88 protein-coding genes, 4 tRNA genes and 1 pseudogene (2 of these 93 running past the window's edge) are annotated in these 101,088 nt (G+C 67.7%); 55 read left to right on the top strand and 38 right to left on the bottom strand.

Features of this window, described 5'->3' with window-relative positions; genetic code table 11:
- A protein-coding gene (locus MARKY_RS06300) for an NAD-dependent malic enzyme (RefSeq protein WP_013704045.1) crosses the window boundary here: on the bottom strand, positions 1-559 show its beginning. 1,202 nt of this gene lie to the left of the window's left edge; only the first 559 of its 1,761 coding nucleotides appear in the window; its start codon is at positions 557-559; the stop codon falls past the left edge of the window.
- Between the two features lie 65 nt (positions 560-624).
- On the opposite strand from MARKY_RS06300, the gene mdh reads away from it, so the two are divergent.
- The gene (mdh, locus tag MARKY_RS06305) at positions 625-1,578 is read left to right on the top strand and encodes a malate dehydrogenase (protein ID WP_013704046.1); all 954 of its coding nucleotides are present in this window, start codon (positions 625-627) and stop codon (positions 1,576-1,578) included.
- Between the two features lie 92 nt (positions 1,579-1,670).
- Here mdh and MARKY_RS06310 read toward each other — a convergent pair whose 3' ends face one another.
- The gene (locus MARKY_RS06310; protein WP_013704047.1) at positions 1,671-3,056 is read right to left on the bottom strand and encodes a PucR family transcriptional regulator; all 1,386 of its coding nucleotides are present in this window, start codon (positions 3,054-3,056) and stop codon (positions 1,671-1,673) included.
- Positions 3,057-3,241: 185 nt separating this feature from the next.
- Between MARKY_RS06310 and hpaI the strand changes: the two genes are divergently transcribed.
- The 22 genes from hpaI to MARKY_RS06420 all read left to right on the top strand — a co-directional run bounded on the left by hpaI (position 3,242) and on the right by MARKY_RS06420 (position 24,553).
- Positions 3,242-4,144, top strand: a complete 903-nt coding sequence (hpaI, locus tag MARKY_RS06315; RefSeq protein ID WP_013704048.1) for a 2,4-dihydroxyhept-2-ene-1,7-dioic acid aldolase — start codon at positions 3,242-3,244, stop codon at positions 4,142-4,144.
- Positions 4,141-4,887 (top strand): fumarylacetoacetate hydrolase family protein, encoded by a 747-nt coding sequence (locus MARKY_RS06320; protein WP_013704049.1) that lies wholly within the window; start codon positions 4,141-4,143, stop codon positions 4,885-4,887. Before hpaI ends, MARKY_RS06320 begins: the two co-directional genes overlap by 4 nt.
- Entirely contained in the window at positions 4,884-6,404 is a 1,521-nt protein-coding gene (hpaE, locus tag MARKY_RS06325) for a 5-carboxymethyl-2-hydroxymuconate semialdehyde dehydrogenase (RefSeq protein WP_013704050.1), read from the top strand. The genes MARKY_RS06320 and hpaE overlap by 4 nt, the downstream gene beginning before the upstream one ends.
- Before the next feature lie 2 nt (positions 6,405-6,406).
- A complete protein-coding gene (gene hpaB / locus MARKY_RS06330; RefSeq protein ID WP_013704051.1) occupies positions 6,407-7,864 on the top strand; it encodes a 4-hydroxyphenylacetate 3-monooxygenase, oxygenase component in 1,458 nt (485 codons plus the stop codon).
- On the top strand, positions 7,861-8,322 hold the full coding sequence (hpaC, locus tag MARKY_RS06335; RefSeq protein ID WP_013704052.1) for a 4-hydroxyphenylacetate 3-monooxygenase reductase subunit: 462 nt from the start codon (positions 7,861-7,863) through the stop codon (positions 8,320-8,322). The genes hpaB and hpaC overlap by 4 nt, the downstream gene beginning before the upstream one ends.
- The gene (gene hpaD, locus MARKY_RS06340; RefSeq protein ID WP_013704053.1) at positions 8,319-9,284 is read left to right on the top strand and encodes a 3,4-dihydroxyphenylacetate 2,3-dioxygenase; all 966 of its coding nucleotides are present in this window, start codon (positions 8,319-8,321) and stop codon (positions 9,282-9,284) included. Before hpaC ends, hpaD begins: the two co-directional genes overlap by 4 nt.
- A gap of 78 nt (positions 9,285-9,362) precedes the next feature.
- Positions 9,363-10,886, top strand: a complete 1,524-nt coding sequence (locus MARKY_RS06345; RefSeq protein ID WP_013704054.1) for a 3-hydroxyacyl-CoA dehydrogenase — start codon at positions 9,363-9,365, stop codon at positions 10,884-10,886.
- 5 nt (positions 10,887-10,891) lie between these two features.
- The gene (locus MARKY_RS06350; RefSeq protein WP_013704055.1) at positions 10,892-12,076 is read left to right on the top strand and encodes an ABC transporter substrate-binding protein; all 1,185 of its coding nucleotides are present in this window, start codon (positions 10,892-10,894) and stop codon (positions 12,074-12,076) included.
- 43 nt (positions 12,077-12,119) lie between these two features.
- On the top strand, positions 12,120-13,124 hold the full coding sequence (locus MARKY_RS06355) for a branched-chain amino acid ABC transporter permease (protein WP_013704056.1): 1,005 nt from the start codon (positions 12,120-12,122) through the stop codon (positions 13,122-13,124).
- Positions 13,121-14,905 carry a branched-chain amino acid ABC transporter ATP-binding protein/permease gene (locus tag MARKY_RS06360; protein WP_013704057.1) on the top strand — a complete coding sequence of 595 codons (1,785 nt, stop codon included), beginning with the start codon at positions 13,121-13,123 and terminating at the stop codon, positions 14,903-14,905. The genes MARKY_RS06355 and MARKY_RS06360 overlap by 4 nt, the downstream gene beginning before the upstream one ends.
- The gene (locus MARKY_RS06365; RefSeq protein WP_013704058.1) at positions 14,902-15,630 is read left to right on the top strand and encodes an ABC transporter ATP-binding protein; all 729 of its coding nucleotides are present in this window, start codon (positions 14,902-14,904) and stop codon (positions 15,628-15,630) included. Before MARKY_RS06360 ends, MARKY_RS06365 begins: the two co-directional genes overlap by 4 nt.
- Complete coding sequence (paaI, locus tag MARKY_RS06370; RefSeq protein WP_013704059.1) at positions 15,627-15,995, top strand: hydroxyphenylacetyl-CoA thioesterase PaaI; 369 nt, start codon at positions 15,627-15,629, stop codon at positions 15,993-15,995. Before MARKY_RS06365 ends, paaI begins: the two co-directional genes overlap by 4 nt.
- Positions 15,992-17,197, top strand: a complete 1,206-nt coding sequence (locus MARKY_RS06375) for a thiolase family protein (RefSeq protein WP_013704060.1) — start codon at positions 15,992-15,994, stop codon at positions 17,195-17,197. Before paaI ends, MARKY_RS06375 begins: the two co-directional genes overlap by 4 nt.
- Before the next feature lie 11 nt (positions 17,198-17,208).
- A complete protein-coding gene (gene paaK / locus MARKY_RS06380) occupies positions 17,209-18,546 on the top strand; it encodes a phenylacetate--CoA ligase PaaK (RefSeq protein ID WP_013704061.1) in 1,338 nt (445 codons plus the stop codon).
- A 9-nt stretch (positions 18,547-18,555) separates the two neighbouring features.
- Positions 18,556-18,990 carry a thioesterase family protein gene (locus MARKY_RS06385; protein ID WP_013704062.1) on the top strand — a complete coding sequence of 145 codons (435 nt, stop codon included), beginning with the start codon at positions 18,556-18,558 and terminating at the stop codon, positions 18,988-18,990.
- On the top strand, positions 18,983-19,288 hold the full coding sequence (locus MARKY_RS06390; RefSeq protein ID WP_013704063.1) for an EthD family reductase: 306 nt from the start codon (positions 18,983-18,985) through the stop codon (positions 19,286-19,288). Before MARKY_RS06385 ends, MARKY_RS06390 begins: the two co-directional genes overlap by 8 nt.
- 2 nt (positions 19,289-19,290) lie before the next feature.
- The gene (locus MARKY_RS11415; protein WP_013704064.1) at positions 19,291-19,728 is read left to right on the top strand and encodes an NUDIX hydrolase; all 438 of its coding nucleotides are present in this window, start codon (positions 19,291-19,293) and stop codon (positions 19,726-19,728) included.
- A gap of 12 nt (positions 19,729-19,740) precedes the next feature.
- Positions 19,741-20,514 carry an enoyl-CoA hydratase-related protein gene (locus MARKY_RS06400; protein ID WP_013704065.1) on the top strand — a complete coding sequence of 258 codons (774 nt, stop codon included), beginning with the start codon at positions 19,741-19,743 and terminating at the stop codon, positions 20,512-20,514.
- A 2-nt stretch (positions 20,515-20,516) separates the two neighbouring features.
- Positions 20,517-21,965 carry an aldehyde dehydrogenase family protein gene (locus tag MARKY_RS06405; RefSeq protein WP_013704066.1) on the top strand — a complete coding sequence of 483 codons (1,449 nt, stop codon included), beginning with the start codon at positions 20,517-20,519 and terminating at the stop codon, positions 21,963-21,965.
- Positions 21,966-21,976: 11 nt separating this feature from the next.
- Entirely contained in the window at positions 21,977-22,741 is a 765-nt protein-coding gene (locus MARKY_RS06410; RefSeq protein ID WP_013704067.1) for an enoyl-CoA hydratase, read from the top strand.
- A 122-nt stretch (positions 22,742-22,863) separates the two neighbouring features.
- Positions 22,864-23,325, top strand: coding sequence for a hypothetical protein (locus MARKY_RS06415; RefSeq protein WP_013704068.1), 462 nt, complete (start codon positions 22,864-22,866; stop codon positions 23,323-23,325).
- A 202-nt stretch (positions 23,326-23,527) separates the two neighbouring features.
- Positions 23,528-24,553 carry a S1C family serine protease gene (locus MARKY_RS06420; RefSeq protein ID WP_013704069.1) on the top strand — a complete coding sequence of 342 codons (1,026 nt, stop codon included), beginning with the start codon at positions 23,528-23,530 and terminating at the stop codon, positions 24,551-24,553.
- Positions 24,554-24,558: 5 nt separating this feature from the next.
- Here the strand turns inward: MARKY_RS06420 and gltB are convergent, their stop codons facing one another.
- Positions 24,559-29,142: a glutamate synthase large subunit gene (gene gltB / locus MARKY_RS06425; protein ID WP_013704070.1), complete on the bottom strand. Its 4,584-nt coding sequence runs from the start codon at positions 29,140-29,142 to the stop codon at positions 24,559-24,561.
- Positions 29,143-29,490: 348 nt separating this feature from the next.
- Here gltB and MARKY_RS06430 point away from each other — a divergent pair, with 348 nt between their 5' ends.
- From MARKY_RS06430 to MARKY_RS06440, 3 genes are all read left to right on the top strand, one after another.
- Positions 29,491-29,763 (top strand): stage V sporulation protein S, encoded by a 273-nt coding sequence (locus MARKY_RS06430; protein WP_013704071.1) that lies wholly within the window; start codon positions 29,491-29,493, stop codon positions 29,761-29,763.
- Between the two features lie 83 nt (positions 29,764-29,846).
- Positions 29,847-30,533 carry a zinc metallopeptidase gene (locus MARKY_RS06435; protein WP_013704072.1) on the top strand — a complete coding sequence of 229 codons (687 nt, stop codon included), beginning with the start codon at positions 29,847-29,849 and terminating at the stop codon, positions 30,531-30,533.
- Positions 30,523-31,776, top strand: a complete 1,254-nt coding sequence (locus tag MARKY_RS06440; RefSeq protein ID WP_013704073.1) for an RsmB/NOP family class I SAM-dependent RNA methyltransferase — start codon at positions 30,523-30,525, stop codon at positions 31,774-31,776. The genes MARKY_RS06435 and MARKY_RS06440 overlap by 11 nt, the downstream gene beginning before the upstream one ends.
- On the opposite strand, the gene MARKY_RS06445 is transcribed toward MARKY_RS06440, so the two are convergent.
- A complete protein-coding gene (locus MARKY_RS06445) occupies positions 31,773-34,640 on the bottom strand; it encodes a sensor domain-containing protein (protein ID WP_013704074.1) in 2,868 nt (955 codons plus the stop codon). The two genes, MARKY_RS06440 and MARKY_RS06445, sit on opposite strands and share 4 nt — an antisense overlap.
- Before the next feature lie 221 nt (positions 34,641-34,861).
- On the opposite strand from MARKY_RS06445, the gene MARKY_RS06450 reads away from it, so the two are divergent.
- The 3 genes from MARKY_RS06450 (at position 34,862) to MARKY_RS06460 (ending at position 38,137) form a co-directional block, all read left to right on the top strand.
- Positions 34,862-35,527 carry a c-type cytochrome gene (locus MARKY_RS06450; RefSeq protein ID WP_052297162.1) on the top strand — a complete coding sequence of 222 codons (666 nt, stop codon included), beginning with the start codon at positions 34,862-34,864 and terminating at the stop codon, positions 35,525-35,527.
- Positions 35,528-35,690: 163 nt separating this feature from the next.
- Positions 35,691-36,557: an ABC transporter substrate-binding protein gene (locus MARKY_RS11660; RefSeq protein ID WP_281004380.1), complete on the top strand. Its 867-nt coding sequence runs from the start codon at positions 35,691-35,693 to the stop codon at positions 36,555-36,557.
- A 734-nt stretch (positions 36,558-37,291) separates the two neighbouring features.
- Positions 37,292-38,137, top strand: coding sequence for a transposase (locus tag MARKY_RS06460; RefSeq protein WP_013704078.1), 846 nt, complete (start codon positions 37,292-37,294; stop codon positions 38,135-38,137).
- Here the strand turns inward: MARKY_RS06460 and MARKY_RS06465 are convergent.
- Entirely contained in the window at positions 38,112-38,612 is a 501-nt protein-coding gene (locus MARKY_RS06465; RefSeq protein WP_013704079.1) for a tyrosine-type recombinase/integrase, read from the bottom strand. The two genes, MARKY_RS06460 and MARKY_RS06465, sit on opposite strands and share 26 nt — an antisense overlap.
- Positions 38,613-39,851: 1,239 nt before the next feature.
- Here MARKY_RS06465 and MARKY_RS06475 point away from each other — a divergent pair.
- The 6 genes and pseudogenes from MARKY_RS06475 to MARKY_RS11670 all read left to right on the top strand — a co-directional run bounded on the left by MARKY_RS06475 (position 39,852) and on the right by MARKY_RS11670 (position 42,736).
- A pseudogene (locus tag MARKY_RS06475) lies at positions 39,852-40,954 on the top strand (transposase).
- A 98-nt stretch (positions 40,955-41,052) separates the two neighbouring features.
- Positions 41,053-41,190 (top strand): hypothetical protein, encoded by a 138-nt coding sequence (locus tag MARKY_RS11895; protein ID WP_013704082.1) that lies wholly within the window; start codon positions 41,053-41,055, stop codon positions 41,188-41,190.
- Positions 41,191-41,193: 3 nt separating this feature from the next.
- Positions 41,194-41,631, top strand: coding sequence for a type II toxin-antitoxin system death-on-curing family toxin (locus MARKY_RS06480; protein WP_013704083.1), 438 nt, complete (start codon positions 41,194-41,196; stop codon positions 41,629-41,631).
- Between the two features lie 204 nt (positions 41,632-41,835).
- On the top strand, positions 41,836-42,024 hold the full coding sequence (locus MARKY_RS06485; protein WP_245526764.1) for a hypothetical protein: 189 nt from the start codon (positions 41,836-41,838) through the stop codon (positions 42,022-42,024).
- Positions 42,025-42,060: 36 nt separating this feature from the next.
- The gene (locus MARKY_RS06490; RefSeq protein WP_013704085.1) at positions 42,061-42,321 is read left to right on the top strand and encodes a ribbon-helix-helix protein, CopG family; all 261 of its coding nucleotides are present in this window, start codon (positions 42,061-42,063) and stop codon (positions 42,319-42,321) included.
- Between the two features lie 94 nt (positions 42,322-42,415).
- Positions 42,416-42,736 (top strand): putative toxin-antitoxin system toxin component, PIN family, encoded by a 321-nt coding sequence (locus MARKY_RS11670; RefSeq protein ID WP_245526765.1) that lies wholly within the window; start codon positions 42,416-42,418, stop codon positions 42,734-42,736.
- Between the two features lie 338 nt (positions 42,737-43,074).
- On the opposite strand, the gene MARKY_RS06505 is transcribed toward MARKY_RS11670, so the two are convergent.
- From MARKY_RS06505 to MARKY_RS06570, 14 genes are all read right to left on the bottom strand, one after another.
- Positions 43,075-43,150, bottom strand: a tRNA-Arg gene (locus MARKY_RS06505).
- A gap of 37 nt (positions 43,151-43,187) precedes the next feature.
- A tRNA-Gly gene (locus MARKY_RS06510) sits at positions 43,188-43,263 on the bottom strand.
- Between the two features lie 5 nt (positions 43,264-43,268).
- Positions 43,269-43,345, bottom strand: a tRNA-Pro gene (locus MARKY_RS06515).
- 62 nt (positions 43,346-43,407) lie between these two features.
- Complete coding sequence (locus tag MARKY_RS06520) at positions 43,408-44,238, bottom strand: ABC transporter ATP-binding protein (RefSeq protein WP_013704086.1); 831 nt, start codon at positions 44,236-44,238, stop codon at positions 43,408-43,410.
- A 58-nt stretch (positions 44,239-44,296) separates the two neighbouring features.
- Positions 44,297-45,460, bottom strand: coding sequence for an ABC transporter substrate-binding protein (locus tag MARKY_RS06525; RefSeq protein WP_013704087.1), 1,164 nt, complete (start codon positions 45,458-45,460; stop codon positions 44,297-44,299).
- Between the two features lie 41 nt (positions 45,461-45,501).
- On the bottom strand, positions 45,502-46,566 hold the full coding sequence (locus tag MARKY_RS06530; RefSeq protein WP_013704088.1) for a branched-chain amino acid ABC transporter permease: 1,065 nt from the start codon (positions 46,564-46,566) through the stop codon (positions 45,502-45,504).
- Between the two features lie 9 nt (positions 46,567-46,575).
- Positions 46,576-47,469: a branched-chain amino acid ABC transporter permease gene (locus tag MARKY_RS06535; RefSeq protein WP_013704089.1), complete on the bottom strand. Its 894-nt coding sequence runs from the start codon at positions 47,467-47,469 to the stop codon at positions 46,576-46,578.
- On the bottom strand, positions 47,466-49,418 hold the full coding sequence (locus MARKY_RS06540; protein ID WP_013704090.1) for a long-chain fatty acid--CoA ligase: 1,953 nt from the start codon (positions 49,416-49,418) through the stop codon (positions 47,466-47,468). The genes MARKY_RS06535 and MARKY_RS06540 overlap by 4 nt, the downstream gene beginning before the upstream one ends.
- Positions 49,415-50,179, bottom strand: a complete 765-nt coding sequence (locus MARKY_RS06545; protein WP_041657891.1) for an ABC transporter ATP-binding protein — start codon at positions 50,177-50,179, stop codon at positions 49,415-49,417. Before MARKY_RS06545 ends, MARKY_RS06540 begins: the two co-directional genes overlap by 4 nt.
- Positions 50,180-50,373: 194 nt before the next feature.
- Positions 50,374-51,159 (bottom strand): indole-3-glycerol phosphate synthase TrpC, encoded by a 786-nt coding sequence (trpC, locus tag MARKY_RS06550; protein ID WP_013704092.1) that lies wholly within the window; start codon positions 51,157-51,159, stop codon positions 50,374-50,376.
- A gap of 4 nt (positions 51,160-51,163) precedes the next feature.
- The gene (locus MARKY_RS06555) at positions 51,164-51,901 is read right to left on the bottom strand and encodes a hypothetical protein (protein WP_013704093.1); all 738 of its coding nucleotides are present in this window, start codon (positions 51,899-51,901) and stop codon (positions 51,164-51,166) included.
- Positions 51,898-52,365 (bottom strand): aminoacyl-tRNA deacylase, encoded by a 468-nt coding sequence (locus MARKY_RS06560; protein ID WP_013704094.1) that lies wholly within the window; start codon positions 52,363-52,365, stop codon positions 51,898-51,900. Before MARKY_RS06560 ends, MARKY_RS06555 begins: the two co-directional genes overlap by 4 nt.
- 2 nt (positions 52,366-52,367) lie before the next feature.
- The gene (locus tag MARKY_RS06565; protein ID WP_013704095.1) at positions 52,368-52,820 is read right to left on the bottom strand and encodes a hypothetical protein; all 453 of its coding nucleotides are present in this window, start codon (positions 52,818-52,820) and stop codon (positions 52,368-52,370) included.
- Positions 52,821-52,826: 6 nt separating this feature from the next.
- A complete protein-coding gene (locus MARKY_RS06570) occupies positions 52,827-54,977 on the bottom strand; it encodes an ATP-dependent helicase (protein ID WP_013704096.1) in 2,151 nt (716 codons plus the stop codon).
- Between the two features lie 52 nt (positions 54,978-55,029).
- On the opposite strand from MARKY_RS06570, the gene MARKY_RS06575 reads away from it, so the two are divergent.
- Positions 55,030-56,427 (top strand): phosphoglucomutase/phosphomannomutase family protein, encoded by a 1,398-nt coding sequence (locus MARKY_RS06575; protein ID WP_013704097.1) that lies wholly within the window; start codon positions 55,030-55,032, stop codon positions 56,425-56,427.
- A 249-nt stretch (positions 56,428-56,676) separates the two neighbouring features.
- On the opposite strand, the gene MARKY_RS11900 is transcribed toward MARKY_RS06575, so the two are convergent.
- Positions 56,677-56,823: an ASCH domain-containing protein gene (locus MARKY_RS11900; RefSeq protein WP_013704098.1), complete on the bottom strand. Its 147-nt coding sequence runs from the start codon at positions 56,821-56,823 to the stop codon at positions 56,677-56,679.
- Positions 56,824-56,925: 102 nt separating this feature from the next.
- The gene (locus MARKY_RS06580; protein ID WP_013704099.1) at positions 56,926-57,942 is read right to left on the bottom strand and encodes a lipocalin-like domain-containing protein; all 1,017 of its coding nucleotides are present in this window, start codon (positions 57,940-57,942) and stop codon (positions 56,926-56,928) included.
- Between the two features lie 52 nt (positions 57,943-57,994).
- Between MARKY_RS06580 and MARKY_RS06585 the strand changes: the two genes are divergently transcribed.
- The 4 genes from MARKY_RS06585 (at position 57,995) to aspS (ending at position 61,893) form a co-directional block, all read left to right on the top strand.
- Positions 57,995-58,765, top strand: coding sequence for a TatD family hydrolase (locus MARKY_RS06585; RefSeq protein ID WP_013704100.1), 771 nt, complete (start codon positions 57,995-57,997; stop codon positions 58,763-58,765).
- Positions 58,762-59,976, top strand: coding sequence for a tRNA uracil 4-sulfurtransferase ThiI (gene thiI / locus MARKY_RS06590; protein ID WP_013704101.1), 1,215 nt, complete (start codon positions 58,762-58,764; stop codon positions 59,974-59,976). Before MARKY_RS06585 ends, thiI begins: the two co-directional genes overlap by 4 nt.
- Positions 59,977-60,169: 193 nt before the next feature.
- A complete protein-coding gene (locus tag MARKY_RS06595) occupies positions 60,170-60,457 on the top strand; it encodes a hypothetical protein (protein WP_013704102.1) in 288 nt (95 codons plus the stop codon).
- A gap of 155 nt (positions 60,458-60,612) precedes the next feature.
- The gene (gene aspS / locus MARKY_RS06600) at positions 60,613-61,893 is read left to right on the top strand and encodes an aspartate--tRNA(Asn) ligase (protein WP_013704103.1); all 1,281 of its coding nucleotides are present in this window, start codon (positions 60,613-60,615) and stop codon (positions 61,891-61,893) included.
- Here aspS and murJ read toward each other — a convergent pair.
- From murJ to trmFO, 9 genes are all read right to left on the bottom strand, one after another.
- Positions 61,882-63,351 carry a murein biosynthesis integral membrane protein MurJ gene (murJ, locus tag MARKY_RS06605; protein ID WP_013704104.1) on the bottom strand — a complete coding sequence of 490 codons (1,470 nt, stop codon included), beginning with the start codon at positions 63,349-63,351 and terminating at the stop codon, positions 61,882-61,884. The genes aspS and murJ overlap by 12 nt on opposite strands.
- The gene (locus tag MARKY_RS06610) at positions 63,348-66,065 is read right to left on the bottom strand and encodes an AAA family ATPase (RefSeq protein WP_013704105.1); all 2,718 of its coding nucleotides are present in this window, start codon (positions 66,063-66,065) and stop codon (positions 63,348-63,350) included. The genes murJ and MARKY_RS06610 overlap by 4 nt, the downstream gene beginning before the upstream one ends.
- 10 nt (positions 66,066-66,075) lie before the next feature.
- Positions 66,076-67,230: a metallophosphoesterase family protein gene (locus MARKY_RS06615; protein ID WP_013704106.1), complete on the bottom strand. Its 1,155-nt coding sequence runs from the start codon at positions 67,228-67,230 to the stop codon at positions 66,076-66,078.
- Positions 67,231-67,237: 7 nt separating this feature from the next.
- A complete protein-coding gene (locus MARKY_RS06620) occupies positions 67,238-69,010 on the bottom strand; it encodes an ATP-binding protein (protein WP_013704107.1) in 1,773 nt (590 codons plus the stop codon).
- A gap of 10 nt (positions 69,011-69,020) precedes the next feature.
- A complete protein-coding gene (locus tag MARKY_RS06625; RefSeq protein ID WP_013704108.1) occupies positions 69,021-69,959 on the bottom strand; it encodes a DNA double-strand break repair nuclease NurA in 939 nt (312 codons plus the stop codon).
- Between the two features lie 63 nt (positions 69,960-70,022).
- Complete coding sequence (locus tag MARKY_RS06630) at positions 70,023-71,111, bottom strand: tetratricopeptide repeat protein (protein ID WP_013704109.1); 1,089 nt, start codon at positions 71,109-71,111, stop codon at positions 70,023-70,025.
- Between the two features lie 10 nt (positions 71,112-71,121).
- Positions 71,122-72,375: an ATP-dependent protease ATPase subunit HslU gene (locus tag MARKY_RS06635; protein ID WP_013704110.1), complete on the bottom strand. Its 1,254-nt coding sequence runs from the start codon at positions 72,373-72,375 to the stop codon at positions 71,122-71,124.
- Between the two features lies 1 nt (position 72,376).
- Positions 72,377-72,913, bottom strand: coding sequence for an ATP-dependent protease subunit HslV (hslV, locus tag MARKY_RS06640; RefSeq protein WP_013704111.1), 537 nt, complete (start codon positions 72,911-72,913; stop codon positions 72,377-72,379).
- A 53-nt stretch (positions 72,914-72,966) separates the two neighbouring features.
- Positions 72,967-74,295 carry a methylenetetrahydrofolate--tRNA-(uracil(54)-C(5))-methyltransferase (FADH(2)-oxidizing) TrmFO gene (gene trmFO, locus MARKY_RS06645; protein WP_013704112.1) on the bottom strand — a complete coding sequence of 443 codons (1,329 nt, stop codon included), beginning with the start codon at positions 74,293-74,295 and terminating at the stop codon, positions 72,967-72,969.
- Between the two features lie 117 nt (positions 74,296-74,412).
- Here trmFO and MARKY_RS06650 point away from each other — a divergent pair, with 117 nt between their 5' ends.
- Positions 74,413-74,880: an SRPBCC family protein gene (locus MARKY_RS06650; RefSeq protein ID WP_013704113.1), complete on the top strand. Its 468-nt coding sequence runs from the start codon at positions 74,413-74,415 to the stop codon at positions 74,878-74,880.
- A 27-nt stretch (positions 74,881-74,907) separates the two neighbouring features.
- Here MARKY_RS06650 and gap read toward each other — a convergent pair whose 3' ends face one another.
- Complete coding sequence (gene gap / locus MARKY_RS06655) at positions 74,908-75,924, bottom strand: type I glyceraldehyde-3-phosphate dehydrogenase (protein ID WP_218916192.1); 1,017 nt, start codon at positions 75,922-75,924, stop codon at positions 74,908-74,910.
- Between the two features lie 141 nt (positions 75,925-76,065).
- Between gap and MARKY_RS06660 the strand changes: the two genes are divergently transcribed.
- From MARKY_RS06660 to mqnP, 10 genes are all read left to right on the top strand, one after another.
- A complete protein-coding gene (locus MARKY_RS06660; protein ID WP_013704115.1) occupies positions 76,066-76,926 on the top strand; it encodes a sulfurtransferase in 861 nt (286 codons plus the stop codon).
- Positions 76,927-77,081: 155 nt separating this feature from the next.
- A complete protein-coding gene (locus MARKY_RS06665; RefSeq protein WP_013704116.1) occupies positions 77,082-78,215 on the top strand; it encodes an ABC transporter ATP-binding protein in 1,134 nt (377 codons plus the stop codon).
- 71 nt (positions 78,216-78,286) lie between these two features.
- On the top strand, positions 78,287-79,333 hold the full coding sequence (locus tag MARKY_RS06670; protein WP_013704117.1) for a sensor histidine kinase: 1,047 nt from the start codon (positions 78,287-78,289) through the stop codon (positions 79,331-79,333).
- Between the two features lie 9 nt (positions 79,334-79,342).
- On the top strand, positions 79,343-79,921 hold the full coding sequence (locus MARKY_RS06675) for a response regulator transcription factor (RefSeq protein ID WP_013704118.1): 579 nt from the start codon (positions 79,343-79,345) through the stop codon (positions 79,919-79,921).
- Positions 79,922-79,988: 67 nt separating this feature from the next.
- Positions 79,989-80,318 (top strand): cyclic-di-AMP receptor, encoded by a 330-nt coding sequence (locus tag MARKY_RS06680; RefSeq protein ID WP_013704119.1) that lies wholly within the window; start codon positions 79,989-79,991, stop codon positions 80,316-80,318.
- A gap of 13 nt (positions 80,319-80,331) precedes the next feature.
- Positions 80,332-81,237, top strand: coding sequence for a DsbA family protein (locus tag MARKY_RS06685; protein ID WP_013704120.1), 906 nt, complete (start codon positions 80,332-80,334; stop codon positions 81,235-81,237).
- 5 nt (positions 81,238-81,242) lie between these two features.
- Positions 81,243-82,010, top strand: a complete 768-nt coding sequence (locus tag MARKY_RS06690; protein ID WP_013704121.1) for a tRNA (adenine-N1)-methyltransferase — start codon at positions 81,243-81,245, stop codon at positions 82,008-82,010.
- Positions 82,011-82,013: 3 nt separating this feature from the next.
- Positions 82,014-83,564 (top strand): Rqc2 family fibronectin-binding protein, encoded by a 1,551-nt coding sequence (locus MARKY_RS06695; protein WP_013704122.1) that lies wholly within the window; start codon positions 82,014-82,016, stop codon positions 83,562-83,564.
- Between the two features lie 18 nt (positions 83,565-83,582).
- The gene (gene panD, locus MARKY_RS06700; protein ID WP_013704123.1) at positions 83,583-83,933 is read left to right on the top strand and encodes an aspartate 1-decarboxylase; all 351 of its coding nucleotides are present in this window, start codon (positions 83,583-83,585) and stop codon (positions 83,931-83,933) included.
- Complete coding sequence (gene mqnP / locus MARKY_RS06705) at positions 83,933-84,781, top strand: menaquinone biosynthesis prenyltransferase MqnP (RefSeq protein ID WP_013704124.1); 849 nt, start codon at positions 83,933-83,935, stop codon at positions 84,779-84,781. Before panD ends, mqnP begins: the two co-directional genes overlap by 1 nt.
- A 25-nt stretch (positions 84,782-84,806) precedes the next feature.
- On the opposite strand, the gene hslO is transcribed toward mqnP, so the two are convergent.
- The 6 genes from hslO to pdo form a co-directional block, all read right to left on the bottom strand.
- Positions 84,807-85,841, bottom strand: a complete 1,035-nt coding sequence (gene hslO / locus MARKY_RS06710; RefSeq protein WP_013704125.1) for an Hsp33 family molecular chaperone HslO — start codon at positions 85,839-85,841, stop codon at positions 84,807-84,809.
- 10 nt (positions 85,842-85,851) lie between these two features.
- The gene (gene coaD / locus MARKY_RS06715) at positions 85,852-86,343 is read right to left on the bottom strand and encodes a pantetheine-phosphate adenylyltransferase (RefSeq protein ID WP_013704126.1); all 492 of its coding nucleotides are present in this window, start codon (positions 86,341-86,343) and stop codon (positions 85,852-85,854) included.
- Entirely contained in the window at positions 86,321-86,875 is a 555-nt protein-coding gene (locus MARKY_RS06720; protein WP_013704127.1) for an RsmD family RNA methyltransferase, read from the bottom strand. The genes coaD and MARKY_RS06720 overlap by 23 nt, the downstream gene beginning before the upstream one ends.
- The gene (locus tag MARKY_RS06725) at positions 86,826-88,466 is read right to left on the bottom strand and encodes a Na/Pi cotransporter family protein (protein WP_245526766.1); all 1,641 of its coding nucleotides are present in this window, start codon (positions 88,464-88,466) and stop codon (positions 86,826-86,828) included. The genes MARKY_RS06720 and MARKY_RS06725 overlap by 50 nt, the downstream gene beginning before the upstream one ends.
- 148 nt (positions 88,467-88,614) lie before the next feature.
- Positions 88,615-88,691 (bottom strand) — tRNA-Pro (locus MARKY_RS06730).
- 57 nt (positions 88,692-88,748) lie between these two features.
- A complete protein-coding gene (gene pdo, locus MARKY_RS06735; protein WP_013704129.1) occupies positions 88,749-89,438 on the bottom strand; it encodes a protein disulfide oxidoreductase in 690 nt (229 codons plus the stop codon).
- Between the two features lie 146 nt (positions 89,439-89,584).
- On the opposite strand from pdo, the gene MARKY_RS06740 reads away from it, so the two are divergent.
- From MARKY_RS06740 to MARKY_RS06755, 4 genes are read left to right on the top strand one after another with little or no spacing between them, the layout of a single operon-like run.
- Positions 89,585-90,550, top strand: coding sequence for a nitrilase-related carbon-nitrogen hydrolase (locus tag MARKY_RS06740; RefSeq protein ID WP_013704130.1), 966 nt, complete (start codon positions 89,585-89,587; stop codon positions 90,548-90,550).
- Positions 90,551-90,554: 4 nt separating this feature from the next.
- The gene (hemL, locus tag MARKY_RS06745) at positions 90,555-91,835 is read left to right on the top strand and encodes a glutamate-1-semialdehyde 2,1-aminomutase (protein WP_013704131.1); all 1,281 of its coding nucleotides are present in this window, start codon (positions 90,555-90,557) and stop codon (positions 91,833-91,835) included.
- 6 nt (positions 91,836-91,841) lie between these two features.
- Positions 91,842-93,155, top strand: coding sequence for a tRNA uridine-5-carboxymethylaminomethyl(34) synthesis GTPase MnmE (gene mnmE / locus MARKY_RS06750; RefSeq protein ID WP_013704132.1), 1,314 nt, complete (start codon positions 91,842-91,844; stop codon positions 93,153-93,155).
- 44 nt (positions 93,156-93,199) lie between these two features.
- Entirely contained in the window at positions 93,200-94,750 is a 1,551-nt protein-coding gene (locus MARKY_RS06755; RefSeq protein WP_013704133.1) for a cation:proton antiporter family protein, read from the top strand.
- On the opposite strand, the gene MARKY_RS06760 is transcribed toward MARKY_RS06755, so the two are convergent.
- On the bottom strand, positions 94,751-101,088 hold the 3' portion of the coding sequence (locus MARKY_RS06760; protein ID WP_148230411.1) for a translocation/assembly module TamB domain-containing protein. Its footprint extends 1,627 nt past the window's final position; only the last 6,338 of its 7,965 coding nucleotides appear in the window; the start codon falls outside the window, past its right edge — the gene reads right to left on this strand; it ends in the stop codon at positions 94,751-94,753.

Consider the following 101,088-nt stretch of genomic DNA (forward strand, 5'->3'; position numbering starts at 1 on the left):
TCGAGAGCTTCCCGATCGCGATGGCCATCCCGCCGAACCCCTGGTCCCCGATCCCCAGGATCGCGGAGGAGTCGGTCGCCACCACCAGCCGCACGTCGTCGAACGGCACGTTGGCCAGCACCGCCTCGACCGAATCGATGTTCTCCGTGGAGACCGCGAGCCCCCGGGGCAGCCGGTAGATGTGGCTGAACGCCCGGACCGCCTCCCCCACCGTCGGAGTGTAGATGATGGGCAGCATCTCCTCGAGGTGCTCCTCCAACAAGGCGTAAAAGAGCACCTCGTTGCGGTCCTGCAAGCTCCGCAGGTAGATGTGCTTCTCCAGGTTCGACACCTGCATGCGGTAGCGCCGATAGACGCGCTCCTTCTGCTCCTCGAGGGTAGCGATGTGAGGGGGCAGGAGGCCCTCGAGGTCGAGAAGCTCGCGTTCCTCCTTGGTGAAGGCGGTCCCCTTGTTGAGGAGGGGGAGGCGCTGGAGGAGCACGCCGGAGATGTAGACCTCGAGGTAGCGGTTGCCTTGGGCGTCTCGCTTGACATCGTAGTAGCGGCTGATGCGGGGCATGGTTTTATCCTACGCCCGTTCCTTTTGGGCCGGGTATGGGTAAGATGGGGTGGGAGGTTTGAGTTATGGCGTTGAGTGGTCGTCCAAAGGTAAGCATTATCGGTGCGGGTAACGTAGGGGCTACGCTCGCGATGCGCATCGCCGAGGCGGGACTCGCCGACGTGGTGATGGTGGACATCGTGGAGGGGATGCCCCAGGGGAAGGCCCTGGACCTATCCGAAGCCCGGCCCGTGGTGCTGAACGACGTGACGATCGTCGGTACGAACAACTACGCGGAGATCGCGGGGTCGGATATCGTGGTGACGACCTCCGGCGTGCCGCGCAAGCCGGGGATGAGCCGCGATGACCTGATCGAGACGAACGGCAAGATCGCGCGTCAGGTGGCGGAGAACATCAAGAAGTACGCGCCTGAGGCGATCATCATTCAGGTGGCCAACCCCCTCGACGCCATCACCTACGTGATCGCCGAGGTCACCCAGGCCCCGAAGCACAAGATCATGGGCATGGCCGGGGTGCTGGACTCGGCGCGGTACCGGTACTTCATCGCGGAAGAGCTCGGGGTCTCGGTGGAAGACGTGCAGGGGTTCGTGCTGGGCGGGCACGGCGACACCATGGTGCCGCTGCCCCGCTTCACCACCGTCGGCGGGGTGCCGCTGCCGGAGGTGCTGCCCAAGGAGCGCATCGACGCGATCGTGGAGCGTACGCGCAACGGCGGCGCGGAGATCGTGAACCTCCTCAAGACCGGTTCGGCTTACTACGCGCCCTCGGCGTCCACCTTTGAGATGGTGGAGGCGATCCTGCTGGACCGCAAGCGCATCCTGCCGGTCGCGGCGTACCTGAACGGGGAGTACGGGATCCGGGGGCTCTTCGTCGGCGTGCTCGCGGTGCTCGGCAAGAACGGCGTAGAGAAGATCTGGGAGGTGCCGCTCAACGAGGCCGAGCTCGCCGAGCTGCAGCGGAGCGCGGCGCACGTCCAGGAGCTCGTGGACAAGGTGAACGAGCTGAAGATCTTGGGTTAAGCGGTTCCGCACGCCGGGACGTCCCGGCGTGCGTTTTAATCCCGTTTTAGTGATTTTCTTCACGATAAACTATGCTCGTGAAGATTTTCTCCTTACCCCTCCTCCAGCAACCCCCGCGCCCGCAACGCCAAATACACCTGCGCCAGCACCTCCGGCGCCCGCAACGACCCTCCCAATACCGCCTCGATCCGACCCAGCCGGTAGCGCAAGGTGTTCGGGTGCACGTGCAACTCCGCTGCCGCCCGAGTTAAATCCCCCTCGTGGGCCAGGTAGACCTCGAGGGTCCGCAACAGCTTCCCCTCCAACGGCAAGAACCGCTCGGCCAAGGCCCGCAGGTCCTCCGGTGACTGCTGCAGCAACACCCAGGCCACCGGATCCAGCCGCGTGAAATCCGCGTACTGCCCGGGCCGCGCGGTCTTCAACGCGATCAACGCCTCGCGGTACGCCTGGGGCACCTCCGCCAGATCAAACCGCGGCGCGGAGTACCCCACGCGCACCGCCTCCCCCAGCGCGCTGATCAAGGCCTGCACCTCGCGCTCGGTCGCGTGGGTCTGCCACAGGATCACCGCCCGCCCGCCGCGGCCCGTCACGAGGTAGGCCACCCCAAGCCGCTCCAAATACGCCACGGCCTCGCGCCGCAAGTGCAAGAGCGCCTCGCGCCGGCGGGCCTCCGCAAGCCGGTGCCGCCCGGGAATCGGGGGCGGCTCCACCAAAGCGAGCACGTACGGCACCAGGGGATCGAACCCAAACGCGAGCGCCCGCTCCGGATCCGCCTCCCCCACCAAAAGGTCGTCCAAAAGCGTTCCTCTCAGCCCCTCCTCCTCCGCGCGCGCCACACGCTCCTCCAAAGCCCGCACCTTCAACAGCCTCGCGGCGAGCTCCAGCACGCTCCGAGCGCGTTCAAGCTCCGCGCGGTGCCCGTAAGCCACGAGCAACCCCTCCCCGGCGGGCAGGGCGAGGTAGTCCGGCCCGCCGCCGGGAATCCGGGGGTGGGCGCGCGGCACCTCCCCCGCCCAGGCCAGCACCTGCCCCCAGGAACTCACCAGGGCGATCGGCAACCCCAACCAACGGTACAGCGTCTCAATCACCGCGCGTTCCCGCTCCATCCGCGCGAGCAGGACCTCGAGCATCCCAGCCAACGCCAGGGCGGAAGGCCCCTCGGCCTCCGCCACGCGCTCCCGCGCCTCCGCAAGCACGGTCTCGGGGCTGAGCCAAGGAGGCAGGAGCGCAAGGCCCAACCCATGGCTCCGGCAAGCCGCCAGCACCGCCTCCGAAGCCTCCTGCCCGCACCACAACCCCGCCGCGCCTACACGGGCGAGGTGCGCCACCAGCCCGTCCGGCACGCGCCGGGCCAGCCAGACCGTGCCTCGGGGAAGCTCCGGCCGGGCCTCGACCCCGGCGTCCACCCAGGCGACGGGGGTGGGGGTGTCCAACAGCAGCTCCAAACCCAGGGCCTGTGCAAGGGTACCGAAGTGCATGTTGATTCCTCCAAATCACAGTAGCAATCTGGTTTATATAAACAAAAATACCGCATGGAAACATTTACATGCGCACTGTTTTGTTTAATTGAACATTTTTAGACGCCTCATTTGTCGAATTAACGCATTTCCCCGCCGCCACCCCACCCCCTAGACTGCGGGCGAAAGCCCAAGGAGGTGTACCCGTGGACCTGAAGGGATCCATCGTACCGTTGGTTACCCCGTTCAAAAACGGCGCCATTGACGAGGCCGCCCTCGAACGCCTCGTCGAACGCCAGATCGAGGCCGGTTCCCACGGCATCAGCGTCGGCGGCACCACCGGCGAGCCCGGAACCCTGACCCTCGAGGAACGCAAGTACCTGATCGAACTCGCGGTGCGTTTCGCCAAGGGACGGGTCCCCGTCCTCGCCGGCACCGGATCACTCCGCCTCGACGAAACCCTCGAGCTCACCGCGTTCGCCCACAAGGTCGGGGCCGCAGGCGCCCTCTTGATCACGCCCTACTACATCAAGCCGAACCAGGACGGCCTGTACCGCTTCTTCGGCGCCGTAGCCGCGCGCGTTCCGGAACTGCCCATCGTGCTCTACAACATCCCTGGCCGCACGGGCGTCCAAATCGAGGTCGCCACGGTGTCCCGGCTGCGCAAGGACTTCAAGAACATCGTGGGCCTCAAGCACTCCAGCCGCGACGTGGAGTACGTCTCCACCCTGCTCCGCACCGTTGGCCGTGACTTCAAGGTGTTCTGCGGCCTCGAGGCCCTCACCCTCCCCATGATGGCCGTGGGCGGCGTGGGCACCATCGCCGCTACCGGGAACTGGCTGCCCCGCGAGGTGGCCCAGCTCTGCCAGCACGCCCTCGAGGGCCGGTACCAAAAGGCCCAGGAGCTCCACTACTTCCTCCTCGAGGCCAACGAGGCCGTCTTCTGGGACACGAACCCCATCCCTCTCAAGACCGTCCTCGGCTGGATGGGCCTGATCGAGCCGGAGTGGCGCGAACCCCTCGGCCCCACCACGCCCGAGATCCAGGCGCGCCTCCGGAAGATGGCCGAGGGCTACGGCCTCATCCCCGCCCCGAAGGAGCAGGCATGAAGACGGCCCGGTTCATCGCCAAAGGACGCCTCCACGAAGGGCAGCTCAAGGACGGTTGGCTCTACGACGAGGCCGGAGAGGCCCACCACCCCGACGCGGTGCAGTTCCTGCTGCCCGTAGAGCCCCAAAAGGTGATCGGCCTCGCCCTGAACTACGCCGACCACGCCGCCGAGCTCGAGCTCGAGCGCCCCCCGGAACCGGCCCTGTTCTGGAAGCCGAACACCGCGCTGCTGCCCCACCGGGGCACGGTCATCTACCCCAAAGGGGCTCGGTACATGCACTACGAGGTGGAGCTCGCGGTGGTGATCGGCCGCAACGCCCGGAAGGTCAAGGCCAAGGACGCGATGGACTACGTGGGGGGGTACACCATCGCGAACGATATCGTGGTGCGCGACTACGTGAAGAACTACTTCCGCCCCCCCATCCGCGGCAAGGGGTGGGACACCTTCGGCCCGCTCGGCCCGTACCTGGTCTCCGCGGACGAGGTGCCGGACCCGCACAACCTGAACATGCGGGCCTACGTGAACGGCGAGCTGCGCCAGGAAGGCAACACCCGCGACATGATCTTCAAGATCCCCGAGATCATCGAGTACATCAGCCGCTTCATGACCCTTGAGCAGGGGGACGTGATCCTCACCGGCACCCCCAAGGGGATCAGTCACGTCCATCCCGGGGACGTGATGCGCCTCGAGATCGACGGGCTCGAGGCGCTCGAGAACCCCATCGAGGAGGAACGGGAATGAGGCGAGCCTTTGATCCGGCCTTCATCGAGTCGGTGCGCGAGCGCATCGCGAAGACCACGGTGCCGCACTTCATCGGGAACGCCTTCGTACCCGGCGCGCGCGGCGAGACCTTCGAGACCCTGGACCCGGCCACGAACCGGGTGCTGGGGCGCGTCTACCGCGGGCACGCGGAGGACGTCGCCAAGGCCGTGCAGGCCGCCCGCGCGGCGTTCGAGGGCCCGTGGGGGCGCACCAAGGCCAAGGAGCGCAAGCGCTACCTCCTCAAGATCGCCGAGCTTTTAGAGAAGCACGCGGACGAGCTCGCGGTGATCGAGTGCCTCGACGCCGGTCAGGTGCTCAAGATCGTGCGCAAACAGGTCGCGCGCGCGGCGGAGAACTTCAGCTTCTACGCGGAGTACGCCGAGCGCGCCATGGACGGGCACACCTACCCTGTGGACCAGGACTGGGTCAACTACACCGTCCGCGTGCCCGTGGGCGTCACCGGGATCATCACCCCCTGGAACGCCCCCCTGATGCTCTCCACCTGGCGGATCGCGCCCGCACTCGCCGCCGGGAACACCGTGGTCCTCAAACCCGCGGAATGGTCCCCCCTCACGGCCTGGAAGCTCGCGGAGATCATCCAGGAGGCCGACCTGCCCCCCGGCGTGTTCAACGTGGTCCAGGGGTTCGGGGAGGAGGCCGGCGCGCCCCTCGTCGCGCACCCCGACGTGCCCCTCATCTGCCTCACCGGCGAGACCACGACCGGCCAGATCGTGATGCGCAACGGGGCCGACCACCTCAAGCGCCTCTCCCTCGAGCTCGGCGGCAAAAGCCCCGCGATCATCTTCGAGGACGCGGACCTCGAGCGCGCCCTGGACGCCACCGTCTTCCAGATCTACTCCTTCAACGGCGAGCGCTGCACGGCCAACTCCCGCGCCCTCATCCAAGAGTCCATCTTCGAAGCCTTCGTCGCACGACTCGCGGAACGCGCCCAAAACATCCGGGTGGGCCACCCCCTCGACCCCGAGACCGAGGTCGGCCCCCTGATCCACCCCGAGCACCTCGAGCGCGTCCTGGGCTACATCCAGATCGGCCAGGAAGAGGGGGCGCGGCTCGTGGCGGGCGGCCAGCGCCTCGGCACGGAGGGGAACTACGTCGCCCCCACCCTGTTCGTGGGGGAAAACCACATGCGGATCGCGCAGGAGGAGATCTTCGGGCCCGTACTCGTCGCCATCCCCTTCAAAGACGAAGCCGACGCCCTAAAGAAAGCCAACGACACAAAGTACGGCCTGGCCGCCTACGTCTGGACCCGGGACGTGACCCGCGCGCACCGCGTGGCCCTCCGGCTCGAGGCCGGCATGACCTGGATCAACAGCCACAACGTGCGGCACCTGCCCACGCCCTTCGGCGGCATGAAGTTCTCCGGCACGCACCGCGAGGGCGGGCAGTACGCCCTCGAGTTCTACACCGAGATCAAGAACATCGCCGTGCCGCTCGGCGAGCACCCCATCCCCAAGTTCGGCAAAAAGGAGGCGTAACCATGGCACGCACCGGACAAGAGTACATCGAGGCCCTCAAGGAAAACCCCCCGAACCTCTGGATCAAAGGCGAGAAGGTCGAGGACCCCACGACCCACCCGGCCTTTAAGGGTGTGGTGCAGTCCATGGCCCGGCTGTACGACATGCAGCACGACCCCCAGTACAAGGAGGTCCTCACCTACACCTCCCCCACCTCCGGCAAGCCGGTGGGGATGAGTTTCCTCGAGCCCAAGACCCGGGAGGACCTCGCGAAGCGCTCCGCGGCGTACAAGACCTGGGCCGACCAGACGCTCGGGATGATGGGGCGCACCCCGGACTACCTGAACGCGGCCCTCACCGCGTACGGCATGGCCGCGGACTTCTTCGCGCAGGGTGACCCCCGGTTCGGGGAGAACGTGCGCAACTACTACGAGTACGTGCGCGAGAATGACCTGTGCACCACCCACGCCCTAACCAACCCCCAGGTAAACCGGGGCGCTTCGCCCGCGAACCAGCCGGACCCGTACATCCCTGTGGGCGTGGTGAAGCAGACCGCGGAAGGCATCATCGTGCGCGGCGCGCGCATGCTGGCCACGCTCCCCGTGGCCGACGAGCTCCTCGTCTTTCCCTCCACCGTCTTGAAGATGGAGCCGGGCAACGAGAAGTACGCCCTGGCCTTCGCCATCCCCACCAACACCCCGGGACTGCACTTCATCTGCCGCGAGCCGCTCGCGGGAACCTCGGGCTACGACCACCCCGTCTCCAGCCGCTTCGAGGAGATGGACGCGATGTGCGTCTTCGACGACGTGCTGGTCCCGTGGGAGCGGGTTTTCGTGCTGAACAACCTCGAGATCGTGAACCAGGCCTACGCCGCGACCGGCGCGCTGATGCACATGGCGCACCAGGTGGTGGTGCACAAGGTCGCCAAGACCGAAGCCTTCTTGGGGCTCGTGAGCCTCATCGCGGAAGGAATCGGCGCGGACGCGTTTAGCCACGTGCAGGAGAAGATCGCTGAGGTGATCGTTTACCTCGAGACGATGAAGGCCTTCTGGGCTGCGGCCGAGGCCAAGGCGGAGGTGAACGCCTACGGCGTGATGTGCCCCGACCGCAAGACGCTCGACGGGGCGCGCAACCTCTACCCCAGGTTGTACCAGCGCATCCACGAGATCGTGCAGCAGATCGGCGCGAGCGGGCTGATCATGTTCGCCTCGGAGAAGGATTTTGAGAGCCCCCTCGGTCCGTTCGTGGAGAAGTTCATGCAGGGCCGGAACCTGCCCGCCCGGGAGAAGACCCAGCTCTTCCGGCTCGCTTGGGACATGACCCTCTCCTCCTTCGGGGCGCGCCAGGCCCTGTACGAGCGGTACTTCTTCGGGGATCCGGTCCGGATGCATCAGGCGCTCTTTAAGGTGTACGACACCGAGCCCTTCAAGGCACGCATCCGGGCGTTTCTCGGCTGGAAACACGAGGAGGTCGGCGCGTGAAGGACCGGTTCCGCGAAGCGCTTTCGCGGTGGGCGAGCGGGGTGACCGTGCTCACCTCCCGCGACGCGCACGAGGTGCGCGGCATGACCGCCAGCGCGTTCAGCTCGGTCAGCCTCGAGCCGCCCCTCGTGCTGGTCTGCGTGGATGAGCGCGCGAACATCCTGCCCGTCATCGAGCGCTCGAAGCGGTTCGTGGTGAACCTGCTCGCCGCGCAGCAGGCCCACGTGTCCGACCACTTCGCGGGGAAAAGCGACCCGGCATTGCTCGAGCGCCCCCCCTTCCCCGAGGCGGGGGACCCGGTTCTCGAGGGGGCTCTGGCGAGCCTGGTGTGCACGGTGTGGGCGCTGTACCCGGGGGGCGACCACCGCATCGTGGTGGGCGAGGTCAAGGAGATCGTGTTGGGTGACGAACGCCCGCCGCTCGTGTACTGGAAGCGGGCGTACCGGAGGGTGACATGAAACCGAACGTGGTACGTGTAGGGCACGCGGTACTGTACGTGAAGGACCTGGAGGCGTCGCGGCGGTTCTACGTGGACCTCCTGGGGTTCAACGTGGTCCACGAGACCGAGAACGCGCTGTACCTTAGGGGGTACGAGGAACGGGAGTGGTCCTTGAAGCTCGAGGTCCACCCGGAGCCTGGGCTGAAGCACCTGGCGTACAAGGTGGCGGGCGAGGCCGAGCTGGATCGCGTGATCGACCTGGCCAAGGCCCACGGCCTGCCCTGGCGCGAGGAGGAGGAGCGCGGCCGCCCGCGCATGGTGCGGATCCAGGACCCCTTCGGCTTCCCGGTCGCGTTCTACTACCGGGCCGAGAAGCACGAGCGCCTGTTGCAGGCCTACCACCGCTACCGCGGCCCGGGCATTCAGCGGCTCGACCACTTCAACGTCCTGACCCCTGACGTCCAGGGGACCTACCAGTTCTACGCGGAGGCCTTCGACTTCCGCCTTACCGAGTACACCGAGGACGACGAGGGGCGGATGTGGGCCGCGTGGCTGCACCGCAAGGGGAACGTGCACGACCTGGCCCTCACGAACGGCACGGGCCCTCGGCTGCACCACATCGCCTTCTGGCTGCCGGACCTGCACGCGATCATCCGCGCGGCCGACATCCTCGCCGCGGCCATGCAGACGGACCGGATCGAGCGCGGCCCTGGCCGTCACGGGATCTCCAACGCGATGTTCGTGTATCTGCGCGATCCGGACGGGCACCGGGTGGAGCTGTACACCTCGGACTACCTGACCGTGGACCCCGACCTGGAGCCCATTCGTTGGTCGCTCAACGACCCGCGCCGCCAAACGCTCTGGGGCCACCAGACGCCCAAGAGCTGGTTCCTCGAGGGGAGCCGGGTTGAGGGGTTCGAGGGCGGGTTCGTGGCGCTCAAGGACTCGCCGTTGAAGGGGCTGCCGCAGCACGTGACTTGACGGGACAAATGTCCGTGCATAGACTTGCATTGAGCTGGGATACCACAAGCCTAACGGCTGTTTGTTAGGAGGGTCGCCTTGAACGAACGCGTAGCCGTCATTGGTGCAGGAACCATGGGGCGCGGCATCGCCCAGGTCGCTGCACAATCCGGATTCCCCGTAACGCTCTACGACGCCTTCCCCGAAGCCCTCCCCCGGGCCCTCGAGCACCTCCAGGCCATCCTGCAAAAACTCGAGGCCAAAGGCCGCCTGAACGAACCCGCCGGCGCGATCCTCGAGCGCATCCAGACCACCGCCGCGCTCGAGGACCTCAAGGACGCCCGCTGGGTGATCGAAGCCGCGCCGGAGCGGCTCGAGCTCAAGCGCGAGCTCTTCGCCCGGCTGGACGAGTGCGCGCCCCACGCCATCCTCGCCACCAACACCTCCACCCTCTCCATCACCGCGATCGCGAGCGCCACGAAACGCCCGCACCAGGTCGTGGGGTTGCACTTTTTCAACCCCGCCCCCCTCATGAAGCTGGTGGAGGTCATCCCCGGCCTCGAGACCGCGCCCGAGGTGGTCGAGGCGGCGGTGGCGTTCGCGCAGCGTTTGGGCAAGGAACCCGTCGTGGCCAAGGACTCCCCGGGCTTCATCGTGAACCGCGTGGCCCGACCGTTCTACGGGGAGGCCCTTAAGCTCCACGGGGAGGGGATCCCCTTCGAAGCGATCGATACCATCATGCGCGGCCTGGGGTTCCGCATGGGGCCCTTCGAGCTCATGGACCTGATCGGCCTGGACGTGAACTACGCCGCAACCACCAGCGTGTACGCGGCGTACTTCCAGGAGCCGCGCTACAAACCCCACCCCATCCAGCGCCGCATGGTCGAGGCCGGGTACCTGGGGCAAAAAAGCGGGCGGGGGTTCTACCGGTACCCTCGAGAACCCCAGGAGCCCGAACCGCCCCCGGCCCGCTCGGAGCAAGCCCCCAAGGCCCTCATCCTCGGCTCGGGTCCGCTCGCCGACCTCCTGCGCGCGCGCTTCGCGCACACCACCAACTCCGACGAAGCCGCGTTCATTCTGGATGCCCGCGTGCGCCTCGAGAAAAAATCCTACCCCGCCGCCCCCCCGAAACTGCCCGTGGTCACCCTGGTCTGGGGGCACTCGGCAAGCACAGCGCTCCGCGCGTACAGCGAGGCCTCCGACGTGGCTGGGTTCAGCCTCGTGCCGCCCGTCACGGAGCGCGCCGTGGCCGAGCTCTACGCGCCGCTCGCGGGCGGCGAGGAGGCGGTAGCCCTCGCCCGGCGCTACTTCGAAGCGCACGGCCTGCGCACCCTGACCCTCCCGGACACCCCGGGCGGCGTAGGGTTCCGCATCCTCGCCCTGCTCATCAACGAAGCGGTGAGCGCCTTGCAGGAAGGCATCGCGGACCCCCAAGGGATCGACCGGGCGATGCGGCTCGGGACCAACTACCCCCAAGGCCCCCTCGAGTGGAGCGAAACCCTCGGGATCAAGGAGGTGCTGCGCGGCCTCGAAGGCCTCTTCCACGAGCTGGGCGAAGACCGGTACCGGCCCCAACCCCTGCTGCGGCGCGCGGCCGCTGCGGGGTTAGGCAAATGGAGGTGATGACGATGGGTAAACGCACGTTTATCGGTGTACTGGCTCTCGCCGTCGGCTTGAGCCTGGGTTTCGCCGCATCCCCTATCCGCGTGGGCGTGACCGTCTCCGCCACGGGACCGGCCGCGTCCCTGGGTATTCCGGAAAAGAACACCTTCCTCATGATCCAGGAGGAGATCAACAAGGCGGGCGGCATCGGCGGGCACCCGGTCGAGTTCATCATCCTCGATGACGGGACCGACCCCACCACCGCGGTGCGCAACACGCGTAAGCTGATCGAGGAGGACCGCGTGCACGCGATCCTCGGCGGCACCACCTCGCCGATCTCCCTGGCGATGATCGATCCCGTCGCCGAAGCTCAGGTGCCCTTCATCTCCCTCGCGGCGGCCAAAGCCATCATCAGCCCGGTGGATGAGAAGCGGCACTGGGTCTTCAAGGTGCCCCAGACCGACGAGATCATGGCCAAGGCCGTCGTCGCGGACATGGTGGCGCGCGGGTACCAGACCGTTGCCTACATCGGGTTCAACACCGCGTACGGCGAAGGGTGGGCGCGGGAGTTCGCCGAGGAAGCCCAGGCCGCCGGCCTCGAGATCGTCGCGGACGAGCGCTACGCCCCTACGGACACCTCCGTGACCGGCCAGGTCCTGAAGATCCTCAGCCGGCGCCCCGACGCGGTGCTGGTCGGCGCGGCCGGCACCCCCGCCGTCCTGCCGCAGCGCACCCTGGTCGAGCGCGGCTACCGCGGCCAGATCTACCAAACCCACGGCGTGGCCAACCCCGACTTCCTCCGTGTGGGCGGTGAGTTCGTGGAGAACACCCTGCTGCCCGCGGGCCCCATCCTGGTCGCTGACCAGCTCGGCGCGGAGTTCCCCTCCAAACCGGTCGCGCTCGAGTACATCGTCCAGTACGAGGGCCGTTACGGCATCGGCAGCTTCTCGACCTTCGGAGGGCACGCGATGGACGCGTGGCTGATCCTCAAGGACGCCCTCGAGCGCACCCTGGACCAGGTGCAGCCGGACGACCTCGCCGCGTTCCGCAGCGCCCTTCGTGACGCGATCGAGCAAACCCGTGGCTTGGTCGCTACCCACGGCGTCTTCAACTACTCCAGCGAGGACCACCTGGGCCTCAGCTTCGAGGACGCCGCGGTCATCGTGCGGGTGAAGGACGGCACCTGGAAGCTCGAGCGCACCTTCCGTTAACCGTCGCAGGGGCCGGGGTCGTCCCGGCCCCTAGGAATGCATCATGGACTGGCTCATCTTCGGTTTCCTCCTCGCGGACGGGCTTACGAACGGGGCGATTTACGCCATGCTCGCCCTGGCTTTGGTCCTGGTCTTCGCGGTCACGCGCGTCATCCTCATCCCGATGGGCGAGCTGGTGATGTACGCGCCTCTGACCTACGCCTTCTTCCTGGACGGCAAGCTCCCGGGAACGGTGTGGCTCGCCGCGCTGATGCTCGCGGGGTGGGCCGCCCTGGAGTACCGGACCCCACGGCAAGCGGTCCTTTTGGCCCTAGCCGCCGCGGCCGTCCTCGGGATCGGGGTCCTCGGCGCGCACAGCACCCCCCTGATCGCCTGGATCGCGGCGGTGCTCGTCGTCCTTCCCCTGGGGCCCGCCACTTACCGGTTGTTCTTCGAGCCAATCCCGCGCGGCACGATCCTGGTGTACCTGATCCTCGCGGTGGGGCTGCACTTCGTTTATAGAGGGCTCGGGCTATTCTTCTTCGGCCCCGAGCAGTTCCGCCCCCCGGCAATCACCAGCGGGGAGGTGGTGATCGGTTCGGTGCCGATCCCCTATCAAGCCCTGTGGATCTATGCCTTCACCGCCCTCCTCATGGCGGGCCTATACCTCTTCTTCACGCAAAGCCTCTACGGTAAGGCCCTGCGCGCCGCCGCTGTGAACCGCATCGGCGCACGCCTGAGCGGCATCAGCCCCAAGGAGGCCGGGCGCGTCGCCTTCCTGATCGCGATGAGTGCAGGCGCCCTCACCGGCATGCTCACCGCGCCCCTCACCAACGCCGCCTACGATATGGGATTCCTCATGGGCCTCAAGGGGTTCGTGGCCGCCATTCTCGGCGGGCTCACGAGCTACCCCCTAGCGGCCGGAGGCGCGCTCCTCGTGGGCCTGCTCGAGGCGTACAGCTCCTTCGCCGCGAGCGCCTACAAGGAAGCCATCGTCTTCGCCTTGCTGCTCCCGGTGCTGGTCTGGCGCAGCCTGGGCACGCTGGAACTCGGAGGTGAGGAGGAATGAGCCGCCGCGCCTGGGCGCTTGTGCTTCTGGTCTTCCTGCTGCCCCTCGTCCTGCCCCCCTTCTACGTCACGCTCCTGAACTTCACCGCCTTCAACGCCCTCGTCGTCCTGGGGTTGTACCTGCTCACCGGACTGGCCGGCCTCACGAGCTTCGGCCAAGCCGCGTTCATGGGGGCGGGCGCGTACGCGACCGCCATCGCGACCACCCGGCTGAGCCTGGACCCCTGGCTGGGCCTCGGCCTCGCCGTCCTCACCTCCGGAGCGTTCGCCTGGGTCCTGGGCGCGATCACCGTACGCCTCAAGGGGCACTACCTCCCCCTCGCCACCATCGCCTGGCAGGTCGCGCTCTTCATCGTCATGGGCAGCTGGATCACCCTCACCGGGGGCCGCACCGGCCTCACCGACCTGCCCCCCGTCCACCTCCTCGGCCTCGAGCTGCGCACCCCCCAGGCCTTCTACTACCTGGCTTGGAGCTTCGCCGTGCTCGCCGCGTGGGGCGTGAACAACCTCGTCGCAAGCCGAAGCGGCCGCATGATCCGCGCGCTGCGCGGCGACGCCGTGGCCGCCGCGAGCTTCGGGGCGAACCCCGCGACCCTCAAGCTCGGCGTCTTCGTCCTGGCTGGTGTCCTTGCGGGCGTTGCGGGCTGGCTCTACGCGCACTTCCTGCGCTTCGTGAACCCCAGCCCCTTTGGCCTCGAGGCCTCGATCGAGTTCCTCATCATGGGCGTGGTGGGCGGAATCGCCGCGCTGCCCGGGGTGTTTTTGGGTAGCGCGCTGATCACCGGCCTGGAGAACTGGCTGCAGGACCTTTTGCCGCGCCTGTTCGGGCCGGGCGGGAACTTCGAGATCATCGCGTTCGGGCTGGTGCTGATCCTGATCCTGCACCGGGCCCCCAAGGGGTTGTGGCACTTCGTGGAAGGCCGGCTCCCCCAGGCCACGCCCCCAAAACCGGAGGGCGAGGGGCTGGCCGCGCGGCCCAAGCCCGAAGAAAAAAGCGAGGTGCTCCTCGAGGTGCGCCGCCTCACGAAGGCCTTTGGTGGGCTGGTGGCCGTGAACGACCTCTCCTTCGAGATCCGGCGCGGCGAGATCCTGGGGTTGATCGGCCCGAACGGCGCGGGCAAGACCACGTGCTTCAACCTGATCACCGGGGTGCACCCGGCCACCTCGGGCGAGGTGCGCTTCAAGGGCCGGCGCATCAGCGGCCACCCGCCCTTCCAGATCGCGCGCCACGGCATCGCCCGTACCTTCCAGCACCCCCACCTCTTCCCCGAGATGACCCTGCTCGAAAACGCCGCGCTCGGCGTGTACACCCGCACCCGCGCGGGCATGCTGGCCTCGATGCTCCGCCTGGACCGGCACGAGGAGGCGCGGGCCCTCGCGGAGGCCTGGCGGGCCCTCGAACGCGTGGGGCTCCAGGACCAGGCCTTCGAGAAGGCGGGGCGCCTGCCGCTCGGCCAGCAGCGCCTCCTGGAGATCGCGCGGGCGCTCGCCGCGGACCCCGAGCTCCTCCTCCTCGACGAGCCCGCTGCCGGGCTGCGCGCCGGGGAGAAGCGCGAGCTCGCCGAGCTCATCCAGCGGCTGGCGCGCGAAGGGGTTACGGTCCTGCTCGTTGAGCACGACATGGACCTCGTGATGAACCTCGTGGACCGCGTGGTGGTGATGCATTACGGCCAAAAACTCGCCGAAGGCACCCCGCGCGAGGTGCAGCAAAACCCCAAGGTGATCGAGGCTTACCTCGGGGGCAGCCTCGAGGAAACCCCCGGCCCGGGAGGTGCGGCGTGATCCTCGAAGTGGAGAACCTCACGGTGCGTTACGGCGCGGTGGAAGCGGTACGGAACGTCTCCTTCTACGTCGAGGAAGGCGAGGTGGTGACCCTGATCGGTCCGAACGGCGCGGGCAAGACCACCACCCTGATGGCCCTCGCCGGGCTGCTGCCCGCTGAGGGCCGGGCCACGTACCGCGGCCGGCCCGCCCTGGGGCGCACCACCGAAGCGCTCGCGGCGGACGGACTGGTCCTCGTTCCCGAAAGGCGCGAGCTGTTCGCCGAACTCACCGTGGAGGACAACCTCCTCCTCGGGGCCTTCACCCGCTACCGGCGGGGAGAGCGCAACCTCAAGGCGAGCCTCGAGCACGTGTACGGCCTCTTCCCCCGCCTAGCCGAACGGCGGCGGCAGCTCGCGGGCACCATGTCCGGCGGGGAGCAGCAGATGCTCGCGATCGGCCGGGCCCTGATGGCCAAGCCCCGGCTGCTGATGCTGGACGAACCCAGCCTGGGCCTCGCTCCCCTGATCGTGCAGGAGATCTTCCGCACCCTGGCCCAGCTGAAGCAGCACGGCACCACCATCCTGCTCGTGGAGCAAAACGCCAAAGCCGCGCTCGCGCTCGCGGACCGCGGGTACGTGCTCGAGACCGGCGAGATCCAGCTCTCCGGACCAGCCGGCGAGCTCGCCCAGGACCCGCGGGTGCTCGAGTCGTACCTGGGGCTCCGCGCGGGAGGGGAGGCATGACGGACGCGTTCTGCGCGCACCTGGGGTTCGAGGTCGTCGCGGTCGGGGAGGGCCAGGCGCGCCTCGTGGCCCGGGTGCGCCCCGAGCACCTGAACCTGCACGGCTCGGCGCACGGCGGGTTCCTGTACGCGCTGGCGGACGCGGCGTTCGCGTTCGCTTCGAACAGCCGCGGCAGGCCCGCGGTCGCGCTCAGCGCGCACATCGAGTACTTCCGTCCAGCGCACGAGGGGGATGTGCTCGAGGCCGTCGCCACGGAAACCCACCTGGGCCGGCGCGTGGCCACGTACCAAGTGCGGCTCTGTAAGGACACCACGCTCGTCGCCTTGTTCACGGGAACGGTATACCGCATGGAGGAACGCGCATGAAGGAAGCCTGGATCGTTGAAGCTGTACGCACCCCGATCGGCAAGCACGGCGGGGCCCTCGCCACGGTGCGCCCCGATGACCTCGGCGCGCTCGTGCTTAAGGCCTTGATGGAACGCTCGGGCGTCCCCATGGAGGACGTGGAGGACGTGTACATGGGGTGTGCCAACCAAGCGGGGGAGGACAACCGCAACGTCGCCCGCATGAGCTTGCTCCTCGCGGGGTTTCCCGTCGAGGTGGCCGGAACCACGATCAACCGGCTGTGCGGCTCGGGGCTGGACGCGGTCGCGAACGCCGCGCGGGCCATCATGCTGGGCGAGGCCGACGTCTACATCGGCGCGGGGGTCGAGTCCATGAGCCGCGCCCCCTGGGCGGTCCCTAAGTCCGAGCGCCCCTTCGCCACCGGGAACCTCACCATGTACGACACCACGCTGGGCTGGCGGTTCGTGAACCCCCGCATGAAGGCCATGTACGGCACCGAGTCCATGGGCGAAACCGCGGAGAACCTCGCCCAGGAGTACCGGATTCCCCGCGAAGCGCAGGACGCCTTCGCCCTAAGAAGCCACGAGAAGGCCATCCGGGCGATCGACGCGGGGCGCTTCAAGGCCGAGATCGTCCCGGTCGAGGTCCGCCTCCGCAAAGAAACCCGCTGGGTGGACACCGACGAAGGCCCCCGCCGCGACACCTCCCTGGAAAAACTCGCCGCGCTCAGGCCGGTCTTCCGCGAGGGCGGCACCGTCACCGCGGGGAACAGCTCGAGCCTCAACGACGGGGCCGCCGCGGTGCTCGTGGTCTCCAAGGACTACGCTCAGGCCCACGGCCTCAAGCCGCTCGCCAAGATCCGCAGCATGGCCGTGGCGGGCGTGCCGCCCCGCATCATGGGGATCGGCCCCGTTCCCGCTACGAAAAAAGCCCTCGAGCGGGCCGGGCTCGGGATGCAGGACCTGGGCTTGATCGAGCTGAACGAGGCCTTCGCCGCGCAGTCCCTCGCCGTGCTGAGCGAGTGGGGGATGGACCCCGAGGACCCGCGGCTTAACCCGAACGGCGGTGCGATCGCCCTGGGCCACCCCTTGGGGTGCTCGGGCGCGCGGATCCTGACCACCCTGGTGCACGAGATGCAGCGCCGGAGCGAGGTCGAGTTCGGGCTCGCCACCATGTGCATCGGGGTCGGACAAGGCATCGCGATGGTTGTGGAGAAGGTGTAGGAGGAGGCGGTATGTTCAACCCGGAACTGGAGACCTTGCCCCAGAACCAGTTGAGGAAGCTGCAGAACGAGCGGCTGCAGCGCATCGTGCGGTACGTGTACGAACGGGTCCCGTTCTACCGCGAGGCGTTGGACCGGGCCGGGGTGCGGCCCGAGGAGATCAAGGGCGTCGAGGACCTCCCGAAGCTCCCCTTCACCCGCAAGCAGGACCTCCGGGATCACTACCCCTTCGGGCTGTTCGCCGTGCCGCGGGAGCAGGTGGCGCGCATCCACGCCTCCAGCGGCACCACCGGCAAACCCACCGTCGTGGGGTACACCCGGCGGGACCTCGAGGTCTTCGCCGAGGTGAACGCCCGCTCGATCGCCGCGGCGGGCGGGCGGCCCGGGATGCTCCTGCACAACGCGTACGGGTACGGCCTGTTCACCGGCGGGCTCGGCCTGCATTACGGCGGGGAGAAGCTCGGCATGACCGTGGTGCCGGTCTCGGGCGGGATGACCGAGCGGCAGATCACCCTGATCCTGGACTTCAAACCCGACGTGATCTCCTGCACCCCGTCCTACGCCCAGACCCTCGCGGACGAGTTCCGCAAGCGGGGAGTCAGCCCGGAGGAGATCAGCCTGAAGTACGCCATCCTGGGGGCCGAGCCCTGGACCGAAGCGATCCGCGAAAGCGTCGAGGCGGGGCTCGGCGTGAAGGCCGTGAACATCTACGGCCTCTCCGAGATCATCGGGCCCGGCGTCAGCCAGGAGTGCCTCGAGGGGCAGGCCGGCAGCCACATCTGGGAGGACCACTTCTACCCTGAGGTGGTGGATCCCGACACCGGCGAGCCCCTCCCTGAGGGGAAGGAAGGCGTGCTCGTCTTCACCACGCTGACCAAGGAGGCGATGCCCCTGTTGCGTTACTGGACGGGGGACATCACCTACCTCACGCGCGAACCCTGCGTCTGCGGGCGCACGCACGTGCGCATGGGCCCCATCCGCGGCCGGACCGACGACATGCTGATCATTCGCGGCGTGAACGTCTACCCCACCCAGGTCGAGGAGGTGCTGCGGCTGATCGAGGAACTCGAGCCTCACTACCAGCTCGTCATCACCCGGGAGGGCACGCTCGACGAAGTCGAGCTCAAGGTCGAGGTCACCGAGGCGGTCTTCCGGCGGGTGGGCGCGGAGGTGCTTTCCGACGAGGTGGTGGAGGCCGACCACTACCTGAACCAGCTGCGGGCCAAGGTGCAGCACAAGATCAAGGACACGATCGGCGTGACGATGCGGGTCACGCTGATGGCCCCGGGCACGGTCCCGCGGAGCGAGGGCGGGAAGCTGCGCCGCGTGGTGGACCGGCGGAAGCTGTAGGGAGGAGGCATGAAACCCATCCCTATCGGGTACCAGGCCGTCTTCGAAACCGTGGTCACTCCTGAGATGACGGTGGATTTCGAGGAACTTGGCAAGGTGCACCCCGTGTACGCCACGTACTGGATGACCAAGCACATGGAGCTCGCGGGGCGGAAGATCATCCTGCCGTTCCTCGAGGAGGGCGAGGACGGGATCGGGCACGAGGTCGAGGTGCGCCACCTCGCCTCGGCCCTCCCCGGCATGCGGGTCAAGATCGTGGCCGAACACCTCCGCACCGAAGGGAACCGCGTGTACGCCGCGTGCCGCGCCTACAACGAGCTCGGGGACCTGATCGGCGAGGGGCGGACCACCCAGGTGATCCTGCCCAAGGCGAAGATCCAGGCCGCCTTTGATAAGCTGAGAGCGCGCTGGGAATCGCAGAAAACGGAGGTGAACCGTGGTTAAGTTGGTCGCACTCTACAAGAAACCGGAAGACGTCGAAGCGTTCCTCAAGCACTACCGCGAGGTACACACCCCCCTGGTGAAGAAGACCCCGGGCCTCGAGCGGCTCGAGGTCAGCATGATCAAGGCGGACGCCTTCGGGGGCGAGCCCCCGTACTTCATGATGGCGGAGATGTACTACCGCGACTGGGAGACCTTCAACGCGGCGATGAAGTCCGAGGAGAACAAGGCCGCGGGCAAGGACCTCATGAGCTTCGCCAAGGGGCTCGTCACCCTGTTGGTCGCCGAGGTCGAGGAGTAAGGTTGCGGGTCCGGCGGAGCGCCCACGCGCTCATCGTTCGTGAGGGGAAGCTGCTCGTGGTGCGGGAAGCCATGGGGTACTGGAGCCTGCCGGGCGGCGGGGCGCGGCCCGGCGAACCCCTCCTCGCGGCGCTCGAGCGCGAAGTATGGGAGGAGACGGGGTGCCGCGTGGTGCACCCTAGCCTCCTTGCCCTCGTGGAGCACCCCATGTTCCCGAACACCCCGCACGCCGCGTGGGTGCTCTCCGCCCGCTTCGAGGCCGGGCTCGTGGGCGAGCCGGTCCCGGGCCCGGACGTTCAGAAGCTCGCCTGGGTTCCGCTCGAGACGGCCGCCGCGTGGCTCAGCCAAGGCCATCCGCACCCCGAGGTGTGGGCGCAGGTCGCGGCGTACGCGCGCGGGGAGGGGCGCGGGTACTTCGGCCCGGCGGCCCGGACCTCATGACGGGAGGACGAGATGTACGAGAACCTCATCGTGGAGACGCTCGAGGGCGGCGTGGGGCTCATTCGCATCCACCGGCCCAAGCGCCTCAACGCCCTGAACCAGGCCACCATGGACGAGATCGTCCGCGCAGTACGCGCGTTTGAAGCGGATGACGCGGTGCGCGCGATCGTCCTCACGGGGGACGAGCGGGCGTTCGCCGCGGGCGCGGACGTCACCGAGATGGACGGCGCGAACGTGCCGGAGATGCTCTCCGGGTACCGCTTCGAGCAGTGGGAGACCCTCCGGCGCACCACGAAACCCTTGATCGCCGCGGTCTCGGGGTTCGCGCTCGGGGGCGGGCTCGAGCTCGCGATGCTGTGCGACATCATCGTAGCCTCGGAGACCGCGCGGCTCGGCCAGCCCGAGATCAACCTCGGGATCATGCCGGGGGCGGGCGGCACGCAACGGCTCACGCGGCAGGTGGGCAAGTACCTCGCGATGGAGATGGTCCTCACGGGGCGCATGCTCACCGCGGAGGAGGCGTACCGTCACGGCCTGGTGAACCGGGTCGTCCCGGTCGAGTTCTACCTGGAGGAAGCCATCCAGATCGCGCGGGAGATCGCGAAGAAAGCCCCGGTGGCGGTGCGCCTGGCCAAGGACGCGATCCTCAAGGCAGAGGACACGCCGCTCGAGGTGGGCCTCGCGTACGAGCGCCACAACTTCTACCTGCTCTTCGGCACCGAGGACAAGCAAGAAGGGATCCGCGCTTTCCTCGAGAAGCGCAAGCCCGAATGGAAAGGGAGGTAGGGATGCTAAACGAGACGAAAGCCTTCTTGGACCGGCCTAAGAAGCTCTACATTGGCGGCGAGTGGGTGGACGGCGAGGGCACCTTCCCCACCCATAACCCCGCGACCGGGGAGGTGCTGGCCGAGGTCCCGTACGGCGGTCAGGCCGCAGTGCACCAGGCGGTCGAGGCCGCGCGCGCGGCCTTCCCGGGCTGGAGCCAGCTCCCACCCCTCGAGCGCAGCCGGTGGCTGAACCGGATCGCCGACGCGATCGAGGCGCACGCGGACGAGCTCGCGGAGATCGAAACCCTGGATAACGGCAAGCCCATCCGCGAGTCCCGGCGGGGGGATATTCCCCTCGCGGCGATGCATTTCAGGTACTACGCGGGCCTCGCCCCCACCGTAGGCGGACGGACCGTGCCGGTGAGCGCGCCCGGCGTGTTCAACTACACGCTGCGCGAACCGGTGGGCGTGGTGGGCGCGATCGTCCCCTGGAACTTCCCCCTGCTCATCGCGACCTGGAAGCTCGCCCCCGCCCTCGCCGCGGGGTGCACGGTGGTCCTCAAGCCCGCCGAGGAGACGCCCCTCACCGCGCTGCGCCTCGCGGAGATCCTCGAGGAAATCGGGTTCCCCAAGGGCGTGGTCAACGTCGTGACCGGGGACGGCCAGACCGGCGCGAAGCTCGTCCAGCACCCCGGGGTGGACAAGATCACCTTCACCGGCAGCACCGAGGTCGGCAAGATCATCATGCGCGAGGCCGCGGACCGCATCGCGCGGGTCTCCCTCGAGCTCGGCGGCAAGTCCGCGAACATCGTGTTCGAGGACGCGGACCTCGACGCGGCCGTGAAAGGCGCGGGGATCGGGATCTTCTACAATCAAGGCCAGCTCTGCACCGCGGGGAGCCGCATCCTGGTGCAAAAAAGCGTCCTCGAGCCGTTCCTCGAACGATTCAAGGCACGCGCCGCGAAGGTCAAGCTCGGGCCCGGCCTTGAAAAAGACACCACGATGGGCCCCCTGGTGAGCGCCGAGCACCGCCAACGCGTCCTCTCGTACGTGGAGGCCGGCAAGGCCGAGGGCGGCGAGCTCCTCTTGGGCGGCACCCCCCGCGACCCCGGGTACTTCCTCGAGCCCACCCTCTTCCTCGCAACCCGCACGGACCACAAGATCGTGCAGGAGGAGATCTTCGGTCCGGTCGCGGCGATCATCCCGTTTGAGGACGAGGAGGAGGCCGTCCGGATCGCGAACGATACCCGTTACGGCCTCGCCGGGGGGGTCTGGACACGCGACGTGGCCCGCGCGCACCGGGTCGCGAAACAGATCCGCACCGGCACAATCTGGGTCAACAGCTACAACCTGTTCGACCCGGCCTCGCCGTTCGGGGGGTACAAGGAGTCCGGGTTCGGCCGCGAGATGGGTGAGGAAGCCCTCGAGCTCTACACCGAAGTTAAGTCGGTGTGGGTGAACCTGCGCTAGAGGGGGACGGGATGCTGCAGCAAGCCTTGGAGAACGGGGTGCTCACCCTGACCCTGAACCGGCCCGAGTCCCTGAACGCCTTCACGAGCGAGCTGCTCGACGCGCTGGCCGACGCGCTTAAGGAAGCCGGAAAGAACGAGGCGGTGCGCGCCGTGGTGATCACCGGGGCCGGGCGGGGCTTCTCGGCGGGGCAGGACCTCAAGGAGTTCCAGGGGCGCGAGCCCGCGTTCCGGCAACACCTCCGGCACTACAACCGGGTGATCGAACGCATCGCGACCCTGGATAAACCGGTGATCGCCGCGGTGAACGGCGTCGCGGCCGGGGCGGGCCTGTCCCTCGCGCTGGCCTGCGACCTGCGCGTGGCCTCCAGCGCGGCCGTGTTCATCACGGCGTTTAGCCGGATCGCGCTGGTGCCTGACTCGGGCATGACGTACACCCTGCCGCGAATCGTGGGGTACGCGAAGGCCTACGAGCTCCTCACCCTCTCCCCCAAACTCTCCGCGGAGGAGGCCCTGGCCCTGGGCCTCGTCAACCGGGTCTTCCCCGAGGCGGCGTTCGCCGAAAAGGCCCGGGCGTTCGCGGAGGAGATCGCCCAGGGTCCCACCAAGAGCTACGCCCTCATCAAACGCCTCCTCAAGAAAAGCGCCGCAGCCACGCTGGAGGAGGTCCTCGAGTACGAGGCGTACATGCAGGAACTGACCGGGCGGAGCGAGGATCATAAGGAGGGCGTGCAGGCCTTCCTGGAAAAACGCGCGCCGGAGTTCAAGGGACGCTAGCCGCCCGCACCCCCTCGGGGCCCCGGGGCTCCCGGGGGGGTGTTGTTGGCGCATCCCGGCGAAAGGTGTAAGACTGAACCATGCGGGGAAGGCGTTTCCCCATTGCTTCGCCGGAGGTAACGATGAAACGAGCCGTTATCAGCCTGATCCTCATCGCGGCCGCTTATGCGTTCGCTCAGGAAGCCCCACCCACCCGGGTGGTACCGGTCACGGCCTTGCAGTACGACATCCGGGTCATCTGGCCCGCACCGACCGTGCGTGTCCTCGGCCCGGGCTGCGACGAAACGGCCACCGCCCTACTCAACACCGCCCGGACCCTCGAGCCGCGCCTTCCGGAAGAGGTGAAGGAGTACGCCTGCTACACGATCCAAACCACGTCGCCGGACCAGTACGCGAGCTACGTGCACTTCATCGCCTCGTACACTCGCACCTCCGCCGGGTACACCCTGAGCCTCGAGCGCCCCACGGAGTCCGGGGAGTTGCTCCAGGTGTGGCAAAGCGCTGAAGGGCCGGACCTCTTGTACGTGTACCGCTTCAAGGAAAAAGCCATCGAGCTCGTGGCCGCGCGCGTAGAGCTCGAGTAAGGCAGTCAGGCGTTAGGGCATCCGTCGCCCGCCGGTTCTGGCGGGCTTAGGTTTTTCATGGGCTCGCTGCGCTAAAATAAGGGGGCACCCTCCAGTTCACGGCGTCGCGCAAGCCACGTTCCCTCGTGGTAACCCTCTTGACGTTACGCGCAGCATTTTCTTCCTATTCTGGGCGTGAAGCCCTGGATCGAAAGGAGCCCTCATGAATTACCTCAGATTCACCCGGACGATTTGGCTCGCGCTGTTCGCCCTGCTCCTGAGCGCGCAGGCCCAGCCGCCCCTCAGGGACCTCGCCGCGGTCTACGAGAGCGCGCAGGCCGCGGCCGTGCGCATCGAGACCCGACCCTTCGGGATCGGGTCGGGATTCTTCATCGCGCCGAGCGGTCTCGTCATGACCGCGTACCACGTGGTTCAAGGCGCGGGATCCTTCGAGGTCATCACCAGCGAAGGGGCGCGTTTCGCGGCGGAACTCGTCGGTTTTGATGAGTTTCTGGACCTCGCTGTGCTGCGCGCAGAGGTCGAGCCTCCCGTGCCGTTCCTGCGCATCGCTCGGCGCACCCCTACCCCCGGGGATTTGTTGATCGCGATCGGCAACTCGCGCGGCGATTTCAACGCGGTGCACACCGGCGAGGTCATCCGGTTCTCCAAGAGCCTAAGCGCCTTTCTGCCCACCGGGATGCTCTCCAGCACGCTGAACCTCGCCCCCGGGGACTCCGGAGGGCCGTGGCTCAACGCAGAGGGGCAGGTGGTAGGCGTCACCATCGCGATCAGCCACGACGAGAGCGGGTTCGCGAGCCACGCCACCCCCGTCGCCGCCCGCCAAGAACTCGTGCAGAACCTCATCGCCGGCCTAAAGCGCGAGGTGCCGTTCCTCGGCATCCGGTACTTCGAGCTCAGCCCGGAGGCGGTGGCGGACCTGGGGTTCGGTCGTCCCGGCGCGATCCTCATCATCGAGGTGCTGCCCGGCTCCGGCGCGGAAGCGGCCGGGCTGAAAAACCCGGAGTTCACGGAGGTCCTCACCCCTACCGGCCCCCAGCAGCGCATCGTGCAAGCCGACCTCCTCATCGCGATCGACGGCGTTCCCCTTCAAGGCGCGGAACAACTGGTGCGCCACCTGCGCAGCCGGAAGGTCGGGGACACGGTACGCCTCACGATCCAGCGCGGGGATGCAATCCTCGAGGTCGAGGCCAAGCTCGGCACCCGCTCGAGCGTGCTGAACACCCAGTAACCCCCTCACCCCACGCTGGAGAGCGCCTCGTTGCGCACCTGCTCCAACAAACGCGCTTCTAGGGGCTGGTCCGTCACCGTCCCCAAATCTGGGCGCGGCGCGACCTTCCAGAAGTGCTCGAGCGCCCGCTCCCAGTCCTCGAGCAAGGCGGCGGCGCGGGGGCTTTGCGTCAGATGGTAGTGCCGCTCGATCAAGGCGCGCAGCAACGCCTCGTCCAGCTCGTGCTCGAGGCGCTCGAGGCGCACCATGCTGGGGTTGTAGCGGTCCGGGAAGCGGCCACTTTCATCCAGCACGTACGCGACGCCGCCCGTCATGCCCGCCCCGAAGTTCCGGCCGGTCTCGCCCAGCACGACCACCACGCCGCCGGTCATGTACTCGCACCCGTGGTCGCCGCACCCCTCCACGACCGCGCGGCCGCCGGAGTTCCGCACGCAAAGCCGCTCACCGGCCCGGCCCGCGGCGTACAGGCTGCCTCCGGTCGCGCCGTACATGACGGTGTTGCCCAGGATCACGCTTTCGTGCGGCTGGACCCGGGCGGACTGGGGAGGACGCACGACGATCGTCCCGCCGCCCATCCCCTTGCCCACGTAATCCTGGGCCTCGCCCTCGAGGTAGAGGAACACCCCCCGGGTCAAAAACGCGCCGAAGCTCTGCCCGGCCACGCCTTGGAAGTACGCGCGCACCGTCCCCTCGGGCAACCCTTCGTCCCCGTACAGGCGGGCGATCTCCCCGCTGAGGCGCGCCCCGACGCCGCGCTCACGGTTCGTGATGCGGTAACGGCGCGCGAGGGGCGCGCGGGTTTGGAGGGCTTCAGCCGCTTCGCGCGAGAGCGCCTCGTCGAGTGAGGGGACTTCGGGAGGGTCGTTGCGCGGCACGACCGAGCGGCGGGGTTTCGTTCCGCTCGGGTCGGGGTCCGCCAACAGCGCGCTGAGCTCGAGGCGCGCGCCTCTCGGGAGGGAGACGTCCTCGCGCGGCTCGAGGAGGTCCACCCGCCCGATGATCTCCTCCAGTCGCCTGAACCCCATCTCCGCCAGGATCAACCGGACGTGCTCCGCCACGAAGAACATGAAGGCGATCGCGTGTTCCGGCACGCCGGGGAAGCGGCGCCGGAGGTCCTCGCGCTGGGTAGCGATCCCAACCGGGCAGGTGTTCAGGTGGCATTGCCGGGCCATGACGCACCCGATCGCGATGAGGGCAGCCGTGCCGAACCCGAACTCCTCGGCCCCCAGCAGCGCCGCGATGACCACGTCCCGGCCGGTCTTTAACCCCCCGTCCACGCGGAGCCGGACCCGGCCGCGCAGGTCGTTCATGACCAGGACCTGCTGCGTCTCGGCCAGCCCGAGCTCCCAGGGCGCCCCGGCGTGCTTGATCGAGGTGAGGGGGGAGGCGCCGGTGCCCCCGTCGTGCCCGGAGATCAGGATCGCGTCCGCGTACCCCTTCGCCACCCCAGCGGCGATCGTTCCCACGCCGGCCTCCGCGACGAGCTTGACCGCGACGGTGGCCTGGCGGTTGACCCGCTTGAGGTCGTGGATGAGCTGGGCGAGGTCCTCGATCGAGTAGATGTCGTGGTGGGGCGGGGGCGAGATCAGCGGGGTTCCGGGCGCGGCCCGCCGCAGGCGCGCGATCTCCCCGCTCACCTTGAACCCCGGGATCTGGCCGCCCTCGCCGGGCTTGGAGCCCTGGGCCATCTTGATCTCCAGCTCCCGCGCGCTCACCAGGTACTCCGGCGTGACGCCGAACCGCCCGGAGGCCACCTGCTTGATCTGGCTGTTCCCCCAGTCGCCTTTCCGGGGGTGCCACCGGGCCAGGCTGACCTCAGGCGCGTCCGCCGCATACGGGCGGTAACGCCGCCGGTCCTCCCCGCCCTCCCCGGAATTGCTCCAGGCCCCGATGCGGTTCATGGCCACCGCGAGCACCTCGTGCGCCTCGCGCGAGAGCGCGCCGTGGCTCATGGCCTGCGTGCGGAAGCGCTTAACGATGGCCTCGGCGGGCTCCACCGCCTCGAGGGGCAGCGGCGTGCGGGCTTTCTTCCAGGTCAACAAGTCCCGCAGAGCCATGGGCGGTCGGCCGTCCACCGCGGCCGCGTACGCCTGGTACGCCGCGAAGTCCTGGGTGCGTACCGCCTTGTGGAGGTGCTTGAAGACCGTGGGGTTCCACGCGTGGTACTCCCCCTCCTTGCGGAAGCGGTACAGGCCCCGGTCGGGCAGGCCCGCCGGTTCGGTGTACGCCTCCGCGTGAAAGCGCAGCACGTCCCCAGCGATCTCCCGGAGCCCCACCCCCCCGATTCGGCTTGGGGTGCCCGTAAAGTACCGCTCGATCACCTCGCGGCGGATGCCCAGAGCCTCGAAGATCTGCGCGCCCCGGTAGCTGGCCACGGTGGAGATCCCCATCTTCGCCATGACCTTGAGCAGGCCTTGCTCCACCGCGGCCCGGTAGTTCGCGAGCGCCGTCTCCACGGGCACGTCCACCGCCTTGCGGGGATCGTTCCGCACCAAATCCCGCACGGACGCGTACGCCAGGTAGGGGTGCACCAGCGTCGCGCCGTACCCGAGCAAGCACGCGAAGTGATGGTCCTCCCGCGCCTCGGCGGTATCGCACACGATCGCGGCCCGCATGCGCTTCCCCGCCCGGATCAGGTGGTGGTGCACGGCCGCGGTCGCGAGCAGCATCGGGACCGGCGCCCACTCCGGACCCACCCCGCGATCCGAGAGGATCAGGAGCGTACACCCCGCCTCCACCGCCCGCTCAGCCTCCCGCACCAATGTCTCCACGCGCCGCTCGAGGCCCTCCGGCCCTTCCGCGGCTGGGAAACGAGCCTCGAGGACGCAGGCGCGAAACCCGGGTTCATCCAGGGCCTTAAGCCAGGCGAACTCGGCCTCCGTCAGAATGGGCGAAGGGAACTCGATCAACCGCGCGGCCTCCGGGCGTTCCTCTAAAAACCCGGTGCGGGGCCCCACCAAGGTCCGGAGGGACATGACGAGGCGCTCCCGCAAGGGGTCGATCGGGGGGTTGGTGACCTGCGCGAAGCGCTGGCGGAAGTAGCGGTAGAGGAGCTGGGGCTGGCGGGAGAGAACGGCCAAAGGGGTGTCGTCCCCCATCGAGCCCAGGGGTTCCTTGCCCTCGGCGGCCATGGGTTTCAGGATGCGGTCGTAATCTTCCTTGCTGTACCCGAAGGCTTTCTGGAAGCGCACGAACGCCTCGCGCTCCGCGGGCACCCCCTCGGCCTGAGGCCCGAACCCCGGCTCGGGCGGGCGTTTACGGTAGCGCTCAACCCAGACGCGGTACACGGGGCGGGCGTAGGCTCGCTTGATCTCGTGGTCGTGCAGCAAACGCCCTTCCAGCGTGTCCACCGCGAGGAGCATGCCGGGCCCCAGCCGTCCTTTCTCCACGACACGGTCCTCAGGCAGCGGCACGATTCCGGTCTCCGAACCCACCACCACCAGCCCATCCTCGGTGATCCAGTAGCGCTGGGGGCGCAGGCCGTTGCGGTCCAGCATCGCGGCGGCGTAACGGCCCTCGGAGAAGACCAGGGCGGCCGGGCCGTCCCAGGGCTCGGTGAGGCCCGCGTGGTACTCGAAAAAACCACGGAGGTTCGGCTCGAGGTCCGCGCGTGCCTCGTACGCTTCGGGCACCAGCATGAGCATGGCGTGCAGCGGGTCCCGGCCTGACATGACGAGGAGCTCGAGGACGTTGTCGAGCGCTGCGGAGTCGCTGCCGCCCTCCTGGATCGCGGGGAGCACCTCGTCGAGGGTCGCGCCCCAGAGGACGCTTTCGAGTTCGGGTTCGCGGGCCCGCATCCAGTTCACGTTGCCTTGGAGGGTGTTGATCTCTCCGTTGTGCGCGAGGAGGCGGAAGGGCTGCGCGAGGGGCCAGACGGGGAAGGTGTTGGTGCTGTAGCGCTGGTGGAAGAGGGCGATCGCGGTCTCGTAAGCGGGGTTCTGGAGGTCGGGGTAGAACCGCTCGAGCTGATCCGCCCCCAACAAGCCCTTGTAGACGATCGTGCGGTGCGAGAAGGAGGGGATGTAAAAGCCTTCGAGGCCCGCGTGGAGAGCGCGTTGTTCCATGCGGCGGCGGGCGAGGTAGAGCAGCCGCTCGAAAGCTGGGGCGTCCAGCCCGGCCGGCGCACGTACGAAGAACTGGCGGATCTCCGGGCGGGTAGCGCGGGCTTTCTCGCCGAGTGCGGTGTCGTCAACGGGCACCGTGCGCCACGCGAGGAGGGGCAGGCCGCATGCCTCGAGGACGGCTTCGATGATCTCCACCGCCGTGCGCTGGGCTTCTGGGGCGCGGGGCAGGAAGCCTACCCCCACTCCAAGGAGGGGGGTCTCCTCGAGGGGAACGCCTTGTTGGGCGAGCGCGTGGCGGAAGAAGGCGTGGGGGATCTGGGTGAGCACCCCGGCGCCATCCCCGGTCAGGCCGTCCGCGCTGACCGCGCCCCGGTGCGCCAGGTTGGCCAGGGCGGTCGTCGCCTGTCGTAGGACCTCGTGGGTCTTTTGCCCGTCGATCCGGGCGACAAACCCGATGCCGCAGGCGTCGCGTTCAAAGCGCGGGTCGTAAAGCCCAAACGGCCGAGGGAAACCGAGTCTCGCCATCACGCTCCTCCCTAGCAGCTGGTATAGGTATAGGACTGGCGGTGCAAACGCTCTGTTTGCCCCTTTGGTTACGGGTTGCGCGCTCGTTGTTCCTGGGGAAACCGCGGCCCGATGGGTATAGATATGCAAGACGCCGCGGGGTTGAATGCAATTCTACAGATTGCTCGCGCGCGCGTCAAGCCGTTTGAGCTTGAGGGGCGGCCCCTCCCCTACCCGCCCTGTGAGTCGCGTGCATATCCACCCCCGGTTCTCTCTCCGGGGGCTTCAATCGTGCGAATTTACTTGACATTCGCGTTTTACCGTGGCTAAGATACCTTCTGGAAAAGGCGCATTTACGGGAGGTCACCTGTGGAAACGTTGCGCGTATCCGGAAAATCCCGTCCTAACTCTGTCGCTGGTGCCATCGCTGCGTTGCTGCGCACACAGGGTGAGGTTGAAGTCCAAGCCATCGGACCCGCTGCCGTGAACCAGGCGGTCAAGGCCATCGCCATCGCTCGGGGATACATCACCCCGGACAACCTGGATCTGTCGGTCAAACCCGCGTTCGTCAAGCTGGAACTAGAGAACGAGGAACGCACCGCCCTGCGGTTCACCATCAAGGCGCAGCCCTTGAACCACTAAACCTCCCCGACCCCGCCGAACACCAGGTGACGCGCATCTCAATCTGGTGATGGTGGGTTGCTATGCTGTTTTGGAGGTGACCTATGCTGCTCTTTGGTCCCATGATGTGGCTCATCCTACTCGTCTTCGCAGCCACCCTACTCATCCAGTTCTGGCTCCAAAACGTGTACGCGCGCTACAGCCGCGTTGCCAACAGTCAAGGCCTCACGGGCGCTGAAGTCGCTCGAGCCATCCTCGACGCGCACGGCCTGCATAACGTCCGCGTGGAGATGATGCCCGGCACCCTCACGGACCACTACGACCCCATCAAGAAGGTCGTGCGCCTCTCCCAAACCAACTACGCCTCCTCCTCCGTCGCCGCGCTTGCCGTGGCCGCCCACGAGGTCGGTCACGCCCTCCAGGACGCGCAACGCTACCACTGGCTCGTGGTACGCCACCAGCTCCTCCCCGCCGCCAACATCGGCAGCAACCTCGGGCCGTGGCTCTTCATCATCGGCCTTTTCATCGGGGCCCTGGGCCTTGCCAAGCTCGGGCTGTACCTCTTCGCCGCCGCGGCTCTCTTCCAGCTCGTCACGCTGCCCGTCGAGTTCGACGCCTCCCGGCGCGCCTTGGAGATCCTCAAACGCATGAACTTCCTCAGCCCGCGTGAGATGGGCGGGGCCCGCACCGTCCTCACCGCCGCCGCCCTCACCTACGTCGCCGCGCTCGCCATGTCCATCGCGTACCTCCTGCAGTACGCATCCATCCTCTCCACCGCTCGTGAGGAATAACCCCAACCCCCACCCCAAGCCCCCCGCGACCGCGCGGGGGCTTGCGTTACACGTCCTTGAAGCCGTCGCGCGCGGCCAGTACGCCCAACCCACCCTCGACCGCGCCCTCCAAAACACCCGGCTTTCCCCCGAGGACCGCGGCCTCGCTACGCACCTCACCTACGGCACGCTGCGCCACCTGCGCTACCTGGACCACCTGCTCGCCCCCCACCTCAACGCCCCCCACCACCTCCCACCCCCCGTCCGCTGGGCGCTCCGCGCCGGCGCGTACGAACGCCTCTTCCTCGAGCACCCCGCTTACGCGGTGGTGCACTCCTGGGTGGAGGAAACCAAGCGCCGCGCCCCCCGCCTCGCCGGCCTCACCAACGCCGTGCTGCGCCGCGTCACGCACCGCGAAGCTCCCCCCGCCGTGCGTCTCTCCATCCCGGACTTCCTGCACGACCACTGGCGGATCTTCTTCGGCGACGCGGGGTTCGCCGAAGGCTTCAACCAGCCCGAACCCCTCTGGATCACGGCCTACCCCGGCGCTCGGGAAGCCCTCGAGGCCCAAGGCGTCGCGTACCGGCCCGGTCCCGTCCCGGACAGTCTCGCTCTCGAAGGCGCCCGCCTCCGCGCCCTCGAGGCCTACCGCCAGGGACTCCTCCAACCCCAAAATCCCGCCTCGCTCTTCGCCGCGCAGCTCCTCGATCCCCCCCCGGGCGCCAAGGTGCTGGACCTTGCGGGCGGCGCGGGCCTCAAGGCCCTGTACCTCGCGGCGCGCGGCGCGCGCGTGGTGAGCTACGACAAGAACCCCAAACGCCAGGCCACAGGCCGCGCGACCCCCGCCCGCACCGGACTCCGGGTCGCCTTCAAAACCCAGGACCTCACCCGCCCCATCCCCGAGACCGCCCCCTTCGTGCTGCTGGACGCGCCCTGCACCGGGACCGGCACCTTCCGCGGGAACCCCGAGATCCGTTACCGCCTCCGCCCCCAAGACCCCCAAGCCCTGTCCACCCTACAGCGCGCGCTTCTCGAGACCGCCGCACGCGCGGTCGAGCCGGGCGGGCGGCTCGTGTACGCGGTCTGCACCCTGACCGAAGCCGAGGGTGAGGCCGTGACGCGCGCCTTCCTCGAGCAGCACCCGGAGTTTACGCTCGAGCCGTTCACGCCCCCCTTCCCCGCGCTCAAGCAGGACCTCGGGGTGTACGTCCGCCCCGAAAACGGCCTGGACGGGTTCTACTACGCGCGGTTCCGCAAAGCCTAAACCGAGGCCGTGTCGCTCAGCAGGGCCTCCAACGCCTCGCGCGGCATGGGCTTCGCCAGGTAGTAGCCCTGCACGATATCGCAGCCGAGGAGCGCCAGGAGCTTGTACTCCTCCTCCGTCTCCACCCCCTCGGCGATGGTCTTTAACCCTAGCTTCATCGCCAGACTGACCAGGGTATCCACGATGGCCAGGCTCCTGCGGCTTTGAGTCATGCGCTGCACGAAGGACATGTCGATCTTGAGGAAGTCCACCGGCAGCCGCTCCAAGTACGCCAGCGAGGAGTACCCCGTACCGAAATCGTCCACCGCGACCCGCACCCCCAGCTTGCGGACCTCCTCGAGGAACACCCGAGCCCGCTCGGCCTCCTCCACCAGCAGCCGCTCCGTCACCTCGAGGACCAGGTAACGCCCCACGTCCCGGGAGATCGCCTGGATGGCCTCCAAGAAACGCGCGTTGGTTAGGCTTTTGGGGGAGATGTTAAACGAAATCTTGATGGGGCGCTCCAGGCTCAGGAGGAAGGCCCGGATCTTCTCCAGCATCGCCATCTCCACCGCGGTGATGAGGGGACTCTCCTCGAGCACCTCGATGAAGGCGCTGGGAGCGAGCAGACCTTTTTGCGGGTCGCGCAACCGCAAGAGCGCCTCGGCCCCCGCGAGGGTTCTCGTGTCCGTGTAGAAGTACGGTTGGAAGTACAGCTCGAACCGGTCTTCCTTCAGGCTCTGCTCGAGCTGGGCGCGCCACCCCAGGTACCGCAAGGCCCGCGCGTCCATCTCCTGGTCGAAGAGGCTGAAGGTGTTCTCCCCGCCTTTCCTCTTGGAGAAGTTCAAAGCGGTCGCGGCTTTATTGTACAACTCGTGCGCAGAGGTTGCGTCACGCGGGGAAAAGGCCACACCCACGTGCACGCCGAGCGAGAGGGTCTCGCCGTTCCACTCGAAAGGTTCCGTGAAGGCCTCGAAAATATGCGGCAGTACCGCCTCGATCGCGGAAGGCTCCACCCCGGGCAGCAGCACCCCGAACGCGTCCTCCCCCACCCGGCCTACCAGCCCGCCCCCAAGCCGCGCAACCCTCTCCCGAAGGCGCTGCCCCAGCGTGTACAGCAACGCATCCCCAAACCGCGCGCCGAACGCACGGTTCACGTGGGTGAACTGGTGCACATCCGCCAGCAGCAGGGCCTTAGAGCCCTCGCGCTCGCGCAGCTCCCCCTCCACCTCCAGGAGAAACCCCTCCCGGTTCAACAGGTGGGTCAGGGGATCCTGGTACCGGAGGAGCACGACCTCCTCCTGGAGGTGGCGTTCCACCGTCACGTCCTTGGCGACCCCCACGATCCGGTGCACCGCGCCGTTCCGCATCACGGGCACGATGGTCTGGTCTAGGTAGAACCGCTTCCCGTCCTTGCGCCGGTTCACGAACACCGCCTGGAAGGAACGGCCAGCCCGCACGGCCTCCCAAAGCTTCGCGTAAAACCCCGGATCGTGGTACCCGGAACGAAAGATGCTCATCTTCCGCCCCAACAACTCCTCCCGCGCGTACCCCGAGATGCGGCAAACCGCGTCGTTCACGTACACGATCCCGCCCTCCGCGTCGGTGACCACGATCCAGTCCGGGCTGGCCTCCACCGCGCGCTCGATCACCCTTCGGTGCTGCTCCGCCTCAATGTCCTCCAGCGCGGCCGAGAGAACGCGCTGCAACTCCTCCAGGAAATCGATCTCCTCCTCGGTGAAAAACCCCCGCGCGCCCGCGTAGAGCGCCAGCACCGCGACCGTCCGCCCCTCCCGCAGCACCGGCACCGCGCACACGGACAAGAACCCGCGCTCGAGCATGATCTCGCGCCACGGGGTTACCGCGGGGTCGGTGCGGGTGTCCGCCACAACGACGATGCGCTGCTCCCGCCACGCCGTGCCGATCGGGTCTCGGCCCTCGGGGACTTCCGGATCCACGGTCACACGCACCCGATCCAAAAACCCTTCCGCGCGCCCCGCCGCAGCCACAGCCCGGAACTCTCCCGTCCCTTCCTCCGGCACGGCCACCCAAGCCAGCCCCAACCCACCGCGCTCCACCAGCAAGGCGCATACCGCCCGTAAGAAGGCCGTCTGGTCCTCGGCGGACTCCACCCGGGCGTTCACGTCCTTAAGGAGGCGGTACAACCGCTCGTACCGCTTTCGCTGGGTTTGATCGATCGCGATCGCCAACCCCGTGGGGCGGCCCTGGTAGGTCACGGTACGCGCGAACACGAGCACGTCGCGGCGCTCCCCGCGGGCCGTGCGTAACGGAAGCTCCTGGCTGAGCAACTCGAATCCTTTCGCGTACGCTTCCTCCGCGATGAAGGCCCGCGCGGCCTCCCACAGCTCCTCCGGCAGGACCTCCTCTGGCCTTAAGCGCAATAACTCCTCCCGCGTATACCCCAGCAGTTGCTGCGCGGCCTCGTTCGCGTACACGAAGGTGTCCCGGAACAGCACCACCGCCACCCCGGGCGCCCGGTCCAAAGCCTCCAGGATCTCCGCGCGCTCCTGCACCCAGGAAGCCTCCTGCCAAACACTAATCCACTCGAGCCGCGTGCCCGCACGGTGCGTTACGTTCAACGTTTCCAGGACCACGAGGTACGTGCCGTCCTTCCGGCGGTACCGGTACCGGTGCCGCAGCTCGTCCACCCCCAGGAACAAGCACCGCAACCCCTCGCGCACGCGGGGGGCGTCCTCCGGGTGTACCTTTTCCAGGAACCCCGCCGGATTTTGCGCGATCTCGTGCTCGCTCCAGCCCAGCAGGCCCTCCGCTTCCCGGTTCAGGCACGCCACAGAGTCTATGATGATCGTCTCGTCCTCGAGGCGCGCAGAAATCCGGTATACGATCGCTCGCGGTGGCGTCATACGCTGCGCTCCTTAGCTGGCCCTCATCGTCTGCCCCGCAAAGGGGGCATAACGGCTTTGTAAGCCCATCTTACACGATCCCCCTCAACAATCAATCCATACCGCACTCATCTTCCGGCTCCCTCGCCGCAAGCGTGCAGGCCCCCGCTTACCGCGTCGCTATTTGTGCTATAGTTTAAGCATAAACCTTTAAGAACTCGTGAAGGACCCACAGGAGGGATATGATGAAGGTGTACTCGAGCCGGTCCTCGCGACCCGTATGGTTACTCGTAGCCGCGTGCGCGCTCCTCCTCACCGCAAGCCTCACGTACGGCCAAGGCCTTCCCCAAAGCAACCCCGAGCGCGGACAAACCCTCGCCAACCAGCGCTGCGTGGGCTGCCACGGCCCCAACGGCCAGTCCCAAACCCCCACCTTCCCCAGCCTCGCCGCGCAAGTCCCCAGCTACCTCAGCACCCAACTCATCCTCCTTCGGGCCGGCATCCGGCAAAGCCCCGTCATGAACGCCATCGCCAAGGACCTCAGCGACCAAGACATCGCCGACCTCACCGCGTACTACGCCAGCCAACCCCCGCGCGCCCCCTGGCCGGCCAGCGACCCGGAACTCCAAGCCAAAGGCAAAGCCCTCTTCGAAAAAGGCGACCGCACCCGCGGCTTGATCGCCTGCGCGATCTGCCACGGCCCAGCCGGCCAAGGCGTGAACGCCAACGGCATCCCCCGCATCGCCCAACAATCCCCGGACTACTTCATCAACGTCATGAAGGTATTCGCCAACCTCGACCTGCCCCCCGGCGAATCCCCCTTCGTCGACGCCATGATCCTCACCGCGAAACTCCTCACCGAGGATGAACTCAAAGCGCTCGCCGAGTACGTGAAGAGCATGCCGTAAACACCGCATAGCCGCACCAAACAGCGCATTCCGCAGGACATTTATCCTCGCTGGGGAGCCCTAACATGGGGCTGTAGCCTCAGCTTTGCACCGGCTCCTTTTGCTGCTATTTCTTCTCCTCTTAAGCGCGTGCCACAACCCTACCGCTGAGCCTTGGATCGGAGTGGTCGTCTCAGGAGAAGGGCGGATGGAGCGGGTCCAAGGCCTCAAAGATGGGCTCACCATATACGGGGTCCCGAACCTGGGCATCAGGGTTTGCAACGCGCAAGGCTCCCCCAAAACACTAGCCGAGTGCGCACGCGATTTTGAAGCTGAAGGAGCTCGAGCGCTGATCACTGTAGGCGGCGTAGAAACGCAAACCGCTTTGCGGTCCACCCATCGCATTCCCATTCTGTACGTGGGGCTTGCGGCCAGCCTGGACTGGGGCTTTATTCAAAGCCTGCGCCGCCCTGGAGGACGGGTTAGCGGGGTAGACAACGGCTACGCTGAACTCACGGGGAAACGCCTCGAATGGCTTGTCCGGGCTCTGCCCTCAGCCCACCGGGTTCTCGTCCTGTACCAACCCGAAGTAGTTCCCACCCCTAAAGCACTCACGCATCTACGCAGCGCAGCCAGCATCCTAGGTACCGAACTCGCTTACTTTGAAGTGCGGCACCGCGAGGATCTCAACCGCCTGCCTCAAGTCCTCGCCAACACCCAGCCCGACGCCGCCCTTCTCCTCCCCAGTTTCATCCTGGAAAATGCGCTCACAACCCAAGTGCTCCCAGCGTTGGAAGCAACTCAGGTGCCCCTGGTCGGACTTTCCCCCGAACACACCCGCGCCGGTGCAGCACTTAGCTACGGCGCCAGCGAGCACGCCCTAGGACAACAAGCTGCCCGGATGCTCAAAAAACTCCTAGAGGGCCTCCCCATCAGCGAACTTCCGGTAGAACGCCCCGACATCCCTCGCCTAACCCTCAACCGCCGCGTCCTCGAGCGGTTAGGGTACTCCCCCACACCCCAGGTCGCGGCGCTTGCTGATGAGCTATGACCCGCCTCGAGGTTCGCTTTCTGCTGGCTGCTGCTGCTGCTGCCGTCCTTCCCCTAATCGGGATATGGGCCCTTGGATGGCAGCTCCTCAGCACCGCCTACTTGGGCCAAGCTTCTGGACGAATCGAAGGGCTGGCCGAACGCATCACCGCTGAACTCGAGGCCCGCTTCACGACTCTTAATCGAGTACTGGACACCGCCTGCCACCTCGCCGATCCCAACCCCACCTGGAGCCTCGAGGTAGCTCTCGCTCGCCTCCCTGAGCTGGATGCCGCAACCTTAACACAAAACGGTCGTTCCTGGAGCGTTTCCCGTTTTGTCGTGCTTACCCCCGGAGCATCCGTGCCCCCAGCCCCTCCGGGAAGCGTGAGGACCGATCCCTGGGGCGAGCCGGTCTTAAGGATCGAACAACACTGCCTAAGGGGAACGCTTAAAGCCGACGTACGCCTACGCCCCATCTTTGACTTGGTGGCCCGGGTCCCCCCCGGATACCGCGCGCGCCTCATCAGCCCTCAAGAGGGGCTTCTGGCCAGTTCTGACCTCACCGAAGTCCTTAATCCCAACATATCCCACCAGGACAAATCCCTCTGGAGAAGCACACGCCGCCTCACCAACGGTTGGGTTTTGGCGGTCGAAGCTCCTGAACACAACCTGGTCGCGCCCTTACGACGAGCCAACAATTCCTTCGTGTGCTACTTGATCTGGACCCCCAAGATGTGAAAGAAGGGGGGTGCTATGGACTCCAACCGGGAGCACCCCCTTTACTATCTTGACGCGGAAACCCTTCTGGTGGATACCTACATCTGGGTGGATGACGAACTCAAGGCCTTGCAAGCTCAGGGCTTCAACCCCCCCCCAAAGCAAAAGCACCAGAAGGCCACCCTGGCCGAGCTCCTGACCCTCGCCATCTTTTTGCTCCTCCAGGGCCAGGACCTCGCCAAAGGCTACCTGGCCGCCAAAACCACCCTGAAGGCTTACTTCCCCTCCCTCCCCCACCTCTCCCGCTTCTACCGGGTCCTTCAGAAGGCCCAGGGGCTGTTGGCCTGCCTCGCTACGCGCCTTGCTGGCGGAGAAGGACTTTTGCAGGTGGTGGACCTCAAGCCTATCCCCCTGGCCCACGGCCACCGCATCCACGGCCTCTCTCTTCCCGAGGCCGCGATGGGGGTAGGACCTCTGGGGGCTTTTGGAGGCTACGTCCTCATGCCGGTGATGAACGAGCGGGGTCTCTTCTTTCGTTGGGCCATTCTCCCCGGTAATGCCCGGAATACCTGGGGAAGGGACCTCCTGGACGGTTTACCCGCGGTCCCCGGGGACCGGGGTCTTCGCTGGGTCCAGGGGGTCAAGACGCCACCCTATCGGGTCAGGGGAGGAACGGTGGTGGAGACGGGGTGGAGAGGGTGGATGGAAAGGGTACGGAACTGGATTGAGACGCGGTTTAGCGTGATGGTGCGGTCTTTGGGGCTTCATCGGATAGAGGCCCGGTCCTACTGGGGTTTGGTGGCCCGGGTGAACCTCATCCTGCTCGTTCACAACCTCATACGTAGCCGGGTGCTTCTCAGGATGGCCGGGGTGGAGCTATGAGGTAGCACACGAAGGAATCCAGCTTTAGGGCCTCCTTGAATGCTCCTTTTAGAAAGTGGTGCACGTGCCGACGGACGCTAGGTGATAGGCCGCGTTCAGCGAGCTTTTCGTAAACGTCTTGGATGTGCAAAGGTTGAACCGCGTTAAGGCGTAGACGATGCAAAGGACGGAGGTATTCGATATAGGTCCAGTAGTGGCGGCTGGTGTTGGGGCGAACTTCCTTGGCCTTGGCCCGGGCATAGCGTTCTAGCCACTCCCCTACCGTTAGCTTGGCCGGCTCCGGTACAATGCCCGACCCTGCTTTAGGCAAGAGCTTGGCGAGCTTTTCAGCGGCTTCGCGCCGGCTTTTGCCGTACACCCACTTTTTGATCTGCGAGCCGTCCGCCGCGTATCCCACGGTAACGAAGCCCGCCCAGCGCCCGTCCTTGCGCTGGAAGATCGATCCTTCGCCCTTGCCGCGCTTGCGTTTCGACATGCTTTCAACATCCTTCCAGGACGGGTCATGTAAAAAACTCGGTTGAGTAAGAGGGGAGCCCTTAGTCTGGTTCTGCCATGAAGCCGACTGAGGACTCCCCGAGCTCCATCGTACCCTGTCCCCACTGCGGAGCCACCCGTGAGGAGAGCGGGGGCTACCGCAGACGCAAGCTGCGCACCTTTCGGGGCATCCAGGAAGTCAGAGTCAAACGGATCCGCTGCGCCCAATGCAAGCGCCAGAAACGAGCTCTCTACCCGGAGGACTGCCCTAGAAGCCGCTGGTACGCGATCTCCATCCAGGAGCACTTCCTCATCCTCGCAAGCCATCGCGCCCCTGAAAGCGTCCAAAACGATCTCGCCAAGAACCTGGGCTTCCCCCTCACCCGTCCCACCCGCCTCCGCTGGCTCAGGTCCGCGGGGGCCAGGGCCAAACGGCTCCTTCAGCGGGAGAACCGTCTTCTCCGAGGGCGGGTGTACTGGGGGAGTGTGGATGAATGGGGCCTTTGGCCGGGGCCCCAAGGGGTACGGGTACCTTTACTTTGAGGCTTGGACGGGTTGCCCGCTGTGGGGAGACCTTGGCCATCGGCGGCGTTACGAGCGGGTGCGGGAGCTCCTTTGGAGGTTACCTCCAAGGCTGGGGGTGGTTTCGGACGGGGCGCAGGAGGTAGGGGAGGCGTTGGGCTGGTTGGGGCGGAGGCTGCTTTGGGCCCGGTGCGCTTTCCACCTGATGCGGGAGGTACGGGCCAAGGTGGACCGGAAGGCGTGGGGGAGATACGGGAGGGTCTGAGGGTGCTGCGGGGGCTTGGGCCTGGGGAGAGGGAGGCGTTCTTTTGGAAGGAGCTTCTGCCCCGGTGGGGTAAGGCCTTGGAGGGCTGGGTGCGGGCTTGGGAGGGGTTGCAGGAGGCTTGGGGGGCCGAGGTACCGCCTCCTTGGACACACAACGTGGCGGAGGTAGGGCATGGGCGATTGTGGCGGCGGCGCAGGCGGAGGGTGTTGCGGAGCCTGGAGGTGGGGGAATCCTGGTTGATGGTGGGGCTTTACCGGATGCGGCATCGGCGGATTGGGGAAAAGAGCCCCTGGGAAAGGCTTACGGGAACTCTTTCCCCAGAGTGCTGGTGGAGGCCCCTGGTGGGGAGGATAAAAGGGTCAACTCAAAACTTGCACTTATGCACCCTGGGGATACCTATGCGCCAGGACCACTTGAAAGGGGCCGCTGGTTTCCCGTCTGATGACGGGTGCCATGACCCAAGCGGCCCTGTCCCTACTTTGGACCCTCCTGGCCCTTTTGCCAAGCCCCCACCTCCAGGAATCCCTCAAGGCCCTGCTCTTGCTCCTCCTCCACGACCACGGCAAGGCCAGACCCCAGCACAGCCAGGTCAAGTCCCCCTCGCCCTCTCTCGCTTCCTCAACCGCTACCCCTGGCCCACCCGCGCTCTCATCCGCCTGGCAAGAAAAGAGGCCGAGAAAGCCCTGGACCGGGCCAGAAAGAAAAAAGGCCCCAAGCCCCGTCTCCTGGTGGTCCTGGACCTAGTCACTCTGGAGAAGCGGGGCCGTTTCCAGGCCCTGCCCCTCTCCTTTTTTCACGGCAAGTGGGGACTCCATCTGGTGGTCCTCTACCTCGTCTACGGAGACCTCCGCATCCCTTGGGCCTACCGCCTCTGGCGGGGCAAGGGGGAGAAGGGCCCTCTCCCGCCTGGCCCCTAAGCCTCCTGGCCTCTCTGCCCCCCTGGATGCGCCGGGGCCTTCCGGATACGGGTGGCCGCGGATGCGGCCTTTGGCACCACCCGGTTCCTTTTCGGGGTGAAGCGGTTGGGTTTTGAAGCGGTGGTGGGGATGCGGCGGGACCGGAGGCTGCGGGGAGGGGGGAGGCTTGGGAACCTCAGGCGGCAGGGGAGCCGGGTCTACCTTTGGGGGCTTTCCTTCCCGGTCTGGGTGGCCTGGTACCGCTACCCCCTGCCCCAAGGGGGCTGGGAGTGGCGGTACGTGGTGGCCACCTTTCCCGCCACGCCCCGGACGGCGCTCACTTGGGGAAAGAGGCGGTTTGCCATAGAGCACTTCTTCCGCGCCGCGAAAAGCGAGTTCTCCCTGGGGCAGTTTGGGCAGCGGACGGCTTTGGGGGTGCACCGTTTTCTGGTGCTTTCCCTTCTGGCCTACCTGTTGGCCCACTGGGTGGGCATGGAGGGGGAAGGAAGCTGGCGGGAGGCCAGGGAGCGGGCGGCGCGGGTTCTCTTGCCTGAGCTCGTGGTGCAGCTCGCCCTGCGGGAGCTCTATGCCCTGGGTCTCTGGCCGCCGGGGGGAGGGGGTGAAGGTTTATGCGGGATATGCGGGAGGTGCAAGTTTTGAGTCAACCGACTTTTTTACATGAGTCTCCAGGACAGTCATGTTGACAGGTGCCTAGACATGTACTACCGTAGGGGAACAAAGATGGGGGACTGAAGGCCATGAAGCTTAAGAAAAGCACTAAGAAGGGGATTCCCCCCAAGCGCCGCCGGGAGCTCACCGACGCTGACGTTCGGCGCCTCATGAAGCAGCAGATCAAGGAAAACCGCGAAGCTCTGGAAATCCTTGCCAAATACTGACCTGTGGGCCGCCATCGCCTCTACCGCAGATACAGGGGTAAGAGGTACCCAACGGTAGAGGCGGTTTTCTACTTGCATGAGGAAGTTCTCAAAGCCTCTGGCGGCGCGCCTGGCGTAAGGAACCCCGGTGCTTTGGAGTCGGCCCTCGACAAACCGTTCTCCACCGTCGGAGGCGTGGATGCCTACCCCACCTTCTTTTCCAAGGTGGCCGCCATCGGCTACTTCATCACCAAGCCTCACCCCTTTGTAGACGGGAACAAGCGAACCGCCCTCCAAACCATGATGCTCACACTGGGAATGAACGGCTACAAGTGCAAGCCCTGCGCCAGGCTGCAAGTGGCCACGATGGTGCTCACCGCGATGGGGCACCTCGACCCCCAAGGACTCCGCACAGCGCTGCTTCTTTGGTGCGAACTTGATCCGGCGAGCGAGTTGCTTTGAGCTCGTAGCTCTAGTCGTGGCAGGGGTGGCAACTTGTCTTCCTGCGCTTTTCTGGGGCCTGCTAAGATGCAAGCAGACTAGGACATGTCCCCTGGGGATCATGGGCTGCAGACCCCCCAGGGGCATGTACGTTTTAATGCCTCTGAGAGTCACCAGGATCGAAAGGGGGGAGCCGGTCTAGTGGCGCAGGCTATCCGCTCTCAGATGGAGATGAGCGTGGTCTTTCCCTTCGCCGTAGCCCTCTTCGGGCTCTACAACACCGCCGTGGTCGACTGGGAGCTCACGAAGCCGGGGTCTAGGGTCTGCCCCAAGTGCGCCTATACGCGGATGGTGTTGGGGACGGTGCTTGCGGCTTGGGGGGCGTACGAGGGGGTGAGGCGGCTTGGTGCGTAAGGCTGGGAACGTATCGGAAGGGGGGGAGCCCGTATAATGGGGGCGGTGAAGCAAGTTGCGTTGCCTGAAAAGGTCTTTGCGCTCTTGGAGCGGTACCGCAGGAAACGGCGCATCTCCCGTGCGGCGGCCATAGAAGAGCTCTTGAAAAAGGAGCTGGCGGACGAGGAGTTTTTGCGCCTGCTTGACGAACAGGCCGAGCAGAATCGCGACCTGAGCGAGGAAGAGGCCATGGCGCTCGCCAATGAAGCCGTGGCGTGGGCGCGTCAAAAGTTTCGCCGCTCCCGCAAAGGGCGCTAGCATTGCGGGTTGTTCTCGACACCAACGTAATCGTCATGCGAAAGCCCAACCGGGGTTACTTCTTCGTGCCTGGGTATTCAAGCGCTTCACCCTAGTGACTTCGGAAGCGCAGCTTAAAGAGCTGCGCCGCGTCCTTCGTTATTCGAGGCTAAAAAAGCACGTACCAAAGCACGTCTCCGGGGCACTGATCAACCGGTTGCAAGCCAACGCGGACTTCGTAAAACCGGTAAAGCCCCGACTCTCTCTTCAGGACGATGACGATCTTTTGATCCTTGGCACGGCGATTGCCGGAAAGGCTGATTGGTTGGTGACCGGTGATAAAGCGCACTTGCTGGCTCTGAAGAGGTATGCCGGGATCACCATTTTGACTCCGAAAGAGGCGGTCCACCGCCTGGGGGTGCGTCATGGCCGGTAGGTAGACCTTCCGTATCTTGATCGTGGGCAAATCAGGCAGCGGCAAGAGCACGCTCGCCAAAGAGGTCATCCGCCCTGCACCCCGCGCCCCGCAAGTTGCATGAGCATTTGCCCGGGCGCGTGCAGCAGGCCGGGACGCGCCTGGTCTACACGGACCTGGAGGCGCTGGCGTGGTACGTGGGCGGGGGCTGGCTCACACTCAACCGGGGCCGCCGAGGCCTGCGGCGGGTGCACCGGGGGAATGAAGATGTGCCTGGTGTTCAGGGGTGGTAGAGGTCGAATAGGTGCAAACAACTTCCACCTCCTATCTTTAGGAGGTGGAAGTTTTGCGTACAAAACTGGCGCGCCCGGAGGGATTCGAACCCCCGACCTACCGCTTAGAAGGCGGCTGCTCTATCCGCTGAGCTACGGGCGCGTGGAAATAAGGGGTAGCGCAGGCTACCCCATCGCGTTGGAGCGGGAGACGGGACTCGAACCCGCGACATTCGGCTTGGAAGGCCGACGCTCTACCAACTGAGCTACTCCCGCGGTCCTGGTCGGGGCGACAGGATTTGAACCTGTGACCCCCTGCTCCCAAAGCAGGTGCGCTGCCGGCCTGCGCTACGCCCCGACGGGCGGGAAGCCGGGCGGCTTCCAAAGCCAAAGATAGCACGCGCCAAAGGGCCGGTCAAGCTACATGAAGCGCTTGCGGCGCTTGTAGGCCTTCACCTCACGGAAGGACTTCCGCCCCCCGGACTTCGCGACCCCCAGGTAGAACTCCTTCACGTCCGGGTTCTCCGAAAGGGCTTCGGCGGTGCCCTCGAGCACGATCTTCCCCTGCTCCATGATGTACCCGTAGTGGGCCACGGAAAGGGCCGCGGAGGCGTTTTGCTCGACCACCACGACGGTCACGCCTTCCTCCGCGTTGATGCGGGCCACGATCTCGAAGATCTCCCGCACGAGCAAGGGGGCCAGGCCCAGGCTGGGCTCGTCCAGGAGGAGGAGGCGGGGCTTCGCGAGGAGGGCGCGGCCGATCGCGAGCATCTGCTGCTCCCCGCCGCTCGTGTAGCCCGCGAGCCGGTTCCTCAGGTCCCGCAAGCGGGGGAAGTAGTGGTAGATGCGCTCGAGGCCCTCGCGAATGCTGCCGTTGCGTTGGGTGACAGCGCCCACGCGTAGGTTTTCTTCTACCGTGAGGTGCTTGAAGACGTGGCGGCCCTCAGGAACCTGCACGATGCCTTGCTGCACGATCTCCTCGGGGGGGCGGTTGTGGATGGGCCGGCCGCGGTAGAGGATGCTGCCGTCCCGAACCGCGCCGTCCTCAGGCACGAGCAGGCCAGAGATCGCGCGGAGGGTGGTGGTTTTTCCGGCTCCGTTCGGGCCGAGCAGCGCGGTGATGCGTCCCTCGGGCACCTTGAGAGAAACCCCGCGCAGGACCTGGATGATGTCGTGGTACACGACCTCGATGTTGTTGACCTCGAGCAGGATGGGGCCGAGGTCCTCAGGGCGGACGGGATGAACGGACATCGTGGCCTCCTGGTGCGTTTGGGGCCGGGGGGATTCCCCCCGGCCCCGAGCGAATGGACTACTGCTGGAAGTGCACCTTGCGGAAGAGGGCGGAGGTGAAGGGCTCGCTGATGGGCTGGAAGGCCCCGTCTTTCGCTTGCAACACGCGCAGGTGGTCCACGCCGGTGTGGTCATCCGGGCCGTAGGTGACGGGCCCAACGCCGAACCCGCTGTCCCAGTTCATCTCCATGAGGGCTTGGTATACGGTCTCCGCGTTAACCTCGCCGAACTTCTCCTTGGCGATGCGTACGGCCTCGATAGCGATCCCGGCGGCCATCATGCCGTTGGTGTAGTTCACGCTGCGGATGATGTCCTCGCTGCGGCCGTAGCGCTCGCCGAGTTCGCGCTGGAGCCGGATGCCGGGCGCGTCCTCGTTCCACAGGTAGAAGCTCGTGGCCCAAAGGAACCCGTCCGCGGCGTCCCCGGCGAGGCGCAGGAGGTCCTCACCGCCCGTGTAGTGCGCGCCGGCGTGCTTGAGGTTGAGACCCAGGCGTTTGGAGTCCTTGAGGATCTGCGCGACGGGGCCGGCTACGTTCTGGTGCACCACGTACTGCACGCCACGCTCGGCGAAGCGGGTAAGCATCGCGGTGTAGTCCAGGTTCGCGCCGGTCTCCTGCACCTCGACGATCTCGATGCCGAGCTCTTCGGCAGCTCTTCGAGCATCCTCAATCGGAGCTCGGCCAAAGGCGCTGGGGTGCACCACGAGCGCGACCTTCGCGCCCGGGGATTCCTTGGCGATGAACTCGAGCAGCGCGATGACCTGTTCGGAGTAGGAGGTGGTGGGGAGGAAGATGTAGTCGTTGTTGGGCGGGTCGATGTTCCCGATGTGCATGGAGGCGGGCACGACCGGCACACCGACCTCCTGCACGAGGGGCTTGAGCTGGAGGGTGCCGCCGGTGGAGTACCCCAGGAAGATCGGGACCTCCAGGTCGATCGCTTCCTCGAAGTTGCGCTGGGTGTTGGCGTTGTTGTACTGGTCGTCGCGTACGATGCAGTTGAAGGTCACGCCGGGCACGGCGTTGGTCTCGTTCGCGTAGCGGCAGTAGTCCTCCACCCCGGCGGCGTAGGGGGCGCCCGCGTCCGAGGTGGGGCCGGTGATGGCGCCCGACCACATCAGGTTCACGGTCTGTGCTTGTGCGAGGCCTAACGCCAGTGTCGCTGCGAGCATCCAGGATCGTTTCATTCCACACCTCCCATTGCGAACGCCCCGTGGGGCGGGTTCGCCTAGTACTTGAAGGGCCAGTTCTTGAAATAGCTGCGCAACAAGCGCCACCAGTTCGCGAGGCCGCGGGGCTCGAAGATGAGGAAGAGGACGATCACGAGGCCGAAGACGAGCGGCCGCAGGCCAGAGGCCACGTCAATCCCCGCGGGCGTGATGCCGAAGGATTTGATCCACTCGGAGAGGGTCTCGACGTTGATGTCGAGGAGGACGAGGAAGGCCGGGCCGAGGAAGCTCCCCACGAAGGTGCCCAGCCCGCCCACGATGGCCATGGCCAGCAGCTCGATGGAGGTGGAGAGCATATAGTCCTCGATGACCACGGCGCGGGACCAGTAGGCGAACAGCGCGCCCGCCACGCCCGCATAGAACGCGCCTAGGCCGAAGGCGAAAAGCTTGGTGCGGCCGGGGTCCATTCCCATGGCGTCCGCGGCGCGGTCGTTGTCGCGCACCGCGACGAGCGCGCGGCCGTACCGGGTGCGGAGCAGGTTACGGAAGGCGAAGGCGAGCAGCACAAGCACCACGAGCGCCACGTAGTACCAGAAGAAGTGGTGGTTCCTAAACCCCACCGCGTACCCCAGGAAGGTCACGCGGGGCATGGCGATCGCGCCGCCTTGCTCGAGGGCCGGGGAGTGCCCCACGATCCATTCGAAGATGAGCTGGAAGGCGAGGGTGGCGATCGCGAGGTACAGGTGCTTGATGCGCAGGGAGGGAATGCCGACGATCACGCCGGCCACCGCCGCGACAAGCCCCCCCACGGGGAGGGTGAGCCAGAAGGGCAGGTACGGCGCGACGAGGGCCGCGGTGTAGGCCCCGACCCCCATGAAGGCCGCTTGACCGATGTTGATCAGGCCCGCGTACCCGGTGGTGATGTTGAGGCCCAGCACCGCGATCGCGTAGATCACGATGAGGTCCACCACCGCCATCTGGCTGCGCTCGAGGAAGCGCGGCAGCACGAGGAGCGCGGCGATGAGAACCCAGAGGGAGAGCTGTTCCCAGTAGGTCGCGAAGATGGTGGTGTCTTGGCGGTAACTGGTGCGGTAGTTGCCCGTTTGCGCCCAGGGGTAACGCATGCCTGCCTCCTAAACGCGTTCGATCTCCTCGGTGCCGAACAGGCCGTAGGGCTTGAACCACAGCACGAGAAGCAACACCACGAAGGGGAAGACGTCGCGCGTGCCGCCGCCGGGCACGAAGGGGTCGAGGTAGCCTGCGGCGAGGTTCTCGAGCACGCCGATGATGATGCCGCCCACGACCGCGCCGGCGATGGAGTCCAGCCCGCCGAGGATCACGGCCGGGAAGACCTTCAGGCCGATGGCCGTAAGGGCGGAGAGGTTCAGCCCGGAGATCGCGCCGACCACGAGGCCAGAGGCCGCGGCGGTGAGGCCCGCGGCGGCCCAGGCGAGGGCGAAGACCTTCTCGACGGAGACACCCAGGCTCATGGCGGCCATCTGGTCGTCCGCCACGGCGCGCATGGCGATGCCGAGCGTGCTTTTTTGGAAGAACCACCCGAAGAGCAGGAGGAAGAGCGCGGTGAAGCCCACCGCGAGGAGTTGCGGGTAGCTCACGCTGATGCCGCCCAGCGCGATCCCGCCTTCGGGGAGGAAGGCGGGGAAGCTGAAGTTCCCGGCGCCGAAGGGAGTGAGGTGGACGAGGCCGTCGATCACGGAGGCCAGGCCGATGGTGACCATGATCACGCTGATGATGGGCTGGCCGACCATGGGTTTGAGGAAGACGCGTTCGGTGAGGAACCCGAGCAGGGCGGTGGTGAGGAGGGCGATGAGGCCGGCGAGCCACACGCTCATGTTGAGGAAGACTGCGAGGGCGTACGCGGTGAAGGCCCCGACGGCGATGTACTGTCCGTGCGCGAAGTTGATCACGCGGCTGGCCTTGTAGATGAGGACGAATCCGAGGGCGGCGAGGGCGTAGATGGAGCCCACGACAACGCCCGACACCAAAAGCTGCAGAAAGTACGTCATGCCGTGCCTCCCACCAGGGCTTCTTCTTTGTCGGTGTGGATGATCGCGACCTCGGTCTCGACGCGCTGGATCGAGCCGTCCTGGTACTTGAACTCCGCCTCGACGCGCACCGTTTGGGCCTCGGAGTAGAGGGCCTCCACCAGGGGGCGGTACTTCTCGGCGACGAACTTGCGGCGGACCTTACCGGTGCGGGTGAGCTCGTCGTCGTCCGCGTCCAGTAGCTTGTAGAGGAGGACGAACCGCCGGAGGCGAAGGGCTTCGGGGAGGTCCTCGTTCACCTTGATGACCTCGCTGCGCACGAGCTCGGCCACCTCGGGTTTTTGCGAGAGGTCCATGTAGGTGGTGTAGGCGAGGCCCCGGTCCTCGGCCCACTTGCCGACGGTCTGGGGGTCGATATTGATGAAGGCCGTGAGGTACGGACGCGCGTTCCCGAAGACCACCGCTTCCTTGATGTAGGGGCTGAACTTCAGCTTGTTCTCGATGAATTGCGGGCTGAACATCTCCCCGCCTGCGGTGTGCATCACGTCGGAAACGCGGTCGATCACGACGAGGTGACCGTCCTCGGTGAGGTACCCGGCGTCCCCGGAGTGGAGCCACCCGCCCTCCAAGAGCTCGGCGGTGGCGTCGGGGCGCTTGTAGTACCCGGCGCAGACCGCGTCCGAGCGGGAGAGGATCTCGCCGCTCTCGCTGATCTTGACCTCCGTGCCGGGGATGGGTTTGCCCACGGTGTCGTAACGCACGTCGCCGTCGCGGTGCACGTACGCGATCCCGGTGATCTCGGTCTGGCCGTAGATCTGCTTGAGGTTCACGCCGATGGCGTGGTAGAAGCGGAACACGTCCGGGCCGAGCGCCGCGCCGCCCGTGTACGCGCGGCGCAGGCGCAGGAAACCCAGCTGGTCCTTAAGGGGCCGGAAGAGCACCGCGTGGGCAAAGGCGTACGCGAGCCTTAGGCCAAAGGGCATGGGCTTGCCCCGCATGCGGTACTCGGCCGCGCGGTACCCGATCTCAAGGAGGCGCTCGTACACCCAGCGGTTTAAGCGGTAGGACTCGGAGATCTTGACCCAGATCTGGCTTTGGATGCCCTCCCAGACGCGGGGCGGGCTGAACATCACGTGCGGGCCGATCTCTTTGAGGTCGTGCATCGCGGTCTCGACGTCCTCGGGGAAGTTCACCGCGAACCCCCCGGTGAGCCCCATGCCGACCGTCATCATCTGCTCCCCGATCCAAGCGAGCGGAAGGAAGGAAAGGTAGTCGTCCGTCGGCTCCATGGGGTCCACCTCCTGGAGGGCCACCCCCATGTGGATCAGGTTCTTGTGCCGCAGCATCGCGGCCTTGGGCTTCCCGGTCGTGCCCGAGGTGAGGGAGAAGTGACAGATGTCGTCCGGTTTGCCTTGGGCGAGCCGTTCCTCGAACAGGCCGGGGTGGCGCTCGCGGTGCGCGCGACCCAGCTCAAGGACCTCCGCGAAGCTGATGAACCAGTCGTCGTCCCGGTAGCCGCGCATGCCGCGGGGGTCCTCGTAGATGACTTTACGCACCTTGGGGATCTGGTCCCGGATCTCGCGGAGCTTGTCCACCTGCTCCTGGTCCTCCGCGAGGACCATGGCCGCGTCGGTGTAGTCCAGCACGTACGCGATCTCCGGGGGTACGGAGGAAGGGTACACGCCCACCGAGACCCCGCCGAGCCCCTGCACAGCGAGTTCGGCGTAGAGCCACTCCGGGATGTTGTCCGCGATGATCGCGAACTTCTCCCCTTCCTGAAACCCCAGGGCGACCAGGCCGTGCGCGAAGTCCCGAACGGTCTCGTAGTACTCGCGGAAGGTGACCTCGTTCCAGATGCCGTAGTCCTTCTCACGGAGCGCGACGCGGTCGCCTTCCCGCTCCGCGCGGAGCTTCAGCAGCTGGGGTAAGGTGTAGCGCTTGAGTTCGTAGCTCGGCCGGATCACGCTCATACCGCCCCTCCCACGTACGCCTCGAGGACCCGCGGGTTCTGCGCCACCACTTCCGGGGGACCTTCGGCGATTACCTCGCCGAAGTCCAGGACGTACACCCGGTCGGAGATGTCCATGACCACGCCCAGGTCGTGCTCGATCAGGATGATCGTGGTGCCGCGCTCGGCGCGGATGTCGAGGATGAAGCGCACCATGTCCTCCTTCTCCTCGAGGGTCATGCCGGCCATGGGCTCGTCCAGGAGGAGGAGTTTAGGCTCGAGGGCCAGGGCGCGGGCGACCTCGACGCGTTTCCGCACGCCGTAGGGCAGGTTCCCCACGAGGGCTTTGCGGTAGGGCTCGAGCTCCATGAAGTCGATGACGTCCTCGACGACGCGGCGGTTCTCGACTTCTTCGGCTTGGGCCCGGCCGAAGAAGAGGGCGGCGTGGAGGAGGTTGTAGCGGAGGTAGGTGTGGCGGGCGAGCATGAGGTTCTCCAGTACGGAGAGACCGCTGAAGAGCTCGATGTTCTGGAAGGCGCGGGCGATGCCGTAGCGGGTGATCTGGTGCGGGGAGGCGTGGGTGAGGTCGTGGCCTTCGAAGGTGATCTCCCCGCGGGTGGGGTGGTAAAAACCGGAGATGCAGTTGAGCAGGCTGGATTTGCCCGCTCCGTTGGGCCCGATCACGGAGACGAGCTCGCCCTGATTCACGGAGAGCGTGACGCCGCTTAGGGCGTTTAAACCGCCGAAGGTTAAGGTCACGTCCTTGACCTGCAATTGCACCAAGATCGGCCTCCTTGAGGTTTGTATCGAGCTGCGGCTTCTGTGCAAGAGTATACTGAGCCACGTTTTTTATGTCAACGGATGTTGCCGCTACCGACAAAAAAGCGTTGCATCACGTGAAAGCAATACGTCACAGGCGCGATAAAAGCGCGGGCGGGAGGCTCTCCTCCAGCGCCTCCCGCCCGCGTGCGCCGCGCCTAACCCAATAACGCCGCGACCGCCTCGCGCCAGCGGCCGCTCCGCGCGAGCGAAGTGCCCACCAGCACCCCATCGAACAAGCCCTTAAGGGAGCGGAGCTCCTCGGCGCGCGCGTACCCCGACTCGGCCACCAGCACCCCGTCAAACCCCCGCCCGCGCGCCAAACGGCCCAGGCGCGGCGCGGTATCCAGGTTCACCTCGAGCGTCGTCAGGTCCCGATTATTAATCCCCACGATCCCGGCCCCGGCCTCGAGGGCGATCTCCAGCTCGCGCGCGTCGTGCACCTCAACCAGCGCCTCCACGCCTTCCTTCCGCGCCAGCTCCAGGTACGCGCCCGTCCGCTCCCCCAGGACCGCCACGATGAGCAGCACAGCCGAGGCCCCCAAGCGCCGCGCCTGCCGGACCTGGGCAGGGTGGACCGTAAAGTCCTTCCGCAGCACCGGAAGCCCGACCGCCCGTCGCACCCGGATCAGGTCCTCGTCCGAACCCGCGAAGTAATGGGGCTCGGTCAAAACGCTGATCGCGCGGGCCCCGCCCTGCGCGTAGGCCTGCGCCACCTTGGTCGCATCCAAAGGCGCGATATCCCCTTGGGAAGGGCTCTTCCGCTTCACCTCGGCGATCAAGGAAAGCCCGGGGGCCTCGAGGGCCGCGCGGAAGGAAGGAGCTGGCGGGAGGGCCTCCGGTTCCGGCGCCTCTCCCGCTTCCAAACCGCGCAGCACGTCCGCCAAACGGCGGCGGGCGATCTCCCCCAGCACGCCCGGTACCCGTCCAAGATCCGGAATCATACCGTTATTCTAGGTGGAAGGCCTCCGGCGGCAAAGCGTACCCGGTGAGGTGCTCCACGAGCAGGCTGAGGTGCACCTGCCGCCAGGCCGCAGGCGCGAAGGAGTTCGCGACCAGGGCGTACGCGTCCCGCGGGGGCGGCTCGAGGGCGATGAAGGTGTGGTAGGGCTCGAGGACCGCGAGGGGGAAACGGCCGCCCCCGTAGATCACGACGTCCGCCTCCCGCGCCAGCGCCGCGCCGCGCGTCTCGTCCACCGCGACGCGCCCCCGCTGCGGCCCGGGCAGCGCAGCGAGCAGCGCCTCCCCCTCCGGGAAGTTCTCCACGACCGCGTGCACCAACCGCACGCCGCGCAGCGCGAGCCGCAGCTCGGGACGCACCGCCCCCACCCACAGCACGCGCGCCCCCACGAACCCGTGCGCCTCCAAAAGCCGGGCCAGGGCCTGGGGCTTGAGGTACGCGCCGCGCAACCCCGCCCACTCGGGCACCACCAGGTCCACGCGGCCCGCCTCGCGGGCCTCGGGCTCGAGCCGAGCCACGAGCCGGGTGGCTTCGCGCTCGAGCCGCGCTCCCTCGAGGACCGCGCCCGCGTACCCTAGGGGCTTCAAGCCCGCCAAAGCCGCGGCGAGCCCCTCCCCGGGCGCGGCGAGGTGCACGTGGTAGGGCGCGTCGTGCTGGGTGAGCGCCCCGAGGAGCGGCGCGTAGTACTGGCTTTCCCCTTCCGTAAGTACAACGATCGGTTTCACGCTACCTCCAACACCACCGCGCCGAGCGCGCGGGATAACGCCTTCGGGTCCAGGCGCATCATGTGGCGGGGCGTCCCCGCAGAGGCCCAGACCATCGGCTGGGCCAACAGCGCGCGGTCCATGTAGACGGGCAGCGGCTCCCGCAGCCCGACCGGCGGCACCGCGCCGGTCGGGAAGCCCGTCACGGCCGCGACCACCTCCGGTGCGGCCGGGCGCGCCTCGCGCGCCCCGACGGTCTGCGCGAAGCGCTCGGGGTCCACCCGGTGGTGTCCCGCGACGAGCACCAGGACCGGTCGCGCATCCACGGTAAAGACCAGGCTCTTCACGATCTGCTCGAGGGGCACCCCGAGCGCCTGGGCCGCTTGGCGCGCGGTCTTGCCCGAGGCCTGGAGCTCCACGCGCTCGTGCGCGAGCCCCAGGGCCTCGAGGGCCTCCCGCACCCGCGTGAGAGGGTCCTCCAGCATGCCTAGAACGCCTCCATCACGAACCCGACCGTGACGCGCGTGAACGGCTCTGGTCCGAGGTACTGGGTGAGCTCGAGGTACGGCCGGTACCCGCGCTCCGGGAAGGCCACGCCGGCCGTGGCGAGGGCGTAGATGCGCTCTCCGATCGCGAGGGTGAGGGCGTTCTGCTCCGCGCGCGCCGTGAGGCCCAACGCCACGCCGCCCCCGAGGTAGGGGTACAGCACGAAGCCCGGCAGGGTGTACAGGACCTCCCCGCTCACGAGGAGCCCCTCCGGAGCGCCTAGCACGAGCGCGCCCCGCACACTCAGGTCCGCGAGGTCCGCCGCGATCCCCGCGCTGCCCATGAAGACGCCGTTGGGACCGTTCCGCACGGAGAAGCCCAGATCCAGCCCCGTCGCCAGGGCCCACCCAAACAGCACCGTCAAGCAAGCGATCCAGCGCTTCATATGCTTCATATGTGGTTATTCTATCCGCTCCAAGCCCGCGTACTTCACCAAGAGCTTCTTCAGCCCGACTCCCGCGAAGTGCACCGTCACCTCCTGGCGGTCCCCCTCTCCCGAGGCCGCCACCACCAGGCCCTGGCCAAACCGGGGGTGCCGCACCTTCTCCCCCCCGCGGAACCCGCCCGCGGCGCTTGAGCGGCGCGTTGGGCGTACAGCCACCGGCTCGCGCCCCGCGCCGAGGGGCTCCCCGAACGGCGAGAGCGGCTGGAGGAACGCCTCAGGGATGTCCTCCAAGAACCGGCTCGCCCGCACGGCCTCCCGGCGCCCGTAGGTCTCGCGCTCCTCGGAGAGGGTGAGGTACAGCCGCTCTTGCGCGCGGGTGATGCCCACGTAGAAGAGGCGGCGTTCCTCCTCGAGGTCCTCCACGCGCGCGGTGGAGGAACGGTGCGGCAACAACCCCTCCTCCACCCCGACGATGAAGACCACGGGGAACTCGAGGCCTTTCGCGTTGTGCAGCGTCATGAGGGTCACGGCCTCCGCGGGCACCTCCCCCTCAGGCTCCTCGGCCCGGGCGGTGAGGGCGACCTCGTCCAGGAAGTCTGCGATCGTGCCCGCGTGCTGCTCCTCCCACTCCCGCGCGGCGCGGAGGAGTTCCTCGAGGTTCTCGAGCCGCGCCTCCCCGTCGGGCTCCCGGCGCAGCATATCGGCGTACCCGGTCTCCGCCAGCACCAGGCGGAGGAAGGCGTCGGGACCGGTGTCGTAAGCGGCGTTCGCGAGGCCCTCGATGAGCGCCACGAACCGCTGCACGGCCTGGGCCTGCGGGCGGGCGAGGACCTCCCCGGCGCGGCGCAGGGCCTCGAAGAAGCTCACGCGGGCCGTTTCGGCGAGCTGGGAGAGCTTCGCGAGGCTGGTCTGGCCGATGCCGCGCGCCGGCACGTTCAGGACGCGCTTTACAGCCAGGTCGTCCGCGGGGTTCACCGCGGCGCGGGCGTAGGCCAGGACGTCCTTGACCTCGCGGCGCTCGTAGAACCCCACGCCGCCCACGATGCGCACCCCGAGGTTTTGCCGGCGGAACGCCTCCTCCAGCACGCGGGACTGGGCGTTCGTGCGGTACAGGACCGCGATCTCGTCCAGGCGGCGGCCCCGCCCCTTCAGGCGCTGCACCTCCCGCGCGACAAACGCCGCCTCCTCCCGGTGGTCCGGAGCGCGGTAAAGGAAGACCGGATCCCCGCCCGAACGGACCGGGCGCAGCGTCTTCTCCAAGCGCAAGGCGTTCTTCTCGATCACCGCGTTCGCCACGCGCAGGATGGCCTCGGTCGAACGGTAGTTCTCCTCGAGGCGGTACACGCGCGCGTCCGGGTAGTCCTTCTCGAAGTTCAGGATGTTGTGGATGTCCGCGTTGCGGAACCCGTAGATGGACTGGTCGGGATCCCCCACCACCATCAGGTTGCGTTCCGCGCCCGCGAGCAGGCGCGTGAGGCGGTACTGGGCGGGGTTCGTGTCCTGGTACTCGTCCACGTGAATGAACCGCGCCCGCTGCTGCACGCGATGCAGGACCTCCGGGTGCGCCTCAAACAACCCGATCACCTTAAGGAGCAGGTCGTTGAAGTCCACGGCGCCCAGCGCCCGCATGCGGGCCTCGTACGCCTGGTACACCGCGGCCATCTGCTCCTTCGGCAGTCCCCCCACCCAATCCTCCGCCTCGCGTAAAAACGCGTCCACGCTCCACATCCGGTTCTTGATGCGGTCGATCACGCCGCGCGCGTACTGCGGGCGGGTCTCGAGGCCCAACCCCCCCAGCACCTCCTTCAAAAGCGCGAGCTGGTCGTCCTCATCGTACACAACAAACCCGGGCTTTAACCCGATGTACTCCCCGTACACGCGCAGGATCCGCAGCGCCGCCGAGTGAAAGGTGGAAACCCAAAGCTCCCGCGCCGCCGGCCCCACCATCCGGGCGAGGCGTTCCTTCATCTCCCCCGCGGCCTTATTGGTGAAGGTCACCGCGAGGATCTCCGTGGGGTACACCCCCCGGTGCCGGATCAGGTACGCGATGCGGTGCACCACCGTGCGGGTCTTCCCCGACCCCGCCCCGGCCACCACGAGGGCGGGCCCGGTGTAGTGCTGCACAGCCTCTCGCTGGGCTGGATTCAAATCGCGAAGCAGGTCCATCGCCCTCGAGTCTAGCACCCCCCTCGCCGGGGATTCCGCTAGAATAAGGCCCATGAGTGAGATTCGGTTCGGCACGGACGGGTGGCGCGACGTCATCGCCGAGAACTACACCTTCGCTAACGTCGCTCGCGTAGCCCAAGCGTACGCCGATTACCTCGTGGAAACCGGCGGCAAGCGCGTCGTGGTGGGGTACGACACCCGCTTCCTCTCCGACGCGTTCGCCCGAACGGCCGCCGAGGTCCTAGCCGCGAACGGCCTCGAGGTCTTCCTCGCGAAGCGCTACACCCCCACCCCCGCCACCTCCTTCGCGGTGACGCACCTCGAGGCGGACGGCGGGGTGATGATCACCGCCTCGCACAACCCCCCCCAGTACAACGGCTTCAAGATCAAAGGGCCCTACGGGGGCTCCGCCACGCCGGAGATCGTGAAGGCGGTCGAGGCCCGGCTGGGCCGGCGCGAACCCCAGACCTTTGATCCCGCGAAGCACAAGATCGAGCTGTTCGACGTGCGCAAGGCGTACTACGACCACCTGGCCCAACGGCTCGACCTGGGGGCCCTCAAGGCCTACGAGGGCGTGCTGTACCACGACGCGATGGGCGGCGCGGCCGGCGGGTGGCTCGCCGGGTTCGCCAAGCACGCCGGGCTTTCCCTCGAGGTCCGGGAGCTGCACGCCGTGCCCAACCCCATGTTCTACGGCGTGAACCCCGAGCCCCTCCCACAGAACCTCGGCACGCTCCGCGCGGTGATGGGGGCGGAGTCCGCGCCGGTGTTCGCCGTGGTCACGGACGGGGACGCGGACCGGCTGGGCGCGGTCCTCGCCGGGGGGCGGTTCTTCAACAGCCACCAGATCTTCGCCGTGATGCTCAAGCACCTCCACCGCAAGGGACTGCGCGGCCGGGTGGTGAAGACCTTCTCCGTCTCCCGCATCATCGAGCTATTGGGGGCCAAACTTGGCCTGGAGGTCGAAACCACCCCCATCGGGTTCAAGTACATCACGGACGCCTTCCTAAAAGGCGGGGTCCTGATGGGCGGGGAGGAGTCCGGAGGGATCGGGGTCTCGTACCACCTCCCCGAACGCGACGGGATCTTCAACAGCCTGCTCCTCCTGGAGTCCCTCGTGCACACCGGCAAGGACATCGGCGAGCAGTTCGCGGAGATCGAAGCGGAGGTAGGGTTCACGCACTTCTATGACCGGCTGGACCTGCACCTGCCGAGCCTCGAGGAAAAGGACCGCGTCATGGCACGGCTCAAGGACCCCGTGCCGCTCGCGGGCCTCGAGGTGGAGCGGGTCGAGGACCTCGACGGGTACAAGTGGCACCTCGCGGGCGGCGCGTGGGTCTTGTTCCGCCCCTCGGGGACCGAGCCGGTCCTGCGCGTTTACTGCGAGGCGCCCGAGGAAGGCGTGGTGAAGGCGGTGCTGCAGGAGGCCCGCCAACTCATCGGGTTCTGACCCTCTCCTCCAGCGGTCCTCCTTCATTGCGCGAATCCGGAGGGCCGCTCTTCCAATCCTGTCTTGGACCTCCCCTGGCCCTGCCTCAACACGCGCGGGGGTGTTTAGGCTGTTCAGGCAGGGAGCCCAGGCCGCCGCTACCCGTCCTCAATACCGCGGCTACCGTGAACGATACCCTCCGATCCAGGGTAGGGGCGAGGGTTCTTCAAGTACCCCCCACCAAAGCCCGGCGCGGCAGGGCCTCGGGCTTCAGCCCGCAAACGCCCGCTTCCCGTTGACCGAGGCGTGTAACACAAGAGGCTCAGGCTCCAGGATGCGCCGGGTGGGGTGCTCCACATCCTTCCACCCGTGCAGGATCAGCTCGATCCAGGGTTGGCGAATGCTCAAGGTGCTCATGGGTTCTAAGTGGCGCGGACTCCCCCGATTCCACGGAAGCCTCTTGTCCCTCTTAGACACCCCACCCCTCCTGGCGGGGCGCCTAGGGTCGCGGGCACGGCATTAGGGGGCATCCCCGAAAAGAGGCATTGCCGACGGATCATAGGACCCCGCCACAAACTCTCCCATCCCCCAGGCCCGCACCCGCGTGCCGTTCCAGGCTCCCTCCCCCACCACCGGCCCCTCCCAGTAGGCCACCCGCGTGGTCCGGCTCAGGATCTCCTGCTCGAGCCGCTCGGGCCGGAGCACGAGGTCCAACCCCCGCGCAAGGACCCGCCAGCCCACCACGTACACGCGCCCGCTAGGCGAGGCCCAGCGCGTCAAGGGGCGCATCTCGAGCCCCTCGAGGGCCTGGACTCTCCCGTTCGCGTCCACCCGGCTGCCCGCGAGCTGCACCACCCGCCCAGCGGCGTCCTTCACCCGGTAGAGCATGACCTCCGATCCGTCGCTAAGGTGCAGGCCGAACCAGTCCCACGTCGCTGCTGTACCGGATCGTTGCACGCCCCACTGGTGGTCCATCCAGGCCACGCCGGCCAAGGGGCGCGCGCCCCAGCGCCCCTCGAGGCGGACGCGGGTGTAGGAGGTGTAGTACATCCGGCCGGTCTGGGCGGTGCCGGAGTAGCCGGGCGGGTGCACCACCGGGGGTTTTTCCGGGGTGAGTACCAGCTCCAGCGCGCCGGCCCGCAAGATGAAACGCCCGTCCTCCTCCGCGAAACGCCATCCGTCAAGCGCGATGGATAAGGGACGGGCCTGGACCTCGGCGTACCCCCAGGGGAAGTCGGTCCGCTCGTTAAAGAGGAAACGGTCCGCCTCGAGGTCCGTCACGGCCAGGTGCATCGCGAAGTACGGTCCGGGCGCGACGAAGGCGAGGGGCAGTTCCGGCGGGGTGTAGGCCTTGAAGGCCGCCCACTGGATCGCGAGCCGTTCCTCCGGCAGGTAGGCCGCGACGTACCACCACTCGAGGGGTGCGGGGCGTGGGCTCCAGTCGGTGGGGTCGGGGGGGCGGCTGGGATCCACGCCCACGAGGCGCGGCGCGCACGCCGCAAGCCCGAGGAGGGCCAGGAGGAAGGTTTTGCGCATAGACCCAGTGTAGTTCCCCTTGGCGGGGGAAAATGGTAGCATAAAACGCTGTATGACCGATACGCACGCCCACCTTGACTGGTTGGAGGACCCGGAAGCTGCGATCGAGTCCGCCGCGCACTTCCGGGCGATTCTCACCGTGGGCACGAACCCCGAACGGTCGGAGCGGAACCTGCGGATCGCGGAGCGGTACCCGAACGTCTACGTCGCGGTGGGGTTACACCCGACCGAGGCCGAAGCGTTCGATGAGGACGTGCGGGTGCGGCTTCGGGAGCTCAGCCAGCACCCGAAGGTCCGCGCGATCGGGGAGAGCGGGCTGGACTACTACTGGGACGCGGCCTCGAGCGAGAAGCAGTACCAGGCCCTGGATTTCCAGGCCGAGCTCGCCGAGGAGCGCGGCGTGCCCCTGGTCTTCCACGTGCGCAGCAAGAAGGGGGAGGACCAGGCCGAGCGCGAGCTCGTCGCGTGGCTGGCGTTTAACCGCCCCAAGCGGTTCGTGCTTCACGCGTTCGGGGGGCACCCGGAGCTTGTGCGGGTGGGGCTCGAGCTCGGCGGGGCGTTTAGCTTCGCGGGGAATCTCACCTACAAGAAGAACGAGGCGCTGCGCGAAGCGGCGCGGGCGCTGCCTGAGGACCGGATCCTCGTTGAGACGGACAGCCCCTTCCTGCCGCCCCAGCCCAAGCGGGGGCAGAAGAACCAGCCGGCCTACGTGCGCTACACCCTCGAGACGCTCGCCGCAGCGCGGGGCGAAACGCTGGAGGCGTTGGAGCGGGTTACGGACGAGAACGCCGAACGGGTGTTTAATTGGGAGGGGCAGGCATGACCCTTCTGGTGCACTACCACGAGATCGGCCTAAAGGGCAAGAACCGCGCGCGGTTCGAGCAGATCCTGCTGCAGCGCATCCGGGACGCGCTCGCGGGGACCGGGGCGCGGGTCTCGCGCCTGACCGGGCGCATCCTGGTGCGTGAGGTGCCCGAGGCGCAGCTCGAGGAGGTCGAGCGGCGGCTGGAGCGCGTGTTCGGCATCGCGTACTTCGCGGTGGTGCGGGAGGTGCCGATCGATTTCGATGGGATCGCGCGGGTGGGGCTCGAGCTGCTGCCTGAGGATACGACGAGTTTCCGCGTGAGCGCGAAGCGGGCGAACAAGCGCCTGCCGTTCACCTCGCCGGAGGCGGAGCGGGCGATCGGGGCGCGTATCGTGCGCGCGACGGGGCTGCCGGTTCGGCTCAAGGGCGCGGACGTGGAGGTGCACGTGGAGTTCTTCGAGGAGGTGGCTTGGGTCTACACCTCGCGCACGCGTCGTGCGGGGCCTGGCGGGCTGCCTGTGGGGGCCTCGGGCAAGGTGGTGGTGCTGCTCTCGGGTGGGATTGACTCTCCGGTCGCGGCGTGGCGCATGATGAAGCGCGGCGCGCGGGCGGTGTTCGTGCACTTTCACTCGTACCCGCACACCGATTACTACTCCGCCGTGAAGAGCAAGAAGACGGTGGAGGTGCTGGCCGACTGGCAGGGGGAATCCAAGCTGTACCTGGTGCCGCTCGCGAAAGTGCAGGAGGAGATCTTCGCGCGTTGTCCTGAGCGTTACCGGACCCTCCTCTACCGGCGGTTCATGCTGCGCATCGCGGAAGCGATCGCGGAGCAGGAGGACGCGAAGGCGCTCGTCACAGGGGATGCGTTGGGCCAGGTGGCGAGCCAGACCCTGGAGAACATGCACGCCGTGGGGCGGGCGGTCCGGATGCTGGTGCTGCGCCCCTTGGTCGGGATGGATAAGACCGAGGTCATCGAGGCCGCAAAGCGGATCGGGACCTACGAGATCTCGATCCTGCCCCAGCAGGACTGCTGCAGCTTCCTGGAACCGAAACGCCCCGCGACGCGCAGCACGCCGGAGGACCTGGACCGGGCGGAGGCCGCGCTGGATATTCCCGCCCTGGTGCGGCTCGCGCTAGAGGGCGCGGAGGTGCTCCGTATCCCTCCGAGCCACCTGCGGTCCGCCGCGGACGGTCAGGATCCCGAAGCGCCGGCCAAACTGCTCACATAAAACCGCTTGGGGTCGGGATAAAATAGGGCCATTAGGAGTTCGGAGGTACCCGATGCACGCGCACCCTGCCCGCGCCGGCTTCCAAGGCACTCCCCGCCTTGGGGCAGGGCGGGCTCGGTCGCAAAGCCGCCCGGGCCGCCCAAGGGCTTCGGGCGACCGTTGCAATACCCGTTCTTCGTGAGGTGCTGAGAACATGGAAGAAGCCGAACGCATCCTCAAAACTCTGGGCTACCAGGTTCGGTTCGTCGAGGAAGGGCTCGAGGCGGAGCGGCGCACGAGCGGAGTGGTGTACAAGGTCTTCCTCTCCCCGCGGGGTGAGTTGCGGTTGGAGAAACACCGCCACAAACCGGAGGAAGAGCGCGTGGGTATGCTGAGCGGCAAGAACGGCCAGTACCTGCGGCGGGAGGAGGTGTACGAGGCGTTTAGCACGGTGGCCGCCCCGGAGGAGCTCACGGGCTTATTGAAGGCCTGGGAGAGTTAATCCCCCGGGCGCTTGACCCCACGCGCCCAAGTGAGTAAAATCACACCCAACATGGCCTTGGCAGCATCGCGCAATAACGACACGTAGCGGGGGAAGGCCACCCTTCCCCCCGGCGCCCGTTGTGCCGGGGGGATTTTTCATTAAAGGAGGTGAGGATGCAGCGCATACTCGTTCAAGACCTACCGCAGCACGTGGGAGAACGCGTGACGCTCATGGGTTGGCTGCACTGGCGGCGCGACCTCGGCGGGATCCAGTTCGTCCTGCTCCGCGACCGCAGCGGCGTGGTTCAGGTGGTGCTCCCCGGCGGCGGGAAACTACCCTTGCAGGAGTCCAGCATTCGCGTCACGGGCACGGTCGTGGAAAGCGACAAGGCCCCGGGGGGCCTCGAGGTGCACGCCGAAGGCCTCGAGGTTCTCTCCCCCGCAACGGCACCCACCCCGGTCGAGATTCCTAAGGAGGAGTGGCGCGCGAACCCCGAGACCCTGCTCGAGTACCGGTACGTCACGCTGCGCGGGGAGAAGGCCCGCGCCCCCCTCCAGGTGCAGGCCGCGCTCGTGCGGGGGTTCCGGAAGTACCTGGACGCCGCCGGGTTCACCGAGGTCTACACCCCTAAGATCGTCCAGGCCGGAGCGGAGGGCGGCACGAACCTCTTTCCCGTGGAGTACTTCGAGCAACGCGCTTACCTCGCGCAATCCCCCCAGCTCTACAAGCAGATCCTGGTGGGCGTGTACGAACGCGTGTACGAGGTCGCACCGGTTTGGCGGGCCGAGGAGCACGCCACCAGCCGCCACCTGAACGAGTACCTCTCCCTCGACGTGGAGATGGGCTTCATCGAGTCCCACGAGGAGGTGATGCGGCTGGAAACCGAACTGATCCGGGCGATGCTCGAGGAGGCCCGGGCGAGTGCGGAGCGCGCGCTGCGCTTGCTGGGCGTCGAGCTGCCTCCCGTCCCTAAGGAGATCCCCGTGCTCGAGCATCAGGAGGCGCGCCGCATCGTGAAGGAGGAGCTGGGCATCGGGGTGGGCACGGACCTCAACGACGAGGCGGAACGCGCTTTGGGTGCGTACGTCAGGGAGCGGTACGGCACGGACTGGGTGTTCGTGCACCGGTACCCCGAGTCCGTCCGGCCCTTCTACACGCACCCGGACCCGGAGCGGCCCGGCCTGACGCGGAGCTTTGACCTCTTGTTCCGGGGGCTGGAGGTCACCTCGGGCGGCCAGCGCATCCACCGGTACGAGGACCTGGTGGAAAGCCTCCAGCGTCACGGGCTGGATCCCCAGGCGTTCCGGGGGTACCTCGAGGTGTTCAAGTACGGGATGCCGCCGCACGGCGGGTTCGCGATCGGGGCGGAGCGTTTGACACAGAAGTTGCTGGGCTTGCCGAACGTGCGCTATGCGCGCGCCTTTCCGCGCGACCGGCACCGCCTAGCGCCGTAAGGAGACGGGCAGCCCAAGGAGGCGGGCCAGGAGAAGGTACGCGCCCAACCCCACCGCCCCACCCGCGGCCAGGGGGGGCAAGCTCTCCAGGGCGCTGCCCGCGGGCCCTAGGGCCCGGGCGGTCTGGTAGGCGAGGGTACCTGCCACGACGGCCGCCGCCCCCACGCGCGCGAGCACGAACCCTAAGGAACGCGCGTTGAGCACGCCCAGGCGGGCGAGCCGCCCGCTGAGCCAAACCAGCCCGACCCCGCCTGCCGCGACCGTGGCGAGGTTCAAGGCGTACATGCCGCGCGGCGCGAGGAGGTAGTACCCCAGCGTGTTCAGCAGGAAGATCGTGACGCTGACCCGCACCGCGGCCGCGACCTCCTCGCGCGCGTAGTGCGCCCGCACCAAAAGCGTGTACAGCCCCCAGGGCACGAGCGCGAGGGCCAGCGCAGCGAGGGCCTCAGTGGAAAAACGCGCGTTCTCCGGCGAAAACCGGGGGGTCCAGGCGTAGAGGGTGTGGATGACCCAGGGCGCAAGCCCCGCGAGGAGGCCGGTTGCCACGCCAAGCAGGACGCTCATCCGCACCAGCCCCCGCTCCAGCAAGCTGCGGAAGATCTCTGCGTTTCCGGCGGCCGCGGCTGCGGCCAGGCGCGGGTACAGCGCGGTCGCTGGGGAGACCGCGAGCAAGCCCAGCCCCATTAGATAGATCATCTCCGCGTTATAAAAACCCGTCACAGCGGCCTGCGGGAACCCGGTCAGGATCACCGTGAGGACCACGGTGAGGAGCTGGCGCACGGAGGTGGTAAAGACGAACGGCCCCATCAGCCGCGCCGCCCGCGCGATCCCAGGGTGCCAACGGAAAGCGAACCGGTATCCGCGCAAATACGGCCACTGCACCAGCGCCTGCAGCGCCCCCCCAACGGTAAAGGCCAGTCCCAGCGCGAGCGGGCTACCCGGCCAGGCCAGCATGAGGAGGGTCGCGCCCACGTTAAACGCGATCGGCGCGAAGCTCGGCGCGAAGAAGCGCTCGTCCGCGTGGAGCAACGCGGCGAAGAACGCGCTCATCGAGATCGCGGTCAAGAACGGCATCACGAGGCGGATCAAGTAGGTGACGAGCTCGAGATCCAAAGCGCTGCCCTCCGCCACGAGCAAATCCGCGATCCACGGGGCGCCCACCCAACCCAAGCCCAGCAGGAGGAGGTTCACGCCCAGAAGGGCCGCGCCGAAGCGCTGCGCGAAGGTCCGGGCTTCGTGCGGCGGGAGGCTTTTCAGAATGGGGACCAGGGCGTTGGTCACCGCCCCCTCCGCTACCACCTCGCGGAACAGGTTAGGGACGCGGTACGCGACGTTAAAGGCGTCCTTGAGGGGGTCTGCGAACAGGTTGTTGAACACCGCCTGGCGCACCAGCCCCAGCACCCGGCTCGCCAGGGTACCGGACATGATCACCAGGGTGTTCCGCACCAAACGCGTCATGCTTCCCAACGCACGCGGCTCCCCGCAGGATGCTTCTCCACCACGAGCCGAGCCGGGAAGCGCTCAGCCAAGGCGATCACGTGCGTGACCACCCCCACCAAGCGCCCCTGGGTAGGGAGCGTCTCGAGCACGCCCGCGGCGAGCTCGAGGGTCTCCTGGTCCAAGGTACCGAACCCTTCGTCGAGGAACAAGGCCCCTAAACGCCCGCGCGAGAGGTGCTCGGAAAGCGCTAGGGCGAGCGACAGGCTCGCGAGGAAGGTCTCGCCGCCCGAGAGGGTGCGGGCCGAGCGCACCGCTTCGGTCCAGAGGTCCTCCACGTAGTACTCCCCCTCGTGCAAGCGAAACCGGTAGCGGCCGGAGGAGAGGGTTTTGAGGAGTTCGGAAGCGCGCTGCACCAGCCCCACCTGGTAGCGGTTGAGCAGGTAATCCGGGAAGTTGCCGCCCTTGAGGTCCTGGGCCAGGCGCTGCCAGACATCCACCGCACTCACCAGCCGCGCCCGTTCCGCTAAGAGGGCGCGCTTGCGCTCGAGGTCCTGCTCCATCCGCTCCTTCACGGCGCGCCGCTCCCCGAGCTTCTGCCCCAACGCGCGGAGCTGGGCCTGCAACGCCTCCACCGCCTGCCGTTGCGCGCGCACGGCCTCCTCCGTCACGGGATCGTCCGTTTCAAGGGTTTGCTCCAGATCGCGGAGGCGACCCTCGAGGTACACGCCCTCCTGCTCGTGCGCCTGCACCCGCTCGAGCCAGGCCTGGCGCTCCTCGTCCGCAAGGCGCGCCGCGCGCACCTCCTCCGGATGCGCGAACCCGCCCTCCCGCAACAGCGCCTCGACCGAGGCCTCCAGCTGCGCCGCGGTGCGCTCCCGCTCGCGCCGCGCCTCCTCCAGCCGCCCGTGCCGCTCCTCGAGCGCCTGCAGCTCGCGCGCCAAAGCCTCGAGGCGCTGCGCTTGCGCCTCGAGCCGGGCGCGTTGCGCCTGGAGGGCGCGGGCGTACGCCGCCACGCCGCGGCCGTCCGTAGCTTCGCGCAACGCGGCCGCGAGGCCGGCGAGGCGCCGCTCGAGCTCCTCGGCGACGGCTTCAGGGCCCGGCCACACGCCGAGCTCCGCCTCCACCGCCCGAACCTGCCCTTGCCACTCCTCCACCTCTCGCGCCAGCTCCTCAACGCGGTTCCGTTCGGCCGGTAACCCTTCCTGGAGGGCGTCCCGCCGAGCGCGGCACGTCAGGTACGCCTCCCGGAGGGCCTCAAGCCGCTCCTTGGCCTCGCGTTCCGCGCGCTCCAGGGCGTCCAGATCCGGCGCGCCCCCTTCGGGCACGCGGTGCACCGTCTGGCCGCACAAGGGGCAGGGCTCGCCGGGCCGCAACAGCGCGCGGTAGGCGAGCACGCCCGCGCGCTGGCGCGCTTCCTCCAGGCGCGCGCGGGCCGTTTCGTGCTGGGCGCGGAGGGCCTTGCCTTCCCGCTCGAGGGCGGCGAGTTCCTCGGCGAGACGGGCGTGCTCCGCTTCGCGCGCGTTAAGCTGCCGGCGCTCCTCCTCCAGGCGCGCCTGGGCGCGGCCCAGGTTCTTCTTGAGTTGTTGGAGGTCCCTGAACCGGGCCTGCGCTTCGCGCAACGCCTCCACGCGCGCCTCGTCAAAGGGCAGGGGGGCGGAGTGCGTGCGGTCGAGGCCGCCGCCATAACGCAACAGCCGCTCCTCCTGCGCGCGCAGGTGCTCGAGCTCCGCCTGGCGGAGCTTCACGCGTTCCAACGCCGCGGGGTCGTACGCTTCGAGGAGCCGGTCGCGTTGGGTGCGGGCCGCTTTGAGGCGCCGCTCGGTCTCGGCGAGCTCGCGCGCGGCCTGATGCACGGCCTGCTGGGCGCGTTCGAGGGCCTCGAGGTGCGGCCAGATGCGTTCGGCCCGCTCGGCCTGCGCGAGGCGTTCGCGGATGCGTTCGATCCGCGCGGCTTCCGCCTTCCAGGCCGCGTGCCGCCGCCGCAGCTTCTCGTGCTCCACGTGGCGCGCGTAGCGGGCCTCCACCTCTTTTAAGGCCTGTTGAGCGGCCTCGAGGCGCCGGTTGGCCTCAGCCTCTTCGCGCTCCAGGTGCGCGATCTCCTCACGCAGGGCCTCTAGCGCGGCCTCATCGGTTGCCTCTAGGCCGCCTAGCGCCCCCTCCACCCGCTCCAGCGCACCTTCTGCCTCCTTGAGGTGAGCCATGGCGCGCTCGCGCATCGCGGCCACGCCCTCGAGGCCGTACAGGGCCGAGAGGAGCTCGCGGCGTTCGCTCGCGTCGCCCTTTAGGAACAGGTCGAACTCGCCTTGCGGCAACAGGATCGCCCGGATAAACGCGTCGTAGTCCAGGCCGAGGATCGCCTCGAGCTTCTGGTTGAGCGTGCGCACCCGGTCGGACTCGGGCAGGGTGCGCCAGCGGCCGTCCTCGAGAGCCTCGAGCCGGTGCTGGTTCTCCCGGGTGCCCAGAGTCCGCACCACCCGGTACACCTGCGACCCCACGCTGAACTCGAGGCTCACGCGGGCCGCGTCCACCCCGGGGTGCTTCAGTTCGCGAAACCCCCGCCCGCCCGCGCGGGGGGTTTTCCCGTAGAGGGCGAAGCAGATCGCGTCCAGCAAGGTGCTCTTCCCCGACCCGGTCGGTCCGGTGATCGCGAAGAGCTCCACGTCGTCAAATGGGATCTCCTGGGGTTCGCGGTACGCCCCGAACCCCGCCACAACCAACCGCAACGGGCGCATCCACTCCCTCCTATTCCCCGTGCACTTCCTCGTACACGCGCTTGAACGCCTCTCGCTGCGCCTCGCTCAACTCCACGCCCTTCACATCCCTGAGGTAGGCCGCGTAAGCCTCGAGCCAGTCCAGCTCCTCCGGGCGCGCCATCGCCTCCACCGGTTGGGCCTCGGCGCTGCCCGTGAACTGCACGTCCAGCACGCCCGGAAGCTCGCGGTAGATGCGCTCGCGCAAAGCGGGGTTGCCCGGGCCCTCGAGGACCAGCCGCGCGTACCCCGGCCAGTCCCGCACCTCGTCCCAGCGGCGGTCGAGGTGCTCGAGCTTCATGCGGTAGGTTCTCAACGGCTTGCCCCAGCGCGCCTCGAGGGCGTGCACCTGCGGGAGCCGGCCTGGCTCCACCTCTACGAGTAGCGCCCCACGCGGCGCGTCCTCTCCCTCACCGAAGTCCAGTTGGATGAGGCTCCCAGCGTACCAGGCGACGGGCGCTTCGGCGACCTGCTGCTGGCGGTGGATGTGGCCGAGGGCCACGTAGTGGGCCGTGGCGGGCAGGGCGGTGGCGGGCACCGCGTAGCTGTTGGAGACGTAGAAGGCGAACTCCCCGCCCCCAAGCCGGAGGTGCGCGCCTTCCACGGTCAGGTGCGCCACGAGGAGGTTCACGCCCTCGGGGTCGAACCCCGCGGCGAGGTTCTGGATCACGCGGCGCATGCCGTCCGCGTACCGGCCCTTCCACGTGCCGCCGTCCTCCTCGAGGAGGTGCACCGCCTTCACCAAGCGCCGCTCGGACAGGAAGGGCAGGAGGGCCGCTCGCCCCCACGAAAAGGCGTACACGCCCCCGTCCTCCCGGAGGCGCACCCGCCCCAGCGCGGTGGTTCCCGCCAGCAAGAGGAGCGGGGCCAGGGCCTCCAGGCGCTCGCGCGCGTCGTGGTTACCCGCGATCACCAAAGCCGGCACCCCGAGTTCCTTCAAGCCGAGGAAGAACTCGAAGGCGGCAGCCTCAGCCTCCGCGCTGACGACGGGCCGGTCAAACAGGTCCCCCGCCACGATCACGAGGTCCACGCGCTCGCTCCGGACGACCTCGAGCAGTTCGCGGAGGGCCAGGGCGATCTCCGGGGTGCGGTCCACCCCTTTGAGCGTCTTGCCTAGGTGCCAGTCCGCGGTGTGCAGGATGCGCATACGCCTCCTAGAAGTCGATCTCCTCGCTCAGCGCCGCTTTGGAGTTGTCCTCGAGCACCTCGCTCGCCTTGGTCGCCCAGGCCGGGAAGGGGAAGGTGAGGGCGAGGGGGGTGGGCACCTCGGGCTGGTGCAGGATCATCGTGCCTTGCGGAAGGATGACCGCGCGTTCGCGGAAGCTTGCGGGCATGTAGCGGTACTCGGGGCGCTCGGCCTCGGCGGCGTCCAGCCGGCCCGCGATGCGGATCGCGGCGTTTGCGACCACGCGGCGCTCCACCTCGGAAGCGGTTTGTTGCGCGCCGATCAGGATCACCCCGAGGGAACGTCCGCGCTCGGCGATGTCCAGGAGGATGTCCTTGATCGGGCTTTCGTCCTCGCGAGGCGCGTACTTGTTGAGCTCGTCCAGCACGATGAAGACCTTCCCAGGGTACCGGTTGGACTCCTTACGGGCGAACACGTCCTTTAAGAGGGCGCCCACCACGAACATCTGCGCCTGGGGGGCGAGCTGGTGGATGTCCACCACGCACACCTGCGCCTCGCCGTCCAGTGGGTCGGGCGGACGGCCCGGCCGGTCCCCCCGGATCAGGTGGCTGACGTTCGGGATCGCGGCCCGCAGGCGGCGCACGAACGCCTCGAGGGTGCCGCGCGCTTGGCGGGCCACCCAGCGGGGGTCGCCTTTGGCCTCCTCGTCCCCTTCGGCCCCCAGGAGCTTGTACTCCACGTACGCCACGAGCTGCGCGAACGAGGTGATCTGCACCTTACCCAGCGCGTCGAAGGTGACTTGGGCGGCCTCCTGCCCGAGCGCGTCCTCCCAGTCCTCCACCAGCAAGGCGGGGCCCTTCTGGCGCTCCGCCAGCTTCCGCAGGCGCTCGGTCACCTGGTCGATCAAGAACCCCAGGTTGGACATCGCGCCCCGGTCGGTGAACAAAAAGGGCAGCAACCCCTCGCGGCAGAACTGCACCAGATCCCAGTGGTACGGAACCACGCCGTTCTTGCGGGACTCCACGTCCGGCACGATATCCCCCGCCGTCTTCTTGGGCGGAGCGCGGAAGGCCACGCTTTTAAACGGCCCGACCGGAAGACCCAGCTTCTCGTACACCGCACGCGCCTCTTGGTGCCGGCCCTCCAGCTCGCGGTTGGGTTTATCGAGAAAGAACAGGTCCTCCCCCTTCACGTTAAAGATCAGGGTGCGCGCCGCGAGCGCGTCCGGAAGCACCCCGGAGTGGTAAAGGCTGTACAGCAAGAACAAGGCGTAGCTCGTCTTCGAAGCCACGCCGGAGATGCCCGAGATGTTCACGTGCCCGCCCCGCCGGCCATCCAAAAAAGCGAGGTTCACGTAGGCCGGCTCCCCGTTGCGCAGCACGCCCACCGGAAGCCGCGTACTTCGGGGCGTTCCCTCCGGACCGCGCTCCACCATACCGTCGTAATACAAGGCGCGCTCGAGCGCCTCCCCCACCGCGAGGTACACGGGGCTGCCGGGATCCGGGGGGATGTAGGTCTCAGGCTCGAGGCGCGTCACGGTCACATGCGCCACATACGCGGTGTGCGTGGGGATCAGGTTGTCCGAGGCGAGGAAGGTGTCGGAGTCGAACTGGGTGCCCTCGAGCACCTTGGAGACCCGGTCCACCACGCCGTAGTACCGGACGGTCTGGCCCTGGTGGGTGCACGCCACCCACACCAGGTCGTCCAGCCGGAGGAGGTGCCCTTCCCGCACCCCTATCCAGAACTCGAGGGGAGTGGATTCGCGGTTTCCAAGAACGACGCCGATCGGTTCTTGCTGCATGCTGCCTCCTTTACGCTCCGGCCTCGAGACTCCGGAGCAAGCGCGCGCGGATCACCTCCAGCCTACCGAGCCTGCGGCCGAGCTCACGCTCGAGCGCCCCGATCGGCACCAGGTTCTGGGGGGCGCGCGGATCGCGGTAGGGTTTGGAAGCCAGCCGCGGCAACAAGCTCAGGGAGTAACGCGCGAGCTGCACGGCTTCCTCCCCGTCCGCTCCGGTCTCTACGCGCACGAGGCTCGCGGCGGGCGCGTAGGGCCGGTCCGGATCGAGGGGCAGCCGCAGGTACCAGCTCCGCACCTTGGGCCCGTTGCGCTTGTGGATCTCGAAGACGGGCGTGCGTTCTCCCGGGGCGAGGCGCGGCACGAGGGCGGCGTGCTCGGGCGAGAGGTAGGCCCGCCACTGGGTCTTGGCGTACCCTAAGCGGCGCGCGTACGGGCCGTCGGTGAGGTACAGGGGGCCGTCGTGAAGGATAAGGGCTGCGGGGTTCGCGCGAGCGATGCGCTGGCCCAAGCGGTCCTCGACCTGACGCCGCAGGGTGTGGGCCTCCTCCTGGAGGGCCTCGTACCCTTGAGCGGCGGGACAGGGCCACACCCGGTAAGCGAGTCCGGGACCGAGCTCGAGGAGATCCGCCGGCACCTCCCCAGCGACGAGCAAATAGCGCTCGACCCGCCATCCGGGCGCGTAAAACTGAGCGCGGCCCGGCTCGAGGCGGACCGCGCCGACCGCGAAGCTGAACAGCAGGGCGGGGTAGGCGTCCTCGATGTACAGCGCGCCTTCAAAGCGTTGGCGTCCGTCGATCAGGTAGACGGGCCCCTCGAAGGGTTCCGCGTCGGCCCGGGCACTCCAGGGGTACTCCTGGGGTTCGGCCTGTAGCCGTTCCTCGGTCATGGTGGGCCCCTCGGGTAAAGGGGTGCCGTAGCCCGGGCTCCACGCGTCTAGGCGGTAGCGCATGCCTATAGTTTAGCTCAAAACTAAACGGCCCGGAGTTTATCCGGGCCGGGCGTATCGCTGGGGTTACTGCACGCGGGCCAAACCCTCCCTGGCCTCAGGGTAGTCCGGCCGCAGCTCGATCGCCTTCTTGTACTGCGCGGCCGCCCCCTCCATGTCGCCGAGCTTCTCGTTGGCGTGCCCCAGCCAGTACCGGTACTCCGCGTTCGCGGGGTCGAGGACCACGGCCTTGCTCAGGTTGTACCGCGCCTCCTCGTACTCCCCGCGCTCCATGTAGACGCGCCCCAGGTAGAAGTACGCCTCGGGGTAGCGCGAAGGGTCGCGTTCCACCGCCCGGCTCAACGCGGCGAGCGCTTCCTCGTACTCCTTGCGCTGGAAGCGCACCTGCCCCAGGTAGCTCCACGCGAGCGCGTTCGTCGGATCCAGGCGCACGGCCTGCTCGAGCTCGAACAAGGCGTCGTCTAAACGCCCTTTCACCGCGAGCAAGGCGCCGTAACGGGCGCGCACGTACGAGTCCTGCGGCGCGACGGCCACCGCGCGCTTGAGCAGGGAGAGGGCCTCATCCAACCTGCCCAGCGAGAGGTTGGTAAGGGCGAGGTTGTACAGCACGATCGGGTCCTCGTTGTTGATGCTCAAGGCCTTCTCAAAGGCCTCCGCGGCTTTCTCCGGATCCCCCTTGTACTGGTAGATCAGGCCGCGCTGGTTGTAGATCGCGTAGTACTCCGGGTTGATCCGCTCCGCGTCGTTCAGCACCAACAGCGCCTGATCCAGCAGGGCGCGGGCCGCCTCGCGGTCCCGCGCGTTGATGTACTGGTCCGTGTACGCCTGAGCCAACGCGACGTACGCGGGCGTGTAGCTCGCGTCCAGGGAGATCGCGGCCTTCAGGTTCTCCACCGCCGAGCTAAATAGCCGCAGCCGGAGCTGGGCGCGCGCCAGTCCGTAGAGGGCCTCCACGTTCTTTTCATCCAGCTCCACGGCTCGCTTAAACGCGATGAGCGCCGCGTCGTACTGGCCCGCATCATAGTACTGATTGCCGAGCAGCACATAGTTCTGCACGCTGGGCTGCGTGCGTTCTTCACTATCCGTCTGAGCCACCGCGAGAGCCGGCAACACCGCCAGCCCGACCGTCAGAAACACAGGCAACCACAAACGCATCCCAAACCTCCTACAAGATGTACCGCGACAGGTCTTCCGAACCCATCACGGGCGATAAACGCTCCTCAACGTACTCCTTCGTGATGGTAACCCGCCCAAGATCCGTTTGGAAAGAAATCTCCTCCAACACCCGCTCGAGCACCGTATGCAAGCGCCGGGCCCCGATGTCCTCGAGCTCCCGGTTCGCGCGGTACGCGTAATCGGCGATCGCGCGGATCGCTTCGGGGGTGAACTCGAGCTCGATCCCGTCCGTGCCTAACAGGGCCGTGTACTGCCGGATCAGGGAGTTTTCCGTGCTGGTCAGGATCCGCGCGAAATCCTCCGCGGTGAGCTCGGTGAGCTCGACGCGGATGGGGAAGCGCCCTTGCAGCTCGGGGATGAGGTCGCTGGGCTTGGCTACGTGGAACGCGCCCGCCCCGATAAAGAGCACGTGCTCGGTGGAGACCGGCCCGAGGCGGGTGTTCACCACGGTGCCCTCCACGATGGGGAGGAGGTCGCGCTGCACGCCTTCCCCGGAGACGTCCGGGCCCTGGATCTTGTCGCTCCCGGCGATCTTGTCGATCTCGTCGATGAAGACGATCCCGTCCTCCTGGGCGCGGCGCACGGCCTCCTGGGTGACCTCCTCCTTGTCGATCATCATCTCGGCCTCCTGCGCCTTGAGCACCTCCCGCGCCTCGCGCACCTTCATGCGGCGGCGCACCCGGCGCTTGGGCAGGAAGCTCGAGAGCATGTCGGTCAACCCCTGCATCTGCTCGGCGCCCATCATGCCCATAAAAGGCAGCTGCGCTTCCTCCGCGACCTCCACCTCAACCAGGTGGTCATCGTACCGCCCGCTGCGCACGTCGTAGGGCGAGACGCGGAGCAGCTCGGCGATGCGCTCCTCGGCTCGAGCCAAGGCCCGCTCCGCGACGGCCTCGGTCTTCTCCTGCATCACCAGCTGGTACGCGACCTCCGCCAGGTCGCGCACGATCGAGTCCACGTCGCGCCCCACGTACCCTACCTCGGTGAACTTGGTGGCCTCCACCTTCAGAAAGGGCGCGCGCGCCAGCCGGGCGAGCCGCCGGGCGATCTCGGTCTTCCCCACCCCGGTCGGCCCGATCATGAGTATGTTCTTCGGGATCACCTCGCGGGCCATCTCGGCCGGCAGGCGCTTGCGGCGGTAGCGGTTTCGAAGGGCCACGGCCACGGCCCGCTTCGCGGCCGCCTGGCCGATGATGTACTTGTCCAGCTCCTGCACGATCTCCCGTGGCGTTAACTCCGTCACGCTACCCTCCTACGGTGAGTACGGTGGCGTTCCCGTTCGTGTAAAGGTCGATCTCCCCCGCGATCCGCAGCGCCTCCCGGGCGATCTCCGGCGCGGGCAGAGCCGAGTGCGCCAGGAGGGCCTTCGCCGCGGCCAGGGCGTACGCCGCGCCGCTCCCCACGGCGAGCACCGGCTCGTCCGGAGCGATCACCTCTCCCGTACCCGAAAGCAATAATAACTGCTCCTTATCCGCTGCGATCAGCATGGCTTCCAGGTGCCGCAACACCCGGTCGGTACGCCAAAGCTTAACGGTTTCCACCGCGGCGCGGGCCAGGTTGCCCTTCGCCTCTCGAAGCTGCTCCTCGAACTTCTCCAAGAGCGTAAACGCGTCCGCGACCGCGCCGGCGAACCCCACCAGGACATCGCCTTCGAGTTTACGCACCTTCACCGCGCCGTGCTTCATCACGGTGTGGCCTAAGGTGACCTGTCCATCCCCTGCAATCGCGGTGACGCCCTCTTTGCGTACCGCAATAATCGTGGTTCCGTGCAAACGCTCCATCTACCCGAAGCCTACCCCTGCACGGTGAAGCAGGGGTGAGAGCCGCGCTCTCGCTACGCGATCCGGTTTGTGTGCGGCACCCCCTCGGCCTCGAGCCAACGCACGAAGGCCTCGAGGCCGCGCCGGTACATGATCTGCCGTTTCTCCTTCTTCGGCACCCGTGCCGTTACGGAGGGCACCAGCCCCCAGTTCGCGTTCATCGGCTGGAAGTTCTCGGAGTTCGCCGTGGCCAAAAACCGCACCAGCCCGCCCAGCATGCTTTCCTCCGGCGGGGTGAGGGGCGGCAGGCCCTGAAGCGCCCGGGCCGCGTTCACCCCGGCGAGCCAGCCCGTGGCGGCGGACTCGAGGTAGCCTTCCGTCCCGGCGAGCACGCCCGCGACGAAGACGCGCGGCAGCTTGCGGAGCTCGAGCGTGGAGTGCAGCAGGCGGGGGGCGTTGAGGTAGGTGTTCCGGTGCATCACCCCGTAGCGCACGATCTCGGCGCTCTCCAGGCCGGGGATGAGGCGCACGATCTCCTTCTGATCCCCCCACTTCAGGCCGGTCTGGAACCCCACCAGGCTCCACATGCGCCCTTCGCGGTCCTCCCGGCGGAGCTGGACGACGGCGAAGGGCTCCTGGCCCGTGCGGGGGTCCGGCAACCCCACGGGCTTGAGGGGGCCGAACAGGGGCGTCTGGTATCCGCGCCGGGCGAGCTCCTCGATGGGCATGCACCCCTCGAAGAACTCGAGGCGTTCCCAGTCGTGCGGGGTGTGCTTTCGGGCTCGGGTGAGGGCCTCGTAGAAGCGCCGGTACTCAGCCTCGGTCATGGGGCAGTTGAGGTAGTCCGCGGCCTGGCCGTACCGGCCCGCGCGGTAGCAGATCTCGGTGTTGATCGTCTCGCCGAGCACGACGGGTGCCGCGGCGTCGTAAAAGGCGAGAAAAGCGTCCCCGAGCAGGTCCTGAAGGTGCGCGGCGAGGGCGTCCGAGGTCAGGGGACCGGTCGCGAGCACCACGGGGCCGTCTTCGGGAAGTGTCACCACCTCGTCGCGCACCACCTCGATCCGGGGGTGGGCCTCGAGGCGTTCGGTCACGATCTGGGAGAAGACCTCGCGGTCCACGGCGAGGGCCCCGCCCGCCGGGACCCGCGCGCGTTCCGCGGCGTGCATGATGACCGAGCCTGCCGCGCGCATCTCGGCCTGGAGTAGGCCCTTGGCGTTCGTGGGGCTTTCGCCGCCTAGGGAGTTCGAGCAGACCAGCTCCGCGAAGCGGTCCGTGTGGTGGGCGGGGGTCATGCGTTTGGGGCGCATCTCGTAAAGGCGGACCCGGGCCCCCAGTCGCGCCGCCGCCAGCGCCGCTTCCGAGCCCGCCATGCCTGCTCCGATGACGTGCACGATCTCGCTCACGCCCCCTAGTGTAGGGCTTGGGCGCGGAAGGCGCGTGTGAGGGGGTGTACAGAAACACACAATCCGGGACAAATGTCCCTATATATACTTGAAGAAAGCGCGAAAGGAGGCGGTCGCATGCCCCTAATGGTTGAGGAGTTCGAGGCGGTGATCCGCGCCCCCGTCGAGACCGTGTGGGAAGCCCTCACCGACTTCGCGACCTGGCCCTCGTGGTCCACCTACATCCAGTCCGTCGATCGCGCGGAGCGCGGGTGGCGGTTCGTGGCCCGCGGCATGCCGCCCGTAAACCTCGTCTGGGTGGCCGAAAGCACACGACGAGAACCCCCGCGCTACCTCGAGTGGCGCTCCGTGGAAGGCGCCCAGCACGACATCGACACCACAGGGTGGGTGCGGCTCGAGCCCACCCCGGAGGGCACCCGGCTCACCGTGCACTTCGAGGGACGGCCGCACTTCGCCTCGCGGCTCGTGGACCGCGCGGCGGAGGTGTACGCGATGCTGTTCGGCGAACCGCACAAGCTGCTCAAGGTCACCCTGGAGGAGTTCAAGGCGCACGTGGAACAGCAAGCCCAGCGGGCCTCGGCGTAAGCCCGCTGGGCTTTAGAAGCACCGGGTTTAGCAAAGGGCCGGGACCCGGCGCGCCACCTCCGCGGCGAGCGCCGCCACGCGCACAGTGTACCCCCACTCGTTGTCGTACCAGGCCACGATCCGCACCAGACTCTCGCCGATCCGCTGGGTCAGCAGCCCATCCACGATCGCGGCGTGGGGGTCGCCCTTATAGTCGCTCGAAACCAGCGGTTTCTCGCTCACGGCCAGCACCCCCGCAAGCTCCGTCTCACTCGCCTTGCGCAGCGCGGTGTTCACCGCGTCGGGATCGGGATTCCCCTCCAGCTCCAGGATCAAATCGAGCAGGGAGACCGTCGGGGTGGGCACGCGGTAGGCCACCCCGGTCATCCGGCCCTCGAGCTCGGGCAGCACCTTGCCGAGGGCCTTGGCGGCTCCGGTCGAGGTCGGCACGATGTTCTCCCCCGCAGCGCGAGCGCGGCGCAGGTCCTTGTGCGTGCCGTCGTGGATGCGCTGGTCCCCGGTGTAGGCGTGCACGGTGGTCAGGCTGCCCTGCCGGATGCCGAAGGCCTCGTGGAGCACCTTGGCCACCGGAGCCAGGGCCGTGGTCGTACAGCTAGCCGCGGAGATGATGTGGTGCCGTTCCGGGTCGTACGCCGCGTGGTTGACGCCGTGCACCAGGGTGATGTCCTCGCCCTTTGCTGGCGCGGTGATGATGACCTTCTTCGCGCCCGCCTCGAGGTGGCCCGCCGCGGTCTCGCGGTCGCGGAACCGTCCGCTCGCCTCGATCACGAGGTCCACCCCGGCCTCCTCCCACGGCACTTCCCGCGGCGTGGGCGCGCGGTACACCCGAACGGGCTCGCCGTCCACCGCGAAGGTGTGCTCATCCAGCACCTCCACGGTCCCGGCGTACTTTCCGTACACGCTGTCGTACTCGAAGAGGTGCGCGAGCGTCTGGGCGTCCCGCGTGCCGTTCACCGCGACGACCTTCAGGTCCGGGTAGTGCGTCTTCGCAATCCGGAGGAACAGCCGTCCGATTCGACCAAAGCCGTTAATACCAACGCGCATCTCCATCCCATCCCTTACTGTAGCTAAAGCGCCCTTCGGCTACCATGTACCGGATACGCAAACCACGCTCGTCCGCAATGTAACGCCATGATCCCCACACTACCCCGCTCAAGGGTATGCTTACCTGGGGGAGGTGAAGGTATGGGTCAGTACGCGCATCCCGAGGTGCTGGTCAGCACGGACTGGGTTCAAACTCACCTAAACGACAGCAACGTGCGCATCCTAGAGGTGGACGAGGACATCCTGCTCTACGACACGGGGCACATCCCCAACGCCCAGAAGATCGACTGGCAGGCGGACTTTTGGGACCCGGTCACGCGGCAGTTCATCGACGAGGATCGGTTCGCCGCTCTGATGGAACGCCTCGGCATCTCCAACGACACCACCGTCGTCGTGTACGGCGACAAGAACAACTGGTGGGCCGCCTACGCCTTCTGGTTCTTCAAGTACAACGGCCACGAGGACATCCGCATCATGAACGGCGGCCGCCAGAAATGGGTGGAGGAAGAACGCCCCCTCACCACCGAGGTGCCCAGCTTCCCCAAGGGCCACTACCGGGTGAGGTACCGCGACGAATCGATCCGCGCTTACCGCGACGACGTGCTCGAGCACCTGCTCAAGGTCAAGGACGGCAAGGGCGCGCTGGTGGACGTGCGCAGCCCGGAGGAGTACCGGGGGGAGCTCACCCACATGCCGAACTACCCGCAAGAAGGCGCGCTGCGCGCCGGACACATCCCCGGGGCCCAAAACATCCCCTGGGCCCAGGCGGTGAACCCCGACGGCACCTTCAAGTCCGCTGAGGAACTCAAGGCGCTCTACACCTCCAAGGGGGTTACGCCGGACGAGGAAATCATCGTGTACTGCCGCATCGCCGAGCGCAGCTCGCACACCTGGTTCGTCCTGAAGTACCTCCTGGGTTACGCGCACGTCGCCAACTACGATGGCTCCTGGACCGAGTGGGGCAACCTCGTCGGCGTGCCCATCGAAAAACCCGCCCAGTAACGCACACCGCTAACCCAGCGCCGGGAAGCTCCGGCGCTGGGTTATTGCGATCCCCAGCCTTGCCGCGCCGCACGACAGTCGGTAGACTGTGGTCGTACTCCGAAAGCCGCTCCCCGATGGGCCTTGGGCTCACAGCGTGGGAGGAGGAGGGGCAGATGGCAAAGGTCAAGCTGGAAAATGTTTGGAAGCGCTTCGGCAAGGTAGTCGCTGTCAAAGACTTCAACCTCGAAACCGAGGACGGCGAGTTCGTGGTCTTCGTCGGGCCGTCCGGCTGCGGCAAAACCACCACCCTACGCATGATCGCGGGCCTCGAGGAGATCAGCGAAGGGCGCATCTACATCGGGGACCGTCTCGTGAACGACGTACCCCCCAAAGACCGCGACATCGCGATGGTCTTCCAGAACTACGCGCTCTACCCGCACATGAACGTCTACGAAAACATGGCGTTCGGCCTGCGGCTGCGGAAGGTGCCCCGCCAGGAGATCGATCGCCGCGTACGGGAGGCGGCCCAGCTCCTCCAGATCGAGCACCTCCTGAACCGCAAACCGCGCGAGCTCTCCGGCGGACAGCGCCAGCGCGTCGCGATGGGCCGCGCGATCGTGCGCGAACCCAACGTCTTCCTGATGGACGAGCCGCTCTCCAACCTGGACGCGAAGCTGCGCGTCGAGATGCGCGCCGAAATCTCCAAGCTCCAGCGCCGCCTCGGCGTCACCACCATCTACGTCACGCACGACCAGGTGGAGGCCATGACGCTCGGACAGCGCATCGTGGTGATGAAGGACGGGGAGATCCAACAGGTGGACACCCCCCTCAACCTCTACGACTTCCCCGTAAACCGCTTCGTCGCCGGTTTCATCGGCAGCCCCGCGATGAACTTCCTCCGCGCACGGGTCGAAGCGGAAGGCGACGCGGTCTGGCTCAAGAACACCGGGTTTAGCCTCAAAGCCAACGCCCTTTTTGGCAAGGAGCTCAAGGCCTACAACGGCAAGGAGGTCTGGCTGGGGGTGCGCCCCGAGCACCTGGGCCTCAAAGGGTGGACGCACATCCCCGAAAAGGACAACGTGTTCACCGGAACGGTCGAGGTGGTGGAACCCCTCGGTGCGGAGACCGAGGTGCACGTGAGCGTGGGAGAGCACCGGGTCATCGCTCGGGTGGACGGCCACGCGCCCGTGCAGCCCGGCACCAAGGTCGAGCTGCTCGCCGACCTCGACCGACTGCACGCCTTCGATCTGGACACCGACCGCACGATCGCGCACTCCGCCGCCCCCAAACCCCAGGCGCAAGCCTAACCCTACGCATCCCCAAAGCGCGCCGTCCCGGCGCGCTTTTTTATTCCGGTTCCGGTATCCTAAGGGCGATCATGACCGCCAGCCTCAAGGTGTGGCTCACCCTCACCATCAGCCTACTGGCCTTCATCCCGAACGTTCTCGTGGTACTCGGCCTGCTCCACACCCTCCCGGAGCGCCCCCCCCTCCTTGACCTGCGCCTGATCCTCTGGATCCTCCTCCTCGCCGTGATCTCGGCCCTAAGCGGGCTCTACCTCACCCGCCGTCTTCTAGCCTCCCTGGAGGAACTCACCCGCACCTTCCGCTACCTCAAGATCTCCCCCCGCAACCTCCCCGAGCTGCACCTCCCCCCCGCCCAACACCCCCTCCCCCAGGAGGTCCGTGAACTCCGGGCCCAGTTCGAAGCCCTCCTAGACCACTTTCGCCGCGAGGCCCAAGCACGCGAAATGGTGTTCGCTACGCTCGCCCACGACCTCAAAACCCCCCTCCTCGCCGCCGCCCGCGCCGTGGCCTACCTCGAGGAAGCAGACGATATCGGAAAGGAACGGCGCAAAGAACTCTTGCGCCAGATCCAACACGAGCTCACCCGCGCCCACCGCCTGGTCGAAAACCTCCTGACCGCAAGCCGCCTCGAAACCACCCGCCCCCTCCGCGAACCCCTCAACCTTCGCCCCCTCCTCGAGGACCTCCGCCTCCGCCACCTGGAGGACGCCGAAGCCCACGGCGTACAGGTCACGATCGAAGGGAGCGGCACGGCACGCGCGGACCGGTTGTTGCTCGAGCGCGCGGTCGCGAACCTGGTGGACAACGCGATCCGGCACGCCCGCAACACGGTCGTCCTGCGCGCCAGTGACGGCTGGATCGAGGTGGAGGACGACGGCCCTGGCCTGCCCGCACCGCTGGAAGCCCTCTCCCAACCGTTTCGCAGCCAGCACCTGCGCGGCGTTCCCGCCGGAAGCGCCGGGCTTGGGTTGTACATCGCCCGGCAGGTAGCGGAAGCGCACCAAGGCCGGTTGACGCTGCGACCCGGAACTCTAGCGGGCGCGTGCTTGCGCATCGAGATCCCCGATCCGTGGCGCGCCGCGCCCGCCTCTACCGCCACGACCAAACGGGTAAAATGACCTACAGGCATGCGCTTATTAATCGCGGACGACCATCCCTTGTTTCGCCTCGGTATCAAGGCGGTCTTCGAAAAGCAGGGGTTCGAGGTGGTGGGCGAGGCCGCCAATGGGCTCGAGGCTGTTCAGCAGACGCTGCGCCTGGACCCGGACGCGGTACTGCTCGACGTGAAGATGCCGCTTTTAGACGGGATCGGCGCGGCCAAGAAGCTGCGGGAGGAGGGGTATACCGGCCTGATCGTGATGCTCACGACCTTCACCGAGCCAGCCCTGCAGCACCAAGCCGCTGAGGCCGGCGCCGACGCTTACCTTTCCAAGGAGGTCAGCCCGGCCGAGCTCGCGCGGCGGGTGCTGGACCTCGCCGAGGGGCGCGCCGGCCGCTTCGTGCCGCCCCCTGTCCCCGAGCTCACGGCGCGCGAGCGGGAGGTCCTCACGCTGCTCGCCCGCGGCATGACCGCCAAGGAGATGGCCCGGTACCTGAACCTCTCCCCCGACACGGTACGCGACCACCTCAAGCGCCTCTACGGCAAGCTCGACGCTCGAGGGCGCGTCGAAGCGCTCGTGCGCGCGCGTCAGTTGGGATTAATCTAGCGCCCTCCTCGCCTTACCCCGCGACGCCCGGGAGCGCCTCGGCGCGGACGTAGTACAATGAAGGCAAATGAAACTCCTCATCACCATCGTCCAGGACGCGGATGCTCCCGCGCTGGTTAAGGCGCTGAGCGAACACGGGTTCCAGTCCACCAAGCTCGCCTCGACGGGCGGCTTCCTTCGCGAAGGCAACACCACGCTGTTGATCGGAGTTGAGGACGACCAGGTCGAGACGGTCAAGGCCATCATCCGGGAAAAGGGGCGTACCCGCACTCGCCTCATCACGCCGGGCGTGCCCCTCGCGGAAGCGCCCGATCCCTTCCTGGCGCAGCCGGTCGAGGTGCGGGTCGGCGGAGCCGTGTGCTTCGTCGTGGACGTCGAGGAATTCTTCAAGTGCTGAACCAGGAAGCCCCGTGCGTACCTTACTCGTCCTCTGGTGCTTCGCTATTCCGGCCTTCGCGCAGATCAGCCTGCCCCCCGAAGCCTTCCTCAACACCCTAGGCCTCCCTCCGGCACCTGGCTTAACCCACACGTACGGCCCCGCCTCCCTCACGCTCGAGACGCTGGACGGGCTTGTGTACCGGGTCCACTACACCGGTCCACCGGACGACTACACCCGAGCCGGTGAGGTCATCGCTGCAGCCGTCCAAGCGCCCAGCGTCATCGAGGCCTTCGCGGACTGGATGCGCGAGAACGCGCCCCGCCTGAGCGGCCAAGGCCCCGTCCTCGTCGGGCTTGGAGACGCGCACGCCCTGACCCTCGAGCTCCACGACGTGCTCCGCCTAAGCGTAGGGCCGGTCATGGTGCCGGAAACGCAGTTCGGCCCGGCCCGCCACGTGCTCGGGAGCGGGCCCGTTGCGATCCGGGAGTACTCGGACTTCGAGTGCCCCTTCTGCGCCCGGCTACACCGGGAGGTGCTGCCCGAGCTCAAGGCTCGGTACATCACGACCGGCCTGGCCCGCTTCGAGTACCGCCACTTCCCCCTCTACCGCATCCACCGCGAAGCGATCCCGGCCGCCGAGGCCAGCGAGTGCGCCGCCGAACAGGGCGCGTTCTGGGCGTTCCACGACACGCTCTTCACCCTAGGGGTCGGGGACTACCTGAAAGCCGCCCAAGCGGCCGGCCTCGACCTCGAGGCCTTCAAAACCTGCTACGCCGAACGGCGGTACCGCGCGCGCGTCGAGGCCGCGCTCGCGGAAGCCGAACGCCTCGGGCTCCGCGGCACCCCCACCGTGTTCGTCGGCCCCTTCAAGCTCCCCAACCCCTACGACCTCGAGGCGTATGGGCGGTACATCCGCATGGCGCAAGCCTTAAAGTAAAAGGCATGCGTTACGGCGACCTCGTTCTCCTACGCGACACCAAAGGCCGCAAATACCTGTTCCGGCTGGTGGAAGGCGGGGTGTTCAGCCACCATAAGGGCAGCGTCAAGCACGCGGACATCCTCCAAGCACGCTACGGCGGGTGCGTCTACACCAACCAGGAGGAGCGCCTCACCGTGCACAAGCCCACCCTCGAGGAATACGTCCTCCTCATGAAGCGCGCCGCGACCGTCACCTACCCCAAGGACGCGGCTGCCATGATCATGTTCCTGGACCTCGAGCCCGCCTCCCGCGTCCTCGAGGCGGGCAGCGGGTCCGGCGGGCTCACCCTCTTCCTCGCCCGGGCCGTGGGCCCCGAGGGCGAGGTCTGGAGTTACGAGGCGCGCGGCGCGTTCTCCAAGCGCGCGCGCAAGAACGTGGAGGCCTGGGGGGTGGAGAACGTGCGCTTCGAGGTCGGGGACCTGGCCAAGGCCGAGCTGCCCGAGGCGTACTTTGACGGGGTGGCCCTCGACCTCATGGAGCCCTGGAAAGTCCTGGACGCCGTCACCCCGGCGCTCAAGCCCGACCGCGCCCTCGTCGCGTACCTGCCGAACATCACCCAGGTGGTGCAACTCATCCAAACGATCCACGAGGGGGGGTACCCTTACCTGGTGGAGCGCGTCATCGAGGTGGGGCACCGCGAGTGGGACGTCCGCCCCCCCGTGGCGCACCCCAAGTTCCAACAGGTGGGCCACACCGCCTTTTTAACCGTCCTGCGTCGCCTCCAGGGGTAAGCCGTGGAAGGCCTCGTCATCCACGCGATCCTTCGGGACCTCACCCCCAAGCTGCCCCGCCGTACGCTAGGCTGGGTCTTTCCCGACGAGGGCAGCGCGGCCGTCTGGCTCGAGGGCCTGGGGAACCTCGTGCTGCGCTACCGTCCCCCCCACCCGATCCTCACCCTCGAGCCAGAGCGGCTCGAGGGGGACCCCAAGACCCCCTTCCAGCGGCTGGTCGCCACCCGCGCCCGCGGGCGGCTCGTGGCCCTCGAGCAGCACCAACTGGATCGGGTGGTGACCCTGGCCTTCGAGGGCGAGCGGGGGTTCGTGGATACTCCACCGGCGCGGCTGGTCTTCGAACTCACCGGGCGGAACGCCAACCTCATCCTGACCGACCCCGAGGGACGGATCCTCGGCGTGGACCGTGAGGTAAACCGGCAGATCAACCGCTACCGCGAGCTTCGTCCCGGCCTACCCTACACCCCACCCCCCCCATACACCAAGCTTGACCCGCGCACGCTCGGTCCGGAAGACCTCCAGGCGCTTCTCGGCCAACCCCTCGCCCAGGGGCTCGTCCAGCACGTGGACGGGATCGGGCCAAACCTCGCCCGCGAACTCGCGCGCCGGGCCGGCCTCACCCCGGGCACTCCCGTCGCGCCCGAGCACCTGGAATTGATTCACACCGCCCTAAAGGACCTCGTTCAAGACCCCCTCAAAAGCACCCACCTCGGCGAAGCCCTCCGCCAGGCCTGGGAGCAAGAGAAGGCCGAAGCCCTCCGCAAACCCTTGCTCGCCGCCCTGGAGAAGCGACGCCGCACCCTCGAAAAACGCCTCGAGGACTACGCGCGGGCCCTCGAGCGCCTGGAGGACGCCGAACGGTACCGCACCTGGGGGCACCTCCTCCTGGCCTACCCGGACCGAATCCCCCCGCACGCCAACACCGCGCGCCTGCCCGGGTTCGAGGAGGGCACGTGGGTCGAGGTCCCGCTCGATCCGGCCCTCACCCCCGTGCAGAACGCCGAACGGTACTACGCGCGCGCGAAGCGGCTCGAGGCCCTGGCGGAGCGCGCCCTCGAGCTCGAGCCCCGCACCCGGGCGGCCCTGGCGGCCCTCGAAACGGAGATCCAGCACGTCCGGACGGCGGGGCTCGAGGCATTGCGCGAACGGCTGCGACGCGACCGGGCGGAGGCGCGCAGCCGGATCGGGCTGCGGTACACGGCCCCCGGCGGGTTCGAGGTGTGGGTCGGGCGGAACAGCAAGGAGAACGACCTCCTAACGCGCATGGCCCGCAGCATGGACGTGTGGATGCACGCCCAGGGGGTGCCTGGCTCGCACGTCATCGTGCGTAGCGGCGGAAAGCCCGTGCCGCTCGAGGCGTTATTGTTCGCGGCGCGGCTCGCGGCGTACCACTCGAAGGCCCGGGGGGAGCGGAACGTGCCGGTGGATTACACGCTCAAAAAACACGTGTGGCGCCCGCGCAAGGCGGCGCCCGGACAAGTATTGTACACGCAGGCGAAGACCTTGTTCGTGGACGCGGCACTACCCGAAACCCTTGAGGAGCCTTTAGACTAGGGGACCGTGAAGAGGACGATGTTCCATGCCAAGATCCACCGGGCGGTCGTGACGCAGGCCGACCTGAATTACGTGGGATCCATCACGATCGACGAGGACCTCCTCGAGGCTGCGGGCATCCTACCCTACGAGCAGGTGGACGTGCTCGACATCACCAACGGCAACCGCCTCACCACCTACACCCTGCCCGGCGAACGCGGCAGCGGCGTGATCGGCATCAACGGGGCCGCGGCCCACCTGGTGAAGCCCGGGGACCTTGTGATCATCGTGGCGTACGGCCTCTTCGACGAGGAGGAGGCCCGCCGGGTCCAGCCCACCGTGGTGCTGGTGGACGAACACAACCGCATCACCGAGGTGCGCAAGGGCTGATGCAACGCGTTCGGACCTACCTCGACCTGGTCCGTTTCGAGCACACCCTGTTCGCCCTGCCCTTCGCGTACGGCGGCATGTTTCTCGCCGCGGGGGGATGGCCGGGTTGGACGGTCTTCGGGTGGGTCACGGCCGCCATGGTTGGGGCGCGGACCGCAGCCATGGCCTTAAACCGCCTGATCGACTGGCGGATCGACGCGCTGAACCCCCGAACCGCGAACCGCCACCTGCCCCGGGGGCTCGTCAAGCCCGGGGAGGTGCTGGCCCTGGCGGGGATCGGGTTCGTGCTCCTCGCCTGGGCCGCGCTGAACCTGAACGCCCTAACCGCGCGCCTTCTGCCGGTCGCGGTCTTCTTCCTGACCGCCTACTCCTACACCAAGCGGTTCACCTGGTTGTGCCACTACTGGTTGGGGCTCACGATCGGCGCCGCGGCCGCGGGCGGGTGGATCGCCGTGAGCGGCGCGTTCGAGCCCGCGACCTTTGCCCTTTGGGCTGGTGTGGCGCTTTGGATCAGCGGGTTCGACATCCTCTATGCCACGCAGGACTACGGGTTCGACCGGGCCTACCGCGTGCACAGCATCCCCGCGCGCTTCGGTATCCCCGCCGCGCTCAGGATCGCCCGGATCAGCCACGCCGCCTCCTGGACGGCCTTCCTGATCGCGGGCGTGCTCTACGGAGCTGGAGCCGCGTATTTCGTAGGGGTCGGGCTTGTGGGCCTGATCCTGGCCTACGAGCACCGCCTGGTCCGTCCCGACGATCTCTCCCGTGTGGACATCGCCTTCTTTCAGGCCAACGTCGCGGTCAGCCTGGGGATGTTCGCGTTCATCCTGCTCGAAACCCTAAGGTGACGGCGGGCGCCTGCCCGCCGTCACCTCAAGCCTGGGGCGGCTCAGGCCCCTCCGGCCGCTCTACCCTGCGCCCACAGCGGCAGGTGTCCCCGGGAATCTCCAGTTCGAGGCCGTCGGCGCGGCGGCGGTACCAGATCTCCCCGCAGTCCGGGCAACGCACCTCGTGCTCGACGCGCAACCCCTGGATCTCCTCGGGCGTGATCCGGTACACCTCTCCGCACCAGTGGCAGATCACCTCCGCGCCGCCGTCCTGGACGATCATGTCCTCGCGCTCTTCCGGGGTAAAAAAGACCAGCGCCTCCACGGCCCGCTCCCGGCTGCAGCGGCAGCGAAAAACCACGGGCACCTCGCTGCCCGCGTACCCAAAGGGCTTCAGGTCCAGCGTCTCAAACCCCAGACCGTCCATCACCGCGGCCACCGCGCCTTCCAACCCCTTTGCCTTGAGGAGCGGGGTAAACCCCTTAATCCCCGCCAGGTTTTGCTCGAGCCGCTGGATGTCGGCCTCATCCGCCCCGGGGAGCACCTGAACGGCCATGCCGCCCGCAACCTCCACCTCGCCCTCCCCGTGCACCCGCACGCCCAGGAGAACGGCCGAGGGGATCTGCTCGGACTGCCACAGGTAATGCGCGATATCCTCGGCGATCTCCCCCGAAACCAGGGGCACGCTGGACTCGTACAACTCCCCGCTCGGCAGCGCGCGCACCACGCGCAGCTCCCCCGCGCCCACGAGCTCTCCCACGTTCAGCTTGCCGTCCGAACGCAGCGGAACCTCCGCTTGCGGGTTTTTGACGTACCCGCGCACGCTCCCGTCCGGGGCCGCCTCCACCACGATCCCGCCCAGCGGCCCGTCCCCGTCCACGCGCAGCGTGAGTCGCTCGCGGGGGGTCTTGGATAAGAGGAAGGCGAGCAACACCGCTCCGGTCATGGCCCGCCCCAGCGCGGCGGTCGCGGTGGGCGAGAGCCCGTGCCGCTGGCGGGCCTCCTCGACCACATCCGTGGTGTCGGCAGCGAGAACCCGGAACTCGCCTCCTCCCGCTAACCCTCGAATCAGTCGTCCCATGATGCCCTCCTTAGCCCTTCTGGTGGCCGAACTTCCGCTCGAGGGCCTCGGCCGTCGCCTTGGGCACGAAGCGGGAAACGTCCCCACCGTAACGCGCGATCTCCTTCACCATCGTCGAGGAAATGTAGGACCAACGGGTCGCCGCCATGACGAATAACGTCTCCACCTCCGGGTTCAGCTGCCGGTTCAGGTGCGCCATCTGCAACTCATACTCGAAATCCGAAACAGCCCGCAACCCCTTGACGATCACCCGCGCACCCTTGTGGCGCATGTAATCCGCCAAGAGGCCGCTAAAGGACTCCACCTCCACGTTGTTCAGGTGCTGCGTCGCCTCTCGGATGATGGCCAGGCGCTCCTCGACGCTAAACAGAAAACGGTTCTCCTTGCGCGGGTTCACCAGCACGGCCACCGTGACCCGGTCGAACAACCTCGAGGCCCGCTGCACCACGTCCAGATGCCCGTTCGTGAAAGGATCAAAGCTACCGGGATACACCGCGTGCATGCTCCTCCTCCCCCACGCTCACGATGGTCAAGGCGTTACTCCCGTACACGCGCCGCTCCCCCAGCGGCACGAACAACTCGCTCGGGTGCTGCAGGATCGCCACCCCTCCGGGCCGCACAACGCGGCTTTCCAACAACCGCCCGAAAGCCTCGAGCAGATCGATCGGGTACGGGGGCGCCATGAACGCGACATCAAAGACCTCCCCCTTGCGCTGGGCCTCGAGCAGGTACCGCTCCACCGCAACCCCTTCAATGCGCGCGCGCAGCCCCGCGCGGCGCAGGTTCTCCCGCAGCATCCGCACGGCCTGCGCGTCCCGCTCCACCAGCACCACGGCAAACCCCTCGCTCGCCGCCTCCAACCCTACCGCGCCCGAGCCCGCGTACAGGTCCAAAAACCGTCCCCTCCGCGGGAAACGCCCCCGGAGGTAATCGAACAGCGCCTTGCGCACCCGGACTGGGCTGGGGCGCGCCGAGGCGGGCACCTTAAGGGGCACGCCCTTCGCCTTCCCTCCCAGAATGCGTAGACTTCCCATCGTCGCCTCCATGCACTTCCGGGACCAACTCGGCCACGCGAGTCAGCCCCACGTCAATCGCGTCCAGCGTCATCAGCATATCCAGATGCGCCGCGGAACTCGCCCGGGACTCGGGTCGGCCGGCCTCGAGCCGCCCCAGGTGCGCCTGGCGCAGGCGTTGCAGGTAGTCCTCCATCGCTTCCCGTTCCGCCACGATGCGGCGCGCGAGCGCGGCGTTCCCGGTAGCGAGCGCAGCGAAGGCTTCCTGCATGCGGCGGTACACCCGCGCCGCCGCGTCCGCGAGCTCCTCGCGCCCTTCGCGGCTGAACTCGAGCCCTTTGGCACGCAGCTTGTCCTGTTGCTTGAGGAGGCGGCGCACCAGGTCCGCGAGGTGCTCGAGGGCGTTCGTGAGGAGGAGGAGCTTCAGCGCGACGGCGGTGCGGGCCTCACCGTGCAGCTTGGCGAGGTAGAGCACGACCGCTTCGGTTAAGCGGTCCACCTTCTCCTCCCGGTAGTGCACCGCCTCCGAACGCCGCTCCCCTTGAGCGAGGCTGCGCACCGCTTCCCCCATGATCTGCGCCACCTGGTCACTGATGCGCACCACCTCGCGTAGGGCCAGGCTCACCGCGAGCACCGGGGAGGCCAAGGCCTCCTCGGAGAGGTACTTAGGGCGCACGGCCTGCGCCGTGTCCGGCACCACTCGGCGCATCACGCGCTCCATCAAGGGGATCAAAGCCAAAGCGGGCAGCGCGGCGATCAGGTTGAAGAGCGTGTGGGCGTTGGCGACCAGCCGCGCTTCTCCCCCGCCCACCCAGCGCACCAACTCCGTGTATGGCTCGAGGAACAGGAGGAAGGCCACGCCGGCCACGAGCTTGTACCCCAGGTGCGCGAGCGCCACGCGCCGGGCTTCCACGCCGGATCCGGCCGCGGCCACGAGCGGCGTGAGCATTGTGCCGACGTTACCGCCTACGACGAGGGCTAGGGCGGCCTCGAGGTCCAGGCGTTCGGTCAGGGCGAGGGCCATCGCGAGTGCGGCGGTAGCGTTGGAGGAGTGTACGAGAGCAGTGAAGACGAAACCCAACCCCGCGAGGAGGAGGGGGTTTTGGCTGAAGGTCTCGAGCAAGAGCGCGGCCAGCGGGCCCTCGGTGGCGGGCTCGAGGGCGCGGATCATGAGGTCGAGCCCTAAAAAGAACAAGCCGATCCCGCTCACCGCACGACCTGCTTCCCGAAGGGGTGCCCACAGGGAGGCGAAGTACCCCGCGGCCACCATGGGCAAGGCGTAATCGAAGACGCGGAAGGCCGCGAGTTGCAGCGCGGCCGTGCCGCCCAGGGTCGCGCCTAGGGAGAGGGCCAGCCCTTCGCGAAACGCGATCACGCCGGCGTCAATCAGGCTGATCACGGTGACGGTGAGGGCGGTGCCGCTTTGTACTACGGCGGTAAGGGCGGTAGCTGCCACGAAGGGACGCAGCACACCCCGCGTCGCGCGGGAGAGGAGGCGGCGGAGCGAGGTGCCCCCCAAGGCCTCGAGGGCTGCGGAGGTCTGGGCAAGCCCCATGAGGAAAAGGGCGAGCCCGCCTAGAACGACCAGCACCGTGGCCTCCTGGATTCGCACCGCGCTGCGTCTCGGGCTTCGTGGGAGTGCGCGTGGACTCGACCGTGCATGGGCTCCTACCGCAATGATACCCCGCACCCAGGGGTTTCAGGGGGTTGCCCTTGATCCAGGGCATCAAAAGGTAAGGCACCCTGGCGGGTGCCCTGCTTGGTCGGGGAGAGAGGATTTGAACCTCCGACCCCCTCGTCCCGAACGAGGTGCGCTGCCAGGCTGCGCTACTCCCCGACAGCCGCATGGGTTAGTCTAGCCGCTGCCCGCGAAGGTGTCAAGCGGCTGGCCGGGTTACGAGGCCGGAACCGCCGCCTTCTGTACGGCCTCGAGGAAGGCCGAGACCGGCTGGGCCCCCAGCACGCGGGCCGCGCCTTCGTTGATGACCGTGTCCGGAACCCCGTGGATCCCGTAACGGTCCGAGAGCTTGGGGAACTCCTGGGCCTCGATCATCTCGCCCACGACCTTGGGGGAGGCGTAGGCGAAGCGGTGCGCTACGCGGACCGCCGCCGGGCAGTAAGGGCAGGTGGGGGTGACAAACACCTGCATCCGTACCGGGGAGGGAAGCGCGTTCAAGGCCTGGACCACCTCGTCCGGGAGGCCGTGCCCGTCCCGCCCGAGCATCTCGATGTCCTCGAGGAGGCTAGCGAACTCGTACCCGGCGGGAATCCCCCGGTAGCGCAGGTTCGTCGCGTCTGAGCCTTTTTCGCGCAGGATGATCGTCGGCGCGGCCTCCACGCCCATCTCCTGGGCCTTGGCCTTCCCTTCCGGCAGGGCCAGGTTGTAGATGGTGAGGTGCAGCTTGTCCGTGAGCGCCTCGAGCTCTTTTAACAGTTGCTCGGTCTCCTTGCAGTAGACGCAAGGCTCCTTCCCAGGCGTGATGATGGTGGAGGTATCGGTGAACAACACCGCCTCCACGTCACGGGTTAGGGTCGCGAGTCGTTCGCGCACGATTCGTTGTTCTTGTTCACCCAGCAACGGCATGCTTCATCTACCTCCGTACTTCACGATCTAGATACCCCGTACGGGGTATCCCACTACCCCTTTTATATCATAAATCTCATCGTCTAATGTTGCGCAGAATACGCCCCCGCCCTTCTCCCTCACGCCCATACCCCCGCCACCCTATAATGCGTAACGTGAACGTCCATCTCGTAGCGGTCCAGGCCGAGATCCACCCCGAGGCCTACCGCAGCGCGGAGACCTTCCAGGAACGGGTCCTGAAGCTGACGCAACAAGCCGTACAGGACCTTCCCGAAGACGAAGCGCGGGTCGTGGCCTTCCCCGAGGCCTTCGCCCTCCCTCTCCTGTTCTGGCTGGATACCCCCGAAGAAACCCTCGACAAGCCCAGCGCCCTTGAAGCCGCGCTCTTCCTCCTCGGGCAACGCTGGCGCGAAGCCCTACGGTACGCCCTACGCCAAGGCGTCCCTCCCCTCCGCGTCTTCTACCACTTGCGGGGCCTCGAGGTCTGGCCGGTGTACGAGCGCGTTTTCCGCGAGGCGGCCCGCGCGGCTCGAGCCTACCTGGTGGCGGGTTCGCTCTTCGCCCCAATCGTGGACTGGGAGCCGGCCCGAGGCTATCACGCGCGCAGCCGCGAAGCCCACAACCTGACCCTCGTTCTCAACCCCCAAGGCACCATCCTGGCCCGCGTCCCCAAGATCCACCTCACCCTGGACGAACGCAAAAGCCTCCTAGCCCCCGGCCCCTACGGAACGCAGGTGGTCCAGACCCGCATCGGGAAGCTCGCCACCCTGATCTGCCTGGATGCGTTCCACGAAACGCTTATCGAACAGGCCGACGCGGCCGGAGCCTGGCTCTTAATCCAACCCTCTGCCAACGCCGCGCGCTGGCGCGGTCCCTGGAGCGCAAACCCCCGGGAAGAAGAGGGCACGGTCTGGCTTCGGGAGGGACTCACCAAGAAACTAGAGGGCCGCGAGCACCTCCGGTACGGGATCAACCCCATGCTGAACGGCCGGTTCTACGGCCTCTACTTCGAAGGCCAAAGCAGCATCGCCACCGCCGGCCAGCTCCTCCAGATCGCCTCGCACCCCACCGGAGACGCGCTCCTCCGCGCCCAGGTGGCGCTAGACTGGTAACGGTATGCGAACGGAAAAGAGCGAAGCGCTGTTCCAAGAAGCCCAAGCCTACATCCCCGGGGGGGTCTCGAGCCCCGTGCGCGCTTTTAAAGCCGTGGGCGGCACGCCCCGCTACTTCGTGCGCGGCCAAGGAAGCCGGGTCTGGGACGCGGACGGCAACGCGTACATCGATTACGTGGGGAGCTGGGGTCCCCTCATCCTAGGACACGCGCACCCCGCGGTCGTCGAACGGGTGACCCAAGTCGCCCAGGAAGGCCTCACCTACGGCGCCCCGCACCCCCTCGAGATCGAACTTGCCAAGCTCGTGCGGGCCGCCTACCCGATGGCCGAGCTGGTACGGTTCGTGAACTCCGGGACCGAAGCCACCATGAGCGCCTTGCGCCTGGCCCGCGGGTACACCGGGCGGCCCTACATCGTGAAGTTCCGCGGAAACTACCACGGGCACGCGGACGGCCTCCTCGTCGAGGCCGGCTCGGGCGCCCTCACCCTCGGCCGCCCCTCGAGCGCGGGCGTCCCGGAGGAGTACGCGCGCCTCACCCTCGTCGCCGAATACAACGACCCCGAAGGGCTCGCTGCCCTCTTCCAACGGTACGGGGAGGAGATCGCGGCGGTGATCTTCGAGCCGGTGGTGGGGAACTCCGGGGTGCTCGAGCCCACGCCGGAGTTCCTCGAGGCGCTGCGCGACCTGACGCAGACGCACGGGGCCCTCCTCATCGCGGACGAGGTCATGACCGGGTTCCGCCTCGCCTTTGGCGGCGCGACCGAACGCTACGGGCTCGAGCCGGACCTCATCACGCTCGGGAAGATCCTCGGCGGGGGGCTGCCCGCCGCGGCGTACGCGGGCCGGCGCGAGATCATGGCGCAGGTCGCGCCCCTGGGTCCCGTGTACCAGGCCGGCACGCTCTCGGGGAACCCCCTGGCGATGGCCGCGGGCGTGGCGACCCTCGAGATCCTCCGGACGCACCCCGAGTACTACCAGCAGCTCGAGGCCCTGGGGGCCGAGCTCGAGCGGGGGCTGAACGAGGTCCTGCACGCGACCGGCACGCCGGGTACCGTGAACCGCGTGGGCTCCATGATCACGGTCTTCTTCTGCGAGGGGCCGGTGCGCCGCTACCAGGACGCCGTGCGCACCGACGTGGAGGTCTTCAAGCGGTTCTTCCACGGGCTCCTAAAGCGCGGGGTGTACTGGCCGCCCTCGGCGTTCGAAGCCGCATTCCTCTCGGTGGCGCACACCCCAGAGGACCTGGAGAAGACGCTCGAGGCCGCACGAGCGGCGCTTGCGTAACCCCGCATGAGCCTACCCTCCCTAAACGACACGATCGCCGCGATCGCCACCCCGCCTGGGAAAGGCGCGATCGGGGTGGTGCGCCTCTCCGGTCCCCAGGCCCTCGAGGTCGCAGCACGCCTCTGGCGGGGTGCGGACCCCCGCACCCTGCCGGGCGGGCGGTTCAGCTACGGTCGCGTCGTGGACCCCGAGACGGGCGAGGTGCTGGACGAGGGGCTGTTGCTCGTGTTCCGCGCCCCCCGTTCCTACACCGGCCAGGACGCCGTGGAGTTCCAGGTACACGGCTCCCCCGCAGTGCTCCGGCGGGTGCTGGAAGCTTGCCTCCAAGCCGGCGCGCGGCCGGCAAACCCCGGGGAGTACACGCTTAGGGCCTACCTCAACGGCCGGATGGACCTCGCCCAAGCCGAGGCCGTCCTGGCCCTGATCGAGGCCGAGTCCGACGCGGCCCGACGCCAAGCCCTTCGCGGCCTCTCCCGCGCCCTCTCGACCAAGATCGAGGCCCTCGCGCAGCGGCTCCTCGACCTCCTCGCGCACATCCAAGCCCTGCTCGACTACCCGGAGGAAGGCGTGGAGCCCCACGAGGCCGAACGGGTCATCGCCCAGGTCCTCGCCGAGATCGAACGGCTCCTCGCCACCACCGCTGCGGGTCGCGTGGCCGCTCACGGCGCACGCATCACGCTCGTCGGCGCGCCCAACGCGGGCAAGTCCAGCCTGCTCAACGCCCTCCTCGGGTACGACCGCGCGATCGTCACCGACATCCCCGGCACGACCCGCGACTACCTCGAGGCCCCCCTGGAGATCGGTGGGGTGCCGGTCATCGCGGTGGACACCGCAGGGGTGCGCGAAACCGAGGACGCCGTGGAGCGCGCCGGGGTCGAGCGGGCCCTCGAGCTCGCGCGGGAAGCCGACCTCATTTTGTTCCTCGCGGACCGCACCCAGCCCAAGCCCACCCCGCCCGAACTACCGTGGGAGCGCACCCTCAAGGTCGCGACCAAGGCCGACCTGCCCGCCCTTTGGGAGGACCCCGAGTACCTGTCGGTCTCGAGCAAGACCGGGGCAGGGCTCGAGGCCCTCCGCCGAGCGATCCGCACGCGGCTTTTAGGCGGGCTTTCGGAAGGCGAGGTGTGGATCGCGAACGAGCGGCACGCTGAGGCGCTGCGCGAAGCGCGGGCGCACCTTCTGGAGGCCCGACACGCACCGGAGGACCTGATGGGCCTCTCCCTCCAGGCCGCGGTGGAGGCCCTGAACCGCATCCTGGGGAAGGACGTGCCCGAGGAGGTGGTCGACCGGGTGTTCCGCAACTTCTGCGTGGGGAAGTAGCCTCCCGTGCCAGGTACAATGAACCTACCCCCGGAGGGCGGGCGATGGACGTACTGTGGATCGGGATTGCGTACGGGATGGGCCTCTTAGCGGCAAGCGTCGGGCTACCGCCGCTGGTGGGTTTTCTGGGGGGCGGGTTTGCCTTGGGCGCCCTGGGGTTCACCGGGGGGGCGTTCCTGCACGAGGTGGCCCACACCGGTGTGCTCCTCCTCCTGTTCTCCGTGGGCCTCAAGGTCCGGCTTAAGAACCTGTCCCAACCAGAGGTATGGGGCACCGGCCTTGCGCATCTCCTCGTCTTCAGCGCCCTCGGCACCCTGGTCCTGGGCCTGAGCGGGCTGTACTGGCGGCCGGCGCTCTTCCTCGGGCTGGCCCTGGCCTTCTCCAGTACGGTGATGGCCGGTAAACTCCTGGAGGAAAAACGCGAGCTCAGGGCGTTCCACGGCCGCGTCGTGATCGGCATCCTGATCCTTCAAGACCTGGCTGCCGTCGCTCTACTCGCCTTCGCCGGGGCCGGCGCGCCCTCGGTGTGGGCGCTAGCGTTGCTGGGTCTTCCCGTCCTGCGCCCCCTTTTCATCCGTCTGTTAGAACGCAGCGGGCACGCCGAGCTTCTGGTCCTGTACGGAATCGGTCTCGCCCTCACCGGCGCCCGCCTTTTCGAAACGGTTGGGCTCAGCGGCGAGCTCGGCGCGATCGTGCTGGGCATGATCCTCGCCGACCACCCCCGGGCCCAGGAGCTTTCCCAAAGCCTGTGGAGCCTCAAGGAAGCGTTTTTGGTCGGGTTCTTCCTCGAGATCGGCCTGGAAAGCCACCTCACCCTGGAAACCCTGCTCACCAGCCTGGGGCTGGTGCTTCTCGTGCCCCTTAAGGCCGCCCTGTTCTTCCTACTGTTGGTGGCCCTCAACCTGCGCGCCCGCACCGCCTTCCTCGCCGCGCTCGCGCTCGGTAGTTACAGCGAGTTCGCCTTGATCACCGCCCAGCTCGGGGTCGCCAGCGGGCTGCTGGAGGCCACGTGGCTTCCCCTCCTCGCGCTCACCGTAGCCCTGTCCTTCGTCATCACCGCTCCGGTAAACCGCGCCGCGCACGGGCTGTACGAGCGGTTCAAAACCCCGCTGCTCAAACTCGAGCGCCCCAACCGGCACCCGGACGAAGAACCCGTCTCGTTAGGTAGCGCCCGCTTCCTCGTGGTGGGCATGGGCCGCACGGGTACCGCAGCGTACCAGTTCCTCCGCGAGCAGGGCGAGCCCGTCGCGGGGATCGACGCGGACCCCGGAAAGATCCAGCAGCACCGGGCGGAAGGGCGCCGCGTCCTGTACGGCGACGCCGAGGACCCCGCCCTTTGGGAAGGGCTGCGCCTCGAGGGGCTCCAAGGCGTGCTGCTCACCTTGCCGGACCTCGAGGCCCGCATCCGCGCGGCGGAGCATCTCAGACGGCGCGGGTTTTCCGGCTTGATCGGAGCTACGAGTTACTACCCGGAGGAAGACGAGCGGCTGCGCGCGGTCGGGGTCACGCTGATCTTCCATCCCTTCACCGAGGCGGGCGCCCGCCTCGCGGAGCTAGGGCTCCAAGCCCTCGAGGAAAGCCCCCAGGTCGCGTGATCAGAAGCGCCACTCAAACCCGAAACTGACCTCGGACCCTTCCACTTCGTTCGCCCCTTCGATCTGGAAGAAGAGGTCCACATCCCGCTCGAGGGCGTACGAGACCGAGAAGTTCAGACGAGGAGAGCGGGAAACGTCCCCCTCCGCCACGAACCGCGCGCCCTCCGCGCGGTACTCGAGCGACACGAGCTGGTTACCCTGAAGGTCCACCCGGTACCCGAGGAACAGGTCGGGGCTCAGGTACTTGCCGATCGTGAAGCGGGTCTCGGCGAGGTCCCCTCCGGTCAGTACCGGAGCCTCCACCCGCAGGACGTCCAACCCCAAGGCGCGCGCTAGCTCCCGCTCGAGCTGCCCGATCACTAGGCTCTCCACCGCTGCCGACAAGGCCCCCTGGGTCAGCTCGATCGGCACTTCCGCCAGGCGGGTCGTGCCGAGCGTCAGCAAGGCGTACAGCACGCGTTCGTCGTAGGGGGGGTCCGAACGGAGGTGTGGCTCGAGGACCAGGCGGCGGCTCCCGTCCTCCCGCACGAAACGCCCTTCGGCGCTCAGGAAGACGGTGATCGGTCGGCCGTCGACCGCCAGGCGAGTCCTTGCGGTCAGGTTCACCTCGGGGAACAACCCGTCCGATGGGCTAAAGCGCAGGGTGCCTTCCGTCACCTCGAAACGGTGCTCCCCCAGGAAGAAACTGCCGCGCAGCGCCCGCACCTCCCCGCTTAAAAAGGGGTTCGCCGCGCTGCCTGCCAGGAAGACCTGCCCGCCCAGCTCCCCTTGCGCCAAAGTTTCCTGCAGGATGACGCCCCCCTCCGCCTGAATCCGGACCCGATCAAACACCAACGGCAGCGCGCTCCTCCCCTCCCGGAATACCACCTCCCGCCGCTCCTCGGGGAAGGCCAGCACCGCCCGCTGCACCTCCACCGCCCCACCCAAGCGGTACACCCCGTCCTGTGCGCGAAGCGTGAGGTCCGCCTCCACCCACCCCTCGCGCAGATACCCTTGCGGGTAGGTCACGGGCAAGCGCCCCACCAGACGCAACGCTAACGGGGACAAGCGCCCCTCGAGCGCCGCCGTGCTCGACTGCACGGTGAGCTCGAGGTCGGGGTACACGAGGCGCGCCTCGAGGTTCGTCAACCGCCCCACTCCGGGCAGTGTGGCCTCGCCCGCGCCTCGTGCCTCGAAGGCCTGAAGGGTGCCTTCCGCCGAAAGGCGCGCGCGCACCGGGTACGGCTGGGCTAGGGTCGCCTCTCCCTGCGCCTGGAGGCGATCCCCGTCGTAGGTGATGCGCCCCTGAGCGAACGAGCCGGAGACCGGCCCCAGCGCGAACCGCAGTCCCTCCAGCGCGACCTCCGTGGTGCGGCCCTTGGCCCGCACCGTCACGGTCCCCGAGGCGCTCGGCGCGTACCGGTTCATGCCCGGAATCAGCCGCAGCACCGGGGTGAAGACGGTGTCCCGCAGCACTAGTTCGAGGTCCGCGTCCCGGGGGCTCCAGTACCCGTGCCCTTGCCAACTCCCGGTACCCTGGATGTCGAGGCGCTCCACGAACAGGGTCCCGTCCACGAAGCGCAACACCGCCTGCCCCACGAGCTCGTTCCCTCCACCTACAAGGCGCACCTGCTCGCCCGCCGCGACCACCGTAGCCCGGCGGGGATCCGCCAACGGTAGCTCCAAGCGCACCGCGCCGGTCCAGAAGGCCTGTCCTTCCACCGGTCCCGCCCACGCCGCGAGCGCCAGGTGCAAGGGGAAGCGCACCCACTGCCCTTTGACGCTTAGCACACCGTGGGTCAGGCCGATCGTGAAGCGGCTCTCCCCTAGCTGCACCTCCGCCGTGCCCTCGGAGCCCCCCCAGGAAAAGCGCATCGTAAGCGGCACGGCCTCCCCAGCAATGCGCACCTCCCGGCTAACCAGCCGGCCGCTCCAACGCCCTTGCGCATAAGCGAGGGTGCCGTCCATGCGGCCCGCCACATGCGGCAGAATCCGCGCAACGCCCGGCAAGGCCTCCACCCGGATCGCAGCGGCGTCCGCCTCGAGCCGCGCTTCACGCAGCGCGTACCCGTCTAGCACGCCGCCCACCGTAAAGGTCGCCTCGCCAAGCTCTCCGCGCACCCGCCCCGAGCCCTTCAAGCGCCCGTCCTCAACCCGCAACGACACGGTCGCCGTCGCCCCCAGCCCCCGGATCGGGAACTCCGCGAGCTCCAAGGCGCCCGTCCAGCGCTTATCGCGCTGGAGGCTCCCGTTCCCCCAAGGGCTCTCGAAACGCAGCCGCCCCTCGAGCCGTTGCCCTTCCCCCTCCAACTGCACCCCGTCCGCCCGGTAAGCGAAGCGCCAGGTGCCATCCAGGCCCAGCCACCCCTCCAGGCTGGCCGTCTTCCACGGCAGGCCCACGGCCACCTCGTGCTGGCCGGTAAGGCGGATGCCGTTCCCCTCACCTTCCATCCGGGCCTGGAAACCGTACAGCTCGAGGGTCACCGCGCCCGCCACTCCGTTCCGGTAGCGAAGCGCTCCCGAACCGATGCCCTCAGGAGTCACGGTAAGGCTCAGGTCCTTTAAGGAGAAGCGCCCCTCCAACCGCCCCGGTCCCACGGGGTAAGTGGCACGAATCTCGGAGCCAGCTCCCGTAAAGCTGATCCCCGCGTACCGCCAACTGCCGGCCGCAGTGCGGGCACGCCAATCCACCCGGAGCCCCCCAAGCGCCAACGCACTCGCGCTTAACCGCACCGGGACCCCGTAAACGCGCCCCTCCAGCACGGGCGCCCCCCGCCCTTCTACCGTGAGCCGCCCGCCCGGCACCACAACCTCCCCGCGCCAGGCCGTGTCGTACCGCAGCGTCCCCGCAACATCCCCCGTGAGCTCGAGCTGCAGGGCGCCGTCGTACCCGCCCCGCACCGCCCCGCTCATGCCACCCGCCTGCCAATCGAGCGCGACCTGCACCGCGCGCCACGCGCCTTGGAGCGTGCCGTTCAGCGCCAGCGGCCCCAGCCCGAAGCCCTCCAGCCGCAAGTCCAGCCCCTCCCGGCGCACCTCCCCCTCAAGCCCCTCTCCCTTGAGCACAAGCCGATCCCCTTCACCGTGCAGCGTCACCTGCCGGTCGGCGTACCGGTACACCCCCTCGAGCCACGCCCCAGGCCACGTCCCCGTCGCGTCCAACGCACCCCAACCGCGCGGTAAGTCCCCCACATACCGCCAATCAAGGCGCAGCGGATCCTTACGCAGCTCGGCCGTCAAGGGCGCGAGGCCTCCAGTGCCTTGAAGGGTTAACCCCGCCTCTCCCCCCTCCAGGCGCACCCCGCCCCAGCCCGCGATCTCCAGGTCCATGCGTCCCTGGTACGCCGCCCCGAACTGCAACCAACCCTCCGCGGTGCCGTACGGTCCCGCAAGGTTCGCCTGCAGGGTAGGGGCCCCATCCAGCCCTAGCTCGAGCGTACCGCGCCACGCCCCGTACCCTTCCAGGCGTGCGTGCCCCTGATCGAGGTCCACCGTGCCAGCCACCCCACCCCCTGGAAGGGCCAGGCTCAGCTGCAGCGCTCCGGAAAAGCCCACACCGGGCTGCCAAGCCACCCCGCCGCGCACCTCGGGATCTGGAAGGTCAAGGGTTAAGTTCACCCCCTCAGCGTCCGCGCTGAACCGCACTGCTCCCCTGCGAACGGTGCCGGAAAGCTCGAGACGTGTGGGCTGCAGGCGCGCTTCTCCCTTAAGCGCGAGCCCCGGCCCACGAACCTCGAGCGGTAGAACGAAGGTTTCCCACGCGCCCTCACCACGGGCCTCCAGCACGAGCGGAGCACCCACGAAAGGCGCCAGATCCCAATCGTCCGCCGTGACCGTGAGGCTGCCCCGATCCAGCCGCGCCGTAACGCCCTCTCCTTCGAGGCGGCCCCAAAAGCCGTGGTCGTACCCAAAGGTCAGCACTAGCACCGCGCCTTGCCCCTCGAGGCGTCCCGTACCTTCCACCCGTGGAGCGTTCAAGCTTCCGGACGCCGCGGCTTCCAGCGCCAGCCGACGCCCTCCCCACCCCCCCGCGTAGGTCAGGTACCCCTCGAGGCTCAGGTCCGACCGCACACCGAGCTGGAGCTGAGCACCACGAAGGGTGCCTTCGGCTCGGAGACGCTCTCCCAGCCCCTGGAGCATAAGCGCGGTGTCCGGCCCTTCCAGCTCCGCTTCGCCGCTGAACCGCCCGTTATAGGTTAAATCCCCGTTGAAGCGCAGCGCGCCCGCCCCCGGCACCTCCACGGTCCCTAACCCGCGGACCTCGAGGGCCGCAAGGCGCGGCGCGCCGCGCGCGGTGATCTGGACGGGGCCGGACCAGGTCAGGCGCCACGCCGTTCCCTCTCCGCTCAGCCGGAGGGGACCCGCCTGCTTGAGGTAGGCGTGGCTCACGAGGTAGCCCGAGCCTTCATAACGCAGCCCCGTGCCGCTGAACTGCAGCAACCCGCTGAACAGCGGGGCGGTGTAGCGCACCTCTCCCTGGTAACGAGCGGTGTCCCACGCGCCTTGAGCGGAGAGCTGCACCCCCCGCCCTTGGGCGGTGAGGTGGACCGTCACGCCGCGCATCTCGGCCGAAGCCTGCACCCCATACCCCTGCCCGACCAGGGTGAGGCGCGGGTCGCGCCACGTGCCGTCCAATGTCAGCTCGGCCTGCACCTCGCCGCGCGCCAAACGCAACCCGCCCGCCCAGGCTTCACCAAGGGTGGCCTGCCCCGCGAGCGCACCGCGGCCCTCCACGCGCCACGGCCGCGCGAAATACACGGCCAAACCGGCCTCGAGCGCCGCGTCCCACACCTCCACCACCGGGTACCCCTCCGCCATAAACGCCCGCAACGTGACCGGGCGGCCGTACACCTTAAGCGTTCCCTGGATCTCCTCGCTGAGTCGCCCGCGCATCACGCCGGAGACATCCAGCCCTAACGCAGCTGCGAGGGGGGCCAGATCAAGGGCCACGACCTCGAGATCCCCCCCAGCGTACCGCAGGGCCCCTTGGGGTAGGGTCAGTTCAGCGCGCAGCCCGTCCGCGTACGCGGCGCGCAGCGTGAGGGGCAGACCGGCCAGATCGCTTTGGGCCTCCAACACCGCCCGTGCCGCCTGCCCTTGCAAACGGCCCTCCAACACCCCCGCCCGCCCAGCGAGGCGGTAGGCCCACCGCACCTGCCCCTGGTAGGTCAGGCCCTCTCCCTCGAGCTCGAGCGGCCCGCGCAGCGCCCACACCTGCGAGGACAGGTCGGCCTCGAGCTGCCACGCGGCGGACTCGAGGAGGGGGAGGCGGTAGGTGCCCTTTCCCGTTACGCGCAGGGCCGTGAGGGGCCCCGCAAGCTCGAGGGTGCCTGCAACCCAGGGGTGCTCGAGCACCGCGCGCAGCTCCAGCGTGCTTCCGGTCCAGTACCCCTCGCCTTGCCCCCAGGGGCTCTCGAGCGTAAGGCGCGCGGCGCCGCTGCCCTTGGCCTGGAGGGTTCCGTAGGGACTGATCGCGCGCAGGTCCGCCTCCAGCACGCCGTTTTGACGCAGGGTGCCCTCCAGGGTAAGCGGCAACCCGATCGGGGTGAGGTCGAAGCCCTTGGCTTCCAGGCGTGCACTTGTTTCCGTGCCGCTTAGCGTGAGGGCGCCGTTACTGTGCAGGGTGCCGGCGTAGCGCAACGCAAGCCCCTGCCCCTCAAGGCGGACCTCCCCCGCAAAGGCTTCGGGGCGGACGGTCAGGGCGTACTCGAGCGCTGGAAGGTTCGCGCGCCCTTCAACGGTCACGCCGCCTAGCCTGGGGAGTTCCACCCGCCCCGCCAACGGCAGCGCCTCCCAAGGTCCAGCGCCTTCAAGGTGAAGGCCCTCTCCCTCCACCACGACCCGGCCTTCGGTGAGGCCGCCTTCCGCCTCAAGGCGGGCTGGGCGGCCCCATACCGTGAAGGGCAGGTCAAGCTGGAAGCGGGGAGCGCCCTCCGTCCAACGCACCCATCCCGTCCCCACGCGAGCCTCGCCCGCGCGGACCTCAACGTCCAGGGGCGTTAAGGCAAGGTACAGGCGGTCTGGAGGACGCAGCGTACCCAAAAGGCGCACTTCCGGCCAAAGGGTGCCCACAAGTTCGGCGTACCCCGCGGTGGTTACCTCGAGACGGCCCTCCACGCCTTTGAGGACGGCAGAGACCCACGGCGAATCCAGAGCGGCGCTCCCGGAGAACCCTTGGGCCGTGTATTCTAAATCCGCGTTGACGGTGAGCGCCCCGATGGCGGTGCGGCCCTTAAGCCGCGCGCGTCCGCCTGCCCACTCTAATTGCAGTTCGCCTGTTTGGAGTTGGAGCCCATTCATCGTGACCTGTCCGGTCAAGGGCAGGCGGCCTAGGGGGGTGCGCATCTGGCCGGAGAAGC

It is taken from the genome of Marinithermus hydrothermalis DSM 14884, from assembly GCF_000195335.1.
GTDB lineage: Bacteria > Deinococcota > Deinococci > Deinococcales > Marinithermaceae > Marinithermus > Marinithermus hydrothermalis.

Coding starts and splice junctions, on each gene's coding strand:
- MARKY_RS06525 (WP_013704087.1), bottom strand. CDS start 45,460: ATGAAACGATCCTGGATGCTCGCAGCGACACTGGCGTTAGGCCTCGCA.
- trpC (WP_013704092.1), bottom strand. CDS start 51,159: ATGATTCCGGATCTTGGACGGGTACCGGGCGTGCTGGGGGAGATCGCC.
- gap (WP_218916192.1), bottom strand. CDS start 75,924: ATGCGCGTTGGTATTAACGGCTTTGGTCGAATCGGACGGCTGTTCCTC.
- murJ (WP_013704104.1), bottom strand. CDS start 63,351: ATGACGCGTTTGGTGCGGAACACCCTGGTGATCATGTCCGGTACCCTG.
- MARKY_RS06585 (WP_013704100.1), top strand. CDS start 57,995: ATGACCGATACGCACGCCCACCTTGACTGGTTGGAGGACCCGGAAGCT.
- MARKY_RS06535 (WP_013704089.1), bottom strand. CDS start 47,469: ATGACGTACTTTCTGCAGCTTTTGGTGTCGGGCGTTGTCGTGGGCTCC.
- MARKY_RS06665 (WP_013704116.1), top strand. CDS start 77,082: ATGGCAAAGGTCAAGCTGGAAAATGTTTGGAAGCGCTTCGGCAAGGTA.
- MARKY_RS06490 (WP_013704085.1), top strand. CDS start 42,061: ATGGGGGCGGTGAAGCAAGTTGCGTTGCCTGAAAAGGTCTTTGCGCTC.
- MARKY_RS06720 (WP_013704127.1), bottom strand. CDS start 86,875: ATGGGAAGTCTACGCATTCTGGGAGGGAAGGCGAAGGGCGTGCCCCTT.
- hpaD (WP_013704053.1), top strand. CDS start 8,319: ATGAAACCGAACGTGGTACGTGTAGGGCACGCGGTACTGTACGTGAAG.
- MARKY_RS06350 (WP_013704055.1), top strand. CDS start 10,892: ATGGGTAAACGCACGTTTATCGGTGTACTGGCTCTCGCCGTCGGCTTG.
- MARKY_RS06615 (WP_013704106.1), bottom strand. CDS start 67,230: ATGCGCATCCTGCACACCGCGGACTGGCACCTAGGCAAGACGCTCAAA.
- MARKY_RS06570 (WP_013704096.1), bottom strand. CDS start 54,977: ATGGACCTGCTTCGCGATTTGAATCCAGCCCAGCGAGAGGCTGTGCAG.
- MARKY_RS06465 (WP_013704079.1), bottom strand. CDS start 38,612: ATGTCGAAACGCAAGCGCGGCAAGGGCGAAGGATCGATCTTCCAGCGC.
- MARKY_RS06410 (WP_013704067.1), top strand. CDS start 21,977: ATGCTGCAGCAAGCCTTGGAGAACGGGGTGCTCACCCTGACCCTGAAC.
- hslO (WP_013704125.1), bottom strand. CDS start 85,841: ATGGGACGACTGATTCGAGGGTTAGCGGGAGGAGGCGAGTTCCGGGTT.
- MARKY_RS06355 (WP_013704056.1), top strand. CDS start 12,120: ATGGACTGGCTCATCTTCGGTTTCCTCCTCGCGGACGGGCTTACGAAC.
- MARKY_RS06450 (WP_052297162.1), top strand. CDS start 34,862: ATGATGAAGGTGTACTCGAGCCGGTCCTCGCGACCCGTATGGTTACTC.
- MARKY_RS06595 (WP_013704102.1), top strand. CDS start 60,170: ATGGAAGAAGCCGAACGCATCCTCAAAACTCTGGGCTACCAGGTTCGG.
- panD (WP_013704123.1), top strand. CDS start 83,583: ATGTTCCATGCCAAGATCCACCGGGCGGTCGTGACGCAGGCCGACCTG.
- hslV (WP_013704111.1), bottom strand. CDS start 72,913: ATGGAGCGTTTGCACGGAACCACGATTATTGCGGTACGCAAAGAGGGC.
- hpaB (WP_013704051.1), top strand. CDS start 6,407: ATGGCACGCACCGGACAAGAGTACATCGAGGCCCTCAAGGAAAACCCC.
- MARKY_RS06485 (WP_245526764.1), top strand. CDS start 41,836: ATGGAGATGAGCGTGGTCTTTCCCTTCGCCGTAGCCCTCTTCGGGCTC.
- pdo (WP_013704129.1), bottom strand. CDS start 89,438: ATGCCGTTGCTGGGTGAACAAGAACAACGAATCGTGCGCGAACGACTC.
- MARKY_RS11900 (WP_013704098.1), bottom strand. CDS start 56,823: ATGAGCACCTTGAGCATTCGCCAACCCTGGATCGAGCTGATCCTGCAC.
- MARKY_RS06320 (WP_013704049.1), top strand. CDS start 4,141: ATGAAGACGGCCCGGTTCATCGCCAAAGGACGCCTCCACGAAGGGCAG.
- MARKY_RS06575 (WP_013704097.1), top strand. CDS start 55,030: ATGAGTGAGATTCGGTTCGGCACGGACGGGTGGCGCGACGTCATCGCC.
- hemL (WP_013704131.1), top strand. CDS start 90,555: ATGCGAACGGAAAAGAGCGAAGCGCTGTTCCAAGAAGCCCAAGCCTAC.
- MARKY_RS06310 (WP_013704047.1), bottom strand. CDS start 3,056: ATGCACTTCGGTACCCTTGCACAGGCCCTGGGTTTGGAGCTGCTGTTG.
- aspS (WP_013704103.1), top strand. CDS start 60,613: ATGCAGCGCATACTCGTTCAAGACCTACCGCAGCACGTGGGAGAACGC.
- MARKY_RS06660 (WP_013704115.1), top strand. CDS start 76,066: ATGGGTCAGTACGCGCATCCCGAGGTGCTGGTCAGCACGGACTGGGTT.
- MARKY_RS06670 (WP_013704117.1), top strand. CDS start 78,287: ATGACCGCCAGCCTCAAGGTGTGGCTCACCCTCACCATCAGCCTACTG.
- MARKY_RS06445 (WP_013704074.1), bottom strand. CDS start 34,640: ATGACGCCACCGCGAGCGATCGTATACCGGATTTCTGCGCGCCTCGAG.
- MARKY_RS06460 (WP_013704078.1), top strand. CDS start 37,292: ATGGACTCCAACCGGGAGCACCCCCTTTACTATCTTGACGCGGAAACC.
- mdh (WP_013704046.1), top strand. CDS start 625: ATGGCGTTGAGTGGTCGTCCAAAGGTAAGCATTATCGGTGCGGGTAAC.
- MARKY_RS11895 (WP_013704082.1), top strand. CDS start 41,053: ATGAAGCTTAAGAAAAGCACTAAGAAGGGGATTCCCCCCAAGCGCCGC.
- hpaE (WP_013704050.1), top strand. CDS start 4,884: ATGAGGCGAGCCTTTGATCCGGCCTTCATCGAGTCGGTGCGCGAGCGC.
- MARKY_RS06560 (WP_013704094.1), bottom strand. CDS start 52,365: ATGCTGGAGGACCCTCTCACGCGGGTGCGGGAGGCCCTCGAGGCCCTG.
- paaI (WP_013704059.1), top strand. CDS start 15,627: ATGACGGACGCGTTCTGCGCGCACCTGGGGTTCGAGGTCGTCGCGGTC.
- MARKY_RS06630 (WP_013704109.1), bottom strand. CDS start 71,111: ATGCGTTTGTGGTTGCCTGTGTTTCTGACGGTCGGGCTGGCGGTGTTG.
- MARKY_RS06680 (WP_013704119.1), top strand. CDS start 79,989: ATGAAACTCCTCATCACCATCGTCCAGGACGCGGATGCTCCCGCGCTG.
- gltB (WP_013704070.1), bottom strand. CDS start 29,142: ATGGCGAGACTCGGTTTCCCTCGGCCGTTTGGGCTTTACGACCCGCGC.
- mqnP (WP_013704124.1), top strand. CDS start 83,933: ATGCAACGCGTTCGGACCTACCTCGACCTGGTCCGTTTCGAGCACACC.
- MARKY_RS06420 (WP_013704069.1), top strand. CDS start 23,528: ATGAATTACCTCAGATTCACCCGGACGATTTGGCTCGCGCTGTTCGCC.
- MARKY_RS06405 (WP_013704066.1), top strand. CDS start 20,517: ATGCTAAACGAGACGAAAGCCTTCTTGGACCGGCCTAAGAAGCTCTAC.
- MARKY_RS06540 (WP_013704090.1), bottom strand. CDS start 49,418: ATGAGCGTGATCCGGCCGAGCTACGAACTCAAGCGCTACACCTTACCC.
- thiI (WP_013704101.1), top strand. CDS start 58,762: ATGACCCTTCTGGTGCACTACCACGAGATCGGCCTAAAGGGCAAGAAC.
- MARKY_RS06675 (WP_013704118.1), top strand. CDS start 79,343: ATGCGCTTATTAATCGCGGACGACCATCCCTTGTTTCGCCTCGGTATC.
- MARKY_RS06755 (WP_013704133.1), top strand. CDS start 93,200: ATGGACGTACTGTGGATCGGGATTGCGTACGGGATGGGCCTCTTAGCG.
- MARKY_RS06610 (WP_013704105.1), bottom strand. CDS start 66,065: ATGCGCCCGTTGCGGTTGGTTGTGGCGGGGTTCGGGGCGTACCGCGAA.
- MARKY_RS06620 (WP_013704107.1), bottom strand. CDS start 69,010: ATGCAGCAAGAACCGATCGGCGTCGTTCTTGGAAACCGCGAATCCACT.
- paaK (WP_013704061.1), top strand. CDS start 17,209: ATGTTCAACCCGGAACTGGAGACCTTGCCCCAGAACCAGTTGAGGAAG.
- MARKY_RS06565 (WP_013704095.1), bottom strand. CDS start 52,820: ATGAAGCATATGAAGCGCTGGATCGCTTGCTTGACGGTGCTGTTTGGG.
- MARKY_RS06520 (WP_013704086.1), bottom strand. CDS start 44,238: ATGTCCGTTCATCCCGTCCGCCCTGAGGACCTCGGCCCCATCCTGCTC.
- MARKY_RS06580 (WP_013704099.1), bottom strand. CDS start 57,942: ATGCGCAAAACCTTCCTCCTGGCCCTCCTCGGGCTTGCGGCGTGCGCG.
- MARKY_RS06415 (WP_013704068.1), top strand. CDS start 22,864: ATGAAACGAGCCGTTATCAGCCTGATCCTCATCGCGGCCGCTTATGCG.
- MARKY_RS06360 (WP_013704057.1), top strand. CDS start 13,121: ATGAGCCGCCGCGCCTGGGCGCTTGTGCTTCTGGTCTTCCTGCTGCCC.
- coaD (WP_013704126.1), bottom strand. CDS start 86,343: ATGCACGCGGTGTATCCCGGTAGCTTTGATCCTTTCACGAACGGGCAT.
- MARKY_RS06740 (WP_013704130.1), top strand. CDS start 89,585: ATGCGTAACGTGAACGTCCATCTCGTAGCGGTCCAGGCCGAGATCCAC.
- MARKY_RS06385 (WP_013704062.1), top strand. CDS start 18,556: ATGAAACCCATCCCTATCGGGTACCAGGCCGTCTTCGAAACCGTGGTC.
- MARKY_RS06400 (WP_013704065.1), top strand. CDS start 19,741: ATGTACGAGAACCTCATCGTGGAGACGCTCGAGGGCGGCGTGGGGCTC.
- MARKY_RS06530 (WP_013704088.1), bottom strand. CDS start 46,566: ATGCGTTACCCCTGGGCGCAAACGGGCAACTACCGCACCAGTTACCGC.
- mnmE (WP_013704132.1), top strand. CDS start 91,842: ATGAGCCTACCCTCCCTAAACGACACGATCGCCGCGATCGCCACCCCG.
- MARKY_RS06625 (WP_013704108.1), bottom strand. CDS start 69,959: ATGCGCTACCGCCTAGACGCGTGGAGCCCGGGCTACGGCACCCCTTTA.
- MARKY_RS06690 (WP_013704121.1), top strand. CDS start 81,243: ATGCGTTACGGCGACCTCGTTCTCCTACGCGACACCAAAGGCCGCAAA.
- MARKY_RS06650 (WP_013704113.1), top strand. CDS start 74,413: ATGCCCCTAATGGTTGAGGAGTTCGAGGCGGTGATCCGCGCCCCCGTC.
- MARKY_RS06435 (WP_013704072.1), top strand. CDS start 29,847: ATGCTGCTCTTTGGTCCCATGATGTGGCTCATCCTACTCGTCTTCGCA.
- MARKY_RS06375 (WP_013704060.1), top strand. CDS start 15,992: ATGAAGGAAGCCTGGATCGTTGAAGCTGTACGCACCCCGATCGGCAAG.